Origin of the sequence: Chitinophaga sp. YR573 (assembly GCF_900110995.1) — a bacterium.
In the GTDB taxonomy this organism is placed as follows: Bacteria; Bacteroidota; Bacteroidia; order Chitinophagales; family Chitinophagaceae; genus Chitinophaga.
This window is the reverse complement of record NZ_FOJF01000001.1, coordinates 1,236,957-1,352,299: the sequence shown is the minus strand read 5'-3', so window position 1 is coordinate 1,352,299 and position 115,343 is coordinate 1,236,957. Positions and strand designations below refer to the sequence as shown.

Annotated in this window: 101 protein-coding genes (1 of these 101 only partly in view); 73 read left to right on the top strand and 28 right to left on the bottom strand. The window is 43.3% G+C overall.

Features of this window, described 5'->3' with window-relative positions; genetic code table 11:
- The 8 genes in view from nuoG to BMW86_RS05640 are tightly spaced (at most 19 nt apart) and all read left to right on the top strand, a layout consistent with a single transcriptional unit that may run on beyond the window.
- A protein-coding gene (gene nuoG, locus BMW86_RS05675) for an NADH-quinone oxidoreductase subunit NuoG (RefSeq protein WP_089779792.1) crosses the window boundary here: on the top strand, positions 1-1,606 show its 3' portion. The gene continues 1,088 nt to the left of window position 1, outside the view; 1,606 of the gene's 2,694 nt are visible here — the last part of the coding sequence; the start codon falls outside the window, past its left edge; it ends in the stop codon at positions 1,604-1,606.
- A 5-nt stretch (positions 1,607-1,611) separates the two neighbouring features.
- Positions 1,612-2,559: an NADH-quinone oxidoreductase subunit NuoH gene (gene nuoH, locus BMW86_RS05670; RefSeq protein ID WP_317042610.1), complete on the top strand. Its 948-nt coding sequence runs from the start codon at positions 1,612-1,614 to the stop codon at positions 2,557-2,559.
- A 19-nt stretch (positions 2,560-2,578) separates the two neighbouring features.
- Positions 2,579-3,094: an NADH-quinone oxidoreductase subunit NuoI gene (nuoI, locus tag BMW86_RS05665; RefSeq protein WP_089783573.1), complete on the top strand. Its 516-nt coding sequence runs from the start codon at positions 2,579-2,581 to the stop codon at positions 3,092-3,094.
- Positions 3,095-3,107: 13 nt separating this feature from the next.
- Positions 3,108-3,626, top strand: a complete 519-nt coding sequence (nuoJ, locus tag BMW86_RS05660; protein WP_089779788.1) for an NADH-quinone oxidoreductase subunit J — start codon at positions 3,108-3,110, stop codon at positions 3,624-3,626.
- Between the two features lie 4 nt (positions 3,627-3,630).
- A complete protein-coding gene (gene nuoK, locus BMW86_RS05655) occupies positions 3,631-3,939 on the top strand; it encodes an NADH-quinone oxidoreductase subunit NuoK (protein WP_089779786.1) in 309 nt (102 codons plus the stop codon).
- A 7-nt stretch (positions 3,940-3,946) separates the two neighbouring features.
- Positions 3,947-5,833, top strand: a complete 1,887-nt coding sequence (gene nuoL / locus BMW86_RS05650) for an NADH-quinone oxidoreductase subunit L (protein WP_089779785.1) — start codon at positions 3,947-3,949, stop codon at positions 5,831-5,833.
- The gene (locus BMW86_RS05645; RefSeq protein WP_089779783.1) at positions 5,830-7,299 is read left to right on the top strand and encodes a complex I subunit 4 family protein; all 1,470 of its coding nucleotides are present in this window, start codon (positions 5,830-5,832) and stop codon (positions 7,297-7,299) included. Before nuoL (BMW86_RS05650) ends, BMW86_RS05645 begins: the two co-directional genes overlap by 4 nt.
- The gene (locus BMW86_RS05640; RefSeq protein ID WP_089779781.1) at positions 7,292-8,731 is read left to right on the top strand and encodes an NADH-quinone oxidoreductase subunit N; all 1,440 of its coding nucleotides are present in this window, start codon (positions 7,292-7,294) and stop codon (positions 8,729-8,731) included. Before BMW86_RS05645 ends, BMW86_RS05640 begins: the two co-directional genes overlap by 8 nt.
- Here BMW86_RS05640 and BMW86_RS05635 read toward each other — a convergent pair.
- Positions 8,728-9,810: a DUF2652 domain-containing protein gene (locus BMW86_RS05635; RefSeq protein WP_089779779.1), complete on the bottom strand. Its 1,083-nt coding sequence runs from the start codon at positions 9,808-9,810 to the stop codon at positions 8,728-8,730. The genes BMW86_RS05640 and BMW86_RS05635 overlap by 4 nt on opposite strands.
- Positions 9,811-10,002: 192 nt before the next feature.
- Here BMW86_RS05635 and BMW86_RS05630 point away from each other — a divergent pair, with 192 nt between their 5' ends.
- Together BMW86_RS05630 and BMW86_RS05625 are read left to right on the top strand one after the other, a co-directional pair.
- Positions 10,003-10,866, top strand: coding sequence for a DMT family transporter (locus BMW86_RS05630; protein ID WP_089779777.1), 864 nt, complete (start codon positions 10,003-10,005; stop codon positions 10,864-10,866).
- A 31-nt stretch (positions 10,867-10,897) separates the two neighbouring features.
- Positions 10,898-11,593 carry a hypothetical protein gene (locus tag BMW86_RS05625; protein ID WP_089779775.1) on the top strand — a complete coding sequence of 232 codons (696 nt, stop codon included), beginning with the start codon at positions 10,898-10,900 and terminating at the stop codon, positions 11,591-11,593.
- 70 nt (positions 11,594-11,663) lie between these two features.
- Here the strand turns inward: BMW86_RS05625 and BMW86_RS05620 are convergent, their stop codons facing one another.
- The 6 genes from BMW86_RS05620 to ubiE all read right to left on the bottom strand — a co-directional run bounded on the left by BMW86_RS05620 (position 11,664) and on the right by ubiE (position 17,876).
- The gene (locus BMW86_RS05620) at positions 11,664-12,047 is read right to left on the bottom strand and encodes a hypothetical protein (RefSeq protein ID WP_177189163.1); all 384 of its coding nucleotides are present in this window, start codon (positions 12,045-12,047) and stop codon (positions 11,664-11,666) included.
- Positions 12,048-12,145: 98 nt separating this feature from the next.
- The gene (locus BMW86_RS05615) at positions 12,146-13,687 is read right to left on the bottom strand and encodes a YifB family Mg chelatase-like AAA ATPase (protein WP_089779772.1); all 1,542 of its coding nucleotides are present in this window, start codon (positions 13,685-13,687) and stop codon (positions 12,146-12,148) included.
- A 22-nt stretch (positions 13,688-13,709) separates the two neighbouring features.
- Positions 13,710-15,038: a MutS-related protein gene (locus BMW86_RS05610; RefSeq protein ID WP_089779770.1), complete on the bottom strand. Its 1,329-nt coding sequence runs from the start codon at positions 15,036-15,038 to the stop codon at positions 13,710-13,712.
- Between the two features lie 52 nt (positions 15,039-15,090).
- Entirely contained in the window at positions 15,091-16,437 is a 1,347-nt protein-coding gene (locus tag BMW86_RS05605) for a dihydroorotase (RefSeq protein ID WP_089779768.1), read from the bottom strand.
- Positions 16,438-16,467: 30 nt separating this feature from the next.
- The gene (locus BMW86_RS05600) at positions 16,468-17,157 is read right to left on the bottom strand and encodes a type IX secretion/gliding motility protein PorT/SprT (RefSeq protein WP_255372856.1); all 690 of its coding nucleotides are present in this window, start codon (positions 17,155-17,157) and stop codon (positions 16,468-16,470) included.
- Positions 17,142-17,876, bottom strand: a complete 735-nt coding sequence (gene ubiE / locus BMW86_RS05595) for a bifunctional demethylmenaquinone methyltransferase/2-methoxy-6-polyprenyl-1,4-benzoquinol methylase UbiE (protein WP_089779764.1) — start codon at positions 17,874-17,876, stop codon at positions 17,142-17,144. Before ubiE ends, BMW86_RS05600 begins: the two co-directional genes overlap by 16 nt.
- A 106-nt stretch (positions 17,877-17,982) precedes the next feature.
- Here ubiE and yihA point away from each other — a divergent pair, with 106 nt between their 5' ends.
- Positions 17,983-18,591, top strand: coding sequence for a ribosome biogenesis GTP-binding protein YihA/YsxC (gene yihA, locus BMW86_RS05590; protein ID WP_089779762.1), 609 nt, complete (start codon positions 17,983-17,985; stop codon positions 18,589-18,591).
- Here the strand turns inward: yihA and BMW86_RS05585 are convergent.
- The 8 genes from BMW86_RS05585 to BMW86_RS05550 all read right to left on the bottom strand — a co-directional run bounded on the left by BMW86_RS05585 (position 18,588) and on the right by BMW86_RS05550 (position 27,136).
- Positions 18,588-18,977, bottom strand: coding sequence for a hypothetical protein (locus BMW86_RS05585; protein WP_089779761.1), 390 nt, complete (start codon positions 18,975-18,977; stop codon positions 18,588-18,590). The genes yihA and BMW86_RS05585 overlap by 4 nt on opposite strands.
- Positions 18,978-19,117: 140 nt before the next feature.
- Positions 19,118-19,591, bottom strand: a complete 474-nt coding sequence (locus tag BMW86_RS05580) for a ribonuclease H-like YkuK family protein (protein WP_089783572.1) — start codon at positions 19,589-19,591, stop codon at positions 19,118-19,120.
- Between the two features lie 112 nt (positions 19,592-19,703).
- Entirely contained in the window at positions 19,704-20,072 is a 369-nt protein-coding gene (locus BMW86_RS05575) for a CoA-binding protein (RefSeq protein WP_089779759.1), read from the bottom strand.
- Positions 20,073-20,267: 195 nt separating this feature from the next.
- Positions 20,268-20,774, bottom strand: a complete 507-nt coding sequence (locus BMW86_RS05570; RefSeq protein WP_089779757.1) for a GbsR/MarR family transcriptional regulator — start codon at positions 20,772-20,774, stop codon at positions 20,268-20,270.
- Positions 20,775-20,826: 52 nt separating this feature from the next.
- Positions 20,827-21,216: a VOC family protein gene (locus BMW86_RS05565; RefSeq protein ID WP_089779755.1), complete on the bottom strand. Its 390-nt coding sequence runs from the start codon at positions 21,214-21,216 to the stop codon at positions 20,827-20,829.
- Between the two features lie 146 nt (positions 21,217-21,362).
- Positions 21,363-22,994 (bottom strand): pyruvate dehydrogenase complex dihydrolipoamide acetyltransferase, encoded by a 1,632-nt coding sequence (locus tag BMW86_RS05560; RefSeq protein ID WP_089779753.1) that lies wholly within the window; start codon positions 22,992-22,994, stop codon positions 21,363-21,365.
- Positions 22,995-23,081: 87 nt separating this feature from the next.
- Positions 23,082-24,971, bottom strand: coding sequence for a DNA polymerase III subunit gamma/tau (locus tag BMW86_RS05555; RefSeq protein ID WP_089779751.1), 1,890 nt, complete (start codon positions 24,969-24,971; stop codon positions 23,082-23,084).
- Positions 24,972-25,033: 62 nt separating this feature from the next.
- Complete coding sequence (locus BMW86_RS05550) at positions 25,034-27,136, bottom strand: M48 family metalloprotease (protein WP_089779749.1); 2,103 nt, start codon at positions 27,134-27,136, stop codon at positions 25,034-25,036.
- Positions 27,137-27,383: 247 nt separating this feature from the next.
- Between BMW86_RS05550 and BMW86_RS05545 the strand changes: the two genes are divergently transcribed.
- On the top strand, positions 27,384-28,718 hold the full coding sequence (locus BMW86_RS05545) for an ATP-binding response regulator (RefSeq protein WP_177189162.1): 1,335 nt from the start codon (positions 27,384-27,386) through the stop codon (positions 28,716-28,718).
- Between the two features lie 31 nt (positions 28,719-28,749).
- Here BMW86_RS05545 and BMW86_RS05540 read toward each other — a convergent pair whose 3' ends face one another.
- Positions 28,750-29,913 carry a hypothetical protein gene (locus tag BMW86_RS05540; RefSeq protein WP_089783571.1) on the bottom strand — a complete coding sequence of 388 codons (1,164 nt, stop codon included), beginning with the start codon at positions 29,911-29,913 and terminating at the stop codon, positions 28,750-28,752.
- Positions 29,914-30,036: 123 nt separating this feature from the next.
- Between BMW86_RS05540 and BMW86_RS05535 the strand changes: the two genes are divergently transcribed.
- The 5 genes from BMW86_RS05535 (at position 30,037) to BMW86_RS05515 (ending at position 35,318) form a co-directional block, all read left to right on the top strand.
- Positions 30,037-31,287 carry an efflux RND transporter periplasmic adaptor subunit gene (locus BMW86_RS05535; RefSeq protein ID WP_089779746.1) on the top strand — a complete coding sequence of 417 codons (1,251 nt, stop codon included), beginning with the start codon at positions 30,037-30,039 and terminating at the stop codon, positions 31,285-31,287.
- A 9-nt stretch (positions 31,288-31,296) separates the two neighbouring features.
- A complete protein-coding gene (locus tag BMW86_RS05530; RefSeq protein ID WP_089779744.1) occupies positions 31,297-32,631 on the top strand; it encodes an ABC transporter permease in 1,335 nt (444 codons plus the stop codon).
- Entirely contained in the window at positions 32,624-34,093 is a 1,470-nt protein-coding gene (locus tag BMW86_RS05525) for a TolC family protein (RefSeq protein ID WP_089779742.1), read from the top strand. Before BMW86_RS05530 ends, BMW86_RS05525 begins: the two co-directional genes overlap by 8 nt.
- Positions 34,094-34,124: 31 nt before the next feature.
- Entirely contained in the window at positions 34,125-34,739 is a 615-nt protein-coding gene (locus BMW86_RS05520; RefSeq protein WP_143056492.1) for a hypothetical protein, read from the top strand.
- A gap of 66 nt (positions 34,740-34,805) precedes the next feature.
- On the top strand, positions 34,806-35,318 hold the full coding sequence (locus tag BMW86_RS05515) for a GNAT family N-acetyltransferase (protein ID WP_089779738.1): 513 nt from the start codon (positions 34,806-34,808) through the stop codon (positions 35,316-35,318).
- Between the two features lie 302 nt (positions 35,319-35,620).
- Here the strand turns inward: BMW86_RS05515 and BMW86_RS05505 are convergent, their stop codons facing one another.
- Complete coding sequence (locus tag BMW86_RS05505) at positions 35,621-37,117, bottom strand: DUF6600 domain-containing protein (RefSeq protein ID WP_089779734.1); 1,497 nt, start codon at positions 37,115-37,117, stop codon at positions 35,621-35,623.
- A 495-nt stretch (positions 37,118-37,612) separates the two neighbouring features.
- Between BMW86_RS05505 and atpD the strand changes: the two genes are divergently transcribed.
- The gene (atpD, locus tag BMW86_RS05500; protein WP_089779732.1) at positions 37,613-39,115 is read left to right on the top strand and encodes a F0F1 ATP synthase subunit beta; all 1,503 of its coding nucleotides are present in this window, start codon (positions 37,613-37,615) and stop codon (positions 39,113-39,115) included.
- Between the two features lie 4 nt (positions 39,116-39,119).
- Entirely contained in the window at positions 39,120-39,371 is a 252-nt protein-coding gene (gene atpC / locus BMW86_RS05495; protein ID WP_089779730.1) for an ATP synthase F1 subunit epsilon, read from the top strand.
- A 609-nt stretch (positions 39,372-39,980) separates the two neighbouring features.
- On the opposite strand, the gene BMW86_RS05490 is transcribed toward atpC, so the two are convergent.
- A complete protein-coding gene (locus BMW86_RS05490; RefSeq protein WP_089779728.1) occupies positions 39,981-40,535 on the bottom strand; it encodes a YqgE/AlgH family protein in 555 nt (184 codons plus the stop codon).
- A 466-nt stretch (positions 40,536-41,001) separates the two neighbouring features.
- Here BMW86_RS05490 and BMW86_RS05485 point away from each other — a divergent pair, with 466 nt between their 5' ends.
- From BMW86_RS05485 to BMW86_RS05475, 3 genes are read left to right on the top strand one after another with little or no spacing between them, the layout of a single operon-like run.
- Entirely contained in the window at positions 41,002-42,363 is a 1,362-nt protein-coding gene (locus tag BMW86_RS05485) for a sensor histidine kinase (protein WP_255372855.1), read from the top strand.
- Positions 42,364-42,377: 14 nt separating this feature from the next.
- A complete protein-coding gene (locus BMW86_RS05480) occupies positions 42,378-43,190 on the top strand; it encodes a HesA/MoeB/ThiF family protein (protein WP_089779726.1) in 813 nt (270 codons plus the stop codon).
- Positions 43,191-43,205: 15 nt separating this feature from the next.
- Positions 43,206-44,006 carry an alpha/beta hydrolase gene (locus tag BMW86_RS05475; RefSeq protein WP_089779724.1) on the top strand — a complete coding sequence of 267 codons (801 nt, stop codon included), beginning with the start codon at positions 43,206-43,208 and terminating at the stop codon, positions 44,004-44,006.
- Here BMW86_RS05475 and BMW86_RS05470 read toward each other — a convergent pair.
- The gene (locus tag BMW86_RS05470; RefSeq protein WP_089779722.1) at positions 43,986-44,897 is read right to left on the bottom strand and encodes a S66 peptidase family protein; all 912 of its coding nucleotides are present in this window, start codon (positions 44,895-44,897) and stop codon (positions 43,986-43,988) included. The genes BMW86_RS05475 and BMW86_RS05470 overlap by 21 nt on opposite strands.
- Positions 44,898-45,019: 122 nt before the next feature.
- Between BMW86_RS05470 and metG the strand changes: the two genes are divergently transcribed.
- Positions 45,020-47,110 carry a methionine--tRNA ligase gene (metG, locus tag BMW86_RS05465; RefSeq protein WP_089779720.1) on the top strand — a complete coding sequence of 697 codons (2,091 nt, stop codon included), beginning with the start codon at positions 45,020-45,022 and terminating at the stop codon, positions 47,108-47,110.
- Between the two features lie 316 nt (positions 47,111-47,426).
- Here metG and BMW86_RS05460 read toward each other — a convergent pair whose 3' ends face one another.
- The 3 genes from BMW86_RS05460 to BMW86_RS05445 all read right to left on the bottom strand — a co-directional run bounded on the left by BMW86_RS05460 (position 47,427) and on the right by BMW86_RS05445 (position 49,894).
- Positions 47,427-47,942 carry a hypothetical protein gene (locus tag BMW86_RS05460; RefSeq protein WP_089779718.1) on the bottom strand — a complete coding sequence of 172 codons (516 nt, stop codon included), beginning with the start codon at positions 47,940-47,942 and terminating at the stop codon, positions 47,427-47,429.
- The gene (locus tag BMW86_RS05455; protein WP_143056491.1) at positions 47,929-48,462 is read right to left on the bottom strand and encodes a hypothetical protein; all 534 of its coding nucleotides are present in this window, start codon (positions 48,460-48,462) and stop codon (positions 47,929-47,931) included. Before BMW86_RS05455 ends, BMW86_RS05460 begins: the two co-directional genes overlap by 14 nt.
- Positions 48,463-48,697: 235 nt before the next feature.
- Complete coding sequence (locus tag BMW86_RS05445) at positions 48,698-49,894, bottom strand: Fic family protein (protein ID WP_255372854.1); 1,197 nt, start codon at positions 49,892-49,894, stop codon at positions 48,698-48,700.
- 23 nt (positions 49,895-49,917) lie between these two features.
- Here BMW86_RS05445 and BMW86_RS05440 point away from each other — a divergent pair, with 23 nt between their 5' ends.
- The 6 genes from BMW86_RS05440 (at position 49,918) to lpxB (ending at position 56,410) form a co-directional block, all read left to right on the top strand.
- On the top strand, positions 49,918-52,317 hold the full coding sequence (locus tag BMW86_RS05440; RefSeq protein ID WP_089779711.1) for a 3-hydroxyacyl-CoA dehydrogenase/enoyl-CoA hydratase family protein: 2,400 nt from the start codon (positions 49,918-49,920) through the stop codon (positions 52,315-52,317).
- A 125-nt stretch (positions 52,318-52,442) separates the two neighbouring features.
- Complete coding sequence (locus BMW86_RS05435) at positions 52,443-53,333, top strand: ABC transporter ATP-binding protein (RefSeq protein WP_089779709.1); 891 nt, start codon at positions 52,443-52,445, stop codon at positions 53,331-53,333.
- A gap of 8 nt (positions 53,334-53,341) precedes the next feature.
- On the top strand, positions 53,342-54,121 hold the full coding sequence (locus tag BMW86_RS05430) for an ABC transporter permease (protein WP_089779707.1): 780 nt from the start codon (positions 53,342-53,344) through the stop codon (positions 54,119-54,121).
- 67 nt (positions 54,122-54,188) lie between these two features.
- Positions 54,189-54,959, top strand: a complete 771-nt coding sequence (surE, locus tag BMW86_RS05425) for a 5'/3'-nucleotidase SurE (protein WP_177189161.1) — start codon at positions 54,189-54,191, stop codon at positions 54,957-54,959.
- Positions 54,960-54,976: 17 nt separating this feature from the next.
- On the top strand, positions 54,977-55,282 hold the full coding sequence (locus BMW86_RS05420) for a hypothetical protein (RefSeq protein WP_143056490.1): 306 nt from the start codon (positions 54,977-54,979) through the stop codon (positions 55,280-55,282).
- 30 nt (positions 55,283-55,312) lie between these two features.
- Positions 55,313-56,410, top strand: a complete 1,098-nt coding sequence (gene lpxB, locus BMW86_RS05415) for a lipid-A-disaccharide synthase (RefSeq protein ID WP_089779700.1) — start codon at positions 55,313-55,315, stop codon at positions 56,408-56,410.
- Here lpxB and BMW86_RS33280 read toward each other — a convergent pair.
- A complete protein-coding gene (locus BMW86_RS33280; RefSeq protein WP_317042615.1) occupies positions 56,394-56,558 on the bottom strand; it encodes a DUF6728 family protein in 165 nt (54 codons plus the stop codon). The genes lpxB and BMW86_RS33280 overlap by 17 nt on opposite strands.
- A gap of 150 nt (positions 56,559-56,708) precedes the next feature.
- On the opposite strand from BMW86_RS33280, the gene BMW86_RS05410 reads away from it, so the two are divergent.
- The 7 genes from BMW86_RS05410 (at position 56,709) to BMW86_RS05380 (ending at position 65,533) form a co-directional block, all read left to right on the top strand.
- Entirely contained in the window at positions 56,709-58,160 is a 1,452-nt protein-coding gene (locus BMW86_RS05410; RefSeq protein WP_089779698.1) for an alpha-L-fucosidase, read from the top strand.
- A gap of 291 nt (positions 58,161-58,451) precedes the next feature.
- Positions 58,452-59,186: a response regulator transcription factor gene (locus BMW86_RS05405; RefSeq protein ID WP_089779696.1), complete on the top strand. Its 735-nt coding sequence runs from the start codon at positions 58,452-58,454 to the stop codon at positions 59,184-59,186.
- Positions 59,187-59,250: 64 nt separating this feature from the next.
- Positions 59,251-59,910 carry a 2'-5' RNA ligase family protein gene (locus BMW86_RS05400; protein WP_089779694.1) on the top strand — a complete coding sequence of 220 codons (660 nt, stop codon included), beginning with the start codon at positions 59,251-59,253 and terminating at the stop codon, positions 59,908-59,910.
- A gap of 47 nt (positions 59,911-59,957) precedes the next feature.
- Entirely contained in the window at positions 59,958-62,210 is a 2,253-nt protein-coding gene (locus BMW86_RS05395) for a RelA/SpoT family protein (RefSeq protein WP_089779692.1), read from the top strand.
- Positions 62,211-62,366: 156 nt separating this feature from the next.
- Positions 62,367-63,656 (top strand): adenylosuccinate synthase, encoded by a 1,290-nt coding sequence (locus BMW86_RS05390; protein WP_089779690.1) that lies wholly within the window; start codon positions 62,367-62,369, stop codon positions 63,654-63,656.
- A 107-nt stretch (positions 63,657-63,763) separates the two neighbouring features.
- Positions 63,764-64,225 (top strand): hypothetical protein, encoded by a 462-nt coding sequence (locus BMW86_RS32735; protein ID WP_177189160.1) that lies wholly within the window; start codon positions 63,764-63,766, stop codon positions 64,223-64,225.
- Between the two features lie 111 nt (positions 64,226-64,336).
- Complete coding sequence (locus tag BMW86_RS05380) at positions 64,337-65,533, top strand: anthranilate synthase component I family protein (RefSeq protein ID WP_255372853.1); 1,197 nt, start codon at positions 64,337-64,339, stop codon at positions 65,531-65,533.
- Positions 65,534-65,535: 2 nt separating this feature from the next.
- Here the strand turns inward: BMW86_RS05380 and BMW86_RS05375 are convergent, their stop codons facing one another.
- Entirely contained in the window at positions 65,536-66,462 is a 927-nt protein-coding gene (locus BMW86_RS05375) for a TIGR01777 family oxidoreductase (RefSeq protein ID WP_089779686.1), read from the bottom strand.
- A gap of 254 nt (positions 66,463-66,716) precedes the next feature.
- On the opposite strand from BMW86_RS05375, the gene BMW86_RS05370 reads away from it, so the two are divergent.
- The 16 genes from BMW86_RS05370 (at position 66,717) to BMW86_RS05295 (ending at position 89,869) form a co-directional block, all read left to right on the top strand.
- Entirely contained in the window at positions 66,717-68,234 is a 1,518-nt protein-coding gene (locus tag BMW86_RS05370; RefSeq protein ID WP_089779684.1) for a hypothetical protein, read from the top strand.
- A gap of 177 nt (positions 68,235-68,411) precedes the next feature.
- Positions 68,412-68,975, top strand: coding sequence for an RNA polymerase sigma-70 factor (locus tag BMW86_RS05365; protein WP_089779683.1), 564 nt, complete (start codon positions 68,412-68,414; stop codon positions 68,973-68,975).
- A gap of 74 nt (positions 68,976-69,049) precedes the next feature.
- Positions 69,050-69,982: a FecR family protein gene (locus BMW86_RS05360; RefSeq protein ID WP_177189159.1), complete on the top strand. Its 933-nt coding sequence runs from the start codon at positions 69,050-69,052 to the stop codon at positions 69,980-69,982.
- Positions 69,983-70,144: 162 nt separating this feature from the next.
- Positions 70,145-73,705, top strand: coding sequence for a SusC/RagA family TonB-linked outer membrane protein (locus BMW86_RS05355; protein ID WP_089779679.1), 3,561 nt, complete (start codon positions 70,145-70,147; stop codon positions 73,703-73,705).
- 9 nt (positions 73,706-73,714) lie between these two features.
- Positions 73,715-75,301, top strand: coding sequence for a SusD/RagB family nutrient-binding outer membrane lipoprotein (locus BMW86_RS05350; protein WP_177189158.1), 1,587 nt, complete (start codon positions 73,715-73,717; stop codon positions 75,299-75,301).
- Positions 75,302-75,316: 15 nt separating this feature from the next.
- A complete protein-coding gene (locus tag BMW86_RS05345) occupies positions 75,317-75,925 on the top strand; it encodes a hypothetical protein (protein ID WP_089779675.1) in 609 nt (202 codons plus the stop codon).
- Between the two features lie 22 nt (positions 75,926-75,947).
- Positions 75,948-77,234: a M20/M25/M40 family metallo-hydrolase gene (locus tag BMW86_RS05340; protein ID WP_089779673.1), complete on the top strand. Its 1,287-nt coding sequence runs from the start codon at positions 75,948-75,950 to the stop codon at positions 77,232-77,234.
- Between the two features lie 12 nt (positions 77,235-77,246).
- A complete protein-coding gene (locus BMW86_RS05335; RefSeq protein WP_089779671.1) occupies positions 77,247-79,985 on the top strand; it encodes a M14 family metallopeptidase in 2,739 nt (912 codons plus the stop codon).
- Positions 79,982-81,424, top strand: a complete 1,443-nt coding sequence (locus BMW86_RS05330) for an amidohydrolase (RefSeq protein ID WP_089779669.1) — start codon at positions 79,982-79,984, stop codon at positions 81,422-81,424. Before BMW86_RS05335 ends, BMW86_RS05330 begins: the two co-directional genes overlap by 4 nt.
- Positions 81,425-81,432: 8 nt before the next feature.
- Complete coding sequence (locus BMW86_RS05325) at positions 81,433-84,171, top strand: M14 family metallopeptidase (protein ID WP_089779667.1); 2,739 nt, start codon at positions 81,433-81,435, stop codon at positions 84,169-84,171.
- Between the two features lie 115 nt (positions 84,172-84,286).
- The gene (locus tag BMW86_RS05320) at positions 84,287-84,751 is read left to right on the top strand and encodes a hypothetical protein (protein WP_089779665.1); all 465 of its coding nucleotides are present in this window, start codon (positions 84,287-84,289) and stop codon (positions 84,749-84,751) included.
- 1 nt (position 84,752) lies between these two features.
- Positions 84,753-85,343, top strand: coding sequence for a Crp/Fnr family transcriptional regulator (locus BMW86_RS05315; protein WP_089779663.1), 591 nt, complete (start codon positions 84,753-84,755; stop codon positions 85,341-85,343).
- A gap of 97 nt (positions 85,344-85,440) precedes the next feature.
- A complete protein-coding gene (locus tag BMW86_RS05310) occupies positions 85,441-86,421 on the top strand; it encodes a hypothetical protein (protein WP_089779661.1) in 981 nt (326 codons plus the stop codon).
- 165 nt (positions 86,422-86,586) lie between these two features.
- Positions 86,587-87,282: a phosphoribosylformylglycinamidine synthase subunit PurQ gene (gene purQ, locus BMW86_RS05305; protein WP_089779659.1), complete on the top strand. Its 696-nt coding sequence runs from the start codon at positions 86,587-86,589 to the stop codon at positions 87,280-87,282.
- 50 nt (positions 87,283-87,332) lie between these two features.
- Positions 87,333-87,788: a protein-disulfide reductase DsbD domain-containing protein gene (locus BMW86_RS05300; RefSeq protein WP_089779657.1), complete on the top strand. Its 456-nt coding sequence runs from the start codon at positions 87,333-87,335 to the stop codon at positions 87,786-87,788.
- 95 nt (positions 87,789-87,883) lie between these two features.
- Positions 87,884-89,869 (top strand): protein-disulfide reductase DsbD family protein, encoded by a 1,986-nt coding sequence (locus tag BMW86_RS05295; protein WP_089779655.1) that lies wholly within the window; start codon positions 87,884-87,886, stop codon positions 89,867-89,869.
- 613 nt (positions 89,870-90,482) lie between these two features.
- Here BMW86_RS05295 and hisS read toward each other — a convergent pair.
- Positions 90,483-91,832 carry a histidine--tRNA ligase gene (gene hisS, locus BMW86_RS05290; protein WP_177189157.1) on the bottom strand — a complete coding sequence of 450 codons (1,350 nt, stop codon included), beginning with the start codon at positions 91,830-91,832 and terminating at the stop codon, positions 90,483-90,485.
- Positions 91,832-92,260 carry a low molecular weight protein-tyrosine-phosphatase gene (locus tag BMW86_RS05285; RefSeq protein ID WP_089779651.1) on the bottom strand — a complete coding sequence of 143 codons (429 nt, stop codon included), beginning with the start codon at positions 92,258-92,260 and terminating at the stop codon, positions 91,832-91,834. Before BMW86_RS05285 ends, hisS begins: the two co-directional genes overlap by 1 nt.
- Before the next feature lie 345 nt (positions 92,261-92,605).
- Here BMW86_RS05285 and BMW86_RS05280 point away from each other — a divergent pair, with 345 nt between their 5' ends.
- From BMW86_RS05280 to BMW86_RS05200, 17 genes are all read left to right on the top strand, one after another.
- Positions 92,606-92,851: a hypothetical protein gene (locus BMW86_RS05280; protein WP_089779649.1), complete on the top strand. Its 246-nt coding sequence runs from the start codon at positions 92,606-92,608 to the stop codon at positions 92,849-92,851.
- A gap of 10 nt (positions 92,852-92,861) precedes the next feature.
- On the top strand, positions 92,862-93,782 hold the full coding sequence (locus BMW86_RS05275) for a substrate-binding domain-containing protein (protein ID WP_089779647.1): 921 nt from the start codon (positions 92,862-92,864) through the stop codon (positions 93,780-93,782).
- 46 nt (positions 93,783-93,828) lie between these two features.
- Positions 93,829-95,547 carry a tetratricopeptide repeat protein gene (locus tag BMW86_RS05270; RefSeq protein ID WP_143056488.1) on the top strand — a complete coding sequence of 573 codons (1,719 nt, stop codon included), beginning with the start codon at positions 93,829-93,831 and terminating at the stop codon, positions 95,545-95,547.
- A gap of 161 nt (positions 95,548-95,708) precedes the next feature.
- Complete coding sequence (locus BMW86_RS05265) at positions 95,709-96,101, top strand: NADH-quinone oxidoreductase subunit A (protein WP_089779643.1); 393 nt, start codon at positions 95,709-95,711, stop codon at positions 96,099-96,101.
- A gap of 53 nt (positions 96,102-96,154) precedes the next feature.
- Positions 96,155-96,718: an NADH-quinone oxidoreductase subunit B gene (locus tag BMW86_RS05260; RefSeq protein ID WP_089779642.1), complete on the top strand. Its 564-nt coding sequence runs from the start codon at positions 96,155-96,157 to the stop codon at positions 96,716-96,718.
- Positions 96,719-96,756: 38 nt separating this feature from the next.
- Positions 96,757-97,278, top strand: coding sequence for an NADH-quinone oxidoreductase subunit C (locus tag BMW86_RS05255; protein ID WP_089779640.1), 522 nt, complete (start codon positions 96,757-96,759; stop codon positions 97,276-97,278).
- 17 nt (positions 97,279-97,295) lie between these two features.
- Positions 97,296-98,513, top strand: a complete 1,218-nt coding sequence (locus BMW86_RS05250; protein ID WP_089779638.1) for an NADH-quinone oxidoreductase subunit D — start codon at positions 97,296-97,298, stop codon at positions 98,511-98,513.
- Between the two features lie 24 nt (positions 98,514-98,537).
- The gene (nuoE, locus tag BMW86_RS05245) at positions 98,538-99,023 is read left to right on the top strand and encodes an NADH-quinone oxidoreductase subunit NuoE (RefSeq protein ID WP_089779637.1); all 486 of its coding nucleotides are present in this window, start codon (positions 98,538-98,540) and stop codon (positions 99,021-99,023) included.
- A gap of 10 nt (positions 99,024-99,033) precedes the next feature.
- Positions 99,034-100,395 (top strand): NADH-quinone oxidoreductase subunit NuoF, encoded by a 1,362-nt coding sequence (nuoF, locus tag BMW86_RS05240; RefSeq protein WP_089779635.1) that lies wholly within the window; start codon positions 99,034-99,036, stop codon positions 100,393-100,395.
- Positions 100,396-100,426: 31 nt separating this feature from the next.
- Positions 100,427-101,509 (top strand): NADH-quinone oxidoreductase subunit G, encoded by a 1,083-nt coding sequence (locus BMW86_RS05235; protein ID WP_089779633.1) that lies wholly within the window; start codon positions 100,427-100,429, stop codon positions 101,507-101,509.
- A gap of 17 nt (positions 101,510-101,526) precedes the next feature.
- Positions 101,527-102,564: an NADH-quinone oxidoreductase subunit NuoH gene (gene nuoH / locus BMW86_RS05230; RefSeq protein ID WP_177189156.1), complete on the top strand. Its 1,038-nt coding sequence runs from the start codon at positions 101,527-101,529 to the stop codon at positions 102,562-102,564.
- Positions 102,565-102,591: 27 nt separating this feature from the next.
- Positions 102,592-103,101, top strand: coding sequence for an NADH-quinone oxidoreductase subunit NuoI (gene nuoI / locus BMW86_RS05225; protein ID WP_089779631.1), 510 nt, complete (start codon positions 102,592-102,594; stop codon positions 103,099-103,101).
- Positions 103,102-103,136: 35 nt separating this feature from the next.
- Positions 103,137-103,634 (top strand): NADH-quinone oxidoreductase subunit J family protein, encoded by a 498-nt coding sequence (locus BMW86_RS05220; RefSeq protein WP_089779629.1) that lies wholly within the window; start codon positions 103,137-103,139, stop codon positions 103,632-103,634.
- Between the two features lie 32 nt (positions 103,635-103,666).
- Positions 103,667-103,984 (top strand): NADH-quinone oxidoreductase subunit NuoK, encoded by a 318-nt coding sequence (gene nuoK / locus BMW86_RS05215; RefSeq protein WP_089779627.1) that lies wholly within the window; start codon positions 103,667-103,669, stop codon positions 103,982-103,984.
- A gap of 61 nt (positions 103,985-104,045) precedes the next feature.
- On the top strand, positions 104,046-105,947 hold the full coding sequence (gene nuoL, locus BMW86_RS05210; RefSeq protein WP_089779624.1) for an NADH-quinone oxidoreductase subunit L: 1,902 nt from the start codon (positions 104,046-104,048) through the stop codon (positions 105,945-105,947).
- A gap of 24 nt (positions 105,948-105,971) precedes the next feature.
- Positions 105,972-107,408 carry a complex I subunit 4 family protein gene (locus BMW86_RS05205; protein WP_089779622.1) on the top strand — a complete coding sequence of 479 codons (1,437 nt, stop codon included), beginning with the start codon at positions 105,972-105,974 and terminating at the stop codon, positions 107,406-107,408.
- Between the two features lie 25 nt (positions 107,409-107,433).
- Positions 107,434-108,807, top strand: coding sequence for an NADH-quinone oxidoreductase subunit N (locus tag BMW86_RS05200; RefSeq protein ID WP_089779620.1), 1,374 nt, complete (start codon positions 107,434-107,436; stop codon positions 108,805-108,807).
- A 101-nt stretch (positions 108,808-108,908) separates the two neighbouring features.
- Here BMW86_RS05200 and BMW86_RS05195 read toward each other — a convergent pair whose 3' ends face one another.
- Entirely contained in the window at positions 108,909-109,976 is a 1,068-nt protein-coding gene (locus BMW86_RS05195) for a phosphotransferase enzyme family protein (RefSeq protein WP_089779618.1), read from the bottom strand.
- Positions 109,977-110,057: 81 nt separating this feature from the next.
- On the bottom strand, positions 110,058-111,026 hold the full coding sequence (locus BMW86_RS05190; RefSeq protein WP_410492554.1) for a LacI family DNA-binding transcriptional regulator: 969 nt from the start codon (positions 111,024-111,026) through the stop codon (positions 110,058-110,060).
- 88 nt (positions 111,027-111,114) lie between these two features.
- On the opposite strand from BMW86_RS05190, the gene BMW86_RS05185 reads away from it, so the two are divergent.
- From BMW86_RS05185 to BMW86_RS05170, 4 genes are read left to right on the top strand one after another with little or no spacing between them, the layout of a single operon-like run.
- Positions 111,115-112,386, top strand: a complete 1,272-nt coding sequence (locus BMW86_RS05185) for an ABC transporter permease (RefSeq protein WP_089779614.1) — start codon at positions 111,115-111,117, stop codon at positions 112,384-112,386.
- Positions 112,387-112,417: 31 nt separating this feature from the next.
- Positions 112,418-113,731 carry a gluconate:H+ symporter gene (locus tag BMW86_RS05180; RefSeq protein WP_089779613.1) on the top strand — a complete coding sequence of 438 codons (1,314 nt, stop codon included), beginning with the start codon at positions 112,418-112,420 and terminating at the stop codon, positions 113,729-113,731.
- A gap of 32 nt (positions 113,732-113,763) precedes the next feature.
- A complete protein-coding gene (locus tag BMW86_RS05175) occupies positions 113,764-114,225 on the top strand; it encodes a RidA family protein (protein WP_089779611.1) in 462 nt (153 codons plus the stop codon).
- Positions 114,226-114,235: 10 nt separating this feature from the next.
- A complete protein-coding gene (locus BMW86_RS05170; protein WP_089779609.1) occupies positions 114,236-115,339 on the top strand; it encodes a D-TA family PLP-dependent enzyme in 1,104 nt (367 codons plus the stop codon).
- Positions 115,340-115,343: the final 4 nt, after the last annotated feature.

Genomic DNA, 115,343 nt, shown 5'->3' with positions numbered 1-115,343 from the left:
CCTGAAGGAAATAGAACAGGCGGATGCAGTACTGATATTGGGTGAAGACATCTGGAATACGGCATCTGTTATGGCGCTGGCAGTGCGTCAGTCAGTGATGAAGACCGCCGCAAATCATACAACAGAACAGATCCCGCTTCCTTCCTGGCATGATATGGCCATTAAAGAACTGGTGCAGGAGACCAAAGGATTTCTGGCAAATATGACGGTACTGCCTTCGCAACTTGATGAAATAGCAGCCACCTCCATGCGGGCAGCACCAGATGATCTGGCAAGGCTGGGCTTTGCGATAGCTCATATCCTCAACCCATCCCTGCCTGAAGTTCCTGATGCGGGGGAAATGATTAACACCCAGGCAACAATCATCAGTAAAGCTTTACAGCAAGCCAAACACCCTGTGATCATTACCGGTACTTCCTGCTGGAGCAATGCCCTGATCAGGGCCGCGTTTGACATTGCAGCGGCGTTGAATGGAGGACTGGCCTTCGTACTGCCGGAATGCAATAGTCTGGGACTGGCTATGATGCGTGCACCTTCTTTTGATAAAGCGGCTGCCCATGTACAGCAGACAACAAACACTACTGCTATTATCCTGGAAAATGATCTCTATCGCTGTATCCCTGCCATCGAAGCAGATGCTTTCTTTAGCAGGTGTAAAAATATCATCGTACTCGATACATTACATAACCGTACTACAGAAAGGGCGCATGTCCTGATTCCGGCGGCTACTTTCGCCGAAGCGGATGGTACTTTCGTGAATAACGAAGCCCGTGCACAGCGCAGCAGCCAGGTATTTATGCCGGCCAATAAGGTGATCAGGGAAAGCTTTAAATGGCTATCGGATATCAAGGCATTACAAACAACTGCCGGCAATGGGCATGAAAGACATCCAGACGACTTACTACTGGCATTGGAAAACAGGTTCCCGCAATTTGCCGGTATCAACAAGGTAGCACCACCTCACAACTTTCGCATTCACGGGGCCCGTATTCCCAGGGAATCACACCGGTATAGTGGTCGTACTGCTATTACGGCAAATATGGCCGTAAGCGAGCCCAAACCGCTGCAGGATGATGACTCCTCTCTGTCCTATACAATGGAAGGATACAGGGGATTACCTCCTGCTCCTTTGATCCCCTTCTTCTGGTCGCCGGGATGGAACTCTGGTCAGTCAGTAAACAAGTACCAGCAGGAAGTCGGCGGTATGTTAAAAGGTGGAGATCCGGGCATCCGTTTGTTTGAACAGACAACCACGCTCCCCACTTTCTACCGGGATGTACCGGAAGCATTTGTGCCCCGTCCGGATAGATGGATGCTGCTGCCGCAGTACCACCTCTTCGGATCAGGAGAACTGAGTGTATACACAGCGGGAATTGCATCGCTTTCTTCCGGACCTTATATATCGTTGTCAAAACAGGATGCGGAAAGGAGCCATGTAAAAGACGGGGATATGGTTTCCGTTAAAACGGATGGTAAAACATACACATTCCCACTTTCTATACAGGAATCATTACCGGATGGCATTGTACTGCTACCGGCCGGATTAAGAGGTATGGACGCGTTGAGCTGGGGATCATGGGTAAACATCTCAACAGAAATAGTATGACAGTCATGCAACACATATGGATCGTTTTAGGCGTACTCTTTGTATTCCTGAATATTGCTGCTGGTCTTATCTGGGTAGAACGCAGACTGCTGGCCCTTTGGCAGGACAGGCTGGGACCTAACCGTGCAGGTCCGCTCGGACTCTTTATTGTGCTGGCTGATACGCTCAAACTTTTCTTTAAAGAAGACTGGATCCCACCATTCGCAGACAAACAGGTATTTGTCCTGGCACCTGCCATAGTGGTAGCCAGTGTATTGATGGGCCTTGCAGTCATCCCTTTCGCACCTGGCATTGTAGTGGCAGATCTGAATGTCGGGCTGTTATTTTTTCTTGCCATGTCATCATTGGGTGCTTATAGCATTGTACTGGGAGGTTGGGCATCCAATAACAAATATTCCCTGCTTGGCGCCTTACGTGGTGCCTCACAGATGATAGCATACGAAGTGTTTATGGGACTTTCCGTGATGGGTGTGGTAATGTTGAGTAAGTCTTTTAATCTGACAGCTATTGTAGAAGCACAGCAACACGTTTGGTTTGTTGTTACGCAGCCTGTCGGCTTTATTATTTTCTTTATCGCAGGAGTTGCAGAAACCCATCGCCTCCCTTTTGATATACCGGAAGCCGAAAGTGAATTGATCGCAGGCTTCCATGCAGAATATTCCGGGATGAAATTCGGGATGTTCTTCATAGGGGAGTACCTCGGTATTTCACTGATATCAGCAATGACGGTTACCATGTTTTTCGGTGGCTGGCTGGGCCCCGGATTTCTGCCGCCGGTAGTATGGTTCTTCCTGAAGACATTTGCATTTATCGCACTTTTCATCCTGTTGAGGGCTTCACTGCCTCGTCCGCGGTATGATCAGTTGTTAGGATATGGATGGAAAATATTGTTGCCATTGGTATTGGTAAACCTGTTGGTAACCGGTGCCATTGCACTTTGGATCAGATCTTAAAAAAAATAAAAACATCATCATGATAAGTCACCTGCGTACAATGTGGTTGGTCTTCATCCACATCTTTCATAAAAAGGTCACTATCGAATATCCGGAAGAAAGAGCACCACTGGCAGCACGCTGGCGTGGGCGTATTGTGCTGACAAAAGATCCGGATGGAGGTGAGCGGTGTGTGGGCTGTTACCTGTGTGCTGCTGCATGTCCTGTGGATTGTATAGCATTGCAGGCTACAGAAGATGAAGATGGCCGCCGGTATCCGGCATTCTTCCGCATTAATTTTTCCCGTTGCATCTTTTGCGGATACTGTGAAGAAGCGTGTCCGACTTACGCCATCCAGCTTATTCCGGACTTTGAAATGGGAGAGTATAAACGCCAGGACCTCGTGTATGAAAAAGAAGACCTGCTCATTGACAGTCAGGGTAAATATCCTGGTTACAACTTTTACAATGTGGCCGGTATGGATGCAGGTGTGAAAGCAAAAGGAAAGGGAAGCAATGAAGAAGAACCGGTGGATATAAAAAGTTTATTACCCTGAAATAAATAAGAACATGCCCCTTCTTTTTTACATATCATCACTCATTGCGATTCTCGCCACTATTATGGTGATCACCCGGTATAGTCCGGTGCATGCATTATTATATCTCGTCGTTTCTTTTTTGGCCATTGCTGTTATATTTCTCTCGCTGGGAGCTCCTTTCGCAGCCGCACTGCAAGTGATCATTTATGCCGGTGCTATCATGGTGCTGTTCCTCTTTGTAACAATGATGATTAACCTCGGTAAGCAAACCGCATTGCAGGAGAAAGAATGGTTACAACTGAAGGTCTGGATTGGCCCGTCTTTACTGACACTGTTATTACTGGGAGAGATGATCATATTGTTGTTACAACCGCAATCAGCAAGTCTGTCATCCGCCGTAGTGACTCCACGGCAGGTGTCGATGTCGCTGTACGGAGAATATGTTATTGCTGTGGAATTGGTGGGATTTCTGATGATGACAGGCATTGTAGGGGCTGCACATATTGGTAAACATAAGAAAAAGAACCTGCACAGGTTCCTTCAATCATAAAACGATGTTACCTATTCACGCACATACGGTCTTAATAGTTGCTGCCATCCTGTTCGTACTGGGACTGGCGGGTGTATTGATCAGGAAGAATATCATCTTCATGCTGCTTTCCATTGAGATCATGCTCAATGCTGCGGGGCTTGCCTTTGTAGTTGCCGGAGCCAGATGGCAGCAACCGGACGGACAGATCATGTACCTGTTCATCCTTGCTATGGCAGCCGCAGAAGTCTCTGTAGCGCTGGCACTGGTACTACAGATTCATCATCAGCATAAGACATTGGATATTGAACAACTAAAGGAATTAAAAGATTAAGTTTTATATGCAACAATACCTGTATCTGATACCTGCACTGCCCCTCATCGGCTTCCTGGTGTTATCACTGGCAGGGAAATATTTGTCCCGTAATGTCATTGCGGGGATAGGAGCCGGCAGTGTTTGTGTGTCTGCACTTATCACTATCCTGTTAGGCGTCCGTTTCCTGCAATCACCTCCAGGTACAGTATATACCCAGTTGGTATGGCATTGGTTCCTTACAGGGCATTTGTCGGCAGATATAAGTCTGCGCATAGATGCACTATCACTTATTTTTATTTCCATCATTACTTTCATAGGAGCGCTGATCCATATTTATTCTATTGCGTTCATGCGTGATGACCGGGATTATGCACGATTTTTCGCCAGCATGAATCTCTTCGTTTGTGCCATGCTGTTATTGGTGATGGCGGATAACCTGGTATTGTTGTACCTGGGTTGGGAAGGAGTAGGATTATGCAGTTATCTCCTTATCGGGTTCTGGTATGAAACACCGGCCAATTACAGGGCCGCGAATAAAGCCTTTGTGATCACCCGTATTGGAGACACTGCTATGATCATTGGACTCTTTCTTATTTTTAAGGAACTGGGAACATTGTATATCCCGGATATACTCATACAGTCAACACAACATTTTAGCAGCGGTTCCGCTACCATTACGCTCATAGCATTATTGTTACTGTCGGGGGGTATTGGTAAATCGGCACAGCTTCCCCTCCAGACCTGGTTACCGGATGCGATGGCGGGTCCATCCCCGGTGAGTGCTTTGATCCATGCAGCAACGATGGTAACGGCGGGTGTTTATCTCATTTCAAGGATGCATACGATCTTTGAACTTTCCCCGCTGGCGATGCATGTCACGGCAGTAATCGGGGCGGTTACACTCTTCATGGCAGGTTGTAGTGCCATGGTGCAGACCGATATAAAAAGAGTACTGGCTTATTCTACTATCAGTCAGATCGGGTATATGTTCCTGGCCATGGGCGTAGGAGCCTGGAGTGCCGCTATCTTTCATTTTTTTACCCATGCATTCTTTAAAGCATTATTATTCCTTGCTGCCGGCGCTGTTATTGAAACACTACACCACGAACATAACATCTTTAAAATGGGCGGTCTGAGGAAGCAAATGCCGGTCATCTACTACACCTTTACAATTGGTGCGGCTGCATTGGCAGCATTGCCATTAGTCACCGCAGGGTTCTTTAGTAAAGATCAGATCCTCTGGTATGCATGGAGCGCTGCTGGCGGACATCCCGCACTTTGGGCATTAGCACTGATGGGTGCTTTTATCACGGCATTTTATTCCACAAGACTGATACTGGTTGTATTCTGGGGTGAGATGAAGACAACCCCCGGTCATCTTCCCTCAGGTCTAATGACCGTCCCGCTGGTTATCCTGGCCTTCTTTTCAATAGCAGGTGGCTGGATAGAATGGCCGCATAACCTTTTGCATATCTCTCTTTTTTCCGAACAGGTGCAACAGGTATTACCAGCCACTCAACTGAAAACCCATCTGCCGGAGGAAATAGTATTTCAGTTGATTGCAGTAATTGTGTCTCTATTCGGTATTTATACCGGCTATTCGTTATACTACAGGCAAAGTGAGCAGATGACATTGTGGAAGCAATCGGAAAACATACAGGCGCTACGAAATTTCCTGTTGAACGGATGGAAATTTGACCAGCTGTATGATACTTTACTGGTAAAACCTTTCCTGTTCATCACCCGTATTAATAAATCTGATGTAACAGACAAACTATATACAGGCATCGCTGATATTCACCTGCAGCTCAATAAAGGTTTCTCCTTCTTCCAGAATGGCTCTTTAAGGTGGTATGTTGCTGGTGTATTGATTGGTATCCTCTTTATCATCACCTTACAATTATTGCTATGATACTGATCTGGATGATATGCATATTACTTACTGGTGGCATATTATGCTGGCTGACAGCGCAAAGACTACCCTTACTGGCAAAATGGATAGCCTTGCTTACTGTTATCGCGGATATGTTAATTGCATGCTGGCTGTTCCGTGTCTACCAGGCATTTCCGGATAATACATCCTGGTTCATCAATTACCAGGTGAGCTGGATACCGGCAGTGGGCATCGGTTTCCATGTGGCCCTGGATGGATTCAGCCATTTATTATTGCTGCTGACTTTTTTCCTTGGCATCTTAGCCGTACTCTGTTCGTGGAACGAGATCCGCGAAAAAACAGGCTTCTATTTTTTCTGTCTGTTATGGTCACTGGCGGGTATCAGTGGAGTGTTTATAGCGATGGACCTCTTCCTGTTCTATTTCTGCTGGGAGATCATGCTTATCCCTATGTTTTTCCTGATCGTCATATGGGGGGATGCGCGTCGCCGTTATGCCGCATATAAATTTTTCATCTTTACACAGGTAGGCAGTCTGCTGATGTTATTAGCTATACTGGCCCTGTATTTCATTCACGGGCAGCAGACAGGCAACTATACCTTCGATTATTTCAGTCTGCTACATACAGTAACAGAGGGCGCTACAGCAAAATGGATCATGTTTGGATTCCTCTTTGCATTTGCCATTAAACTACCGGTAGTACCTTTTCATAACTGGTTGCCGGATGCGCATAGTGAAGCGCCTACTGCGGGTAGTCTTTTACTGGCGGGTTTATTATTGAAGACAGGGGCTTATGGGATAATCCGTTTCGTATTGCCTTTCTTTCCTGAAGCATCCGTTTCGATTGCCCCATGGATGATCTTCCTTGGTGTTACAGGCATTATCTATGGCGCTTTACTGGCTTTTTCACAAACGGACCTGAAACGTCTGATCGCATATACTTCCGTGAGTCATATGGGTTTCGTGCTGGTGGGTATTTTCTCTTTCAGTAATATAGCGATGCAGGGAGTAGTGATGCAGATCCTTACACATGGTATCAGTACCGGAGCATTGTTCGTGATGGCTGGTATGCTGAAAGAAAGACTGCATACGAGGGATATTACAAAGATGGGCGGCTTATGGACTTCCATGCCGGCACTGGGTGGAGTGGCTATTCTGTTTACAATGGCTTCCGCCGGACTTCCTGCATTGGGTAACTTCATTGCGGAATTCTTTATCCTGTTGGGGGCATTTGCGGCTAACCCTGTCTTCAGTGTGATTGCCACGCTTGGGCTAATTCTTTCTGCCTTGTATTCTTTGCGAATGCTGCAGAAAGTATTCATGGGGCAACGCACTGTTACAGAACCTGTAAAAGATATCAGTGCCAGAGAATTTATCATTATGGCCGCGCTAAGCATCAGTATTCTGGTACTTGGGTTATTTCCGCAGCCTGTAATAGATACGGTGCGTCATTTATCTACTATTCATCCTTCAATCCATGAGTGAACTGCAACTTTTAGCACTGCTTCCTTTTATTGTGTTAGCAATGGCATCTGTCATTGTGATACTACTGATTGCTTTCAGACTGAGTCATACTGTTATCCAGGTAGTTGGATTCCTGATGATGTGCATGGTGGTTTTCGCAACATGGTATGTAAAAGATACATTGCCGAAGGAGATAGCACCGCTTTTTATTGTGGATGGTCAGGCTGCTTTATTCACAGGTCTCATCATTTTCTGTGTATTGGTGATAGGCTTGTTTTCATACATCTATTTTGAAGAACGGGAAGAGAATCCCAAAGAATATTATATCCTTTTATTCCTGGCAACCCTGGGGGCAGCCATACTTACTATCAGTCAGCATTTCATCTCACTGTTCATTGGACTGGAATTATTAAGTGTAAGTTTATATGCCTTGATCGCTTACCTGCGAAACCGTAATAATGCGGTGGAAGCAGGAATGAAGTACCTTATACTGGCAGCCATTTCATCAGCCTTTCTCCTTTTTGGAATGGCACTTATCTATATGGAAACAGGCAGCATGAAATTTGCGGGCATTGCTGCTGCGTTAGGGCCGGCTGGCTCCTCTCCATTATTTCTTATGGGGCTAGGTATGATCATCGTAGCGATTGGTTTTAAACTGGCCCTTGTACCATTCCATCTCTGGGCAGCAGACGTTTATCAGGGTTCTCCTTCCCCTGTTACAGCCTTTATTGCCACCATTTCAAAGATCGGGACATTTGCAGTACTGCTCCGTTTTTCACAGATCATTCATCTGCAAAATTATCCACTGGCGATCACTATTTTTTCTGTCATTTCCATTGCTTCCATGATAGCAGGAAATATTCTGGCACTACAGCAGCAAAATCTTAAGCGTCTGCTGGCCTATTCTTCCATTGCACATTTCGGTTACTTACTGGTGGCATTTCTGCCTGGTAATGAAGCAGGAACAGAAGCCGCCATTTTTTACCTGGTCGCTTATGCTATTACATTATTAACAGCCTTTGGGGTGATCATACTGCTTTCTTCCAGGCAGCGGGAGGCGGAAAGTCTCGATATATATGAAGGACTGATCTGGAAACAACCCATTGTGGCCACTATACTGGCTATTGCATTGTTTTCACTGGCAGGCATCCCATTGACTGCCGGTTTTCTCGCGAAGTTCTTTATACTTTCTGCCGGTGTACAGCAATCTGTGTGGTTACCGCTGATCGTTCTTGTATTGACCAGCGTGATTGGTTTATATTATTATCTGCGTATCATTATTACCCTGTTTTCTTCAAAAGTGTCCACTGAGACTATGCCCAAAACAATACATCCATTTTTTCATATCTCCACTTATATCACATTAGTGATCATGGCAGGTTTGTTGTGTTGGTTAGGGGTGTTCCCGGGTATTATACTCAGTAGTATACGGGCCTTCCTGTTGTTGCATTAAAATTCCAGTGGTAATATCATCTGCATTACTACCGGTTCCAGGTTCTCCAATGACTGATGTAAATTCAATTCCATTTTCTTTTTCTCCCTTAGATTAAAGAGCATTTGCCTTACAAGGTTTTTATGCAGGTAAAAATCCATCCTTAGTCTGGACTTACGATCACCGGTTTTTTCAATCGTATAGTAAGTAGCTCTTTTGCGTTTCTCATCCGTTTCACTGAACAGGATCTTCTCTTCGGGATTATATGAAAAGCTACTGGTATACATCAGCACTTCCTCTCCATTTTCCAATACATGCCGGTGACGGCTGCCAACACCTGGGAGGAAATGTTCCACCTCATCTACAGCTTTCACACCCACCTGCCACTGATGACGGAATTCAAAATGCACCACGGTAAAACAGAGTGTTTTGATATCAACGTTGTATTCCTTTGACACGGAAATCACCTTTACTTTATCAGAAAGTTCTATTTGTGGATCCGGTTCTGGGGGAATCTGTTTTTTCAGCTCATTTAAATGAGTATAGTGAAACAGCACGTTACCATTTTCTGTTTGTTTGGCACTGGTATTCCACTTCATCCATTGTGTCAGGTCCACTGGTTGTGTATCATTAAAGAAATCATCTGTAACCAGCCAGTATTCATGTTGTTCTATATCATTTTTCAACAGTTGATGAGCCACGATGACGTCTTTGCCGATCAGTTTGCTGAAATTCTTTACCTGATAGGTAGTAAACTCACCGTAATGGGTAATCACTTTGAGGCTGAGGTTAATAGCCGCTACACAGGCTCTGCATTGACAGATCTTGCGCTGGTCATAGGCATTCAGATGACGGTGAAATTCACAAAACATTCTTTCCACCTGCCTGTACAATGTATCCAGCTCCAGCGGTGTTCCGAATTTATAAAAGAGGATAGCGTCCCCTTCTATTTCAGATACTTCGAGCCCTGTCTGATTGGCATTAATCAATACCTCCAGTAACTGCTGAATGATATGCTGGCTATGTTCAAGCTCAATTTCGTTAATGAAGCGTGTAAAGCCACTTATATCCGGGATAAAAAGCAGCCCTCTGTTTTCCATTTTTTTTCTTTAAAGGTAATGTTTTTACTATTTTGGTCTCAAATTACAGATATGAACAGAACGAGTTGTCTTCCCCCGCCCAGAGTTTAATAATTAGCACACCTTGTTTATCGTCATTTTGACTGTAGCAACAAGCCGGTTTATTTATTAATCTTTAATTTCTTGTTCTTAAGAACGGGCAGATAATTCTATATGAAAAAATCATATTTGGTCTTACACATTGCAGTAATTCTTGCTGGTTTTACCGGTGTATTTGGTAAGCTCATATCTCTCAACGAAGGGCTCTTAGTCTGGTACAGGGTATTTTTCTCCGCTGTTATCTTATTGATTATATTAAAACTATTCAGAGTAACGACAAATATCAAATTCAAAGAGAAATTTGATATTGCGAAAATTGGGATGTTCATTACTGTTCATTGGGTGTTTTTCTATGCCAGTATCAAGTATTCGAACATCTCGGTGGGAGTAGTCTGTTATTGTTTAACCAGTTTTTTCACTGCCATTTTTGGCCCCCTGATAAATCGGCGCAGGTTTAATTTAACCGAATTGTTGTTGAGTGTGATTACATTGCTGGGTATAGGTTTAATTTTCCATTTTGATTCGTCATATCAGTTAGGTATAGGTCTGGGCGTAATATCTTCAGCTTTTGCTGCGCTGTACACTATATATAATGAGAGACTGGTTAGAACATATGACAGTAGACTAATCAATTATTATCAAATGACGGGAGGGACAGTTGGTCTGGGCATTTTACTTCCTGTATATCTTCATTTCTTTCCTGTAACAAGCATAGTTCCAGGTCTGAAAGATACAGGATACCTGATTTTGTTAGCTTCTTTTTGTACTGTGGGTCTTTACATTTTGTTTGCCGAATCTTTAAAACGCATATCCGCTTTTACAGTGAATCTGAGTTTTAATCTTGAACCTGTATATGCAATTATATTGGCTTTTATATTCTTTAATGAGAGTAAGGAATTGAATCTATCGTTTTATGTTGGGTTACTTTTTGTAATGACTTCTGTCCTGTTACAAACGGTAATTTCAGTTAGGAAATAAGATTAAATCGATATACCTAAATTTAAATAATATGATTAAGTTGACTATTACTTTTATTTTATTAATTGTAAGCTTAAACTCTTTTGCTCAGGTTAATTACCCAACTCATGACAGTGCCTATATTTTTTGGCAGCCTGGTATCACATTGACTTATAATGATTTTAGAGGAGACACGGTTGGTGGAAAGTATACAGAATTGTACAAAAAAGTTGGGTTACAGTCGGAAGCTTACATTGGATTATGGTCAATTCTAGATGTCCCCAAAAAAAAGAAAGATCGGGGGCGGAAATTAGAAAAAGTATATGTCGCACCTGCTTTTGACAAAACAGCATCTTATGCTATTACAAATGATACAATGGAGATAGCGATACAGCAGGTTTATTTTGACATTGCTGAGACCTGGGCCAGGTGGGCGAGACAACAATTGTCCAGGTACCAGGATTCAATGAAAGGATATGGAGTTTCACTTCTTATGTATTCAACTGTTATAAAAGATGCCAAAGCAGGGCGGCAGCAAATGAATAGTGCTTACGCCGAAGACGTTATAATTAGCAAAAAGCAAGGAGCCTTTGAGAAGTGGCGAAAACTTATTGATAATCAATTAAATGAGACAGCCTTATGGGCCACAAAACCGGAAGATTGCTACCGTTTTATAGTAAGAAAGGCAATAGACAAAGAGTATGAGGAATCGCCAGTTGTTGTGGGGGTATTACCCTCCAATCGATAACATACATGGCTCATAAAGAGAAACCTACTATTTTATAGGATGCGGTTTTTAATACCTGCACAGGCAGGTATTAAAAACCGCTTGTATAATCATTAATCAACCATTTATTTCCAACCTTTTTCAGGTTAAACACTATGGCAACATTAAAAGCCCCCTGGTTGTTGGTTGCAATAATTTTGGCTGTTTCAGCTGAAACCTTTTCTTCTGTAAAATGATAAATCTTTTTGTTATTGACGTATTTAGCTCTTTCAGATGGTGTCATACTGTCCGAAGCTTTTTTAATATTTTGTAATGATTTAAGGTTGTTGTCATTCAGGATAAGCAATTTTTTTGCCTTAACATGATCAAAGTTGTCAATAGCAGAAAGGTATTCCTTTGCCACATTTACAGGACTTGTCTGTGCATCGCAATTTGTTATTAATAGTGTAAAACAAAATAGGATTAGATACTTCATGTTGCTATTATTAATCTGTGAATGACATGAAAATACTTAATTTTTTATCTGCTTTTTGTTGAATGTTTCTGATAGTTATTCAACTGCGTGGTAATCAACTATCCCCACCAATTCTCCCTGTCTAAACTCCTGTATTGTATAGCCTCCGCAATATGCATAGGCTGTATATTTTCTTCGGCAGCTAAATCCGCTATAGTACGGCTTACTTTTAATATCCTATCGTAAGCTCTGGCGGATAGTTTCAGCTTATTCATAGCGTTTCGTAATAAGGTCCCTGAGGGAGTATCCAGTTTGCAATATATATTCATCAATTTTGTACTCATCTGTGCATTGCAATGGATACCCGTATGCGCTACAAATCTTTGTATCTGTATTTCCCTTGCTTCAATTACCCTTTGGCGGATGACTTCACTGGATTCTCCTGTAGTGTGTTCTAAGAGGGAATTTACCGGTACCGGTGTTACTTCTATCTGCAAATCTATTCTATCCATTAAAGGTCCGGAGACTTTGTTTAGATAACGTTGTACCATGCCCGGTGGACAGGTACATTCCTTCTCAGGATGGTTAAAATAGCCACAAGGGCAGGGGTTCATAGAAGCTATAAGCATAAAGCCTGCGGGGAAGTCTACAGACATTTTAGCCCTGGAAATGGTGACTTTACGTTCTTCAATAGGTTGCCGCATTACTTCTAATGCTTTACGGCGGAACTCCGGGAGTTCGTCCAAGAATAATACACCATTGTGTGCGAGGGATATTTCTCCTGGCTGGGGAATCGTTCCACCACCTACCAATGCTGTATCACTGATAGTATGGTGTGGAGAACGGAAAGGCCGTTGTGTAATTAAAGAAGCATGCACAGGTAATTTACCCGCCACCGAATGGATCTTAGTCGTTTCCAGCGCTTCCTGTAAACTTAAGGGAGGTAATATAGTACAAAGTCTTTTGGCCAGCATCGTTTTACCTGCGCCGGGAGGGCCTATTAATAAAGCATTATGCCCACCTGCAGCAGATATTTCCATCGCACGTTTGATGGTATACTGCCCTTTTACATCGTTGAAGTCTATATCAAAATGATGCTGGGTTGAGAAGAATTCCTCGCGTGTATTCACTTGTATGGGTTGTAAAGTACCCGGTTCCTGGAAGAAGGTGATCACTTCGCGAAGATGTGTAACGCCATATACGTTCAGGTTATTCACCATAGCAGCTTCGCGGGCGTTCTGCGCTGGTAATATAAGTCCTTTAAAACCTTCCTGCCTGGCTTGTATGGCCATAGGCAAAGCACCACGTACGGGCAGGATAGTTCCATCAAGAGATAATTCACCCATGATAGTATAATGCTGTAACTGCTCGCCATTAATTTGCCCTGAAGCGGCAATTAAACAAAGGGCAATGGGAAGATCATAAGCAGAACCGGCTTTGCGGATATCTGCCGGAGCCATATTCACGACAGTTCTGAAGCGGGGGAAACGGTAACCTAAATTAGTAATAGCAGATTCTATACGCCGTTCACTTTCTTTAACAGCATTGTCAGGTAACCCGACGATATAGAACTTAGTGCCTTTAGGTGCTACATTTATTTCAATGACAATGGAAATGGCTTCTACGCCCTGAACGGCGCTGCCAAAGGTTTTAACAATCATGGATGAAAATTATCCTACTAAGTTATTTGATCTCTTTCAAAAGATCTAAAACTTTTTCTCTCTTCAATATCAAATAGCCAATCTTCTCTTTTGCAATACCATCTTTCAACTGGTAAGTAAAATAAAGATTATCATCTATCACTTCTGATTCAAAATATTTAAACCGGATATTAGGAGCTTTCTCTAATTCATCTGCAATTTCATACAAATGTGTGGATAAGATAAACAGGCAACTGGTACTCTGTAATAACCCGTTAATCACCGCCAGAGAACAGTTCCGGGCATCTTCCACATTAGTGCCTTTGAACATTTCATCTATCAGCACCAGCCATTTTCTGTTATCAGTTATCTTAACAATCGTATTCTTGATACGCTGTACTTCGTTATAAAAATAACTCTCTCCCTTAAAGATATTATCTGTAACAGAGATATTACTGAAGATACCGTTAAAAAAACTGAGACGCATACTTTGAGCCGGTACCCCCATGCCTATATGAGCAAGGAATACTGCCACACCAACCGCTTTAATAAAGGTCGTTTTACCCGCCATATTCGCGCCTGTCAAAAACAGAAAATGAGATTGTGGTTTTAACGCGATATCATAGGATACTGGTTTGGGTAAAATAATATGATACAGTCTTTCTAATTCAATAAAAGGTTTAGGCTGATCATCAAAAACAGGGAACTGTAAATTGAAGTGCCGCACAGCTTTCGCCATGGCATAAAAGGCATCCAGTTTACGATAGATATCCAGTAACTCGGAAATCGTTTTACGATGTTTTTTACGGATATAATGATCATAACGGAGGATCTGCACAAAGGAGATAGTACCCTGTTCATCAGCAGCAATGATGTCGTTGAATTCTTTCTGATATAACAGGTGATGTGCCCTGTCTAGCAAGTGCTTTAACACCTTCGGTGTCTGATCTGTATTAAATCCGCGAACCAGTCCGCGGAAACCTTTCAGGAGATGCAGTAACTGTGTAAAGGAAAACTGGATAAAGCCATAATCAGGCGCATACATTGTGCGGGTAAGTACAGCACTTACCATTAAAGAAATGCCTTCAGGATTACTGATAGGCGCAATCTGTGCTTCCAGGTAATTCTCCATCACCACGATAGTACCGTTGGTGATTTCCACCGGCCAGCTATCTTCCTGTTCGAGTATATATTGCAAAGCCTGCTGCCTGTTCTGAATAGATGGGATGTCGCGAAGAGGCGTACCATACAGTTGCCTCAAATAATCTCTCCCACCCGTGGTAGTGGTAAAGTCCAGCTTATGAAAAAGCGAGAACTCTTCTTCACGGTTAAAGATAGAGAGATCATAGTAGGTCGTTTTATCCAATTCCATGCACAGGTATATTTTATTTTGATATAGATGTAGAAAACCGCAGTTTCCATAATTAACGGTTGAACAGCAAACGCTGCCCTTTCACCGATTCATGGAAGGTACCGTTCTCATAGGCCAGATGGCCATTTACAAAAGTATGTGTAACAGCAGCAGGGAATGTATGTTCTTCAAAAGGCGACCATCCGCATTTGTAGTGCACATTGCTTTTATCTACCATAGTAGCCTGTTGGAGATCTACAATCACACAATCAGCAAAATAGCCTTCCCTGAGATATCCCCTGTCTTTGATCTGGAAGCAGATAGCAGGAGCATGGCTCATTTTCTCTACTGTTTTTTCTATAGAGATATTACCCAGTGCTACATGTTCCAGCATCATCAGCAGACTATGCTGCACCAAAGGAACACCAGACGGCGCCTGTAAATAAGGCTGCTGTTTTTCTTCCCAGGTATGCGGGGCATGGTCGGTAGCAATGATGTCCAGACGGTCATCCAGCAGTCCCTTCCAGAGGCCGTGTTTGTTATGTTCTGCTTTGATGGCAGGATTACATTTTATGAGGTTGCCATAACGGGCATAATCGTCTGCGGTGAAGTAAAGGTGATGTACACATACTTCTGCGGTAATACGTTTCTCTGCTAAGGGAAGCATATTGCTGAACAGTTGCAATTCCTTTTCTGTGGAGATATGCAGGATGTGCAGGCGCGAGTTATGTTTCTTGGCAAACTGGATAGCTACCAGGGATGATTCGAAACAGGCTTCTTCATTACGGATCAGCGGGTGATAGGCCACGGTAAGATTATCAGCCCCTACTTCCTGTTTGTATTTCTCCATATTGGCCTTGATAATCTTCTCTTCTTCACAGTGGGTAGCGATGAGCAGCTCACTGCCGGAGAAAATGCGTTCCAGTGTAATGAAATTGTCTACCAGCATATTACCGGTGGAAGATCCCATAAAGATCTTTACACCACAGATGCGGTCTTTCTTTTCATTTGTTCTCAGTACTTCTTCAGTATTATCATTGGCCACACCCATAAAGAAGGAGTAGTTGGCTAATGAATGCTGGGAAGCGATGACATATTTATCTTCCAGTAATTGCTGGGTGAGGGCAGCAGGGTTTGTATTAGGCATTTCCATAAAACTGGTAGTACCACCGGCTACGGCTGCACGGGCTTCCGTATAGATGTTGGCTTTATGGGTAAGACCCGGCTCGCGGAAATGTACCTGGTCGTCTATGACGCCCGGCAGCAGGTGTTTACCTTCCCCGTTAATTTCGGTGTATTGTTCTGTGACCTGTAGCTGAGGAGCTATCTTTTCAATGCGGTCGTTCCTGATGTATACGTCCTGTACCGTGGTTTGTCCTTCATTTACCACGGATATATTACGGATTAAGTAGTTCTGCATAGCCGCAAAGATAATAAACTGTCGTTTATACTATCCTTCCAGGTGTATAGAAAACACGAGCATGCGGGATTGCAGTTTATCGATGACATTAGAGTAGCGCAGGTTGGGGTCTTTCACATGTACATTACCCAAACCATTACTGATTTTGAATTCGGGAGAGAAGATAAAGCTGGGGAAATAGAACTCGAAGCCTGCTCCCAGTTCATAACCATAATCGCCTGCTCTGATCTTAACGAGTTCTTCCGCACGGCGGGCCCTGGCATTGGAAGCAAGGTCATAGTCGTACTTCAGACCGGCAATGGTGTATACACGCATGTTACCGATACGGTCCGACTTAAACTTTATCTGTATAGGAAAACTGATGAGGATGGACTCAATGTTTTTGGTTGTTTCCCGGTATGGATAGTTCTCTTTATAGAAGAGGTTTTTGGACGCAAATAACAGCTGAGGATTGAGACGAAGGTCAAAAAACTCACTCAGACGTACGTTGCCCAGCAGACCCAGGTTAAATCCAAAGGTTTTTAATGGTTCTGCCACTACGATAGAATCCTGTTTCAGGAAGATATCATCATGAAACAACTTAAAGTTGGAGTTATTCCCGGCGAGGGTAATACCAAAATAATAGGGTTTGGCATCGTGTTCTTCCATATTCATCTGGTATTGTGCTTTCGCACCACCTGAATTCCATAGGATGATGAATAGTACTAGCGGGATGCGCAATAAATAGAGCTGATGCCGAATGTAAGTTTTTTGCATGTTACTGCTTGGAAACCGGTATTAGTTAAAATATTACACATTTCTTTACCCTGTGGGAATGCTTTTACTGATGCCGGCAGATAACTATATGCTGCTTCGCTTCGTGCAATCCATTTCCCTATCAGAGGTGTAATATAGCGAAAATACAAATTATATAATTGTTTAATGGGAAAAACAGTGGGATTAGAAAATTCCAGTATCACTAATTTACCCCCCGGCTTCAGTACACGTAACATTTCTGACAGTCCTTTTTCCAGGTGTTCAAAGTTCCTCACGCCAAACGCCACCGTTATGGCATCAAACGTCTGGTCGGGAAAACTTATTGTTTCGCTGTCCCCCAATTCAAGGGTTATTTTATCGGAGAGGCCCAGCTTATTGATCTTTTCGCGGCCATGGGAGAGCATCCCTTCGGAGATGTCTATACCCGTAACACTATTGGGTTGCAGCATTTTATGAGCCATAATGGCAAAATCCCCGGTCCCGGTTGCCACATCCAGCATCTTTTTTGGCTGCAGATCTTTTAATTTCCTCAATGCTTTTTTACGCCACTGGATATCTATCCCCATGGACATAAAATGGTTCAAAAAGTCGTAGCGGTAAGCAATGTCATTGAACATTTCCGCTATTTGTTCCTTCTTGCTTAAATTTGACGTAGCAAATGGCACTATCTTCTTATCTGACATAGCCCGCAAAGTTAGGGTGTAAATATGATAATGTGAGGGGGATAAGAAGTACTTTTGTATTTTAAAACATTCGGCGGTCCCGGGACCGCGAACTATAAGCAAGAATATGATTATTAAATCAGCAGAATATCTTATCAGCAATGTGGAATATGACAAGTGCCCGCCGGCTACGCTGCCGGAATATGCCTTTATAGGCCGTTCCAATGTGGGAAAATCGTCTCTGATAAATATGCTGACCAACCACGAGAAGCTGGCCAAAACATCCGGTACTCCGGGTAAAACACAGTTAATCAATCACTTTGTGATCAATAAGGACTGGTATATCGTCGATTTACCTGGTTATGGCTTTGCCAAAGTAAGCCAGGCACAGCGTAAGAAATGGGAGAGGATGATAGAAGATTATCTGCGTAAACGTGAGAACCTCGTGAACGTATTTGTATTGATAGACAGCCGTCATACACCTCAGCAATTAGACCTGGACTTTGTTAACCAACTGGGTGAGTGGCGTGTTCCTTTCAGCCTGGTATTTACCAAAGCAGATAAGAGCACACAGCTGAATGTGAGCCGTAATGTAAAAGCCTTCCTCAATAAGTTAAAGGAAACCTGGGAGTTTTTGCCTGCCAACTACGTTACCAGTACTGAAAAGAAAATGGGAAGGGATAAGATCCTGACTTTTATTGATGAAATGAATATGCAGTTCAGGGCGATAGCCTAATAACGGGTATATACTTCTCCAAACATATCTGCACCATCCATCTGTTGCATGAAGAGTGTATCATGGCTGATAGCAACGGAATAATTGATGGTCTGCTGCTGATCTTTTATCCTGACACAGGGTTGGTTATTGTACATTACAACAGTGTATGGAAGTGATGAAACCATAGTATCATGCTCATATTTCCATTCTATAACTTTATCAAATTTTGTAATGGAGAGCCTTCCCGGAGCGAGTTTGGAGCCCCTTCCTGTAAATCCTCCTGTATAGTATTCCAGTTTCCAGCTACCCTTTAATTTATCGCGCAGCGTTTTTATATTTTCCTTTTTACATTGAGAAGCTGAGCAGAGCAGAAACAGTAATACGGTACAGATACGGATATACATGAAGTGGATTTGTCGTTAAAACGGGGATGGCCTTTTTAATGTTACAAATACTGCAAAAAGAGGAAAGTTAAGGGGGATAAATTCCTATGGATGTGCAAAGCACGTCCAAAAAGGGGGGTAATAGTAAGGTTAACAGCCTTTTAGTTCACCATCTTATCTGCACAGCAGCTGCTGGCAAATGCATCCGGTTTGGCTTTAAAGGCGAATCCCATTCCCAGTATATAACCCATTGCTTCGCGTAAAGCCAGGTTACTTTTAAACTGAGGATTGGTGTTAATGTCTGCATGTACTTCCATGTCTACATCGTAGTCGGTGAACATGTCACAGAGTTCGTAAGCGATCTCAATGCTTTTGGCCACTTCAATGAGCATACGCTCTTTAATGGAATAAACATCTTTGGTTTTTTCATTGTGAATGAACATGAAACCTCCATGTCCCTCGCGCAGAAAAACGATCACTGTAGCAAATTCCGTGTCAGCACCTTTTACCTGTGAGTCTGTGCCAATACATACTTTCAGGTGAAAACCCTTACCGGTTTCCCGGATAATGGCTTCACGCACTTCTTCCTTAATGGGCAAATGAATTGGTTCGCCGTTGAATCTTCTCCATTTCATCATTGTATATATGATTAGAGTGAATAGGCTCCGCAGTTACATTAATGCCTGTCTGATAGTAATGCCCGTCTTATGAATCTGGTATATCCGAATATACAAAATATTCAGATAACTAGTATTGTCCGGTGCTCAGCATCACCAGCGTACATGCTTCCACGGGCTCTATCCCTTTACTTTCTGCCTGTTCTGCCAGTTCATCATTCTCTGTACCGGGGTTGAAGATGATTCTTTTGGGATGCAGCCGGAAGATATAATCGTAGTATTCCTTCTGTAATCCGGGATTCATATACAACGTTACCGTATCTACATTTTCGGGAAGAGGATGATCTTTTGTGATGGGAGTATCGCCTATTTGTCCGTCTTTTTTACCGATAGCCAGTACGGGATGTCCTTTGGCTACCAACCGGTTTACTGCCAGGTAACTATACCTGTTCGGGTTAGGAGAGGCACCCAATACCACCGTTAGTTTCTTATCGCTCATAATCTTTGTTTTAAATTAAGCAGGGCCGACAAGTGCCGGCCCCGCATCCTTCAATCTTAAAACACAAACATTAAACCAGAAACGCTAAAGAAGCTGATACCGCCTCCTTGGCAGCTGGGCTATGATATTTTCGAGCGCCTGTTGTATATGATTCAGAACTTTCAATAAATACTGAAATATATAGGCAAAAAAAAGCTATTTGAATAGCTTCAGCAGGGTAGAGTAGAACCAGCTTTCTTCAGATTTAATGAAGGTGCTGATCGTTTTCTCTGTCTGATGAGCGAATTTGTTGATATTCTGGATAGAGTCTTTAAAGGCTTTGACATGTTTGTCTTTGGTATCGCCTTCTACTTCCTGTAACTGGTTGAGTGTTTTGATGATAGGGTCCAGTTCCCGACGTTTTCTTTCACGGGCGATGTCGGTGGCAACTTTCCAGATATCTTTCTCTGCGCTGAAGTATTCTTTCCGTTCACCGGGAATCAGCACTCTTTCTACCAGTCCCCAGTTGATCAGTTCCCGCACGTTCATATTGGTATTACCGCGGGAGATATTGAGTTCCGCCATAATATCCTCTGCACTTAAAGGATCGGGCATAATCATTAGCAACGCGTGGATCTGGGCCATTGTGCGGTTAATACCCCACTGAGCACCCAGGGAACCCCAGGTTTGAATAAATTGTGCCTTTGCCTCTGTTAACTTCATGACACAAAGATATACATAGTTACTGAACTTTCAAAAGTATTTGAAAGTATGCTTAATGCATAGAGTGGAGGGCGACCCTGTTGTTGTCTGTATCATAGATGATAGCGAAGTAGCCAAGTTCCTGTTCTTCGGATACGGGGCGCTTGCCGAGTTCTATTTTACCTCCTGCATCTTCTACACGGTTTAGTACAGTGATAAGGTCATTGCCGGCGTGCAGGTATATTAATGTGCCACGCTGGCTGGGGAGGTATTCTACTCCCTGTACGATAGCGCCGCCTGCGCCGCCGTTCTGATGATCATAAAGGAAGAAGCCCATTCGTTTGTAACCTGTGTTACTTTCAGGCATTTCATAATCAAAAATTTGGCTGTAGAATTTCCTTGCCCTGTCAAAATCATGTACAGGGATTTCGAACCAGTTTAATGCATTCTTAGGAATTTCCATATGTGGTATTATTATGGGGCTACCTAAATTTAAATAATTATATGGCAAATCCCAAATACTCAAGGTGCAATAACATCCTATAAACAAAACAGGCATTCCGTTTAAAACGAAATGCCTGTTATTATAATGATAAGATAGTTTAAAGACTATACCAGCATAGTTACCGGGTTCTCCAGGTAACCTTTCAGTGTAGCCAGGAAGCGTGCGCCTACTGCTCCGTCCACGCTACGGTGGTCACAGCTGAGGGTTAACTTCATGATGTTCACTGCTTTGAACTGACCCTTTTCAGAGATGACAGTTTCCTTGATATTACCTACCGCCAGGATTGCAGAATCCGGAGGATTGATGATAGCGGTGAATTCGTCGATACCTAACATACCCAGGTTGGAAACGGTAAAGGTATTACCGGAGAAATCCTGTGGTTGCAGTTTCTTGTTCTTCGCTTTATCATACAGGTCTTTTGCTTCACCAGCAATCTGGCTCAGGGTTTTCTGATCTGCAAAACGAACAACCGGAACGATCAGACCTTCTTCGATAGCTACAGCGGAACCGATATGAATATGATGGTTCTGACGGATGAAATCACCATACCAGCTGCTGTTAACAGCAGGATGCTGACGCAGTGCCAAAGCAGATGCTTTGATCACCATATCATTGAAGGAGATTTTAACCGGAGAGATTTCATTGATTGATTTACGGGCTTCCATGGCTTTCTCCATGTTCACATCTATTTTCAGGTAGAAGTGAGGTGCCGAGAATTTGCTTTCGCTGAGGCGTTTGGCAATTACCTTACGCATCTGTGTCAGCGGAATATCAGTAAAGCCTTCCTGTCCGGCTGGCACGAATGCTGCTGCTTTCGCTGCTGGCGCTCCGGCTGCCTTGGCAGGCTGCTGTGCAGGCGCTGCTGCTGGTACATAATTGTCAACGTCTTTCTTGATGATCCTGCCGCTGTCGCCGGAACCGGTTACCTGTTTGATATCGATACCCTTTTCTTCTGCCAGTTTCTTGGCAAGAGGAGAGGCTTTGATACGGCCGTTATCTGAAGAAGATGCTTCAGGAGTAGCAGTAGGGGCTGCAGATGCTACCGGAGTAGCCTGCTTTTCTTCTGCTTTCGCTGCCGGAGCTGCAGGTTTGCCTTCAGCAGCCAGTATAGCATCTATATTTGTTCCTTTTTTACCTACGATAGCGATGATACCATTTACTTTGGCTGCATCTCCTTCTTTCACACCTACATACAGCAATTCACCGTCTGCATAACCGATCACTTCCATAGTCGCCTTATCGGTTTCTACTTCTGCCAGCACATCATCACTCTTCACGGTATCACCCACTTTCTTGTTCCAGGCAATGATCTTACCTTCTGTCATCGTATCACTCAGCAATGGCATACGGATAACGGTAGCGTTTTTCAGCGCTTCCGCTGCTGCGCCATTATCTGCAACAGGTGCAGCTGCAGCAGGCTTAGCTTCTTCCTTTGCAGGAGCAGCAGCTGCCGGTGCATTATTATTACCGCCTTCCAGCAAAGACTTATAGTCCTCACCTGGCTTACCTACAATAGCTATTATTCCATTTACTTTAGCAGCCTTACCTTTCTCCACACCGATATATAAAAGTGTACCCTCAACATATCCCATTACTTCCATGGTGGCCTTATCAGTTTCCACCTCAGCAATTACATCGTCTGCTTTTACGGTATCTCCTACCTTTTTATGCCATTCCGCGATCACCCCTTCAGTCATTGTGTCACTCAAAAGGGGCATTCTGATAACTTCTGCCATAGTCTTTTTCCAAATTTTGCTCAAACCTACAAAAGAAATGCGAATTGTAAAAGTCGGATTGCGGAAGATGTCCTTCCGGTATCCTTATTAAAAATCAAGTTCAAGATTAAGTCTGTCCTTCAGCTCTTTTATCAGCGGGTAACTTTCCGTCATCTTTTGAAATTGTTCCCGGCTGGAAAGTGGGGCAGGGCCTATATCCACGGCTTGCTGAGTTTCATCCAGCAGCAGGGTCAGCACAATGCCCAGGTTATGGAATTTGTCTTTGAAAAAGGCTGAAATAGCCAGCTTTTCTTCTTCCATAAAACGGAACTGCACAATATTACGGCTGGTAATCGCTATTTCTTCAGGAGCAGGCAGTGTAATAGCTGCTAACTGAAGATTGCTCACAACTGTCATTTTGTTAGCCTGCCGGAAGCGATCGATGAATTCTTCCCAGTAAACGTGTAAAGCGCCTAATGTGATAGGGATTGCTTGTTTTACCGGGCCAGTCTGTTGTTTTGCTGCCAGTGCTTCCTTCATGGCGGCGAGGCCGGTCATTTTAGGTTGCGGGGTAGTGGGCTTGGTAGAAGTAGCCACAGGTATCGTGCCATTTGCTGCCAGCGCTTCCTTCATAGAAGTAAGTCCGCCTGTTTTAGGCTGAGGTACACCAGTATTAGTAGTATTAACTACTGGAGTAGTAGGCACCGTCTTCACCGGTTCCGGCGTCTCTATCGTCAGCCTCGCTTCATTAGCAGCAATAGACGCTGAAGTAGCTGGTTGTCCGGCAGTTGCCTTTGGCGCTAATGTCGCAAAAGGAGCTCTCAGGCGCTGGGGCACTGCCCCATCAGCTACTAATTTTTTTTTTACTACCTCACCGGTCTGCTCATCACTCACTAAAGTTACTGCCTGTTGCAGGTAACACAGTTTTATCAGCGCCATCTCCACATGCAGGCGTTTATTACGCGCCATGCGGTAGTTGATCTCCGTTTCGTTCAGCAGGTGCAGAGCTGTGATCAGGTAAGAAGGACTCACCTTGCCAGACATCTGCCGGTAGCGGTCTTTCAGATTACCTGATACTTCTACCAGGTGCATCACCTTTTCTTCCTTGCACATCAGCAGGTTACGCAGAAATTCTGCCCAGCCATTCAGGAAATTATCTCCTTCAAATCCTTTTTGCAGAATTTCGTCAAAGATCAGCAGGGCAGTAGCTACATCCTGTACCATCACAGCTTCCATTACTTTAAAGAAGTAATCATAGTCGAGGATGTTCAGGTGTTCCAGTGTATTGGAATAGGTAAGATGTCCGCCTGTAAAGCTGACGATCTTATCCAGTGTACTCAGGGAGTCACGCATACAGCCGTCTGTTTTCTGGGCTACCAGGTGCAGGGCGTCTGTTTCGGCTTCAATATTTTCTTTCTGACAGATCTCCAGCAGGTGATCTACCGTATCCTGAATAGTAATACGTTTAAAATCAAAGATCTGACAACGACTGAGGATAGTTGGCAGGATCTTATGCTTTTCTGTGGTCGCCAGGATAAAGATGGCGTAAGGAGGCGGTTCTTCCAGCGTTTTCAGGAACGCGTTAAAAGCGGAAGAACTGAGCATATGTACCTCATCTATAATATAGATTTTGTACTTGCCTGCCTGCGGAGCAAAACGTACCTGCTCCACCAGGGTACGGATATCATCTACAGAGTTGTTAGACGCCGCATCCAGCTCGTGAATATTAAAAGAACTGCCTTCATTGAATGATGTACAGGAATGACACTGATTACAGGCTTCCCCATCAGGCTGAAGGTTCTCACAATTAATGGTTTTGGCCAATATACGCGCACAGGTGGTTTTACCTACCCCTCTCGGACCGCAAAACAAAAAGGCATGTGCCAGCTGGTTATTGCGGATAGCATTCTTGAGGGTGGTGGTAATATGTGCTTGTCCTACTACGGTAGAAAAATTCTGTGGGCGGTATTTACGGGCAGAAACTATAAAATTCTCCATATGTCTTCTTCATTCGCAAGGCCGAAAGTACAGAAAATTGTCCATAGGCGATAGCCCAAAAACTATGGAGAGGTTGGCAGCATCATCTCCAGTAACTCCTTTTTCATCAGCAGAACACTGTTATTAAAATGTTCCAGTACCCCGGAAATGATGGCATGTACATGCTGTATTTCTATATTTACCGGTTCATTTTCCAGCAGATAAACATAATCGTAAGATAAAAAGTGACCGATCTGCTCATCTAACACAGGCTCCCAGTGGGCAGCAATAAGATTATCATTGGAATATTGACCCAGGAAACCCTGTAATTCCTTGCTGGCGGCTCTTAACTGGTCAAAATAGGGGAGCGACTTTTTAACACTGATACCACCGGAACCAAAAATATAAGTAATGCTTTCCATGATCTTCGCCGCAATATTACTTAGCCAGGTTGCCTGGTCTTCATAGAGATGTACTAAATTATACTGCTCCAGCAGCCGGGGAGCTTTATCATTGGCCCAGGTATAATGATAACAAAAGGCCAACTGATCGTTTTCCCTCAACCATTCACCATCCAGCTCAATTGCTTTCTGTAAACCAGGCAGTTGTGTCCGGACTTGTGACACAGGATATTGTATTCCCTGAAATTCAAAAAACTTCACTTTGATATCACCATCTGCTATCGCCTGCAGGGTTTCCGCATCCTGCCGGTTCATAAAGTAACGACGTATACGCTGACTGTTCTCAGGATTATACAATGCATAAAATGAGAGCTTGTCCATTACGTCATCCGGCAGTCTTACCGGATTGCTGATAGTTGGAAAGGGCCTGTTATCATAGTATTCATGAAAATTCCGGGGCAGTGCAAAGATCACCTGTTTTGTTTCCATGTCTGAAATGAACTCATCAACAGTATATAAATCGCATAACCCGGAATCCGGAACTTCCAGCTCATAAATAAGGGCAGACATAGCTTCCTGTAGTTGTTCCGCATTATTGAACAGCGACCAGGCGCTGCCATGAACAGTCTGGGAGGGGATGTCTGCTGCCAGGTACCTGCGTTCCCTCTCTTCCCGGGTAGGGTGAGTAGCCCACTGGTCACCTAACTTTATCTGGCTGGTTAAGATAGTCCTGAAGTAGTCGTCCGTAATCACCGGAAACTGGTCTTCATCCAATGGCACATTGTTCCGGATAGCATAATGGCGAATCATAGCCAGATGTGCTTCATAGATATTGAAGAACTTCAGCTGATCTTCTGCCAGTTCAGGCAGTTGCTGCAAACAGTTCGCAAAACAGAAAATGCTCATTTCCGTTCTGCGCATGGTGGATACAGCGGTTTGTGTACCGCATACAGACAATGCCACAGCATCTGCATGAAATTCCATTTCCCTGCGCAGCTTCATATACTGGCGGTTCAGCAACGTATACATTTTACGCAGCAGGTACTGGATCCCATTGGCTAAATACACCGTAACCCTGGAAAAGAAGATATTCAACAGCCCGAAGCCCGACCAGCGCGTGATGGCTGTATTCCAGTTGTCGTTTTCATATAATATATTATGGGCCACTTTGTTGAGAGAGTATACATAACTGCCTACGGCCATGCTACGCTGGGTAAAATGACCGAATTCGTGTGCCAGGGCCATCCTGAACTCGCTGATATTCAAACTGTTTACCAGTCCCATACCTATCTCCAGGTTTTTACCGGAAGGCCAGAACATGCTCAAAAAGCTGGAATTATAGAAAACACCTGCATTTACGTCCGGTACAAGGAATACCCGTTTAGGAAACCGGGTTTTTGTTTCAAGCGCCAGCTGGTGAATGAATGCAAATAATCCGGGATGCTCTTCTGCAAAAATTTCCATCCGGTAAGGGTTGGCAGGTTTTTGCCTGCTGAACAGGAACTTTACCAGGAATATCACCAGCATTATACCCAGGATCATCATGGCAATACCTACTGGTATTGCGATATGACGGGCATAATCAGGCATGCGGATAATCATTAATACGCCTCCTGCAATACAACCTGCAGCCAGTATAACCGCAAGCGATAGTAATACACAGTAAGCCATAAAAAACAGCAACACACCTATCACCATTTTAATCATCTGCTTTCTTAAAAAAGCAGTCGTTTGTATATAGGACTCCTCTGCTGGGTTGGCACCGGCAGGATACACGTTGGACATAGTTATTATCTGGTTTGCATCGAACAGAAACAAAAAGAGGTTAAATATAATTCTATTTTAGCAGGGATGTATCTGTAAATTGACTATAACAAAAGGGTAAAAAGTTTTCTATCTCATCAGTTTTGTATAATTTAGTTGTAGTTATCATTTTGATAATCAACAAACTTCATCAATCATCCACCAGCTTTAGTACGTTTGTTATGCTTGATAAGGAGCACTAATGTTTTTTTAACTTCAAATGCTTGTAATGTTTCAGTTGATTGTTATTAAAATAATCACATTAATGTTAGCCCAGGTGCAGGTGGCTTTAGGCATAGTAGTACTGTGTTTGTTCTCATTGCTGTTACTGGCATTGCTGCGTATCAGGAGGATGAAGAAAACATTGTTGCAGAAAGATGAAATAATCGCTCAGCAATTACAGTCACGCGTAGACATTCTTACCAATATTAACCAGGAAATACGTACCCCGTTGAATGCTATCGTTGGCTTCGCGGAACAACTGTCGCACAGCTCCCTGGAAAAAGATCAGCGGGAACTACTCAAAACCGTTGAGAATGCAGGGAATATGCTGATGAAGATGGTGAATAACGTGCAGGACCTCAGTAAGCTGGAGAAGAACGAACTACAACTGGAACAACAGCCTTTTTCCCTCTATCATACTTTTACCGTCGTTACTACTATACTGCGGATGCAGGCTTCCCGCAAACAACTGGAACTGAATGCCATTTATGAAGGTAACCGGCAGATACAGATAACAGGGGATGAAGCCCGGCTGAAACAGATCCTTACTAACCTGGGTGAGAATGCTATCCGTTATACAGACAGTGGCATTGTTAGCCTCAGAATGCAGGTAGATAAGACGCTGGATGAGAAAGCTGCTGTCAGCATCGTGGTGAATGATACCGGCAGAGGGATTCCTGCTACAACACTTCCTTTTATATTCGAACATTTTTCCCGGAGACGGGTGCCTTATGTTGCTGCTGTGAATGGGGCCGGACTGGGGCTGGCCATTACCAAAGGTCTGCTGGAGCTACATAACGGGAATATCCATATCAGCAGCATTGAAGGTGCCGGCAGTACGGTATCCTGTAACATTCATTACAGGGTGGTGCCTGCAAGGCAAACGATACTGATTACACAACGTGAGGTGGAAGAGATGACGGGCGACTTTATGGAGGGCCGGTATGTGCTGGTGGCAGACGATCAGGAAATGAACCTGGTACTGATAGAAAAGATACTCACCCGCTGGAAATGCCGGTTTGATAAGGCCGTTGACGGTAAAGCTGCTTATGACCTGTTTTGTGCAAACAATTACGACATGGTGCTGCTGGATTTGCAGATGCCCCGTATGAGTGGTATAGAAGTAGTGAAAAGAATCAGGACTGATAAAGATTCTCTGAAAGCAAATGTTCCAGTACTGGCTTTAACGGCAGATACTACCCTGCCGGATAATGATGCGTTCCTGGAAGTAGGCTTTGACGATTACCTGCTAAAACCTTTCAGAGAAAGAGATATTTATAATGTGATCATCCGGCATCTGCCCCGTAATAACGAACAGGTGATAGAATCTGTTAAAAAATAAAAGCCGGCTTCTACAGAAACCGGCTTTTATTTTAACCTAATATCGGATGTCTCTTAAACTCTTTCGTTCTGTCAAAAAGGAACCTGTAAGTAGTTAGTTTACGGCTGCGCTTTGTTCCCAGGTTTTCCGCAATATTCATCATCTTAGGATTAAAATCTCCTATCCACTGCATCTCATACTCTGTATAAGGCAGTTTATGCTGAATGATCTTTGCTCCTTCCACAATCATGAAAGTATCTGCTCCTTTCCCCTGAAACTCCGGTACCACACCAAATACAATCCCTACAAATTTCTTGGAAGCACCTATCTTCTTCAGCCAGAGGAACTGTAATTTCTGTAACAGCCCGAACTTCCCGTTCATATGTTTAAAGAACTGGTTGAGTTCAGGAAGATTCAGCCAGCAGCCTATCGGTTCATCATTATAATACAGGAACCACACGATCCTTTCATCCATTGCCGGAGCCATGGTCTTAAAGATCAGGTAAGCCTGCTGTTTGGTCATGTCTTTACCACCACCATGTTTAGACCAGGCTTTGTTATAAACGGTGCAGAAGTCTTCTGCATATTTTGCCAGGTGTTTCTTATCGATGTATTTAGCTACATAACCAGGGTCCTGGGCCAGCTTTGCATGCCGCTCGATAAATTTAGGCTGCAGGTTATGGTCTACCCGGGTAGCATAACAGATCTGGTGAAAGAATACCTGGAAACCATATGTTTCAAATAATTGCTGATAATAAGGAGGATTATAGTTCATGCAATAGAGCGGTTCGTAAAAACCTTCTACCAGTAATCCCCACCAGCGGTCACGCTCCCCGAAGTTAATAGGACCATCCATGGCGCCCATACCTCTTTCTTCCAGCCATGCTTTGGCCGCATCCAGCAGGAAGTTGGCAGCAGTCTGGTCATTGATACAATCAAAGAAGCCCACACCACCGGTTGGTTGCTCATCTCCTTTGGTTTTATATTTTTTATTCACAAAGGCGGCTATACGCCCTATCAGTTCTCCTTTTTCATTTTTCAGCAACCAGCGGATGACCTCTCCGTTACGGAATGCTTTATTTTTCTCAGGATCAAAAACCATTTTTATATCCCTATCCAGAGGACGTATCCATCCCGGAAACTGCTTGTTGATAGTAACATGCACTTCCAGAAACTGTTTTGCTGTCTGTTCATTATTAACGATTACCAGTTCCATAGGCTCATTTATAAATGTAAAAATAATGTTTGTCCAATGTTTTAACATTTATTTTTCAAATAGACGTATACTTTTATGTCGTTACTGTACTCAACCTGATATCCATAAATCCATTATACCGTTATGTTCAAAAACAGAAGGTGGCTCTGGTTAGCCCTTGTGATTCCTATTGCTATAATACTTTATTTTTTCCTGGTCAATAAAACGACAGATAGCAGTATCTCCGCCAAAGTGCGCAAAGGCAGTTTCCGTGACGTAGTGAATAACTCCGGGGAATTGCAGGCAGAAAATACCGTGTATATCTCCGCGCCTGCTGATCTGCAATCCAACCAGATTTATGAGGAGATTAAGATCCAGGACATGGCGGCGGAAGGTTCCCATGTAAAACAAGGGGAGTACATTGCTACCCTAGATCCTGCCATTGTGAATAAAAAGATAGGGGATATGCAGCTGGCATTGGAGAAAGGGAACTCCACTATCGTACAAACATCTTTGGATACCGCACTCACTCTCAGAGATGCACGTGATCAGATGGCCAACCTGCAATTTCAGATGGAACAGAAAAAGCTGGCGCTGGACCTGAGTAAATACGAACCACCGGCTACTATCCGCCAGGCAGAAATAGACCTGGAGAAATCACAGCGCGACCTGGTGCAGATGAAGGAGAACTACAAAATCAAGCAACAGCAGGCTGCCAGCAAAATATATGCGGCTAACCGGGATGTAGAAGTCCTGCATACGGCTATTGGTAAACTGGAAGACCTGAGAAACCGCTTTGTGATCAAAGCACCTACGAACGGACTACTGGTATATATTAATGACTGGGCCAGTGGTGGTAAGAAAAAATCCGGCTCTGTGGTCCGCTCCTGGGACCCCCGTGTAGCCATGTTACCAGACCTCTCCTCTATGTTATCAAAAGTATTTATCAACGAAGTTGATATCAGCAAAATACATAAAGACCAGAAAGTGACGATGGGACTGGATGCCTTTCCGGAAGTAAAGATGGAAGGGGTAGTGAAAACAGTGGCGAACATAGGTGAAACCCGTCCGGGTGCTACCGCTAAAGTATTTGAGGTGAATATCAAACTAAATAAAGTTGATTCTATCCTCAAACCGGGTATGACTACTTCCAATAACATCTTGATCAATGAAATACCCAATAAACTGATCATCCCGTTAGAAGCTGTTTTTGCTGAAGGCAAGACAAGTTTCGTGTACCTGAAAAAAGGGAACGGTATCGACAAACAGGAAGTGAAACTGGGTAAGTCAAATGATGAGGAAGTAATTGTTGAAAAAGGATTGGCAGAAGGAGATGTAGTGTATCTGTCTTTACCTGAAAAGGAGAAAGACAGGAAAATAACGATGTTAAAATAATCTCCGAACATGTTAGACCGTAATTTCAACAATCTGTACATCGCCCTGGATTCTCTTGGGGCCAACAGACTGCGTTCTTTTCTGACTGCCCTCGGGATTATTTTCGGTGTATCTGCTGTAATAGCCATGCTGGCTATTGGTAAAGGTGCAAAGGAAGAAATCATGAACCAGATGAAACTGGTGGGGGTAAATAATATTGTGATCAAACCTAAATCACAGGAGAAAAAAGATGAACCACAACAGCAGCAATCATCATCTGCCAAAAAAGAAGAAGGGAGTAAGAACCGTTTTTCCAAAGGACTAAGTCTGGCTGATGCAGAAAGCATTCGTAGAATGTTACCTACCGTATCTGCTATCAGTCCGGAGATGATCTCAGAACAAAACATTATTTACGGCAGTAAAAGCAGTAAGCTGAAAGTAGTCGGCATCCAACCTGCTTTCTTTGGTATCAACAATATCAAACTGGGTGCCGGTATTATATTTAATGAACGGGAGCAGCAATCCGGTGATGCAGTCTGTATCATTGGCAGTGATGTAAAACGTAAGTTTTTCATTTCCGAAGATCCTTTAGGTAAAACGATTAAGTGTGGTGATCAGTGGTTGAAAATTATAGGCGTTACTGAAGAGAAAATGATCAGTAATGCCACTAAAGAAAACCTCGGTATCCGTGATTATAATCTGGATATTTATATTCCTATACAAACCTCTCTTGTAAGGTTTAAAAACCCTTCTCTTTATCTGGGTACACCCGATGACGGTTTCCAGGAACAGGGGCCTTCTTCCAATATCATTTTTCATCAGCTGGACCAGCTAGTGATACAGGTAGCAGAAACAGATGCTTTGTCTGCATCTGCGGCTATCGTAAGTCGTATGCTGCGTCGAAGGCATAATGATGTACTGGATTTTGAGATCACTATTCCGGAACAACTGCTGAAACAACAACAGAAAACAAAAGATGTATTCAATATTGTGTTAAGTGCGATTGCCGGTATTTCATTGCTGGTAGGGGGTATTGGGATCATGAACATCATGCTGGCTTCTGTACTGGAGCGTACACGTGAAATAGGTATCCGTATGGCATTGGGCGCACAGAAAAGTGATATCGTGATGCAGTTCCTTTTTGAAGCGGTACTGATCAGTCTTTCGGGTGGTATCATCGGTGTATTGCTGGGAGTGTCCGGCGCTTACCTGGTAGATAAGCTGGCGGATATTCATACACTGATCTCCGGTATCTCTATCGTTTTATCTTTCCTGCTGGCATCAGCTGTAGGACTGATATTTGGTATTTCTCCCGCCCGCAAGGCGGCTCAAAAGAATCCTATTGAATGCTTACGCCATGACTAAAATATTATTGCCTCTTTTGCTTGTTTGCTCTACTACGTTTGCGCAACAGACATTATCATTAAATGATGTGGTGCAGCAGGCACAAAAGAATTCACCTTCTTATTACAAAGCACGCAGTAATGCGTTGAACAGTCTGTATGCTTATCGTTATTATGCAGCAGGCCGTCGTCCGCAGCTGAAGCTGACGGCCAATAACAGCAGCAGTTTCCTGGGTAGTACGCAAAGTATACAACAGCCGGATGGTACATATGCTTTTAGCCGTAGTTCTTATTCCTATAGTTTTGCAGGGTTATCAGCAGATCAGATCGTACCGTTTACCGGTGGTCAGTTATCGCTGGCTACTAACTTACAGCGGAATGATGTATATGATCCCAGCAGAGATATCAGTTATTTATCTGTCCCGTTTTCTGTGAATTATTCTCAGCCTATGATCCTGTATAATCCTTATCGCTGGGATAAGAAAATTCAACCGTTGTTGTTTGAAGGATCGAAGAAGCAATATATAGAAGATTTAGAGCGTGCAGCATTACAGGCGAATGGTTATTTCTTTGATGCATTAGCAGCCCAGCAACGGGAGAAAATCCTGTTGCAGAATGTGGCGAATACAGATACGTTGTATAAAATCTCTAAAGGGAGATATGAGCTGGGGAAGATAGCAGAAAATGAGTTATTACAGATAGAGTTGAACTTGTTGAATGCACGTAATAGTCTGGAGCAGGCTACGCTGAATAAAGAGATTGCCTATCGTGGTTTGACGCAGTTTCTGAATATGCCTAAGAACAGTGCGGTGGATGTTGCACCACCTTCGAACGTACCTACTTTACAGATTTCAGTTGATTCTGCGCAGCGGGAAGCCATGGATAATCGTCAGGCGGTATTATCTTTCCGTTTGCAGCGTTTACAGGCTGCACAACAGGTGGCGGAGGCAAAAGGAAATAACGGGTATGAGCTGAATCTGTCTGCGAATTTTGGTCAGGCCAGGCAGGGGAATACCTTTAAGCAGGCGTATAGTGGTAATACTTTGCAGCAGAACCAGTTATTATCTGTGGGGGTGGCTATTCCTATTGTAGACTGGGGCAAGGCGCGTAATAAGATCCGGCAGGCGAAAGCCAACCAGGAGTTGGTGGAGATAGATGTGCAGCAGCAGGAGCGTAGTTTTGAGCAGGAGATTTATTTACAGACACAGCAGTTCAATATCCAGCAGAAATTATTTGCCAGTGCTGCCAAGGCGGATACGATTGCGGCGCAGCGGTATGAGATTACCAAACAGCGGTATTTTATAGGGAAGATCTCTATTACAGATCTGAACCTTGCGCAGCAGGAAAAAGATCAGGCGAGTCAGAATTATATTGATGCCCTGCGTGCTTTCTGGAATGCTTATTATACGGTGCGTTTGCTCACTTTGTATGATTTTGAGAGAAAGGACAAAATTAAGTATGACTTTGTAGAGCGTACAAAGTAGCTTCTGGCATTATTTTTTCTATCTCGCTGATATGAAGCGACATATAGGGTATTCTATTGTGATCATTTTCCTTGTTATTTTCCTGGTGATGAGTTATTCCAGGGAGCAGAAACGCATTAAGCAGGTGCTGTCTCAGAATGAGCGTCTGTTGAATGAGAACCGTCAGCTACAGGAATCTCTGGATCTTAGCAGCAGGACTTCCCAGCAGATAGAAAGCCGCCATGAGGTACAGGAGCGTACCGAAGTAGCGCAGCAGGGGACCTTTGTGGAGAGGCGTACGTATTTCCGTAAGAACTGGAAACAGTTTATTACAGTGAGTACAAGTGATTATCATACCCGTTTGCTTGGGGGGATTAAGGATTTAAAGGTGATTGTAAGGAATCAGACAGAGTATCCGCTGGATAATGTGGTGGTTTCTGTGCAGTACCTGAGGGGGAATGGAGAAGTGTTTAAAACGGAGCAATATACGGTCAATAATGTACCGGCTAAAGGGATACAGTCAGTGAGTGCTGCGGATAGCAGGAAGGGGCAGAAAGTGGAGATTACGCTGGTAAGTATTACCAGTCAGCCAATGAACTTTTGCTGGGCGGTTAATAAGCCGGCTCCGGCAGGAAATGATGATCCTTATATGTGTGTACAGAATTAGGTGTTAGTCTTCTTAATAATTCTGATCATGTATACATCTTAATAGTTGTTTTACCTTTGAGCTTACATGATCACTATCAGTACTTTACAGGTTATTCCTTCCGAAATAGCATCACTCTATGAGTTATCTTTCCCTATAGAGGAAAGGCGTAATTTATCTGCCCAGCAGGAGCTGCTGGAAGCTGGTGCTTTACAGTTACAGATAGTAAAGAACGATGATATCTTTGCCGGCTTTGTCTTTTGCTGGGTCTTAACAGATTTTATCTTTATAGAACATTTTGCCATTGATACCAGCCAGCGGGGTGGCGGTATAGGCAGTAAGGTGATGACCTTATTGCAGGCCCAATACCCCAGGATAGTATTAGAAGTAGAGCCACCTCATTCTACAGATGCCGAAAGGCGTATCAGGTTTTACGAAAGCCTGGGCTTTCAATCTTACCCATATATCTACCGGCAACCTTCTTACCTCGCCGGAGGGGCTCCTTTAGAGATGTTATTAATGCAAACCGGTATGTCTGCCGAAGAAGATACTTTCTCAGGGATCAGCATTGAAATTTACAGAGAAGTCTATGGTATTTAAGGTGTTATAAGCCTTAAAACTGGATGAATGTGTTCTGAACAGGGAGCTGAAGGCTTTCTGATGGCTCATTCTATCATCATTCCTTCATCACACCTATATCACTCCTATATCATTCTACCGGCATTCCTATATCCAAACGATATAGGAATGATGAAAGAATGCCGAAGGAATGAGCTTTCTGTGATGAAGGGATATAGGATTTCAATGGAAATCAATACCAATATGGATCTTGTAAGCACAAAAAAGGCGCTCCCACGAGGGACGCGCCTTTTGAAATGTATATATGAGAGTCGATGGTAACCTTAGTTCCTGTCACGTCCCTCGCGGGGCTGTGTTGCGGCTGGCTGAGAACGTGCAGGTTGTTCCTGTACACGTTGTGGTTGCGGAGCCGGTTGAGTACGAGGCTGTGCCTGTTGAACAGGGCGGGGCTGCTCTTGCGGCTGTACACGCTGTGGCTGCATTTGCTGCGGCTGTTGTGCTGGCCTGCTCGGCTGTGAAGGCATTACCCTTGGCTGTGTAATAGGCTGTGGCCTGTTATTGTTATCGTTATTCGCCGGTTGTATACGTCCGGGATTGTTATTATTCGATGGCTGTGTACGGCCAGGGAAATTGTTGTTATTGTTATCTGGCGTAACAGTACGGCCAGGGTTGTTATTGTTGTTGTTATTCACCGGTTGATTACGACCGGGGAAATTGTTGTTATTGTTATCTGGCGTAACAATACGGCCAGGGTTGTTATTATTGTTCACCGGCTGTGTACGACCAGGGAAGTTGTTGTTATTATTGTTAGGCGCCGGGTTTGTAACAGGACGACTTGGATTATTCGGTACCGGGTTCGTAACTGGCTGATTATTACCAGGTGTATTTACTCTTCCGGGTAAATAATTATTAGGTTGTCCGTTATTATTCCCAGGTGTAGGCCTGTTCATACCAGGATTAGGATTATTATTAGGCTGACTCACCCTGCCAGGTGTATTAGGCCTGTCAGAACCATTATTAGGACGGTTATCCCCGTTGGTAAAGTTATTACCACGTGAAGGCTGGCGAAGGCCCGCTTCCTGAGGACGATAGAACCTTACCTGATTACTTCCCACACTGGATCTGCCCGGACGGCTGTCATTGGTAACACGTAAAGGACGTACAGGAGCATTGGTAAAACGTTCCACATCCCTGGTAGCAGGACCGCGATAGTAAGTGCGGTTATTGATGATAGTAGTGTTATTAATGATAGTTGTATTATGATAGATGTTCACACGGCTGCCACGGTCTACATAATAACGGTTCACGTATGGGTTGGTGATGTACCGGCAAGGTACAAATGACCAGTAGGTAACCGGTAAGTTATAGCTCATGCCGATGGTCATACCGGGGCCAAGAGGCGCCCATCCGTAATAATCATCATTATTTCTCCAGCTCACCCATGCAGGACCCCATTCGGAGCCTGGGATCCATAACCAGCCGTAGCTGTTATCAAATGTCCAGCGGCCGTAGTGGAACGGAGCCCATCCCCAGTCGTAGTCAGACACCCATGTCCAGCCATAGTCGGTATATACCCAGTGACCCGCAGTAGAATAGGGCTGAAAGTCCGGGCCTGCATTAGGTTGCCATACTTCGCCGTAGCTACCGTAATCTATCCAGTTACCGTAAGGACTCAGTGCGGAATAGAACCCGCCGTCGTCAGATACCTGCTGGTAACCCTGTTGCGGCGCCCTTGCGGTCACGCAGGAAGTGATTCCTGGCAATGCACTGAAGGATGCTGCTATGATGGTGAAAGTGATATAATTTCTTATGTTTTTCATTGTCGTTTGTTTTAAGGTAGTAGTTGCTATGTTGTTTAATTGTCCCGGAGTTTGTACAGTTGTACTAAGCTTGTTGAAGACTGTCAGTTTTAATTGTGAATACTATAGGCTTTAAGGCTGGCTTGGCGCATCTCTTTGTGATGGAACGGTGTCAGATGTTAGCTTGCACTAAATAAAACAATTATTGTGCCTGATCATTTAAAACAGCTACAGTGGCGGATTTAACCAAAAAGAGGGAGTGTATTTTAACAAAACCTTTTATTTTAAAGAAAGCTAATTTGAGAAGGGGGATAGGTATGGTATTATTTATTTTGTATATTTGAAATATCCTTTCAACCACCTTTGTGCGATACATCTCTCTGGTGGCGGTTCTTTGCAGAAGAGCAAATACCGCAGGCGATTCTTTGCGCTTATTTTGAATTTCCCCTATTAACAGTTACCTTTGCGCAAATTTAACAAATCGCTCATTTTAGCATTTATAAACCTCTTTAAAATATGCCTAACACAGGTAAGATCAAGCAAATTATCGGTGCAGTGGTGGACGTCCACTTCGATGGACAGTTGCCCGAAATCTACAACGCACTGGAAATTACCCGCGAAAATGGTCAGAAAGTAGTACTTGAAGTGCAACAGCACCTTGGAGAAGACAGTGTTCGTTGCGTAGCAATGGACTCTACAGACGGTTTCGTTAGGGGAATGGCTGTAACAGACAAGGGTACTCCAATTAAAATGCCGGTAGGCGATCATATTAAAGGACGTTTGTTCAACGTGGTAGGAGAGGCGATCGACGGTCTGGGTGATATCGATACCACCAATGGTTATTCTATCCACCGTAAACCGCCAAAATTCGAAGATCTGGCAACAGATACAGAAGTATTGTTTACAGGTATCAAGGTAATTGACCTGATCGAACCATACGCAAAAGGTGGTAAGATTGGTTTGTTTGGTGGTGCTGGTGTGGGTAAAACCGTACTGATCCAGGAGCTGATCAACAATATCGCAAAAGGATATGAAGGTTTATCTGTATTCGCAGGTGTTGGAGAGCGTACCCGTGAAGGGAACGATCTGATGCGTGAAATGATCGAAGCAGGTATCGTAAAATATGGTGAGAAATTCAACGAATCCATGGAACATGGTGGTTGGGACCTCAGCGCTGTAAATATGGAAGAACTGAAGAAATCTCAGGCAACTTTCGTATTCGGACAAATGAACGAGCCACCAGGTGCCCGTGCACGTGTGGCATTATCCGGTCTTACTATGGCGGAATATTTCCGTGATGGTGATGGTTCTGCAGGTAGTGGTCGTGATATCCTTTTCTTCGTAGATAACATCTTCCGTTTCACACAGGCAGGTTCTGAAGTATCCGCACTGTTAGGCCGTATGCCTTCAGCGGTGGGTTATCAGCCAACACTGGCTACAGAAATGGGTCTGATGCAGGAACGTATCACTTCAACTAAAAATGGTTCAATCACTTCCGTACAGGCGGTTTATGTACCTGCGGATGACTTGACTGACCCTGCTCCGGCTACAACATTTGCTCACCTGGATGCTACCACCGTACTGGATCGTAAGATCTCCGATCTTGGTATCTATCCTGCTGTGAGCCCGCTGGAATCTACTTCACGTATCCTTAGCCCTTCTATCGTGGGTGAAGCACATTACAACTGTGCACAGAGAGTGAAAATGATTTTACAACGTTACAAGGAGTTACAGGATATCATTGCAATTCTTGGTATGGATGAATTAAGTGATGAAGATAAGTTAACGGTATCGCGCGCACGTCGTGTACAACGTTTCTTATCACAGCCATTCCACGTAGCAGAACAGTTCACCGGTCTGAAAGGTGTACTGGTACCTATCGAAGAAACTATCAAAGGATTTAACATGATCATGGATGGTGAAGTAGATGAGTATCCTGAAGCTGCGTTTAACCTTGTAGGTAATATCGAAGCGGCAATAGAAAAAGGTAAGAAACTGCTTGAATCAGCTAAAAACTAATTGTATGTTATTAGAGGTATTAACACCTGAAAGAAAAATTTATTCCGGCGAAGTGTACGGCGTACAATTGCCTGGTATAGACGGTTCTTTCGAAGTGCTGGACAAGCATGCACCATTAATCGCTGCCCTGGGAAAAGGCAAGATGAAAGTGTTGAAAGATAAAACAAGCAACGAATTCTATACAATAGAAGGCGGGTTTGTTGAAGTGTTGAGGAATAAAGCTACAGTGCTTGTAGAAGGTGCCGTTGCGCAATAGTTTTCAGCTTACATTTTTAGCATAAAATAACAGGCCGGGTATGATTACCCGGCCTTCGTTTTGTCCTAACTATTCCAATCTAATTATTAATGGCCAAAGCGCAGTAGGATTACCGGCTAAGGCGTCTTACAAATCAGACCCACGCTGCACAGAATAATAAAATTCTGCAGCCGCAATTGGGCCCGTTCCTATGAAAATGAATGTCTTATGTACCTCAAAGCACAGCCATAACCCCCATAGAAAGGGCTGCAGCTATTTATATTTTAGTTGTTAAAAAGTCTTAGTCCAGGAAGGATTGCAAAATCTGAAATCAGATTTGCCCTTCATAGGTATATATATTCGGTTAAATAGTTTTCTCTCTAGATCCTCATATGTCTGATATACAGGGTTATAACAATGGATTGTGCGTATTCAGTGATTCTATTGCATAGGCAAGATATTCGATTTTTTTTAAATATCCTCTTGTGTCACGACTGTTTTGGACAAGAATGCGCAGGCGATGACGTTAGTCATTGGACCTCAAAGTGTAGGCTGTAAATTTTTTTTTTCTTTTTTTTCCACAGCCTGTTAGTAAGGCCATGTTTCAGGTACGGTGGAGTATATACGATACTAATTCAGGAGCGGGTCTATCGGGAAATTGGCCATGATGGCAAAGTTGCTCCCCAAATTCTTTAAAGCCTGTTTCCAGATGTTTTGTTCTTCTTCTTCAAATATGATAGAAATGTCGCTTGTAGAGGTGATCCAGGATTTATCATTCATCTCATTTTCAAGCTGTCCGCTACTCCATCCGCTATAACCGATGAAGAATTTGATCTTTGTAAGGTCCAGTTTTCCACTATTGATTAATGATACTACTGTATCAAATTCTCCTCCCCAGTAAACGCCTTTAATGATTTCAAAACCACCTTTGATCAATTCAGGTTGCTGGTGAATAAAATGAATGGTATCTATTTGTACGGGGCCGCCATAAAACACAGGGATAGTGTTTACCAGTATTTCTGGTACCAGGTCATTCAATTGCTGATCAAATAATTTATTGAGAACAAAGCCAAAGCTACCTTTTGTATCCTGATGTTCACAAAGCAATACAACTGTGCGTGCGAAATTCGGATCTTTCAGAAAGGGATCTGCTATCAGTAATGTACCAGGCGATAATGAAACCATACACAATCAATTTTATCACTAAATCAAATTTAACTAATTGAGCGCAAGTAGAATAGTATTTGTTGCTATAGAAACCTTAAAATTTGGTGGGGGGTATACCAAATAATAAAGGAGGCTAGAAAGCCTCCTTACCATTTTATCAACCAAAATCTAAATCGCTTATGGAGTCAAGTCCATTTCGATGTATGTAGAAATTTAAAAATTTGCTTGTTTGTTATCAACCTGTACATCAAATTTGATACCAGTTTGATAAGGCAAATGTACATAAAGAAGATCAATTACAAGTGTAATTACCCAGTTAAAATTACGTTAAAGTGATGCTTTATTGTTAAACTCAATACAGTAAAAGGTTCCAGCGTATTAATTTTGTATTAACGTTGCTATAGCAAATATTAATTTTTAACAATTTTTACGATGGCAGCCTCAATGATTGTAAGTATCTTGTGCGTTTTACATTTAATGTAGCATGGTACCACTGAAGAAAGTATTTCCCGTGATTGTGGTGTTAATTACACTATCCCTGCTTGGGGTCATTTATATCCAGGCAAACTGGCTATATAATGCCTCGCTGGTCCGCCGGGAGCAGATGGAGGAAAAGACCAACAACAGCTTTAATACCGTAAGGGAACAGCTGATAGCCCGCCAGGGACCTCCTATGCGGTTTAAAGTGAATGGCACTACTATCCGGCCTACGGAGAAAGGACTGGCTATTGATAAATATGAGCTGGCTAACGGGTTCTTTAATGTGAACATCAGTGACCGCTTTACTACAGATGAAGTACAGAAGCTGATATACAGCAGCTTACGTAAAGAACACCTGGATACAACCTTCGAATTTGCCATTATAGGCAAAGGAGATTTCGATAATAACGGGGTGAAAATGCAATCAGAAGGTCTTCGTAGAATGGTTACCAAAGCCAATTACGACAGCGCCGGTTATAATATCCATTATATCCCCCTGTTGTCTACTTTCGAAAACCTGACAGGGGAGACAGAAACCCTGTACATTATCCAGCCTAAAAATAATCTGTTGTTGTTGCTGTCACTGGGCAGAATGATGGGTATCGGGCTGTTGTTTACTGCGGTTATTATCACAGCGTTTATCCTTACCATCCGCACCATGTTAAATCAGAAGAAAATCTCCGAGATCAAATCTGACTTTATCAATAACATGACGCATGAACTGAAAACACCACTGGCTACTATTTCACTGGCTATTGATGCAATCGGTAATGAAAAGGTGATGAACAACAAAGAGAAAATCCAGTACTTCTCCGGTATCATCAAAGAAGAAAATAAACGTATGAACAAGCAGGTAGAAAGCATTCTGCAATCTGCACTGCTGGAGAAAAATGAGATCTCATTAAATCTGCAGGTAACAGATGCACATGAAGTGATTCAGCATACGATAGATAATATTCAGTTACAGTTAACAGCGAAGAATGGTCGTGCAGAAGTACGGTTAGATGCTATCAATCCTATCATACAGGCAGATGATGTGCATTTCTCCAACGTAATCTTTAACCTGCTGGATAATGCGATCAAATATTCAAAAGACAACCTTGAAGTAATGATCTCTACCTACAATACAAAAAAGAGTTTAGTCATTACGATTACAGATAACGGCATCGGGATGAGCCGCGATACGATTTCCCGTATCTTTGAAAAGTTTTACCGCGCACATACAGGTAATGTACATAACGTGAAAGGATTTGGTTTAGGATTGAGTTATGTAAAAGCAATTGTTGATGCACATAAGGGTAAGATAAAAGTAGAGAGTACACCGGGGAAGGGTAGTAAATTTACAATGGAGTTTCCACAGGAATAAAAACAGATCAACTTATGGCGTTAAGTGAAAAGGAACTACAGCATTTTAAACATGCGATAGCTGTTCCGGGTATGGGTGTTGCCATGCAGGAAAAGCTGAAGGATACAAGGATATTGGTAGTAGGTGCGGGCGGATTGGGATGCCCTGTCATTCAGTACCTGAGCAGTAGTGGTGTGGGGGTGATCGGCATTGCTGATTATGGTGTGATCAATGATGAGGATATGCATCGTCAGCCTATCTTCCAGGTACAGGACCTGCGTAAACATAAAGCTAAAATGGCGGCCAGCCGTTTATGGGCAAGTAATCCTTTTACAAAACATTATCCCCTGTTGTTACAGGTGAAACCGCAGAATATATTGCAGTTACTGGAAGGAATGGATTTTGTGATAGACTGTTCCCAGAATGTAGCTACACATCTGGTGATTAACGATGCCTGTATGGCTCAGGGCAAACCCTTTGTAATAGGGGAAGTGCATAACTGGGTATCCTGGTGGGCAGGGTATAATATCGCTCCAGCCAGTGGGGATGCGGCGGCTTCTTACCGTTGCTCTTTAGAGCTGACAGATGAGTACCGCAACTTTGATGCAGGTATCATTGGGGTTACGCATGGTGCTACGGGTATGATGATGGTGAATGAGATCCTGAAATATATTGCAGGTGTGCCGGATGGCCTTGCCAACAGGTTGTACAGCATGAATTATCTGCATAATGCCTATCAGTCGCATACCATTTATTCCAATGCCGCTGTGATTGCAGATACACTGGAAAGAGGATTGCTGACAGCAGAAGAATACGGGCTTGATATCGTTCCTGATATCGAAGACTAACTTAAAACAAACTGAATGTACCGTAAAAAAATACGCCCTGTACTTTTCTGGATACTGGTGATTTACCTGGTACCTGGTGCTGCTTTATACCTGCTGCAGAAGAAACTGATTTTTCATCCTGATGCATTGGCGGCAGACTACAAATTCCAGTTTGATGTTCCTTTTGAAGAAATAAAAATTCCGGTGAAAAAAGATGAGATCCTGAGTGCTGTATTATTCAAAGCAAAGGCCCCTAAAGGCATCGTCATTTACTTCCATGGTAATGCCAGGAATATCTCTAAATATGCCTCAAAAATGCCTGATTTCATCAATCATGGGTATGATGTGCTGATGATGGATTACCCTTCCTTCGGAAAGAGTACAGGTCCATTAGTGGAATCTGAGATTTATGCCAATGCATTGCATATGTATGAGATGGCGCGTCAGCGTTTTTCACCTGACAACATTATCATTTATGGCCGTTCTTTAGGGTCCGGTGTAGCCGCACAACTGGCCAGCATAAGGGACTGCAGGAGACTGGTTTTAGAAGCTCCTTATTACAGTATGACGGATATGGCTAACCGGTTTGCACCGATTTATCCTTACAGCCTGATGCTGCAATATAAATTCCCTACCAATGAATATCTGAAGAAAGTAACGGCCCCTGTAACGATTATTCATGGTACAGATGATCATACCGTGCCTATCTCTTCCGGTAAAAAACTGGAAGCGTTATTTAAGCCCGGAGATAAGTTCATTGCCATTGATGGCGCTGATCATAATGACCTGCATAAATATACCCGTTATCACCAGGCATTAGACAATGCGCTGCAATAACTTTGATTGTTTTTCGGTGACTGTCAGCTCATGTTCCATGCCTAACTTCAGTGTATAGTTTTCAGGCGTATGTCCGGAAGGGAAGCCAAAGCAGACGGGGTATTTATATTCTTTCACGATATCCCGGATAATCTCGTATTCTGTTTGCCCGAAAGGAGTGTTGGTTTCTTTACTGTCTGTAAAGGCACCTACGACTAATCCGGCCAGTTTATCCAGCCAGCCGGCCCTTTTCAGGTTATACATCATACGGTCTATGTTATACCGGTATTCCCCGATATCTTCCAGTAATAATATTTTACCCCTGGTGTTGGGCTGTGAACTGGTACCTGAGAGGTTGGCCAATAAGGATAAATTGCCACCCAGCAGTATGCCACTGGCTTTACCGGTACGGTTTAATTCGTGAGGGGCGCAGTTGTACTTTGCCGCTTTACCTTTCAGCGCCTGTTTCAGACTATCTACATATTCATTGCCAACAGTTTCCGGGGTAATCCCGCTGCACATCATGGAATGTATGGTAGGAATGCCGTATAATGACTGTATATGGGTGTGTAAGGTGGTCACATCACTGTATCCGCAGAGCCATTTGGGATGTTTCTTAAACCTGGTGAAATCAAGCTGATCAAGGATACAGACCATTCCATAACCTCCCCGTCCAAACACGATGGCTTTCATTTCGGTATCATCCAGCATATCCTGCAGTTCTTCCAGCCGCAGTTCATCCGGGGCGGAGAAATTATAGAAACTGGTACCTACCGTAATGCCCAGGTGTACACGGAATCCCCAGGAGTTGAATATGCCTGCGGCATATTCTGCCGCCTGCAGCTCCATTTTACTGCTGCTGCAGGTGATCCCTATCAGGTCTCCTTTTTTGAGATATGGTGGAATTTTCATTCTTCTATGCTTTAAGTTACCTTTGTCGATTAATACCCGACAGGGCTAAGTTGATAAATACTTTCGGCTCTTCCAAAAGCACAAAACAGAATTTCGATTATTTAAGTATTCTTTAAGCGAACATGGCAAAATTTAACAGATATCTAATAACGGCGGCACTGCCTTACGCCAATGGACCGGTTCACATCGGTCATCTGGCGGGTTGCTATTTACCTGCCGACATCTATGTACGCTACCTGCGTGCTAAAAAAGAGGATGTAAAGTTCATCGGCGGTACGGATGAACATGGGGTTCCTATCCTGATCAAGGCAATGAAGGAAAATGTGACGCCTCAGGATGTAGTAGATAAATATCATAAGATCATCTCCGATAGTTTTGCAGATATGGGTATCTCTTTTGATATCTTCTCCCGCACAACCAATCCCGTACATCATGAAACAGCAGCAGCCTTTTTTAAGAAGATGTATGATGATGGCCTGTTTGAGGAACATGAGTCAGAACAATATTACGATACGGTAAAGGATATGTTCCTGGCTGACCGTTATATCGTTGGTACCTGCCCTAATTGTGGCAATCCCAATGCATATGGAGACCAGTGTGAACGCTGTGGCTCTTCCCTGAGTCCGGAAGAACTGATCAACCCGCGTTCTACGCTCAGTGATGCTCCCCTGGTTAAAAAGCTGACCAAACACTGGTACATGCCTTTGCAGAACTATGAACCTTTCTTAAAAGAATGGTTACTGGATGGCCATAAGGAATGGAAAAACAACGTATATGGACAGTGTAAAAGCTGGTTGGATAGCGGTCTGCAAAGCAGGGCCATGACCCGCGACAGCAACTGGGGTATCAAAGTGCCTCTGCCTGATGCGGAAGGTAAAGTGTTGTATGTATGGTTTGATGCTCCTATCGGGTACATCTCAGCCACCAAAGAACTGACACCAGACTGGGCTGATTATTGGTGCAAGGACGATACCAAGCTGGTGCATTTTATCGGTAAGGATAATATCGTGTTCCATTGTATCATCTTCCCGGCTATGTTGAAGGCACACGGTAATTTCGTACTGCCCGAAAACGTTCCTGCCAACGAGTTCCTGAACCTGGAAGGAGAGAAGATCTCTACTTCCCGTAACTGGGCTGTATGGGTAGACGATTATGTAAAAGATTTCCCGGATCAGCAGGATGTATTGCGTTATGTATTATGCAGTACAGCTCCGGAAACAAAGGATAACGACTTTAGCTGGAAAGATTTCCAGACCCGTAATAACAGTGAATTAGCAGGTATCTTCGGCAACTTTGTGAATCGCGCTATGGTGATGATGCATAAGTTGTGTGGTGGTAAAGTACCTCCTTTTCATACGGAGCTGAAGAATGAAAGGGATGAAGCTTTAATCGCCACATTGCAGGAAAAGAAAGCTAAAATAGAGAACTCTATAGAAAACTATCGTTTCCGTGAAGCATTGGCAGAGATGATTGATGTGGCCCGTGCAGGGAATAAATACCTGCAGGAAAATGAACCATGGAACTTAGCTAAAACACCGGAATTGCAGGCTGTCAACCAGAAACAGATTGATAACTGTCTGCACCTTTCACTGCAGTTAACAGCTAATCTGGCCATTTTTGCGAATCCTTTCATGCCGTTCACGGCTAAAAAGATCTGCCACATGCTGAAAGTGGTAGATCGTATACTGGACTGGGAAAATGCAGGTAGTCTGAAACTGGTAAGTGTAGGGTATTCACTGCGTGCGCCTGAACTATTATTCAAAAAAGTAGAAGATGAGCAGGTAAACTCTCAGATAGAGCAGTTACATGCCAGACGTATTAAAGCTATGGAAGAACAAAAAGCTGCTGCTACACCCGTTGCAGAAAAGGTAGAAGCCGAACCGAAGGCAACAATTGAGTTTGATGATTTCGCAAAACTGGATCTGCGGGTAGGTACTATCCTTGAAGCAGAGAAAGTAGCTAAAGCGGATAAACTGCTGAAATTACTGGTAGATATAGGTACGGAAAAACGTACCGTAGTTTCCGGTATAGCACTGCATTTCACACCTGAAGAAGTAATAGGCAAACAGGTAACACTGGTAGCTAACCTGGCTCCCCGCAAAATGAGAGGTATTGAAAGCCAGGGAATGATCCTGATGGCGGAGAATGCAGCGGGTAAGCTGGTATTCGTGAACCCGGATGCGGCGGTGGATGCCGGTAGTGAGGTAAGGTAATAACGTATAATATTCTATTTTCATAACCCTTCTGAGGCGTACGCTTTGGAAGGGTTTTGTATTCTATAGAGTAGTTTTTTAAACGTATAAGTTTAAAAAATTGCACAAATTTAAACTTATACGTTTAAAATAAGATGAAAAAGGGGACTTGAAGATTCTGTCTGTTCTTAGCTAAGATAAAATCGCTATACGTTTTAAACATCGTATTGTATCAATTCAAATTCAGAACCAATTATCTACCAGCCTTAACTAAATCGGATAAAGGAGATTATGAAGAGCATTTGTAGTTAGCGAGAGCTTAAATTTTATTCAATGTCTAAATTACGACTTCTACTTTCGGGTGAACATTTGCTTCTTCTTGCTTTCGAAGTTTTCCATCATTCTTTAATTCTAAAGCTTTTTGTTTGGCTAATACTTGATACCAAAGAGGAGCAGGGAAATTATAATTAGAATGAATTTCTAATCGCATCATAATTTTTTCGTTCGGATCACGCCGATTATGGAGAATCTGACTAAGTTCAGATGGTTTAATGCTTATTTCTTCCGCAAAAGTTTTTCCACGTAATTCCAAACATTTCATATAAAAATCTAGAAAAAAGCTGAACTGATAATCTGAGTGCTTAGCAGTCAAAAATTTATTCATTTGAAATTTCAAACGTAAAAAGCGTAACCTCAATTTATCATCTTCTGATATTTTTTCCTTAGCTTTTTGGCGATAGTTACCGAATGCAGATAAATTCTCTATCTGCTGAGCAGGAGTCATGATTGGTGATTGAAAGGAAATATCTTCATCTATCCAAGACTTTCCCCCCTTTAATTTATCTGGTTTCATCTGAAATTGTTTTATCCATATATTCTTTAACTAATTCAATTGAATTGCGTGTATCAGACATCATTCTTTCGCCTAGCACGGCTATACTTCCAATATATTGAAAGCCATATTTTTTGTGAAAAAGGGAGGCTTTCTTATTCTTAGCAACTAAAGCTAAAAAACCTTCATGGCCATATTCATCTGATAATAATGCAGCAAAGCCAAGCAGACAGCCACCAATTCGTCCTAACCCCTTCTCTTTGCCCTGATTTTCTTTACTGATCTCAAGGACATCAATTTCCAAATAATCATGACCGGGCTCTGGACGATCAATTACTCGCATTAGCCCCAAAACTTCTTTAGCCCCATTAATATAAAGCTTATACACTTCTTCACCTTTGTATTTGCTCCAATCAAAATAAAATCTTTGACTTTTTTTTAAGCCAGCGAATTCTTTCAGTTCGACTCTCCCAATTTCCACATCAAACTTCTCACCAGTCTGTTTATCTTCAACATACATTTTTCTACTTTCTTTTATCAAAGATACAAAATAATTAACAGATTTTGTAAATATTTACATTATTTGTAAATAAAATAAAAACTCAAGAGATTGATTTTTATTGTTTTGTAAATAAAATAAAATAAAAATAAACTCTGTTGGTATTCGCGTTGGATAACGTACTCCCAGAAGGGCGCTTTACTATTAATTTGTGGGTCACCATTTTTACTTGTCTTGTATAGCTGTTTAAAACCTCTCCCCATTTGGCTATGTCGTTTCAGGTATTATCATTCACATCTTTTAATTTATAGGATGTATTTCTTCCTCCTCCATCAGCTTTTATCAAAATATTTTTATTGACTAAATCATTGATGTCTCTTAATGCTGTATCAGTAGAGCAATTGTTCATTTTAGCCCACTTAGATACATTGAGATTCCCGAAGAAATCATCCAGTAATACATTCACCATTTTTAGTTGTCTGACGTTAAATTGAGTTTCCTGATGTTTTTCCCAGAACTCAGTCCTTGTCATAATCTTCCCAAGAATCTGATCAGTGCTGTCCATGGACCTGTGAAGGCAATCCAGAAACCATTTTAACCAACCTGTTATATCAAGAGATCCTTTTTGTGTACTCTCCAATATGTTATAATACTCAGTTCGTTCTTTCTGTATCTGGGCAGACATACTGTAAAACCTTTGTGCAGTCTGATCTGCATGGGCTAACTGCATATCTGTAATGGCACGTGTGATCCTGCCATTTCCATCTTCAAAAGGATGGATGGTTACAAACCATAAATGGGCAATACCGGCTTTTATAACAGGATCTATTTCCTGTTTATCATTAAACCAGTTTAAAAAAGCAGACATTTTCTTAGGTATCTGATGTACATCAGGTGCTTCAAAATGTATCTTTTCGTTCCCTATCATTCCTGAAACAACCTGCATAGGACCATTTCTCCAGGCACCTGTTGTTATCTGATACCCAGCAGGGAACATGGAATGATGCCATCCATAAAGACGATCTTCTGTTAAAGCCGCATCATATTTTTGAGTAGCATCCAGCATCATTTCAACAACTCCCTCAACATGACGATCTGCTGGTATCAGGCCACCAATATCAATTCCAAGACGTTTGGCAATAGAAGAACGAACCTGTTCAGGATTCAATATATCACCCTCAATCTCACTTGATTTCAATACATCCAGCGTGAGCGTTTGCAGGATAGCTTCTTCCTTCAGATTAAACCCGACAGCATTCATCTGCCCAAGTATTTTACCCTGCCGGTATCTTACTTCAGCCAGTTTTGTTGCCAGTTTTTCGTAATCCCAGGTAAATTCAGGCCATCTGTTTAGCTCATAGATATACATATTCGCCGCATTTATGCGGTGAATATAGTCATTATTCGCCGCATATGGAACATTCCTACCATGTTCTAAAAACTCTATAAGTCCCGCAAAAAATGCTAAATTCATTTCTCGATTAATTAAGACTTTCTATGAAAAGACACATCAATAAGGTGGCCGTTTTAGGTTCAGGAGTAATGGGTTCCCGTATTGCAGCCCATTTTGCAGGGATAGGAGTACAGGTGTTGTTGCTGGATATAGCCCCTAAAGAATTAAATGAAGCGGAAACTAAAAAGGGCCTGTCGCTGGACAGCAAAGCCGTTAAGAACCGCATTGTAAATGATGCCTTACAGTCCACGCTGAAGGCTAACCCATCCCCGGTTTACACAAAAGATGTGATCAAATACATCCGCACAGGCAACTTTACGGATGATATGAAAGAAATAGGCGGATATGACTGGATCATAGAAGTTGTAGTAGAGAACCTGGCTGTAAAGAAAACAGTGTTCGATGAGGTAGAGAAATACCGCAAACCCGGTACACTCATCACTTCAAATACTTCCGGCATTCCTATTCATCTTATGACCGAAGGCCGGAGTGAAGATTTCCGGAAACATTTCTGCGGTACACACTTCTTCAACCCTCCACGTTACCTGCGTTTATTAGAAATTATTCCCACTCCGCATACAGATAAGGAAATTGTGGATTTCCTGATGCACTACGGTGATCTTTACCTCGGTAAAACAACTGTACTCTGCAAAGATACGCCTGCGTTCATCGCCAACAGGGTAGGGGTGTTCTCTATCATGGTTATCTTCCATATCATGCAGGAAATGGGCCTGAATATAGATGAAGTGGATGCACTCACCGGACCGGTAATAGGTCATCCTAAATCGGCTACTTTCCGTACTGCCGATGTAGTGGGTATTGATACGCTGGTGAAAGTAGCAAATGGAGTAGCAGAAAACTGCCCTGCCGATGAAGCAAAAGAGATCTTTGTCATCCCTCCTTTCCTGCAGAAAATAGTAGAGAACAAATGGCTGGGTGATAAAACAGGACAAGGGTTTTATAAAAAGACCAAAGGGGAAGGTGGTAAGGAAATCCTTACACTGAATTTGCAAACGATGGAATATGGCCCCCGTCAGAAATCCAAGTTTGCCAGTATAGAAGCTGCGAAGCCGGTAGAAGACCTGAAACAGCGTATGAAGATGCTGTCTGCAGCTACCGATAAAGCAGGATTATTCTATCAGCAATTCAACTCCTACCTGTTTTCATATATCTCTCACCGTATCCCTGAAATTGCAGATGATATCTACAAAGTAGATGATGCCATGAAAGCAGGTTTCGGATGGGAAATGGGTCCTTTCGAAATATGGGACCTTTTAGGAGTAGAAGCCAGCGTGAAACTGCTGGAAGAAAAAGGACGTACCGTAGCTACATGGGTGAAAGATATGCTGGCCAAGGGTATCAAAAGTTTCTACAAAATTGATAACGGTAAGAAGTTCTATTATGATATTGCCAGTCAGGCTTACAAACTGTTGCCTGGTGCTGATACATTTATCATACTGGAAAACCTTTCCGGAAATATAGTGTGGAAGAACAGTGCCTGTAACCTGTACGACTTAGGTGATGGCATCGTTTCCCTCGACTGGAAAACTAAAATGAATACGATTGGCGGTGAGGTACTGGAAGGTGTGAATAAAGCAATTGATCGTGCGGAAAAAGATTTCCGTGGATTGATATTAGCGAATGATGGCGCTAACTTCTCTGCCGGTGCCAATGTAGGTATGATCTTCATGCTGGCCGCAGAACAGGAATTCGACGAGCTGGATATGGCCGTACGTTTATTCCAGAAAACAACTATGCGTTTACGTTATTCTGCTATACCAACAATCGTAGCGCCTCATGCACTGACATTGGGTGGTGGTTGTGAAATGTGTTTACATGCAGATAAAGTACAGGCAGCAGCTGAATCTTATATAGGTTTAGTGGAGTTAGGAGTTGGATTGATTCCCGGTGGTGGTGGTACCAAAGAAATGGCAGTACGTGCCAGTGATGAATTCAAGGAAGGTCGTATAGAAGAAGAGCCGTTGAAAGATCGCTTTATGACAGTAGCGATGGCGAAAGTAAGTACTTCGGCACACGAAGCTTATGAACTGGGTATTCTGCGTAAAGGTCATGATGAAATTACCATGAACCTGAGCAGGCAGATCGCAGATGCCAAACGCAGTGTGTTGCAGATGGCCGATGAAGGGTATAGCCGTCCGGTAGAAAGAAAAGATATTAAAGTGCTGGGCCGTACCGGCCTGGGAATGCTGCTGACAGGCGTTCACAGTATGCGCTTTGCTAATTATATTTCAGATCATGATGCAAAGATTGCAGGTAAATTAGCCTATGTAATGTGTGGCGGGGATTTGTCAGAATCTACGATTGTAAGTGAGCAGTATCTGTTGGATCTTGAAAGAGAAGCTTTCCTTAGCCTGGCAGGAGAGCGTAAAACATTAGAGCGACTGCAAAGTGTATTGAAAACAGGGAAGCCAATAAGAAATTAATAATAGGGGGGACAAAATACAAATATCTGATAGCGTAATAGTGCTATCATATAATCTGACAGCAATAAAAGCTAATAAGGATCATTTTATTTCATATTTTGTCCCCCTGTATAAAACACCCAAATATGCCTATCCTTTCCCTGCAGAACATCTCCAAGAAGTATGGTCCTGTACAGGCGCTTTCACAGGTGTCTTTCGATGTTCCCCCCGGTAGCGTATTCGGTATACTTGGCCCCAATGGTAGCGGAAAAACTACCCTGCTGAGTATTGTCACCGACGTACTCAGTGCCGACGAGGGTTCTTTTACCTTATTCGACCAGCATCCTTCCGCAAAGCAGCGCCGCAACATCGGTACACTGCTGGAAACGCCTAACTTCTATCATTACCTCTCTGCCTACAGGAATTTGCAGGTAGTAGCAGGTATCAAACAAAAAAGCGAAAAAGATATTCCGAGAGTACTGGAACTGGCCGGGTTAACTGCCCGTCAGCATTCTGCTTTTAAGACCTATTCATTAGGGATGAAGCAAAGGCTGGCCATTGCATCTGCTTTATTGGGAGACCCTGATGTGCTGATTTTAGATGAACCTTCCAATGGACTGGATCCTGTAGGTATATCAGAAGTGAGAATCCTGGTGAAACAACTGGCACAAGCCGGTAAGACGATCATCATGGCCAGTCATCTGCTGGATGAAGTGGAAAAGGTATGTACGCATGTAGCTATCCTCAGAAAAGGGAAACTGCTGTTGTCCGGGCCTGTGAATGCAGTAATTACCAGGGATGATTTCCTGGAGGTAGGCAGTGCGGATAATAAAGCGCTGAAAGCGGTTATTGAAAAACATCCGGCTTTTGTACAATTATCTGCCACACCGGAAGGGCTGCTGCAGGTGATCTTTAAAGAAGCGGTAGATCCTGCGGGGCTGAACAACTGGTGTTCACAGCAGGGTATCTGGCTGAGTCATTTACAGGTGAGAAGAAAGAGTCTGGAAACAGCATTCCTGGAGTTAACCAATAACTAACAATCCCTATGTTACAAATCATTAAAATAGAATGGCTGAAAGTAAAGACCTATCGTACTTTCTGGATTTTACTGGGATTGGCGGTAGTCATTATCCCGGCCTCTAATCTTCTGGTACAGGATATTACCAGCCGTATCCCTAAACAGGTACAAACCCTGCTGGGTACTTCGGCCTACGATTTCCCGCTGGTATGGCAGTCTGTAGCCAATGTAAACTCATATACCTCTGCTATTTTTGCTTTATTGCTGCTTACACTGGTGACAAACGAATTCACCTTTAAAACCCATAGGCAGAACGTCATTGACGGCTGGGACAGAAAGGAATTCGTGTATTCCAAACTGTTCTGGGTACTGGCATTATCGGTGACTGCATTTGTAGTATCTGTATTAACCGCCCTGTTTTTCGGGTTCTTTTATGGTACATCTGCATTTAATATGGAAGGTTTTTATTACCTGGGATATTATTTTCTGCAGGTATTATTATCATTGTGCCTGGCTTTGCTGACAGGTATACTGGTAAAAAGGGCCGGGCTTGCCATCGTATTATATTTAGGTTATGTGATGATCTTTGAACAGTTGCTGGTGGTAACGCTTAAGCGCTTCTGGGGAAGTGTGGGAGGCCTGCTGCCCCTGCAAACCGCAGATGAACTGTTACCCTTTCCGCTAATAGGTAAGATGTTGCCGGGTGTACAACAATACGACAATATGGTGTACCTGATTGCGTTATTAGGATATATTGCAGTAGCATTGTGGCTGATATTCAGAAGATTACTGAAAGCCGATATTTAGGTCTATTAAATTAATTTAACATTCTTTATCAACGTAATATATTCAATACATATTAAATTTGTACAACGTGGCAGAGGAAAAGATCATACTGGTAACTAATGATGATGGTGTAACAGCTCCGGGTATCCGTGCGCTGATAGAAGCAGTGAGCCCCCTGGGCAGAGTGGTGGTAGTAGCACCGGATAGTCCACAGTCGGGGCAGGGGCATGCCATTACTATTGGAACACCATTAAGATTAGAGCCTGTAACTATTTTTGAAGGGATAGAAGCCTGGCAATGTTCCGGAACACCGGTAGATTGCGTAAAACTGGCCCGTGCCAGGATATTACACCGCCTGCCGGACATCTGTGTAAGCGGCATCAATCATGGCGCCAATCATTCTATCAATGTGATCTATTCCGGTACAATGTCTGCCGCGATGGAAGCAGCTATAGAAGGAGTACCTTCTGTAGGGTTTTCCAGTCTGGATTACAGCTATGAACAGGATTTTGTTTTATCAAAGAAAGTAGCGTTTACGATAGCGAAGAAGATGCTGGAAACTCCATTACCCGTAGGGACGTTATTTAATGTGAATATCCCGATGGCCGCAGAAGATGAGTTTAAAGGCATTAGGGTTTCCCGTCAGGCAGATGCCAAATGGGTAGAAGCCTTTGATGAACGCAGAGATCCACGTGGGAAGAAATATTACTGGCTCACAGGAGAGTTTGTAAACAGAGACAAAGGAGAAGATACGGATGTGTGGGCATTAGCCAACAACTATGCATCACTGGTACCTGTGCAGTTTGATCTTACAGATTATAAGCTGAAAAAACAATTAGAGGCCGAATGGACGTTCTGACGGCTCAAAACTACAATATGTTAAAGAAGGATCATCTAGGATTAGGTATCGTGTTAGGTTTGCTGACACCATTTGTTACGTTTTTTATTTACTACCTCCTGGCAGTATATATGCCCTATCACCGCGGACTGAGTGAATTTGTACAGATTCTGCTCAGCAACCGGCAAATGCTCCCCAAAATAATCAGTATCTGTTTGCTGTTCAATGGCGCTGTGTTTTATATCTATACCCGGCAAAGAAAAGATCTGACTGCTAAAGGGATCTTCCTTGTTACCATGTTATATGCGATCACTATCATATTACTTAAGCTATTACATGGTTAACTATATTTGCTGCGGGTTTAATGTGAAAAAATGAAGTATTACATCATAGCGGGGGAAGCTTCCGGCGACCTCCATGGCAGCAATCTTATCAAACAATTAAAACGACAGGACCCCTCCGCAGACATTCGTTGCTGGGGAGGAGATCTGATGCAACAGGCCGGTGGTACCCTGGCGAAACATTACAAAGATCTGGCCTTTATGGGCTTTATCGAGGTAGTGATGAACCTGCGCACCGTACTTCGTAACCTGGAATTCTGTAAGAAGGATATACAGGCATATCAACCCGATGTACTTGTACTGATAGATTATGCAGGCTTCAACCTGCGTATCGCCGAATGGGCAAAACCACTCGGTTATAAAATCATCTTCTATATCTCTCCGCAGGTATGGGCCTGGAAAGAAAACCGGGTAAAGAAGATTAAAAAGAGTGTGGATAAGATGTTGTGCATCCTGCCTTTTGAGCAGGACTTTTACAAAAAGTGGGATTATGAAGTAGAGTATGTAGGTCACCCGCTGATAGAAGTGATAAAAGAAGCAAAAGAAGAAAAGGTATTGCCTTTCTCTGACAAGCCGGTGATTGCTATATTGCCGGGTAGCCGTCGCCAGGAAGTAAGTGTGAAGCTGCCTATTATGCTCACGATGGCAAAACATTTCCCGGAATACCAGTTTGTAGTAGCACAGGCCCCCAGTCTGGATGATGATTTCATGCAGGGGCTCACAGGAGCACATACGAACGTTTGTACCGTTAAAGGAAAAACATACCCCTTATTGCGCCAGGCAAAAGCGGCGCTGGTCACCTCCGGTACAGCCACACTTGAAACCGCGTTATTTGGTGTGCCGGAAGTAGTGTGTTACAAAGGGAGTGCGATCTCCTACTTTTTAGCTAAACGACTGATCAAAGTAAAATATATCTCCCTGGTAAACCTGATCATGGATAAACTGGTGGTGCATGAACTGATCCAGGACGATCTGACCGAAGAAAATTTGCTGAAGGAACTCACATTATTGCTGAAGGATGAGGCTACGCGTGTGCGGTTACAGGCAGATTATACAGCCCTCTGGACAAAACTGGGCGAAAAGAATGCCAGCCGCCGTGCCGCAGAAGTGATTATCAGTGCCGCTTCGTAAATAAGCGTATACACATGATAATGATAGCAATCAGGAACACGATAATAGATATCCTGTTCATCCCATGCATCATGGATACGTACCGTGATTTTGGTGCATTTGGGTCCTTCTTCCCTATATACAGATAACGCAGAAATTGCTGCCACATACTTTTCATGGTACAAAGATAACTGCGGAAAGGTAATATTATACACGAAACAGGTAAAGGACAATAAGTTCCTGAGTGATAATGTGCATTACTTTGTAGACACCTCCATCAACTGAAACTAAACTATTAGATACATTTTAAAAATTAATCATGCGAAAACTACTAATGTTATTAAGTGGTGCGATAATGGCATTTTCCACGGCCAGCGCACAGGAGAAAATGCCTCCTTACATCCCTGAGACGGACAAGGCCGTATTGCAGAAACTGGATGAATGGAGCGACTGGAAATTCGGGATGCTGATCCACTGGGGTACTTACTCAGAACTGGGTATAGTGGAATCCTGGAGTATTTGCCCTGAAGATGAAGGGTGGACACAGCGCCAGCCTTATGGCATTCCTTACTTCGAGTATGTGAAAAAATATGAGGCATTAAAGTCTCAGTTCAATCCTACTAAATTCAATCCTGAGAAATGGGCGAAAGCTGCTAAGGGCGCAGGTATGCAGTACGTAGTATTCACTACGAAACACCATGACGGGTTTTGTATGTTTGATACTAAACAGACAGACTACCGCGTAACAGCACCGGATTGTCCTTTCAGTAAAGATCCCCGTTCCAATATCGCTAAAGAAGTATTTGAAGCATTCCGTAAGGAAGGCTTACATGCCGGCGCTTATTTCTCAAAACCAGACTGGCACTGCCAGAATTACTGGTGGGATTATTTCCCGCCTAAAGACAGGCATGTGAATTATGATATCACTAAATATCCTGATCGCTGGAAAAAGTATAAAGAATATACTTACAACCAGATAGAAGAACTGATGAGTGATTACGGTAAGATAGATATCCTGTGGCTGGATGGTGGATGGGTTCGCCCACGTAAGCAGTCTGAAAAGAAAGCAGCAGATATTACTGCCGCAGAAACAGATGGCAGACCACTCAAACAGGATGAAGATATTGACATGGCCGGCATTGCTGCTATGGCACGTAAACACCAGCCAGGACTGATCGTGGTAGACCGTGATGTACATGGTCCTTTCGAGAACTACCGTACACCGGAACAGCAGATCCCTGCCAAACCACTGGATTATCCATGGGAAACCTGTATGACAATGGCGAACTCGTGGTCATATGTACCGAACGATACTTATAAACCTGTAGAGAAGATCATTCACAACCTGATAGATATAGTAGCAAAAGGTGGTAACTACCTGTTGAATGTAGGTCCGGGACCAGATGGACAACTGCACGATGAAGCCTATACTACCATGACAGCCATCGGTGAATGGATGAATGTGAATGGAGATGCTATCTATGCAACAAAAGCTGTTGCTCCGTATAAAGATGGTAAAGTATGTTTTACCCGTAAAAAGAACGGAAATGTATATGCGATCTATTTGCTGGATAAGGGAGAAAAACTGCCTGCCACTATTTCTTTCAGTGGTCTGAAACCTGCAAAGGGAGCTAAGCTGAGTATGCTGGGCGCAAAAGATAAATTATCATGGAAAGTTATTGGGGATGGCACACAGATCAGTATTCCTGCGGCATTGCAGAAGAAAGACTGGAAATGTGCGGTAGCTATACAGATCCCCGCGGTAGAATAGCGTTTAACAGTGAATGACAGTGAACAATGAACCGACTGTCGAAAAAAAATGGGTTGCCTTTGAACAGGCAGCCTTTTTTTTTGTTGTATATAAAACCATAAACTGGGAACCTACGAATATGATAGATACTGTTACAATGTCATTCTGATCTTTAGCACCCTGTAAAGCGAAAATCTAAAATCAATAACTTCTTATTAACTAAAGTACATCGCTTTATTCGGCAATATTGCAATGCTATCATAGTGAGTGTCTGTTTTGTTAACTGAAATTGAACCGGATAAACTTTATTGCATGGAAAGTAATGTGCAAATTCTCCTGGCAGAAGATGACTACTATTATGGGAATATCATTAAAAAACAGCTGGAAACGGCGGGTTACACAGTAACGCACTGTATGGACGGCGAAATTGCGTGGAAGAAGTTTCAGCGGGATGATTTTGATTTGTGCATACTGGATATCATGATGCCCAAAAAAGATGGTTTCACACTGGCACAGGAGATACGTAAAAGGAATGGTATGGTACCTATCATCTTTGTTTCATCCAAAGGATTGGATGAAGACCGCCTGAACGGATTCAGGATCGGTGGGGATGATTACCTGGTTAAACCGTTCAGTATCAAGGAACTGGTGATGCGTGTAAAAGTATTCCTGAAAAGGACCTTGCCGAAAGACATACCCTGCGATGGCATTTATAAAATTGGTCATGTGAGATTCAATTATGAAGAAAAAGAACTGACGAGGGACGATAGTGAAGAAGTATTCGCATCACTGACCAAAAAAGAAGCGAAGGTGTTGAAATACCTGGTGGAGAACAGTAACAAGCTGGTGAAGCGGGATGAAATACTCCTGAAAGTATGGGGCAACAGCAGCTTCTTTTCCAGCAGAAGTATGGATGTATTTATCACCCGCCTGAGAAAACATTTTAAACTGGAGGCAGGCATCGAATTAGAAACATTACATAATATCGGAATAAGATTAAATATACCGGAAGAGACAACAACTCCAAGAGACGACAATCGGCAATAACTAACAACAGCAGTGCTTACTTTAATTACCCCCATATTTCATGTTCAACCCCTAATTGTTCAAAATGAACTTTTTTCGAAATAACCAGCCGGGAAAGCCACATTACCCAGCGCGTGATCCCCATCCTAAACAACGTTTCCGTCCCAGGGCCAGCCCAAAGGAAGAGGAGCAAAAGATCTACTTTATTGCCTTACTTCCCAATGCAGAAGTAGGCAAGGAGATCATACGCCTTAAACAGGAATTCGCAGACAACTACGATGCCCGCCAGGCCTTACGCGTATTACCGCATATCACCCTGCAGGCGCCTTTTACAGCTAATCCGGTGATGGAGAATGCATTATGCGCGGAACTGGCAGACTTTGCCGCTGCTCAATCCCCTTTTGATATTCACCTGGACGGATTTGGCGCTATTCACCTGAAAAACAGACGGGTGCTCTATATCCATGTGGAAAAAGACCCAGCCCTGCAAGGACTGCATACCAGACTGATAGCTTTTCTGAGAAAGGAATTTGGATTCAGCACTATGCTAGCACGTTATGGATACAATCCACATATCTCGGTGGCTTTAAATGATCTGAAGAACAGGGAACTGGAAGCCGCCTGGGAAGAATACCACAACAAACCTTTTGAAGCAACCTTTCGTGTGAATAACCTCTACATTTTCAGGCATTCGGGTACTTCCTGGGAAGTATTACAGAAGTGCCGGCTGGGTTCCCCTAAGTAAGGCTAACGCCCGTATTTCCTATGCAATAAAATCGTAACTTTAAGGCAATGGAAACAGTGGCCGTTCAAAAATATAGCCTGGACGAGGAACAGGAAAAGAAAGAGATAGTTCGACATTACCGTGCCTTATTACGCGCTCTTAAACCACGCTTAAAAAAAGGAGACCGCGAACTGGTGCGCACTGCCTTTGAAATGGCAGCCGATGCGCACAAGGAAATGCGGCGTAAATCAGGTGAACCTTACATCTTACATCCTCTTGCGGTAGCGCAGATCTGCGTAGATGAGATAGGTTTGGGTGTACGTTCCGCTATTTGTGCACTCCTGCACGATACAGTAGAAGATACCGAAGTAACCCTGGAAGATATAGAAAGGGCTTTAGGTGCTGAGATATCCCATATAGTGGATGGCCTCACCAAAATCTCTACCGTTATAGATTCCAGTACCAGTACTGCTCAGGCAGAGAATTTCAAGAAAATACTCCTTACGCTGGCAGATGACCCGCGTGTAATACTCATCAAGCTGGCCGACAGGTTGCATAACATGCGTACCCTGGACAGCATGAACCGGGAAAAACAGCTGAAAATAGCCTCTGAAACAGTATTTATCTATGCGCCACTGGCTCACCGCCTGGGCTTGTATAATATCAAGTCCGAGCTGGAAGATCTGGCCATGAAATATACCGAGCAGCAAACCTACCGGGATATTGCCAAACGCCTCAAAGAGACAAAACGTGAGCGTACCCGCTATATCAACGAATTTATCAAACCTATCAAAGAGGTTTTACAGGAAGAGGGCCTGACTTTCGAAATATTCGGCAGACCCAAATCCATACACTCTATCTGGAATAAAATAAAGAAGAAGGGCGTCACCTTTGAAGAGGTATACGATCTTTTTGCCATCCGTATAATTTTAGATACACCGGTAGATAAGGAAAAGTCGGATTGCTGGAAGGTATATTCCATCATCACAGACTTTTACCACCCCAGTCCGGAAAGGACCCGCGACTGGCTCAGTAATCCTAAATCCAATGGTTATGAGGCTTTGCACGTAACCGTGATGGGACCACAGGGTAAATGGGTGGAAGTGCAGATCCGTACCAAACGCATGAACGATTATGCGGAGAAAGGGCTGGCTGCTCACTGGCGCTATAAAGAAGGCAGTAATCAGAATACAAATACAGAATCCAAATTCGATCAGTGGTTTACTCAGATAAGGGAAATCCTGAATAACCCGGATTCCAATACACTGGACTTCCTGGCCGATTTCAAGAGTAATCTGTTTACGGAAGAGATTTATGTGTATACGCCTAAGGGAGACCTTAAGATACTGCCCGTAGGCTCTACAGCGCTGGACTTTGCCTATGCGATCCATAGTGCGGTAGGGAACAAGTGTATAGGCGCTAAGGTGAACTATAAGCTGGTACCACTGAGCCATAAGCTGCGCAGCGGAGATCAGGTGGAGATCATTACTTCCAATAAGCAGAAGCCTACAGAAGACTGGCTGAATTCAGTATTAACAGCCAAAGCCAAGTCCAAGATCAAAGATGCGCTGAAAGAAGAAAAGCGTACCATCGCCATGGACGGGAAGGATGTGCTGGAGCGTAAGCTGGATCATCTGAAGATTAATGCCAGTCAGTATAATATTAATGAGCTGGTACAGTTTTATAAACAACCGTCCCCGCTGGACCTCTACTACCAGATTGCCATCAAGAACATTGACCTGAAAGAATTAAAACAGTTCAATGTACTGGGAGATAAGCTGGAAGCGCCAAGACCGGTAGTCGTAAAACAACCGGAGCATATCTCTGAGGACCATATCAAACACCAGCTGCCATCCAAGAAAGATGCGGAGCTGATCATCTTTGGAGAAAGTTCAGACAAGATTGCCTATAAACTGGCTAATTGCTGCCGTCCGATTCCCGGAGATGATGTATTTGGGTTTATTACTGCCAGTGAAGGGTTGAAGATACATCGTACCAATTGTCCGAATGCAGCGCAATTACTGGCTAATTACGGGCATAGGGTAGTAAAGACCAAGTGGGTGAAGAACAGGGAGATATCATTCCTTACAGGGTTGCGGATTATAGGTATGGACGATGTGGGGGTTATTCATAAGATTACCAATGTTATTTCAGGAGAACTGAAGGTAAATATTGCCGGTTTAACGATCGAGTCCAAGGAAGGGCTGTTTGAAGGGCTTATCAAGGTGTTTGTGCACGACAAGGAGGAGCTGGATGAGTTGTTCGAGCGTTTGAAGAAACTGGATGGTATACAGTCTGTTAGCAGGCTGGAAGACGAGTAAAAAGCACCTTCACATATTTGTAAAAGGCTCCGTTAAGGGGCCTTTTATCATTATATATTCTTTCAATTGATTAGCCAATCTTTCAAACTCGCTTGCTTTCTTCCTTTTTACCCGTAATTTTGCCACTTCTTTTTAAAAATCAATAACAACACACCTATGGTAGATGTTTTGCTGGGCCTGCAGTGGGGCGACGAAGGCAAGGGAAAGATTGTGGATTACTTTGCAGGTAAATATGATGTCATTGCTCGTTTCCAGGGCGGACCTAATGCAGGGCACACTTTATACGTTGAGGGTGAAAAGGTAGTATTACATACCATTCCATCCGGTGTATTCCATAGTAACACTACCAACCTGATTGGGAATGGTGTGGTACTGGACCCTGTTACTTTCAAAAAGGAATGCGATAAGATCACTGCCCTGGGTGTGGATCTGAAAAAGAATCTCTACATTGCTGAAAGAACACATCTCATTGTACCAACGCACCGTGCGCTGGACAAGGCCTCCGAACTGTCTAAGGGCACCGAGAAGATCGGCTCTACCCTGAAAGGTATCGGTCCTGCCTATATGGATAAAACAGGTCGTAACGGACTGAGAGTAGGGGATTTGCTGCGTAAAGACTTTAAAGACCGTTACCAGAACCTAAAGCACAAACATGAGCACCTGCTGGCAGGATATGACTTCTCTGCTGAGGTAAGAAATGAAATAGCTAAAGATATTGCTGACTGGGAAGCTGAATTTTTCGATGGAGTTACGTATCTTAAAGAGATGAATATCGTGAACGGAGAATACTTCCTGAACGAGAAGCTGAAAGCCGGACAAAAAGTACTGGCAGAAGGCGCACAGGGAAGTATGCTGGATGTTGACTTTGGTACTTATCCGTTCGTAACATCCTCCAATACCATCTCTGCAGGTGTATGTACCGGTTTAGGTATTGCTCCGCAGTGGATCAAAGAGGTGATTGGCGTAACAAAAGCATATTGTACCCGTGTAGGTAGCGGACCATTCCCTACAGAACTGCATGATGCTACCGGTGAAAAGCTGCGTGCTGAAGGAAATGAATTTGGTGCTACTACAGGCCGTCCACGCCGTTGCGGATGGATTGACCTGGTTGCTTTGCAATATACGTGTATGCTGAGCGGTGTAACACAGCTGGTAATGACAAAAAGTGATGTACTGGATGCCTTTGATGAGGTATATGCATGTACAGCATATGAAATAAACGGAAAGCAAACGAAAGCGATGCCTTTCCAGTTGAATGATGCTGAGGTGAAACCCATCTGGGAGAAATACAAAGGCTGGAACGATGAAACAGCGGCTAAGAGCAAGCAGTTCAGTGAGTTACCGGCAGAGATGAAAGCTTTTGTGAAGGCTGTGGAAAACTATCTTGAAGTGCCTGTGAAATATGTATCCAATGGACCAGGGCGGGATCAGATACTGCACCAGTAAATTGCAAAAAAATACGACAAAAAATCGGCAAAAAAAATTTGGCTAATACAAAAAACTGTTAAAACTTTACGTCAAAGAAATACGCTAAAGACTTAAGTGAACCTATTATGAAATCAAAATCTGATAACGAAAAAGAGACAAAAAAGACGAGTTCTCCAAAGACTACTAAAGCCACGCCCAAAGCTGCAAGTAAGCCCAAGAAGGACGAGGATGAGGAGGACGATGATGAGCTGGATGAGGAGGAAACTCCCCGTAAGTCTGCTGCTTCAAAAAAATCAGATAAGCCGGCCTCTAAATCAAAACGGAAAGATGACGACGATCTGGATGAAGAAGATGGAGATGGAGTAGAGGACGAAGACGATGATAATTGGGAAAAGGGAGAAGACTCCGAGGACTATGATCCTGACTTTGAGGAGTTTGATATGCCTAAGCCTAAGAACAAACGCGGTCGCCCGGGTAAGAAGGGTGCGGATGATGATGACGATGACCTGAGCATTGATGATGAGTTCAAAGATATGGGCCTGTTCAATGACCGTGGCGGTTTTGACGATGACGACGATGATTTTTAAGCATTAAATGCACGCATTATCAGGATATTTCACGATTTTCCGGTTAATGATCCAACGCTATTTAAACAACAAATGTTGAACTTGGGTAACACGTTCAACATTTGTTGTTTTTTGGACAATAACAATTACGCTTCAATATACCACCAAAACGAAGCCATCCTTGCCGCTGACGCGCTGGATACACTGTCTTGCAATGCCGGCAATGCCTTCTCTGCATTGCAGCAGTACTATGATAAACAACCAGACTGGCTTTTCGGGCATCTGGGATATGACCTCAAAAACGAAACGTTTCACACTCTTCAGTCTTTACATCCTGATCATATCAATTTTCCTGACCTGTTCTTTTTCAGGCCACGCTTTATTATGCAGCTGGAACAGGGCTGTGTGAAGATTGGTGGCTGGGATTTAGACCATACAGGCGCTACATTGATTTATAATCAATGCTTAGCTATGCCGGTGCCTCAGATAACTCATCATTCTTCTCCTGATGCCTCTGCTTATCTGGATAAAGAAGCCTATCTGGAATCTGTAAAGGCCTTGCAAAGGCATATTCTCAGAGGAGATTGTTATGAAGTGAATTTCTGCCGGGAGAATTATATAACGGATGTAGTGGTGAATCCCTTAACATTGTTTCAACGACTGAATAAACTTTCTCCGGCCCCATTTGCGGCTTATTACCGCGTAAATGATAAATACCTGGTATGTAGCAGTCCAGAGCGTTTCATGCAGAAAAAAGGCCCTCTGGTGATTTCCCAGCCCATTAAAGGCACTATCAGACGGGAAGAAGATGAAGCAGCAGATGCATTTAACAAGCAGGCGTTGCTGCAAAACAGCAAGGAAAGAGCAGAAAATGTAATGGTGGTAGACCTTGTACGCAATGACCTGTCACATACAGCTTCTCCGGGAACAGTGAAAGTAACAGAGTTGTTCGGTATTTATTCTTTTGCGCACGTACATCATATGATTTCTACGGTAACGGCTATCCCTGAACCAGGGTTACCTTTTACGGAGATCATCCGGCAGGCGTTTCCGATGGGATCTATGACAGGGGCCCCTAAGCTCAGAGTATTACAACTAATAGAAGAGTATGAAAAAAGCCGCCGGGGATTGTTTTCCGGTGCATTAGGCTATATCACCCCGGAGGGGGATTTCGATTTTAATGTAGTAATCAGGAGTATCCTGTATAATGAGGGAAACAGGTATCTGTCCTTCCCAACCGGTTCCGCTATTACCTATTATGCAGATCCGGAAAAAGAATGGGAAGAGTGCCTGCTGAAAGCAGCCTCCATGAAAAAAATTCTTGAATAGCCTTAGTCTTGCTTTGGAGCAAAGATTTTCTCCATTGCTGCTTTGATAGTCGGATAGGAAAATACAAATCCTGTTTGCTGGATTTTAGCTGAGGAAACGTTACAGCTCTTCAACACTTCTATACTCATCTCTCCAAGCCCTATTTTTAAGGCAAAAGAAGGCACATGTAAGGAAATGAAGCTCTTACCCTTAGCCACTTGTGCCATGGTCATTACAAGCTCTTTATGCTGTACAGGATTAGGCGCTACCGCATTAAAAATACCTTCCAGTTCGTGGTTAACGATGCCACTTAAATAAAGTCTTACCAGGTCATGGATATGGATCCAGCTGATATATTGTTCACCGTTACCCAGAATAGTGGCAAAACCGAACTTCAGTGGTTTATAGAATTCTTTGAGGGCGCCACCTTCCTTACTGAGTGTAATGCCGGTACGCAGGATCACGATCTTCTTTCCCAGCTGTTTCATCTTCAGCACACTTTCTTCCCAGGCCACACAGGCAGTCCCCAGGAAATCGGTTGCAGGGGTATCTGTTTCCACAAAAGCCCGGCCCTGGTCTTCTCCGTAGTAACCGGTAGCAGAAGCGCTGATGACTTTTCTTACTTTATTGGGGTATCTCTCCAGGGTGTCGTATAATAAGGCGGAACTCTGCACGCGGCTGTTCACAATCTCTTTCTTACGGGAGGCAGTCCATCGCTTGTCAGCAACGTTGGCACCCGCCAGGTGTACAATATAATCAGCCTGTTGAAGGGCTTCCACATCTATCGTTTGCCGGGATACATCCCATTGCGCATAGCTGATAAGCGCATTGTCCGGAGCAATGCCTTTGTGGCGGCTCAGGATAATCACCCTGTAGCCAACTTCAGTAAGTAGTCGGGAAAGCGCCCGGCCTACCAATCCGGTACCGCCGGTTATTAATACCGTATCCATGGAGGTATGAAAAATGCGTTTTGTAAGAAATAAACTAAAAGTACACAATTAAATGATGAATGAAATACAGCCAAGATCGCACCAATCTTTTATTTACACTGGTTTTTGCAGTAAGCAAATTTTCGTGTAGGTTTGGTAACAAAATGGAGATAGAAAGACCCTCCACGTTAATTAACGGCTTTCACAATGAATAACAGCCGTTTACCGTTTATATCATAATATATCCTTAACTACATTTTTTAAAATATACAGCAATGCGTATTCTATATCTCTATGCTTTACTGGTTTTATGGAGCGGAGCTGCCATCGCACAGAAGGTAAGCTACACCGATCCTGAAAAAGATGACTATAAAAGCACAGAATTCGAAATTCTCGGTAAAGTATCCGGCAATATCCTTGTTTACAAAAGCGACAGGGGAGATTATGCAGTATCTGTGTACGATAATACCATGCAGCTGAAAGAACGCGTGAAGCTCGACTTCCTGCCCAGGAAGCTGATCAGCGTTGATTTCGTGTCTTATGCAGATAAGATATATATGTTATACCAGTTCCAGCGTAAGGATGCGGTATACAGCTTTTGTGCTACCATGAACGGAGAAGGTAAGTTCAACGACGCTCCTACCATGGTGGATTCTACCCGTATCGGCAATTACACAAAAGAAAATAAAGTATACTCTGTAGAATTCTCGGAAGACAAGAGTAAGATCCTGGTGTACAAGATCAACCAGGATAAAGAGAATGATAACGTGTTCTACACCTTCCTGTACGACAGTGCCTTCCATCTTATCAACAATAGCCGGGTATCATTGCCCATGGAAACAAAGAAGTCTTTCCTTAGCAATTTTAACCTCACTAACAACGGTGACCTGCTGTTTAATAAACTGGAACGTACCAGCAACAGGGATTATATCATCAGTGGAGCCCTGGTTATCAAACGCGCCGCGGTAGATTCTTTTGAACAGGTAGTACTGCAACTGAAAACACAACTGCTGGATGAAGTGAAGATGAAAGTGGACAACAGCAACCACAAGGTACTTGTCACTGCTTTTTATTATAAACAGAAGCGTGGTAACGTAGAAGGTTTATACGTTAGTAAATACGACTACGCACAAAATCAGCCGCTGTACGAAAAAGAAGTACCTTTTTCTCCGGAGCTGAAAGGCAATGCAAAAGGGGAATCCTCTACCAATGCTGCGTTTAATGATTATTTCATCAGACGTATCATCAATACCAAAAATGGTGGGTTCATCGTCACTGCGGAATCTTTTTATACAACTTCGCGTTACCAGCCCTGGAACCGTTGGAACTATATGTATGGAGCGCCTTATGGCATGTATACTCCCTACTATTATTCCCCGTATTCTCCCTGGTACTACAACCCCTGGTATAACAATAACAACAATAACCAGGCAAACCGTTATCATTACGACAACGTAGCCATCCTTTCCCTGGATGATGAAGGTAACCTGCTGTGGAGCAACTTTATACATAAAGATCAGTATGATGACGGGGAAGACCTGTACCTCTCTTATATGATGGTAAACATCGGCAGTGAGCTGCGTTTCCTGTATAATGAGCTGGACAGGCGTAATTACATCATGACAGACGTTGGAGTGGAACCAGACGGACAAAGTAACCGTAAACCTACTTTACGGAACCTGGATAAGGGTTTTGTCTGGATGCCAAGATATGGCAAACAAATAAGCGGGCGTTCCATATTGATACCATGCGTGTACAAGAATTACATCTGTTTTGCTAAAGTAGATTTCTAAAGAAGATAACTTTTGATATAAAAAGGCTCCCTTTGAGGAGCCTTTTTTATTAGGTGGTCTAGGAATTATCAAACTATTCTGGACTAATTCTCATTTTATCATAAATTAGCTATGATTTTTTGATTATTTTTTGTTTTTTTATATGATCAACCAACCCAAAAGACTAAAAAGGACTATATTATTAAAAAACTAAATACATATAGTGAAGCTGAACTTATTGCCTTATTAATAAAAGGTGACAGGGATGCTTACGAATGTATTTACAACGATTACTGGTCCAGATTATACGCTTTTGTATATAACCGTCTGAAAACGAAGGAAGCCGCCGAGGAAATCATCCAGGAAGTATTCTTTTCCCTATGGACAAGGCGTGCAGAACTCTCCCTCACTCATTCTCTCTCTGCTTATTTGTTTACCGCCGTAAAATACCAGGTATTCAATTATATCAAAGCCGATAAGGTAAGGAAAACCTATGCCAGCCAGATTTCCCTGTTTAAAATGACAGATAACTCTAACCAGGAGCATATTGAATTATCCGACCTGGCCAATGCAGTAGAAAAAGAAGTAGCCCGCTTACCCGAAAAATGCCAGCAGGTTTTCAGAATGAGCCGTAATGAGCACCGGTCTATCCATGATATAGCCGAAACCCTGAATATCTCCCATAAAACAGTAGAAAACCACCTGACGAAGGCACTGCGTCAGCTTAGGCTGGCTTTCAGTGAATATTTCTGGTTCTTTTAAAATATTTTTTAGGGTAGAGTAGGTGTATGCCCTTTATCAGTTTACTTATCTTATATAGCAAGTTTGAGAAGCTGATGAACAACCAAAATTTTGATTCTTTAATCGACAGATATTTAAAAGGACAGCTCAGCGAACAGGAAGTGGAGCAGGTAGAAGAATGGCTGGACACTCTGGAAGATAAAGATGCATTTAACAGACTGTCCTCACAGGAACTGACCGAAGCCAAAAAGGCAATGTACGGTCGTTTAACAGCGCGGATAAACCGTAGGAGTTTCAGCTACTTAAAGATTGCTGCATCTGTTTTAGTGATTTTCATAACCGGGTATTTATTCAGGGCAAGTCTGTTGAATACGATTGCTCCGCACAGAAATATAGCCATCGCAGGAACAACTGGTGGTATCAGAAAACAGATCTTATCAGATGGTTCTATAGTATGGCTGAAAGGTAACAGTAAACTCATCTTTCCCGTAACATTCGGAAATGGTAATCGTACCGTAACCCTGGAAGGAGAAGCTTTATTTGAAGTGACAAAAGATGCGGCACACCCTTTCATGATCTATTGCGGAACATTGACTACAAAAGTACTGGGCACCAGTTTTAATATTCGTAATAATGGCCGCGAAACAGCGGTATCTGTACTAACCGGGAAGATTTCCCTTACCACAGGACAATCAAAAGAGATCCTGCTTTCAGCTAATGAGAATGCCATTTATTCAGAGCCACAGGCTATCATAACAAAAGCAAAAGGTACAGCTACACATGAGCTGACAAAAGGAACAGAGTACGACATGGCATTTAACGACGCAGGCATGCGTGATGTAATTCACAGAATAGAACAAAAATTTGACGTAGACATTCAGCTAAAGGATTCCGCTATTGCCAACAATTTAATTACTGCGGACATGACCGACCAGTCTTTACAAAAAACAATGGAAATGATTAGCCAGGCGCTCAACCTGGAAGTACAAATTAAAGGACAGAATATTTTGCTTCAACCAAAAAACTAAAATAGAGTAAGCCTATGCGTAAACAGAAACTACATAACATTTAAAAGCAGGAGGTGACAGCCCCCTGCTAAGAATTATAGCCCATGTAATAACCACGTGACAGCGTGGTAATGGAATTCCTTTGTCTCATTCAACCAGAAATCTAACAAAGTAAATAGGTCTATGAACATAAATGTAAAGACAAATGCCTGTATCACCAAATTCATGAAGAGAGCAACAGGAAGTATGATAGTGTTGCTATTATCCGCTATTTCCTGCGTCAGTGGCGCTTATTCACAAGGTATCCTCAGCAAAAAAATCTCCCTGCAGGCGGATGATGTAAGCCTGAAACTGGTATTAAACCAGATCAAAGATAAAGCAGACGTAAAGTTTGTTTACAGTTCCAACCGTATTGCCATGGACAAAAAAGTATCTGCTAATGCAGATGGCGAAGAGCTTGGCAAAGTACTGGATAAGTTATTAGGAAAGTTAGATATCAATTTCGTAGTGAACGATGGTTTCATCATATTAAAAGATAAACCGGTTATGGCGGCTCCCGCTGCTGATACGATTGTCAGAGGAAAAATAGTGAGCGAAACCGGAGAACCTTTTCCCGGATGTACTATCGTGGAAAAGGGAACATCAAATGGTGTTACTTCCGCAGGAGACGGCTCTTTTGTACTAAAAGTAAAACAGGATGCCACACTGATGATTACCGCAGTGGGTTATCATGTTACAGAAATAAAAGCAGCGAATGCCGGTACTATTAAACTGGAAGCTGCGGTAAAACAATTGCATGATATCGTAGTTACTGCGGCAGGTATCGCGCGTCAGAAAAACAGTTTGGGCTATTCCGTTAGTACGGTTAATTCTGATAAACTGGCACAGAAATCAGAACCCGATCCGGTACGTGCATTAACGGGAAAAGTAGCTGGTGTGAATATACAATCTGCCGGTGGAGTAGCCGGTGGTGGCACCAATATCACTATCCGTGGTAACTCTTCTTTAAATGGAAATAACCAGCCCCTGTTTGTAGTAGATGGGGTGCCTTTCGATAACTCCAGCTTTGCAAATGTAGGCTCTGCTACAGTAGGTGGCGCCGGTGTAACCAACCGTGCATTTGACCTGGACCCTAACAATATCCAGAGTATGACAGTCCTCAAAGGAGCTGCTGCGGCTGCATTGTATGGTTCCAGAGCAGCAAACGGGGCTATCATTATTACTACCAAGGCAGGTAAGAAAAAAAGCAGGAAGGGTACAGAGATCACTTACAATACTTCGTATGCGATTGAAAATGTAGCAGGCTTGCCGGATTATCAGACTAAGTATGGTCAGGGTACAAATAATGATTATCGTCAGGGTGTATATGCTTCCTGGGGACAACCATTTGAAGGAGTACCGAGTATGTTACCTACAAGGTCTACTATACCCCATCAGTTAACAAGGCAATTCAGTTCTGCTGTATTCCCACAGTTTTATCAGGCAGATGGAGTGACACCGATACAGGTGCCTTACAGGTCTTATGCAAAAGAGAATGCGAAGAATTTTTTCAGAACAGGTAGTGTGTATGAAAATGCATTGTCTATTTCTTCCGGTAGTGAGAAAGGTAATTTCAATGCAGGATTTTCTAATACCGTGAATAAAGGTGTTGTACCTGAAAATGAAATCAAACGTACTTCAGTGAATATAGGCGGTAATATCCGTCTGGAGAATAAGTTTTATGCCAGCGGTTCCATCAACTATGTAACTACCCGGCAGAAAACCCCACCTGTAGGCGGGCTGACAGGTTCTATTATGTCTACACTGATGTATGTACCTACCAGTTATGACTTAACCAACTACCCTTACGAGAATCCAATTGATGGTAGTAACGTATATGATTACACCGGTGTAGATAATCCTTACTGGTCTGTTAAACATAGCCCGAACACCAGTGATGTGGACCGTTATTATGGTAACCTGATACTCGGGTTTGATCCTTTACCCTGGCTGAATATACAGAACACTATTGGGTTTAATGCGTATACTGACAGGCGTATGAGTGTTCGCGGAAAAGGTTCTGCTTCTTATTCCAATGGTAGTATTACTACAGATAATATTTACCGTCAGGAACTGGATAACACCTTGTTATTAACTGCCACACATGCTATACGTCCTGATTTATCTATCCGTGCTATCCTTGGTAACAACGTGAACCAACGCTTCACAGACCGCAAAGCATTTTACGGAGATAATATCATTGTAGCTGATCTGCATGATATGAATAATACCAGTTCTGTTACCGGTGTACAACTGACCAATAACAGGAATTTACTGAAGCAACGTTATTATGCTTTCTTTACAGATATCACCCTTGATTATAAAAACTTCGCCTCGTTGAACCTGGTAGGAAGGAATGATATTTCTTCTACCTTACCGGCCAACAACAGGAGTTATTTCTACGGTGGTGTGAATGGATCATTAGTATTTACAGAAGCTTTACATCTGCCTAAAAGTGTATTGAACTTTGGTAAGGTAAGAGCAGGTTATACAAAGGTAGGTAATGAAGCCTCTCCTTATCAGACAGCAGGCTTCTACCAGATCAATGCCATTCTTGGAGGCTCTACTACTCCTTCCAATGTGGGCTTACCTTTTACACCTGCAAATGGAAGTACCTACAACATCGTTACGCAGTCGAACTTACTAACTAATGCGAACTTAAAACCTGAGTTCATTACAGAGCTGGAACTGGGAACAGAATTGCAGTTCTTTAATAACCGCATCGGTATCGATTTCACTTATTACAGCAAACGTAGTACCTCACAGATCTTTGAAGTAACAGCAGCACCTTCTTCCGGTTATACCACACAGATCCTGAACCTGGGAGAAGCTACCAACAAAGGGATAGAGATAGGACTGAACCTTTCACCTATCCAGACCAACAACGGGTTTAACTGGGATATCAACACCAACTTCACCCGTAACAGGAATATGATCAAAAACCTGGGAGGCTATGAGAAATTCAGCTATGGTGGTACCAGTGGTACAAGTAGTGTACATATCGTAGGGCAGCCTTATGGATTGATTCAGGGAACTGCTTATGCCCGTGATGATGAAGGGAATGTACTGATAGACCCCAGCAGTGGTAAGCCACTTGTGTCCGGTGCTTTAAAAGCTATTGGTAATCCTAATCCGGATTTTATGGTAGGATTGACGAATACGTTCAAATTCAGAAGCTTGTCGCTGAACATACTGTTCGACTGGAAACAGGGTGGACAGATGTATTCTAATACAGTAGGGCAGATGTTATCCCGTGGTGTGACGAGAGATACAGAGAATCGTGAGTTCCAGACAGTTTCAGCAGGTGTACTGGGAGATGCGAAAACACTGACAGCATTACGTGGTGCTGATGGAAAGAAGATCAAAAATAATGTAGCAATGTCTTATGAGGATCTCTTCTTTAACTCAGGCATTGGCCCTGGTGGATTAAATGAAGGGTCTATATTTGATGCCACTGTTTTCAGACTGCGTGAGATTTCTCTGGCCTATGACTTACCTAAAAGCCTGTTAGGGAAAACACCGTTTGGTTCTGCTACTATTTCTCTTTCCGGACGTAACCTCTGGTATAATGCACCCAACTTTCCGAAGTATACCAATTTCGATCCTGAAGTTAGTTCACTGGGTGTTGGTAACTCACAGGGATATGATAACCTGGCAGTACCTACTACCAAAAGATTTGGTGTCAATTTAAGGTGTTCTTTCTAAATAATTATTATGAGATATACATACATAACGATATTAATTATTTCCTTAGTGGCCGGTGGGTGTAAGAAGTTTGTAGATATCAACACCGACCCTAATAATCCTACTACTGCACAGCGTTCTTTGCTGTTGCCTTCTACACAGGTATCCATGGCTGCGAATATGTACCTGATAAATAGTGGTACTTCCACTTTCATGCAACAGGCTGTTTTCTCTGCAGACCTTAGCCGGTATCAGCAACAGGGAACCAGCTTTGATGATTCCTGGAATGGGTTTTACAGTCAGACGTTAAATGACCTGGAATCTATTATCAATAGCGGTTCTGCACAGGGCGACTGGGGTTATGTAGCCGTCGCCAGACTGGAAAAGGCTTACCTGGTGAGCTTGATGGTAGATATGTGGGGAGATATTCCTTATTCTGAAGCAGAGAAGGGACAGGAATCGGTAAGTCCTGCATTTGACAAAGGCACACCTATCTATGAAAGTGTGCTGGTGCTGATAGACTCTGCGCTGGTGAATGCCAGTAAGGTGACTACTTCCACACTGGTACCTGCTACAGCGGATATGATTTATGGAGGTGCTAAAACATCGTGGATCAGTATGGGCAATTCGCTGAAACTGAAATTGTATAATCAAATCAGGCTGGTAGATCCTACCCGTTCTGCTACGGCTATTAAAGCATTGATCAGTGATCCCACTACTTTGATTAACAGTAATGCCACTGATTACACTTTTAAATTCGGTAGTGCGCAGAATCCTAATAACAGGCATCCATGGCATAGAATAGAGTATCAGTCGGCCAAGACTTTTTACATGTGTCAGGCATTCATCGATCTCTTATTCAATAATGATGATCCGCGCTTACGTTATTTCATCTATCGTCAGAATGCAACAGCAGGGTTAAATAATTCTACTAACAGCAATGGTTATTATGGACGTAATCCTGGTGATGGTACAGCCGCTCCTGCAGATTTAAACAGGCGTTCTACGTTTGGTGTGTATCCTGCAGGTGGATTGTATGACAATGCTCCTATCAATAACCTGCCTGTTACCAATGTATTCCTTACAAATACCGGCGCTACTTCTACCTTAAAGGTAGTCGCTACTACTGATGGAACCGGTGCGGGTATCATTCCTTTTATCACCAATGCAATGGTGAAGTTCATCCGGGCAGAAGCAGCACTTACGCTGGCTACCGGTGATGATGCCAGGCAGAATTTCAGTGATGGAGTGGTGGCTAATTTAAGCAGTGTGAGTGCATTTGGCGCTGCGAATGGTGGCGTAGCATTATCGGCGTCAACGATCACTGCGTTTAAGGATAAACTACTGGTATCATATGATGCAGCGGATGATGCCGGCAAACTGAATATGGTAATGACTCAGAAGTACATTGCCACTTATGGTAATGGAATGGAATCATATAATGATTATCGCAGAACAGCATTACCGGTATTACGTACGCCATTATCTCCGCTCACTACTTTCCCTTTACGCCTGTATTATTCTCAGACAGAATTATCTGCAAATACCAGTTTAGGAGACGATGTAAGTGCATTGCAGATTGCACAGCAGATCACACCTGTTTTTTGGGACAAATAAATTAAAATACTGATTATGAAATATCTGTTAGTTGTCATCATAGTATTATTTGGTTGTAAGAAGGCACATTATGAGTGGGAAGATTATCAGTATACGGCTGTTCCTGTAGTAACGGTAGATACTACCAAAACAGCGCTGCCTACAAGACAGGCCGGTAAAGTAGCATTCTTTAATCTGAAAGGACCGGATGTGGCCAGTCAGGAGTTTGCTTTTACACTCGATTGGGCAGGGTTTGATAAAGCAACGGTTACTTCTATAGAGGTATATACTACTTATAATAAAGCGGAATCAAGCGTACCTGCTTATCCGTTAGTTATTTCATCTCCGGGAAATCAATACCCCAATATTGCACAATTTCCTTTGCCAAGTATTGTGGGATCCGGTGAACTGTTGTATGAAACAGTAACTACTTTTCCCAAGACTTTTTCCTTTACTGCGGCACAGCTGGCTACTATCAATAATGTTGACCTTAGTACAGTAAAGGTGAATGATTATTTCCTCTTTAAATTTATTCTCAACTTAGGTGATGGCAGCAGGATTGTAAGTTTCTATAATAACATTTGTGATGAGGCACGTGGAGAGCCTGGTGATTGCAGGGTAGGTGTACGGTTTAAAAATCAATAGTTCCAGTTCGAAAACAAATATTATGAAAAAGGTTTCACTTTCATTCGCTCTGATAATGGCGGGCCTGGGCATTCGTGCCCAGGACAAGCCTGCCACAAAGTACACAGCCGAGATTAAAACTATTGCAGATAAGCCGGCAGTAAAAAAAGCACTGCAAACTATTATCGACTTTGAACCGCAAACATTGAGTAATCATATCTTGCTCACTGAAATTCCGGCACCTCCTTACAAAGAGTCCGTACGGGCAACACAGTTTGCGGCTATGCTGAAAGAAGCCGGTGTGGATTCTGTATGGATCGATAATGTGGGTAATGTGATCGGCCTGCGTAAAGGAAAAGGTGGGAAGAAAACAGTAATACTGGAAGGACATATGGATACTGTGTTCCCTGAAGGTACTGATACAAAGATCATACACAAAGGAGATACCCTGTATGCACCCGGTGTGCTGGATGATACAAGAGCATTGTCTGTTGTGCTTACTGTAGTTAAAACGTTGGAGAAAACGGGGATAGAAACGGATGCAGATGTATTGTTTATCGGCACCGTTGGTGAAGAAGGGCAGGGTGATCTGAGGGGTGTGAAGAATTTGTTCAGTGAAAAAGGACCAGGGAAAATAGATAGTTATATTGCTATTGACGGATGGGAGAGCCAGGGTATTACGCACAGAGCGTTAGGGTCTCACCGTTACCGGATTAGCTTCAATGGTACCGGTGGTCATTCTTCCTATAATTTTGGTTTTGCGAATCCTCATAATGCTTTAGGCCGTGCTATTCATTACTGGTCTACAGCAGCTGATTCATTGTCACTGGTACCGGGTGTACGTGTTACCTACAACGTAGGCGTAATAGGCGGTGGCACTTCTGTCAACTCTATTCCTTTCGAATCATGGATGGAAGTGGATATGCGTTCTGAAAGCCCTGAACGGGTAGCCGGTATGGATACTTTGTTACAGCGGGCGGTGAGAAGAGCGTTGACAGAAGAAAATAAAATGAAACATAGCGGATCAGATCTGACGGTGACAGTAAAACTGATAGGAGACCGTCCATCAGGAAGTCTTGATTCTACTTTGCCGATCATACAGCGTATGATGGCTGTTATACAGCTCAAAGGCGGAACGCCCAAACTGACAGCAGGTTCTACTAATTCGAATATTCCTATTTCCAAAGGTATTCCTGCCATGACTATTGGTTGTGGTGGTAGTGGTGGTAATCCTCATGCATTACAGGAATGGTGGGTAAATGATAATGGTGCTTTGGCAATACAGCAGGCATTACTTATCTTATTGGCTGAAGCAGGTATCGCAAAATAATATTTCTGTCTTATGAAAAAGAAAATCTATAGTATGTTAGCCCTGTTGCTTTCTATAGTGACAGCGCAGGCCCAGACAATTCCATCTCCTAAAGAACATTTTGGTTTTAATATCGGCGACGATTATCAGCTGGCTACCTATACGCAAACGGAAGCCTATTTTAAAAAGCTGGCAACATCAGACCGGGCAAAACTGGTAGATATTGGTATGACAGAAGAAGGGCGTCATCAGTATATGCTGATCGTATCTTCTCCGGAGAATATGAAGCAACTGGAAAAGTATAAAGCCATCTCTCAGCAACTGGCACATGCCACCGGGTTAACGGATGAACAGGCGAAGAGTCTGGCTGCTGAAGGCAAATCTGTTATATGGATAGATGGTGGTTTACATGCCACAGAGGTAGTGGGTACACATCAGCTGATAGAAACAATGTGGCAGCTGGTAAGCCGTACAGATCCTGAAACAATGGAGATCCTTAAAAATGATATCATTCTGTTTGCACATGCAAATCCTGATGGACAGGAGCTGGTGACTAACTGGTATATGCGGACAGCGGATCCAAAAAAACGTGCGATGAATATTCCGCGTTTGTATGAGAAGTATGTAGGGCATGATAATAACAGGGACTTCTATATGATGAATATGAAAGAGTCTCAGAATATCAGCCGGCAGTTATATGTTGAGTGGATTCCGCAGATCATGTATAACCATCATCAGCGGGGACCTAATGGTTCCGTATTAGCTGGCCCTCCATATCGCGATCCTTTTAATCATGTATTTGATCCATTGATTGTAACCAGTATTGATGCTGTGGGTGCAGCAATGAATAACCGCCTGAATGCAGAAGGTAAACCGGGATATACCCAGCGTGCAGGATCACAGTTTTCTACCTGGTGGAATGGTGGTTTGCGTACAGCGCCTTACTTCCATAATATGATAGGTTTGCTAACAGAGATCATTGGCGGACCTACTCCTGAGACGGTACCACTGGTGCCTGAAAGGCTGATCCCTAATGGTGCAACACCGAATCCCGTTGCACCGCAGGAATGGCATTTCCGTCAGTCGATAGATTATTCTGTATCGTTGAATTATGCGGTGCTGGATTATGCATCACGTTACCGTAGTGAATTGTTATATAACATTTACAGAATGGGCAAGAATGCAATTGCCCGTGGAGAGGCAGATCACTGGACTTTTTATCCGCGATATATAGATTCTATACAGACGGCTTATAAAAAAGATAAGAAGGATTCATTACTGGCATCTGGTAAGAAAGATACTGTTAAAGAATCTGCAGAGGAATATACTTTAGGTAAAGAAGATACAATTGCCGCAAAGTATTATACCGCTATTTTGAAGAACCCTGCATACAGAGATGCACGTGCATATATTATTCCTGCTGATCAGCAGGATTTTCCAACTGCTGTTAAATTCATCAATGCATTAAGTCGTGCCGGTATAACGATACAAAAAGCAACAGCAGCTTTCACCGTAGCAGGGAAGACTTATCCGGCCGGTTCTTATGTAGTTAAAACAGCACAGGCATTTCGTCCGCATGTAATAGATATGTTTGAACCGCAGGACCATCCGAATGATTTCCAGTATGTGGGCGGACCGCCAGTGCGGCCATACGATGCAGCAGGATGGACACTGGCGTTTCAGATGGGTGTGAAGTTTGACCGTGTGCTGGATAGTGTAGGCGGACCGTTTACACAGTTACCTTACGGGCAGATAGAATCTCCACCTGCGCATACTTTTGCTATTTCCAAAACAGGTTATTTATTAAGCCCTGCCGTGAATAATTCATTCATTGCAGTGAATGATCTGCTAAAAGCAGGTGCAAAAGTTTATCGTTTACCCAATGGAGATTTTTATATCCCAGCTTCTTCCAAAGCACAGGAATCATTGACAAAGTCTGTAGCGGAATTAGGTATCACAGTTAATACAGCTACTGGTAGTTCTAAAGAAATGAAAGCAGTATCTCCTATGAGAATTGCTATCTGGAATACTTATGGTGGTTCTATTCCTGCCGGATGGGTAAGCTGGTTAATGGAACAATATCACTATGATTATAAAACAATATATTCACAGGAGATTGATGCAGGTGCATTACGTAAGAAATATGATATGATCATCTTTGTAACGGGAGCTATTCCTGATACAGGGAAACCTAAGAAGTCTGATTACTGGTTTGGCAAACTGCCTAAGCCGGAAGAGCTGACAGCTGAATTTAAGCCATGGCTGGGAAGAATCAGTGCAGATACTTCTATCCCTCAGTTAAAAACTTTCCTGGAAGCAGGCGGGCAGATATTTACTATTGGCACCAGCACTAATCTTGCCTATCATCTGAAATTACCTGTTGAGAATGCTTTAGTGGAAAAGAACAGCAAAGGAGAACTGAAGCCATTAGCAGGTGCTAAGTATTACATTCCCGGTAGTCTGTTAACAGCAGATCTTGATACCACCGCCGCAGAGAACTGGGGTATGCATGCGAAGAATGATGTTTATTTCGAACGTAGCCCGGTATTCAAAATATTACCCGGCAGTAACATAAAACAACTGATGTGGTTTTCTACCGGCACACCACTGCATAGTGGCTGGGCATGGGGACAAAAATATCTGAAAGATGGTGTTGCCGCATTCTCTGTATCTGTAGGTGCCGGCAAGCTTTATGCCTTTGGTCCGGAGATCACTTTCAGAGGTCAGTCACACAGTACTTTTAAATTGTTATTTAATCAATTGTACAAATGAGACAGTTCATCCTTCCAATACTCTGCTGCCTTTCGTCAATGACTATGGCACAGAACAAAGATAAAGCAGCGCTGATATCTTATCTGGATCAGCATACATCCGAATACGATACTATCGCAAAAAAGATCTGGGGATTTGCGGAGGTAGGTTATCAGGAACAAAAAAGTTCTGCGCTGTTACAAGCCACTTTGCAACAGCAGGGCTTTACTGTAAAAGCAGGCATTGCCGGCATCCCTACCGCTTTCATGGCCAGCTATGGCAGCGGAGAACCAGTGATTGGTATTCTGGCTGAATATGATGCCTTACCAGGTTTATCACAGACAGAAGACCCGGAACAAAAAGCGATTATAGATGGAGGCGCAGGACATGGCTGTGGTCATAACCTGTTTGGTACCGCCTCTGTAGCAGCAGCTATCAGTGTAAAAGAATGGTTGAAGAAATCCGGTGCAAAAGGAACGATCCGTTTGTATGGTTGTCCTGCTGAAGAAGGTGGTTCCGGTAAAGTATACATGGTAAGATCGGGACTGTTTAATGATGTAAGCGCTGTGTTGCACTGGCATCCCGGCAATGACAACTCTGCCGCTATATATCCGTGGTTAGCTAACAAAAATGCAAAGTTCAGATTTTATGGGGTGGCTTCACATGCTGCAGGTGCACCGGAGAAAGGGCGCTCTGCACTCGATGCAGTAGAAGCGATGGACTATATGGTAAATATGATGCGCGAGCATGTACCTCAGGAAACCCGTATCCATTATGTGATCACTAAAGGTGGAGATGCACCGAATGTAGTACCTGCATTTGCAGAAGTGTATTATTATGTGCGTCATCCGGATATGCAGGTAGTGAAAGATATATGGGAGAGGATGGTGAAAGCCGCGGAAGGAGCTGCTATGGGAACTGGTACACGTATGGATTATGAAGTGATTGGAGGTGTATACAATATGCTGCCGAATGAAACTTTATCGAAGCTGATGGACCAAAATCTGCATACCGTTGGAGGGTTTACTTATACAGCCAGTGAAAGGGAGTTTGCGAAGAAAATCCAGTCTACATTCATAGACAAAACACATCTGCCTGATCTCGACAATGCTACTGCTACCGTACAACCATATAAGATGGTGAAAGAAGGTGGGATCGGCTCCTCAGATGTAGCAGATGTGAGCTGGGTTGCGCCTACCGCGGGTTTATCCACTGCCACCTTTGTGCCTGGTTCCGGAGGGCATAGCTGGCAAAATGTAGCCGCTGCGGGTAGCACTATTGGAGCAAAGGGGATGATGATCGCTGCAAAGACATTAGCGCTTACTGCCTATGATCTTTTTAACAGTCCTGCAAGTTTAACAGCAGCCAAACAGGAATTAAAACAAAGACAGGGGCCTGATTTCAAATATGAGGCTATGTTGGGCAACCGCGCACCAGCTTTAGATTACCGTAAAAAATAACCCATTGTATGAAAAATATTTTATGGATCGTTCTGCTATATACTTCTGTAGCTGTAGCGCAAACAGTGCCTTCTCCCAAAGAACATTTTGGTTTTAATATCGGAGATGATTATAAACTGGCGACTTACACTCAGACAGCCGCTTATTTTGAAAAACTGGCAGCAACCTCAGACAGGGTAAAACTGGTAGATATCGGCTTAACAGAAGAAGGCCGGCATCAATATATGTTAATCGTATCTTCTCCTGAAAACCTCAAACATTTAGATCAATATAAAAAAATCTCCCAGCAGTTAGCGAGAGCAGAAGGGCTTACAGATCAACAGGCACATGCCCTTGCTGCGCAAGGCAAAGCGATTGTGTGGATAGATGGGGGATTACATGCAACAGAGGTAGTAGGCATACATCAGCTGATAGAAACAGCCTGGCAGTTGGTGAGCCGCAAAGACCCTGAAACAATGCAGATCCTGGATAATGTAGTTATCCTGATGACGCATGCTAACCCGGATGGACAGGAGCTTACCACCAACTGGTATATGCGTAATGCAGATACGTTAAAAAGATCTACAGAGCAATTACCGGTATTGTATGAAAAGTATATCGGTCATGATAATAACCGCGACTTCTACATCATGAACATGAAGGAAAGCAGCAACATGGGAAAACAACTTTTCCTGGAGTGGATGCCACAGATCATGTATAATCATCACCAGCGTGGTCCGGAAGGTTCTGTATTGGCAGGACCTCCTTACCGCGATCCTTTTAATTATGTTTTTGATCCTTTAATGATTACCGGTATTGATGCATTGGGCGCAGCTATGTATAACCGTCTCAATGTAGAAGACAAGCCGGGTTATACCCGTTTGAACGGCTCCAGTTTTTCTACCTGGTATAATGGTGGTTTACGTACTACTACACAATATCACAATATGATAGGGTTACTCACAGAAATCATCGGTAATCCTACTCCTGAAAAAATTCCTGTTGTACCATCCCGACTGATCCCTAACGGAGCTACGCCTAACCCGGTAACACCGCAGGATGACTGGCATTTCAGAAGATCTATTGATTATTCTGTATCCCTGAATTATTCCGTACTGGATTATGCAGCGCGTCAGCGTGATGAAGTGTTGTATAACATTTATAAGATGGGAAAGAATGGGATAGATAAAGGCAATAAGGATTCCTGGACCCTTTCTCCCAAACGTGCAGATGCTATTACGGCTGCGTATAAAAAAGATAAAAACGATACGACTAAAGACGATGGCAGTGATCCTTATGGCTGGATGAAAAGAGGCAGCAACATCCCCATGTCTTATTATGATGCTGTATATAAAAATCCTGCTTTAAGAGACCCCCGTGGTTATATTATTTCTGCTGATCAGCCGGATTTTGCAACAGCGGTGAAGTTTATCAATGCACTGATCAAAGCAGGCATTGGTGTGTATAAGGCTACTGATTCATTTACTGTGGCAGGTAAACATTATCCTGCCGGTTCCTATATTGTTAAAACAGCGCAGGCTTTCCGTCCGCATGTACTGGACATGTTCGAACCACAGGACCATCCTAATGATTTTCAGTATCCTGGTGGTCCTCCTATTCGTCCTTATGATGCTGCAGGATGGACGCTGGCTTTCCAGATGGGTGTCCAGTATGACAGGTTGCTGGATGCCTTTGACGGCCCTTTTCAGCGCCTTCCTTATGGTGAATTACAGCAGACGTCTAAGACTACTATTACGGCGGCTAACGGTTACCTGTTAAGCGCGCATGCAAACAACTCATTCATTGCCGTGAATGATCTGCTGAAAGCAGGAGTAAAAGTATACAGACTGACAAATGGAACAGCAGATTATCCCGCAGGTACTTTTTATATTCCTGGTCAGGCAACAGCGCAATTACAGCAGGTAACAGCAACGTTGGGCGTAAAACCTGTTGGCGTTAGTAAAAAGCCCAAAGGGCTGGCGGTTATCTCTTCTATGCGCATTGCCCTCTGGGATAATTACGGCGGCTCTATTCCATCGGGATGGATTCGCTGGATAATGGAACAATATCATTTCCCAATAACTGTTATTTATCCACAGGATATAGATTCCGGTGATCTGAGAAAGAAATATGATGCCATCATTTTTGTAACCCGTGCTATTCCTCCTGTAAAAGGAGAGGAGCCTAACCGTTATGGCTTTTCCTTAAAACCACCTGCACCGGAAGAAATTCCTGAAGAATACCGGCATATGCTGGGCAAGATCTCAAAAGATACCTCTGTTCCCAAGCTGAAAGAATTCCTGGAAGCAGGAGGGACTATTATCACCATCGGTACCAGTACCAATCTTGCCTATCACCTGGGTTTACCGGTGCATAATGCCCTGGTAGAACCAGGAACAGAGAAGCCTCTGCCTGGTACAAAATATTTTGTTCCCGGCAGTATCCTGCAGGTAGCATTCGACAGCACGCAGACAGCTGCATGGGGAATGCCTGCTATCGGTGATATTAACTTCGACAACAGCCCGGTATTTAAACTGGATGCTACAGCGGCGGAAAAAGGCATAAAACCACTTGCCTGGTTTACTACCGATAAACCTTTACGCAGTGGCTGGGCCTGGGGACAGGCTTACCTGAAGGATGGGGTAGCTGCATTTGTGGCGCCGGTAGGAAAGGGCACATTGTATGCTTTTGGTCCTGAGATCACTTTCCGGGGACAATCTCATGGTACATTTAAACTACTGTTCAACGGATTATACACTGTTAAGTGACATGTGAATTTTTCCCTGTGCTTAAAAGCCGTCACCTGGTCGTGACGGCTTTTTTAATTTGCTCATTAAAAAGTCATATTTTCCCTTATAATTGAAAGCGGTTTTTATTGTAGATATGAAGCATAAAAAGGATATTATTCAACTGGGAGTGTTAGTGGTTTTGTTTATAGGAATCTGTTTTGGCAAGACAATGTGGTATACAATTTTCCCTACTGCTGATTCTTTTGGCGTAAAATTTAATAAAGAAAGAACACGCCTTGGTATTCTGCCATTACCTGATAACTGGACAACAGAGCAGGGAGAGAAGGAGACGAAGGTATGGCTTCCTCCAACTGCTGATAGCAGTGTTGTACATAGAGAAATGAAAGTAGTGGGTGTGGAAAATGACAGGATAAAATATGAAAATGACTTTATCCTGAAACCTGCGCCGGATAAAGAAGAACTGACAATCAGCTACCGTTTTACTGATACAACATGGAACTATTCGTTCAGTAGCCGGCTGACACATGAAAAGCCTTACCCGATTACCCGCGGGCAGGCAGATAGCATCCTGAATGCCTGGAATTTTAAACATCAATAGTATGAGTGAGATCAAGCTGGTGGAAAAGGCTTTACAGAAACTGACCGGGATGGATGAAAAGGAATTTGCTTTATCACTTCCATTCTGGCAGGTAAAGCAATATAAGAAGGGAGAATATTACAACGAGTATAAGAATGTCTGTAAGCATCTTGGGTTTGTGATCAATGGTATTTTCCGTACTTACTATATGAATGAAGCAACCGGAGAGGAGAAGAATATGTTGTTTTATACCGATCACCAGATTGTTTCTGCCTATAAGAGCTTTATCAATCAGACTCCCTGTAATTATTACACAGAGAGTATGGTTGATTCCACCATTTTATACATTCATATAAATCATTTACAGGAATTATATGAGCAGTCGCATCAGTGGGAAAGGTTTGGCCGATACGTAGCAGAGATCGCTTTCAACCTGGTAATGAGCCATACTGAGGATTTTTTATTTAAAACCCCGGAGCAGCGATATGTGGAGTTATTAGAGGTGCATCCAAACATCTTTAATACAATACCACTCTATCATATAGCCTCTTACCTGGGTATCCAGGGACCATCTTTAAGCAGGATCAGGAAAAGGATGCTTAACAAGGGATAATCATCAATTTATACATGATTATCATAATATTTTGATTTTCTCCTGCTTTAAAATACCTTTGGAACGCTTTCAAAAGTTGAAAAAGAGATAACAGATTGTGGTAAAATTTTTCCGCTCCGGCAACCCACTGACGGTTTTGCTGTTGTTAATATATACGTTACTGGTAAAGTTCTATTACCTGCTGCACCCGTCCACCTTTGTGGCAGACGGTTCTGAAGGGTTATTATATGACCTTTTGGTGAAATGGATACAGCGGGCGATAGGGAACAGCCCTTATCTGTTTACCAGTCTTGCCATACTGTTACTGCTGTTACAGGCATTACTCGTTACCAAGATCGTTAACCACCAGCGGCTTTTTGCCAAGGCTACCTATTTACCGGCTATGAGTTACATGCTCTTTACTTCCCTGCTGGAAGGATGGAATGTGTTTTCTCCTGCTTTGCTGGTAAACCTGGTGATGTTATGGGTATTTTCAAGTATTACATTGTTGTACACACGTACATCCGCCAGGGATGTGGTGTTTAATATAGGTTTTGCACTGGGGGTATGTGGACTGTTCTACTTCCCTTCTGTGGTTTTCTGCCTGCTGCTGTTATTGAGTCTGCTTATTATGCGGCCTTTCAGGCTGGCAGAGTGGATTATTGCTGTACTGGGGCTGATATGCCCGTTGTACCTGCTGGGTACTTACCTCTATCTCACTGATCAATGGAGCCTGTTTACAAGGATTCCCCGCATGGGTATCAATTTCCCGGTAATAGCCGATTATAAGGTTTGGGGAGCCCTGGTGGTGAGTATCTTCTTCTTTGTGCTGGGCTGGCTGTTATTGCAGACTAGCATCAAAAAGATGCTGATTCAGGGCAGGAAGATCTGGAGTGTGCTGATTGTATATGTGTTTGTAGCGATGGTAGTGCCTTTCTTCAATGTACATTTTTCTCCTTTATACTGGTTAATGGCAATATTGCCACTTTCTTTGTTCGTAGCCAATGTGTATTGGTCTATCAGGAACAACACTGTAGCCAACATTATCCACTTTATTACACTGGCATATGTAATCATAATGCAGTATTTCAGCCGGTAATCACTTGTAGCATTTGTTAAAACCGGATGAACGGCCATTGAAATGTGCGGACGGCGCAGTAATTTTGTAGCTTTTCCGGTAATTTCGTACAATGGTTTAAACCGTTATTTTACCGGATTGAAGCTGGAATTAATATTTTAGATCATAAAATTCAATTAATTAGGTATGAAATTTGGCGTTGTCACCTTCCCGGGCTCTAACTGTGACCATGATATGATAGATTCATTACGTAATGACCTTGGTCAGGAAGTAATAGAGTTATGGCATAAGGACAAAGACCTGAGTAAGTTCAGCAAAGAAGATTGCATTGTACTGCCGGGTGGGTTCTCTTATGGTGATTATCTGCGCTGTGGTGCGATTGCACGTTTCAGTCCGATGATGCAGAGTGTAATAGAGTTCGCCAATAAAGGTGGTCGTGTGATTGGTATCTGCAATGGTTTCCAGATCCTCTGCGAAGCTGGTTTACTGCCAGGAGCGCTGTTACAGAATGGCAACCAGCAGTTTGTATGCAAGAATATCTTCCTGAAGAGTGAAAATACCGTAGCTGCCATGACCAAAGATGTAACCGGTCGTCCGTTGATGATTCCGGTAGCACATGGTGAAGGCCGTTATTATGCTGACGAAGCCACACTGGAAGGGTTGTTTGCCAACAATCAGATCCTTTTCCGTTATTGCGATGAGTTCGGTAATGTAGTAGATGCTGCCAATCCAAATGGAGCTATGCGTAACATTGCAGGAATCTGTAACAGTACGCGTAATGTATTTGGTATGATGCCACATCCGGAAAGAGCTACCAGTTCTGTATTGGGAAATACAGATGGTCAGCTGATTTTCCAGAGCCTGATCAACAACAATAACTGATAAGATCATTACACCAATAATCAATCAACCAACCAGTTAAAAAAACCAGTATGAAAAAAGTATTGACAGCATTCTTATTGCTTGCTCTGCCAGTATTGGCGAGTGCGCAAATAGAGAACCCGGTGAAGTGGAGCTTTACTTCCAAGAAGATTAATGCCACTACGTATGAATTGCACATGACAGCCAATATTGATGGTGGCTGGCATCTTTATGCACAGGTAGCAGGTGAGGGGCCGGTACCAACTTCTTTCAAACTCAGTAAAAACCCTTTAGTTGTACCTACCGGTAAAATTGAAGAAGTGGGTAAACTGCACAAGGCATTTGACAAGAACTTTGATTCTGAACTGAAATATTATGAAGGCGAAGTAGACTTTATACAGAAAGTGACTGTAAAAGGTAAGGCAGCTACAAAGGTAAAAGGTACGGTAGAATTCATGACATGTGATGATCACCAGTGTCTGCCACCTAAAGAAGTTGATTTTGCTATCAGTGTCGGAGGAAAATAATCTATTATAACGTTCTTCTAAACAATAAACGAGTTCTCCAAGAGAACTCGTTTATTGTTTAGAAGAATACAAAGTCTCTAAAGCCTATTATATATATGAAGCAGTTGCTTACGTTTATTATACTTATCGCCGCAACCTTCGGGGCTAAAGCACAGGATACTGCTGCTCCGGTTGTCGCTAAATGGGAATATACCGCAGAGAAAAAAGGAACGAATGAATATCTGCTGCATCTGAACGGTACAGTGGAAAAGGGTTGGAAATTGTTTTCCACTACAATGAAGGACGATGATCCAAACACACGTGTAGTATTGGATAGCGCTGCTTCCATTACAGGTATTACAGAAGAGGGTAGTCTGAAAAAACAAAAAGAAGCTTTATTTGATAACCTGGAAATTAAATACTTCGAGGACAAAGTATCACTACTGGTAGCCGTTAAATTAAATGGTCCGGTAAAGAAACTGGAAGGTGCCGTGAATTATATGGCGTTGAAAGGAGAAGAAGTAGCAGGTCCGGAAGAAGTGAAGTTTAAATTCAATGTAGATGCTGCGGGTAACCTGGTGAATGTTGCTGCGGGTTTACAGGCAGCATCTGCTGATGCAGAGAAGTCGCTCAAACGTACTTCTATAGACCTGGAACATCCCATCAATGATTGTGGAGGCGTAGGACATGAAGGTGGTAAGAAAAGTTTGTGGGGACTGTTTGTTCTTGGTATGCTGGGTGGGTTCATTGCTTTACTTACGCCTTGTGTATTCCCGATGATTCCTTTGACGGTATCATTCTTCACCAAGAAATCCCAGGACAAGAAGAAAGGTATCATGCATGCTGTTACGTACGGCTTCTTCATTTTCCTTATCTACGTATTACTGAGTTTACCTTTCCATTTCCTGGATTCCCTGAATCCGGAAATCCTCAATAACATTTCTACCAACATCTGGCTGAACCTGGCATTCTTTGTTATTTTCATTGTATTTGCCATTTCCTTCTTTGGTTATTTTGAAATAACAATGCCTAGTAGTCTTGCCAGCAAAGTAGATGCTAAAACCAGCGTAGGCGGTACTATTGGTATCTTCTTCATGGCATTGACATTAGCGTTGGTATCTTTCTCCTGCACAGGACCTATTCTTGGTTCCCTGCTGGCAGGTTCACTTTCTACGGATGGTGGAGCTATTCAGCTGACAGTAGGTATGGCAGGTTTTGGATTTGCACTGGCATTACCGTTTGCATTGTTTGCGATGTTCCCGGGCTGGTTAAATTCATTGCCTAAATCCGGTAGCTGGCTGACCTCTGTAAAGGTTGTATTAGGTTTCCTGGAGATAGCTATGGCTATCAAGTTCCTGTCTAATGCAGACCTGGTGAAACATTGGGGCATCTTAAAAAGAGAAGTATTCTTTGGTATCTGGATCATAGTAGGTTTCCTGATTGTATTATACCTGTTAGGTAAGATCCGTTTCCCGCATGATGCTCCTTTGAAAAAGGTGAGTCGTCCCCGTTTGATCCTGGCGTTGATTTTCCTGGCATTTACTATTTACCTGATACCTGGAGTTACCAATACTAAATATGCTAACCGTGCCTTAATCAGTGGATTCCCTCCACCGCTTAGCTATAGCATTTATGGTGAGGCTGCGGCTAAAGGAAAAGGTGTGGAAGCGGATGTGGTTAATGATTATGATAAAGCGTTAAAACTGGCAAAAGAACTGAACAAACCTGTTCTGTTAGACTTCACTGGCTGGGCATGTGTAAACTGCCGTAAGATGGAAGAGAATGTATGGCCTAAGGATGAAGTGAAAGTGCTGATTCAGAAGGATTACATTCTGGTTTCATTGTATGTGGATGACCGCAAATTATTACCTGAGAGTGAGCAGTTCCTGTTCACCACTAATACAGGCCATAAGAAAGAGATTAAAACGATAGGGGATAAGTATGCAACTATGCAGACTGAGAACTTCGTGAATAACTCTCAACCATTTTATGTGCTGATAAGTCCTGATGAGAAATTGCTGACAAGACCTGTAGGTTATACTCCGGATGCGAAAGCATATGCTGCATGGCTTAAATGCGGATTGGATGCGTTTAAGAAATAAGACTTTTTAAATTTTAAATATTAGAGGGGGGCTTTTTTAGCCCCCCTTTTTATATTAATCATTACTATTCCCAGCTATAATAATTTCCCTTATATTTTAATGTATTGATAATCAGTATTAAAAAAGCATCGAGATATTAGTTACTACTGATAACCTACTGATACTCTGTGCGTTCAGGTATATAACCCCTATATAACAGGTATATAAGCCGTACCTATATAGATAGGGCTTATATACCTGTTATATAGTAGTTTACTCACTGTTATAAAGAGTTTACAAGAGAGTTTAGGCTCTTAGAAGTATGTTCCCATCTGCGGTAGTGCATCAGTTTGATTACATAATCTTCGCGCGAGATGTTGTTGATCGATAAATACACCTTATCTGACGTGAATATTAGGTGAAGTTAAATTGAAAAACAAATGCTGAGCCCATATTCCAAAGCTAAATCAGAGAACTAAACAGTCAGATGCAGTGTATTTATGATTAACAACATCTGCCAACTTACTAAAAAGGAAACTGAGGATTTGAAGGATATTTCTTTGGCAGTAGAAATGTTTGAAAAGAAGTATAAGTATAAATGAAAAAGCCGCAGTGATTAGCTGCGGCTTTTTTGTCAGAATGAATATGTTGTTAACTCCTCTTTTTTAATCTTTGTCTGTTCTCCTGTTATCATATTCTTTACACTCAGCATACCTTCCTGTATTTCACTTTCTCCCATGATGATCACGTATGGAATACCGCGTTTATTAGCGTATTTCATTTGTTTATCCATCTTGGCGGGTTCGTGGAATAATTCAGATGCAATGCCTCTTTCGCGCAGTTGCATCAGCATATTGAATGCAGTAGCAGATGTATTGGCGTCGAGGTTGAAGAATAATACCTGGGTACTTTGTTGTGCAGTAGCAGGGAATAATTGTAGTTCTTCCAGCACATCGTAGATTCTGTCTACACCGAAGGAAATACCTACGCCGGAAAGGCCTGGTAATCCGAATAAGCCGGTGAGATCATCGTAACGACCACCGCCGCCGATGCTGCCCATTTTAACGGTAGCAGGCGCTTTTACTTCCACGATCATACCTGTGTAGTAGTTCAGACCGCGGGCAAGTGTTACGTCCAGGATGGGTGTTGTTTTGAATGCAGCAGGTTGGGTATGCAGGACATAAGAAATTTCTTCAATGCCTTTAAGACCTGTGGCAGATTGCTGTAATAATACACCAAGCTGTTGTAATTTCTCCTCATTACTGCCGTCAATTTTCAGGAAGCTCTCAATGGTAATAATTTCGGTGTCGGAAAGACCACGTTCCTGTAATTCTACCTTTACTTTTTCGATACCTATTTTATCCAGTTTATCGATAGCAATGGTGATATCTGTTAATAAAGATGGCTGGCCGATTACTTCTGCTAATCCACTAAGGATCTTACGGTTATTGATACGTACTTCATAACCATTCATTCCCAGTTTAGTAAATACGCGGTCGTATATCAGTAGTAATTCTATTTCGTTTAAGAGGGAATTACTTCCTACCACATCTGCATCACACTGATAGAACTCGCGGTAACGGCCTTTCTGAGGCTTATCCGCACGCCATACTGGTTGCATCTGGTAACGTTTAAAAGGTAATGCCAGTTCATTCTGGTTCATTACCACATAACGTGCAAAAGGAATAGTGAGGTCGTAGCGTAATGCTTTCTCACATAATAAAATGCCCAGTTCACGGCTATCTTTAGCTTGTTGTGAGCGGCCGAATATATCTCCGTTATCCAGTATTTTGAAGATCAGTTTATCACCTTCCTCACCATATTTTCCTGTAAGCGTATCCAGGTTTTCCATGGAAGGAGTTTCCAGTGGCTGGAATCCAAACAGTTCGAACGTTTCACGGATCGTCTGGAAAATATATTGCCGTTTTCTTACCACAACAGGACTGAAATCGCGGGTACCTTTTGGTATACTGGGTTTTATCATTATCGTTCAGTATTATTAATTATTTTTTCGCAGGCTTTGTAGATCATATTATACACTGGTTCAAAGAGTGCATCATCGTACCAGGGGTCGGGTACAGATTGCTGGTTATCAAGCAGCAGCTGTACTTTGGCTTTATCTGCATCGGTACGTGCTTTACGTATTACATCGCGGTAGTTATCCACATCCATTACGTAAATGCGGTCAAACTCGTCATAATCAGAAGTCTGGAATTGTCTGCCTCTCAAATCAGAAATGTCAATACCATGGCGGCGTGCCACCGCAACAGACCGCCTGTCCGGAGGATCTCCCACATGCCAGCTGCCTGTACCGGCGGAATCTATTTCCCAGTCAGGGGCCAGGTGCCTTAAAATACCTTCTGCCAGCGGCGAGCGGCAAATATTGCCGAGGCATACCATTAAAACCTTCATAATTTGCGCAAACCTACAGGATTTTAGGGAGATTCGCCACCCCGGTACTTTATGGAAAATTTTACTTTTTGCATCTATATAGTGATACTATACCTTCACTTTATGCGTATATACCTGTAATGCGGAGGACGGAATTATAGTATTTAACATGCCTTTAACAAGTTAGTGGATAATAATCTGTAGATTGATTTGATTAATATGTGTGAGGGTGACGGTTATGAAATCTGCTGTAGTAGCGGATTTAGGGGATTATGTTTACATAAGTGCCCTGTTTTTTTTGATATTCTTCTAAAAGAACAGGTATTTGTTTAGAAATTTTTTTTTGTATACTTGTAATTCGCAACAATGCAGATGGAACACGAAAGAACGGAAAACAGGCGGAAAGGAATAGATTACCGGCCGCTGGGAGAATTATTAAGAGGTATATTTTTTATACTCTTTGGACTGTATGCATGCTTTGCTCAAAGGTTCAATATGGGACACTTTGAAGTATCGCAAACCATTTTAAATGTTTTGGGAGGGGTGCTGATTGCTTATGGCCTTTTCCGTGTATATAGAGGAGTAAAGAATACATTTTTTAACAAGGACTAACCGAAGAGCTATGTTTACCAGGTTAATTAAATGGAACAAGGCTTATATCGCACTGTTAGCAACCGCAACTATGCTGGCATCATGCGGAGAGTCGAAATCAGAAGCGGAAAGGGACACGCCAACGTCCGGAACTATCCGTATCAGTGTAGACGAAACCTATAAGCCACTTTTAACATCAGAGATAAAAGTATTTGAATCATTATATCCGAAGGCCCACATTATTGCGGAATACAAACCTGAAGCTGATTGCTTTAAGGACCTGCTGGCAGATAGTGCCCGCCTGGTAATTGTAACGCGGGACTTCAATGAGAAGGAGAAAGGGTTCTTTCAGGAACTGAAAATAACGCCGCAAAGTATGTTACTGGCATGGGACGGGGTAGCGCTGATTACTAATAAGAGTAATCCGGACTCTATCCTCACTATGGACCAGTTACGTAAAATTATGGACGGTAGCGAAACAGAAAAGAAATGGCAGATTGTTTTTGACAATCAGAATTCGAGTACTGTAAGATTTATCCGCGACTCAATCAATCAGGGAAAACCATTGCCGGCCAGTGTAATGGCTGCAAAAACTAATCCCGAAGTGGTTGATTATGTGGCTAAAATGCCAAATGCACTGGGAGTAATAGGGGTGAGCTGGATCTCTGATCCAAACGACTCTACCTCTATAGAATTTAACAGTAAGGTGAACGTAGTGAAGGTGCGTGCAGATTATGGTTCGGAATTTGTAAAACCATATCAGGCATATATCGCTCTGGGATCGTACCCACTGAAGAGAGGATTCTTCTTTTGTTTAAAAGAACCTTACTCCGGATTGGGATCAGGCTTTGCCACCTTCCTGGGAAGTTATGAAGGACAGACATTAATTGGGAAATTCAGATTGTTCCCTGCGAGGTTGAACATTGTTTTCAGGGAGGCTAATTTAAAGTAAGGATTGAAAAAACTAACACAACTAAAATTTTAAAACCGGAGTGCTCATGACCAGACGGAAAAGTTTAATCGTAGCCATGTTATGTGTCGCCTCAAACGGCGCAATGGCCCAATCCGTAGATGATGGATTGAAAGACCTGTATTATGGTAAGTATGAAACAGCCAAACAAGATTTTGACAAGGTAATTACTGCTAAACCTACTGAAGATAAAGCATATTACTACCAGGGGATTGCTCTTCTGGGAATGAATGATCAGGCTGGTGCTGCTGCTGTTTTCCAGAAAGGATTACAGGCAGTTCCTACTTCTTCTTTGTTACAGGTAGGTTTAGGCCGCCTGGACCTGCTGAAAGGGGATGCTGCTGCTGCCAAACAAAAATTTGAAGCTGCCAGCGCTGCTACACAAGGCCGTGATGGAGATGTTGCCCGTGCAATTGCTGATGCAAGTGCGGATATTAAAGGTGGTGACCGCGGTTACGCACTCAGCGTAATGGAGAAATTGCTGAATAACGAAGGCCGTAAAAAGAAAGAAGTATACACGCCTAAGGCTGTTGACTATATCGAACTGGGTGACGCTTACCGTCAGCTGGGTGGTGAAAATGGTGGTAAAGCCATTACAACCTATGATAAGGCACTGGAACTGGAACCAAACAGGGCAGAAGCAGTAATGAAAGAAGGTCTGGTAAACTATAATGCCAAATTGTTGCAGGATGCGGTGAACGATTTCACCAAAGCTACCAACATGGACCCTCAGTATGCACCTGCTTTCTACGAACTGTACCAGTTTTACATTACTAAAACCAAAGCACAGTTTTCCCTGGAAAATGCATCTAAATATCTCGAAAGCTATATGGCTATCGTAGGTGAAGGCGCAGGTAAACTGGAAAATGAATATAACCTGGCTGCTATCTCTTTCTACAAGAAAGACTATGATGCAGCTATCGCTAAGGCTAAGGCTGTATTGCCAACTGCTACAGAAGGTTATAAAGATAAATTCACCCTGTTGCTGACAGATGCTTATCTGCAGAAAGGTGATACCGCTACCGGTAAACAAATCATTGAAAGTTATGTAAAAAGCGTAGGGGAAAGCAAACTGCAGCCTAACGATTACAAATTGTTAAGCGCTATCTACCAGGCTAAAACCAAAGATTCTGCCCAGGCTGTTATCAATGACTCTCTGGCATCTTTATACCTGGAAAAATATGCTTTATCTGATACCGCCAAGGATGTTGAAAAATACAGAAGTGTAGCTGAATCATTCAAAGGTATCCGCGATTTCAAACGTGCTGCTGAATGGTATGGCAGACTGGTAACAGACTTTTCCGACGAACAGAACACTGGTAAAATCCAGGATCAGTTCTTCAAGGGTACCTGGGAAATATATGCCCGTGAGTACGATATGGCGGATTCTACCTTTGGTGCTTTCGTAGCTAAATATCCTACTCAGGAAGCATTAGGTACTTACTGGAGAGGCCGTGCAAACATGGCTAAGGATGCGGACGCTAAGTTAGGTCTGGCTTTACCTCACTTCCAGCATTTCTTTGAAATCAAGGGTGAAGAGAAAGTAAACAAGCCAGCTTTGCTGATGTTTGCTTATCAGTACCTGATGATTTACTACTATAACAAAGATGATGTTAACAATATGAAGACCTGGATGGACAAGGTGGTAAGTCTTGATCCTAACAATGCTACTGTTAAGGCGATACAGGAAAACCTGGCAAACAGGTCCAAATCCGCTAAGCCAGCAGCTTCAGGCAATAAAAAATAAAATAAAGTGTTCTTTATATGGAAACCCCGGCAACTGTCGGGGTTTTTTTATTTCCGGTTGGCAAAAAAAGATAATATTTTAATCACTCATAGATTTGATATTTGGTATAGTTAGCCTATTTTTGCGCATTCGGAGAAATGTTCATCTTATCAGGGAAGCTTATGTTTACAGACACAATATTATTGTCGGCGACTACTCCTATTAGCTATTTTCCTATAGTATTACAGCTAATTGCAGCCCTCGGCTTTGTGGGCATTACTATGTTCGCAACACACTTTTTAGGCCCAAAACGTAAAACGAGCGACAAACTTGTTACCTTTGAAAGCGGTATCGAGCAGAAAGGGAACGCACGCCAGCCTGTAGCCATTAAGTATTTCCTTACCGCCATTTTGTTCGTTCTGTTCGATGTGGAAGTGATCTTTTTCTATCCTTATGCCGTCAATTTCAGAGAGCTTGGCTGGGATGGCTTTATGGCCATGTTGCTCTTTGTTGCATTCTTCCTGGGTGGTTTTGTCTACATCCTGAAGAAAGGTGCGTTAAAATGGGAAGACTAATACAACAATTTGTAAGTCAAATCTGATTCTGAAATCTTTAAATCTGAAATGGTATGTCTCGTCCGGTTCAGTATAACGAAAAAGTGAAGTCTGTGGAAATACCTGAGGGGTATTCCGGAGAAGGTTTTTTTGCTACCTCTTTCGATAAAGTGATAGGTCTTGCCCGTAAAAACTCTATATGGCCGTTGCCTTTTGCAACTTCCTGCTGTGGGATTGAATTTATGGCAACAATGGCTTCTACTTATGATCTGGCGCGTTTTGGTGCGGAAAGAATGGCTTTTACGCCAAGGCAGTGTGATCTGTTGATGGTGATGGGTACCATTTCCAAGAAAATGGGGCCTGTATTACGCCAGGTATACCTGCAAATGGCAGAGCCCCGTTGGGTAATTGCTGTAGGCGCCTGTGCCAGCAGTGGTGGTATCTTCGATACTTACTCTGTATTGCAGGGGATAGACCAGGTGATTCCGGTAGATGTATATGTACCAGGATGTCCTCCGCGCCCGGAAGCTATCATTGATGGCTTTATGCGTATCCAGGACCTGATAGGCCAGGAAAGTATGCGCCGCCGCAATTCTGAAAAGTATAAGGACCTGCTGAACTCTTACGGAATCCAGTAACCTAAGTATCCCTTAAAAATCGAAAATCTGAAATCGTAATGTCTTTGACAAGCGACTATATAAAGCAAAGATTGGCAGAAAAGTTTGGGGAGTCCATCTCCCAGGTAGAAGAATCCTTTGGGACGCTATCATTTGCAGCACCTAAAGACCTGAACCTGAAAGTAATGCAGTTCCTGTACGATGATGAGGAACTGCAATTTCGTTTTTTAACGGACCTGACTGCTGTACACTATCCGGAAAGGAAAGGAGAGGAACTCGCTGTAGTTTATCACCTTTATAATTTCAGGGAAAGGGTAAGACTTCGTCTGAAGGTTTACACCAGCGTGGAAGATCCGAAGGTGTTTACGGCTACCAAACTCTATGAATCTGCCAACTGGATGGAAAGAGAAACATATGATTTCTTTGGGGTAGAGTTTGTAGGACATCCTAACCTGAAAAGAATCCTGAACGTGGACGAAATGACTTATTTCCCTATGCGTAAGGAATTCCCACTGGAAGATCAATCCCGTGTAGATAAAGACGATGAAATGTTCGGCCGCGGCGGGCATATTGGCATTTAATAAATTATTCGTTGAACATGTCAGAGCAGCAACATATAACACTGCCGGAAGGCTCAATAGAAAGGCAAACGCAAACCCTTAACCTGGGTCCTACTCACCCTGCTACGCATGGTGTATTCCAGAATATCCTGGAAATAGATGGAGAACGTATTGTGAGTTCAGAATCTACAGTAGGATACATTCACAGGGCATTTGAGAAAATAGCGGAACGCCGTCCCTACTACCAGATTACTCCTTTAACAGACCGTCTGAACTACTGTTCGTCCCCTATCAATAATATGGGATGGCACCTGACCGTAGAAAAGCTGCTGGGCGTGAAAACACCTAAGCGGGTAGACTACATGCGTGTGGTGATCATGGAACTGGCACGTATTACGGACCACCTGATCTGTAATGGTGTGGTAGGTGTAGACACCGGCGCCTTTACCGGCTTCCTCTACCTGATGAAGCACCGTGAAGTGGCCTATGAGGTGTATGAGGAAATATGCGGATCACGTCTGACTACTAATATTGGTCGTGTAGGTGGTTTTGAAAGAAACTTCACACCGGCTGTATTTGAGAAATTAGAAAAGTTCCTGAAAGAATTCCCGGTTGCATTGAAAGAGTTCGAATCACTCATGACCCGCAACCGCATCTTCATGGAAAGAACACAGGGTGTAGGTGCTATCAGCGCCGAAAGAGCGTTGAACTACGGCTTTACGGGTCCTAACCTGCGTGCTGCAGGTGTGGATTACGATGTGCGCGTAGCGCAGCCGTACAGCTCTTACGAGGATTTTGAATTCACCATTCCTGTAGGTACCACCGGCGACTGCTACGACCGTTTCCTGGTGCGTAACGCCGAAATGTGGGAGAGCCTCAGCATTATCCGCCAGGCACTGGATAAGATGAAAACACTGCCGTCTGATGTATGGCATGCAGATGTACCTGCTTACTACCTGCCGGAAAAAAGCGATGTATATACAAAAATGGAAGCGCTCATTTATCACTTTAAGATAATCATGGGTGAATCTGATATACTGCCTGGTGAATTATACAACCCGGTAGAAGGTGCTAATGGAGAACTTGGCTATTATTTAATCAGTGATGGTGGCCGTAGCCCTTACAGGCTGCACTTCCGCCGTCCCTGCTTTATATATTACCAGGCGTATGCCGAACTGGTAAAAGGGGCCATGTTGAGTGATGCAATAATCTGTATGAGTAGCCTGAACCTGATTGCAGGTGAACTGGATGCTTAATTTTTAATTTTTTCTCTCATAGTTATGTTTTCTGAAGCGAAACTGAATAAAGTAAAAGAGATCATTGCCCGCTACCCGCAAGGGAAGCAGAAGAGCGCTTTGCTGCCGGTATTACACCTGGCACAGGAAGAGTTTGGCGGATGGCTGAGTGCAGAAACCATGGATTACGTGGCATCCCTGTTACAGATAACGCCAATCGAAGTGTATGAGGTGGCAACCTTTTACTCCATGTTTAACATGAAGCCTGTAGGCAAATATGTATTTGAAGTATGTCATACAGGTCCCTGCATGCTGCGTGGCTCAGATAATATCGTAGACTATATCAAAAAGAAGCTGGACATCGGCGTGGGTGAAACCACCAAAGACGGACTCTTCACCCTTAAAACAGTGGAATGCCTGGGCGCCTGCGGTTACGCACCAATGATGCAGCTGGGTAAACACTTCCGTGAACACCTCACTCCTGAGAGAGTAGATGAGATCATTAACGAATGCAGGGTAAACGCTAATTAATAAAAGTAAGATGGGACGCAAACTACTTTTGGACAAGGCTCATATAGAAAATATCCGGTACTACGATGTGTACCGGGCCAACGGAGGATATGAATCTGCTGAAAAGGCATTGAAAATGACTCCTGAACTGGTGCTGGATGAAGTGAAGAAGAGCGGCCTGAGAGGTCGTGGTGGTGCTGGTTTCCCTACCGGTATGAAATGGAGCTTTATTGCAAAACCGGAAGGCGTGCCCCGCTACCTGGTGTGCAATGCGGATGAATCTGAACCAGGTACGTTCAAAGACCGTTACCTGATGGAGTTCCTCCCGCATCTCCTGATAGAAGGTTTACTGATCTCCAGTTATACACTGGGCGCTAATAGCTGTTATATCTATATCCGTGGTGAATATGCCTGGATCCCTGATATCCTGGAAGAAGCCATTGCTGATGCAAAGAAGAATGGCTGGCTGGGTAAGAATATCAAGGGAACCGGTTTTGATCTTGAAATATATGTACAGCGTGGTGCCGGTGCTTATATCTGTGGTGAAGAAACTGCCCTGATAGAATCACTGGAAGGTAAACGCGGTAATCCACGTATCAAACCACCATTCCCGGCTATCAAAGGTCTGTGGGATTGCCCTACCGTGGTGAACAATGTGGAAACACTGGCTGCCATTGTGCCTATCATGCGCATTGGTGGTGAAGAATACGCTAAATACGGTACAGGTAAATCTACCGGTACCAAACTGATCTCTGCCTGTGGTAATATTAACAAACCAGGGGTTTATGAGATTGAAATGAACATTTCAGTAGAAGAGTTTATTTATTCTGAAGAATATTGTGGCGGTATAGCTAATGGCAAACGCCTGAAGGCATGTATCCCGGGTGGATCTTCCGTACCTATCGTACCGGCTAACCTGCTGCTGAAAACAGCAAAAGGAGAAACCCGTATGATGACTTACGAAAGCCTGTCCGACGGGGGTTTTGCTACCGGTACCATGATGGGTTCCGGTGGATTCATTGTACTGGACGAAGACCAGTGCATTGTAAAGAACACCCTTACTTTCGCCCGCTTCTATCATCACGAAAGCTGCGGACAATGTAGTCCCTGCCGTGAAGGTACCGGCTGGATGGAAAGAGTGCTGAAGAACATTGAGAAGGGTAAGGGTAAAATGAGTGATATAGACCTGCTGTGGGATATTCAACGCAAAATAGAAGGTAACACCATCTGCCCGCTGGGAGATGCTGCTGCCTGGCCGGTAGCTGCTGCTATCCGTCATTTCCGCGATGAATTTGAATGGCATGTGCTGAATCCGGAGGAGAGCCAGGTGCGCAACTTCGGATTGGCTCATTATGCAGATCCGCTGGAAATTGCAGCTCCTGCTACAGTATAAGAATCGATAATAAAAGTTTAAGCGAAGCAAAATGGCTGAAGAAAAGAAACTTTTTAAGGTTAAGATTGATGGTATCCCTGTGGAAGTGGAGCCGGGCACTACTATTTTGAATGCCGCCCGCAAGATAGGAGGAGATATCGTGCCACCTGCAATGTGTTACTATTCCAAGCTGCAGGGAAGTGGTGGTAAATGCCGTACCTGCCTGGTAAAAGTAAGCAAGGGGTCTGAAGCAGATCCCCGCCCTATGCCTAAACTGGTGGCCAGCTGCCGTACTACTGTAATGGATGGTATGGAAGTAGCCAACATCACCTCTCCGGAAGTGCTGGATGCACGTAAAGGCGTAGTGGAATTCCTGTTGCTGAACCATCCGCTGGATTGCCCTGTGTGCGATCAGGCAGGAGAGTGCAGCCTTCAGGACTTAGGTTACGAACATGGCGCTGACGGTACCCGCTACGAATTTAAACGCCGTACGTTTGAAAAGATAGATATCGGCGATAAGATACAACTGCACATGACACGCTGCATCCTCTGCTACCGTTGTGTGTATACAGCAGATCAGCTGACAGAAAAACGCGAACACGGTATTCTTGGTCGTGGTGAAGTGTCTGAAATCAGTACTTATATCCATAAATCACTGGATAACGAGTTCATTGGTAATGTGATAGATGTTTGCCCTGTAGGCGCACTCACTGATAAAACCTTCCGTTTCAAAAACCGCGTATGGTTCCTGAAACCGGTAGATGCTCACCGCGATTGCGACAAATGCTGTGGTAAAACAGTACTGTGGCTGCGTGGTGATGAAGTGTTCCGTGTAACTGCCCGTAAGGACAAATACGGTGAAGTGGAAGAGTTCATTTGCGATACCTGCCGTTTTGATAAGAAAGAGACGAAAGACTGGATCGTGGAAGGCCCGCGTAATATCGATCGTCACAGTGTTATTTCTCAGGGTCAGTATGTAGGTGTGGTGAAACCACATGATGCATTACCTGATGTACTGGACGGACGTCAGCCTAAACTGCTGATGGACATTCACAGTATAAGCCAGGTGAACCGCCCGGAAATAGACCTTTCTAAAATAGAGGGCCCTGCGCACTCTGATGATTTTAAAAATTAACGAGCAATATTTAAACGATGACAATAGACTGGGTGCTTATTCTTGAAAAGATCCTCCTGATATCAGGAGTGCTGGTAATCTCACTGGTAGTAGCCATGTATTCTACCTGGGGTGAAAGAAAGGTAGCTGCTATTATGCAGGACCGTCTGGGTCCCAACAGGGCCGGATGGATAGGTTTATTACAACCACTGGCAGATGGTGGTAAACTGTTCTTTAAAGAAGAGATTATTCCCGGAACCTCTAACCGCTTCCTGTTTATATTAGGGCCTTCCCTTGCTATGATGGTGGCGTGTATGACCAGCGCTGTGATTCCATGGGGTGATACCCTTATCATTGCAGGGCATACTGTTTCATTGCAGATAGCAGACATCAACATTGGTATGTTATACATTTTTGGCGTAGTGAGCCTTGGTGTATATGGTATCATGCTGGGTGGATGGGCTTCCAATAATAAATATTCCCTGCTGGCATCAGTACGTGCTGCTTCCCAGATCATTTCCTATGAACTGGCAATGGGGCTGTCGTTGATTGCCCTGGTAATGCTGACTGGTACCCTGAGTGTGAAAGAGATTGTAGAACAGCAACGCCATGGTTTCTGGAACGTTGTTTATCAGCCACTTGGCTTTATCTTATTCCTGATATGTTCTTTTGCAGAATGTAACCGTTCACCGTTTGACTTACCAGAGGCAGAGAATGAATTGAATGGTGGTTATCACCTGGAATATTCTTCCATGAAGCTGGGCTTCTACCTGTTTGCTGAATACATCAACATGTTCATCAGTTCTGCAGTAATGGCCAGTTTATACTTCGGTGGTTATTCCTTCCCGTATATGGATAGCCTTGGACTGGATCACAACCTGCTCACAATACTCGGTACCGTAGTATTATTCGGTAAAACCATTTGTTTCATTTTCTTCTTCATGTGGGTACGCTGGACCATTCCAAGGTTCCGTTATGATCAGCTGATGCGTTTGGGATGGAACATGATGATTCCCCTGGCACTGGCAAATATGCTGCTCACAGGAGCTGCTATTTTATGGAAACAGGGACATTGATTAAAGACTTTTAAATAACCGCATTATATGCAAGCATTAACTAACAGGGCAAAACCAGTAGACCGCAGGCCGATGACTTTCGTGGAGAGAATGTATCTGCCGGCTATTGCTAAAGGGATGGCCATCACTTTCAAACATATCTTCCAGAAGAAAGAAGTAGTGAGCTACCCGGAACAAAAACGTGAATTCAGCCCGGTATTCCGTGGTCTGCACGTATTAAACCGGGATGAGGAAGGACGTGAAAATTGTACTGCCTGCGGTTTGTGTGCCGTATCCTGCCCTGCAGAGGCTATTACAATGGAAGGTGCTGAAAGGAAACCAGGAGAAGAACACCTGTATCGTGAAGAGAAATATGCAGCCCGTTATGAAATCAATATGCTGCGTTGCATTTTCTGTGGCTTTTGTGAAGAGGCTTGTCCTAAAGACGCTATTTATCTTACAGAAACATTTGCACCTTCTAACTACAAGCGTGAGAGCTTTATCTATGGTAAAGAGGATCTGCTGATCCCTATGCCTGGTGAAAAGAAGAAAGCATAAAAAGTAAAACTTACTAGTCAATTATAGCAATGGGAATGAGTTTACAACAAATAATTTTCGGGGTCCTTTCAGTTATCTCGCTTGTATCTGCCCTGGGGGTAGTACTTAGCAAGAATCCCGTAACCAGCGTTCTTTGTCTTATAGTAACCTTCTTTACCATCGCCGGGCATTACATCATGCTGAATGCACAGTTCCTGGCAGTGGTGCATATTATTGTATACGCAGGAGCTATCATGGTATTGTTCCTCTTTGTGATCATGCTGATGAACCTGAATGCTGAGATAGAACCTCAGAAACGTAACTGGCTGAAGTATGCCGGCGCTATCAGCGGTGGTGCTTTTCTGGTAGTGTTACTGGCTGCTCTTCGTGAGGCAAGTATGCCTGCTTTGTTACCAGGTTCCAATGATATAGGACTGATATCCAATCTTGGTAAAACATTATTCAATCAGTATGTTGTTCCTTTTGAAGTGAGTAGCATCCTGTTCCTGAGTGCCATGGTAGGTGCAGTCGTAATCGGAAAGAAAGAGAACTAATTCTATCATCAGAAATTTACAATCAAAATAAGATGCCTGTTCAATATTACATTTTCTTAAGCATTGCACTGTTCTGTATAGGTGTTATGGGTGTGTTGATGCGCAGGAATGCCATCATTATATTCATGTGTGTGGAGCTGATGCTGAATGCCGTGAACCTGCTGATGGTTGCCTTCTCTAAAATGTGGGCAGATGCCGGTCGTGTGGATGCTGGTTCCGCGCAGATCTTTGTATTCTTTATCATGGTGGTAGCTGCTGCGGAAGTGGCGGTAGGACTGGCCATCATTGTGATGGTGTACAGGAATTCCCATTCAGTGGATATTAATATAATGAACAGACTGAAGAATTAGCAGCATTGTGCATCGCTAATTGTAACTGTAACTTGTAATCGTCGTAAATCAGATTGTATAAATGATTAATCTCGTTTGGCTGGTACCATTTTTACCATTATTAGGTTTCCTGGTGAATGGATTGGGAAGAAGATACCTCTCCAAATCTCTGTCGGGTATTGTAGGAAGCGGGGCTGTACTGGCGGCCTTTGTTATAAGTCTGCTTATCTTCCTTGAAGTAAAGCAGCCGGGATTCCAGGCCCAGGTGGTGAATCTGTTCGATTTTATTTCAGCAGGCAGTCTGCATATACCTTTTGCATTCCAGGTAGACCAGCTGAGCGCTTTGTTCCTCCTGATTATTACCGGCGTTGGTACGCTGATCCATATTTACTCTACTTCATACATGCATGATGAAACCAGCGAAGGGTTTGCACGTTACTTTGCATATCTCAACCTGTTCATCTTCTCCATGCTTATATTAGTACTCGGTGCTAACTATGTAATGATGTTCATTGGCTGGGAAGGCGTAGGACTTTGTTCTTACCTGCTGATCGGCTTCTGGTATAAAAACACTAATTATAACAATGCTGCCAAGAAAGCATTCATCATGAACCGTATCGGTGACCTCGGTTTCCTGCTGGGTATTTTTATGATGATCGTAAACTTTGGTAGTGTTACTTTCCCTGAAGTATTTGAAAAGGCAGCAGCCCTGGGTGCACATAGCGCTGTGATTCCTGTTATCGCTATCCTGCTCTTTGTAGGTGCGATGGGTAAATCTGCACAGCTGCCTTTATATACCTGGTTGCCGGATGCGATGGCGGGTCCAACACCTGTATCTGCGCTGATTCATGCTGCTACGATGGTAACAGCCGGTATCTATATGATTGCCCGTAGTAACATCCTTTATACACTGGCTCCATGCATACAAACTGTTGTTGCAGTGATTGGTCTGGTTACAGCAGTACTTGCCGCTTCTATTGCCTTAAAACAGGATGATATCAAGAAAGTACTGGCTTATTCTACAGTAAGTCAGCTGGGATATATGTTCCTGGCGCTGGGTGTAGGGGCTTACACTACCGCTGTGTTTCACGTAATGACGCATGCATTCTTCAAAGCATTATTGTTCCTGGGTTCCGGTTCTGTGATCCATGCAATGGGTGGAGAACAGGATATCCGCAAGATGGGTGGTCTGAAAAAATACATGCCTGTCACTAACATTACTTTCCTGATCGGTTGCTTAGCGATTGCTGGTGTACCGGGTTTATCAGGATTCTTCTCCAAAGATGAAATTTTGTCCAGCACTTTTGAAGTAAATAAGATCATGTATGTGGTTGGTTTACTCACCGCGCTGATGACTGCTTTTTATATGTTCCGTTTATACTACATGACCTTCCAGGGTAAATTCCGTGGAACGCATGAACAGGAACATCACCTGCATGAAAGTCCGGGTGCAATAACTTTCCCGCTGATCGTACTGGCTATTCTGGCCGTATTCGCCGGATATGTTGGATTACCGGAAGTATTTGGTGCAAAGAATTTACTGGCAGAATACTTAGCTCCTGTATTTGCACCTTCTGCACCATTTGCAGAAGTGCATCATCTGGAACATAATACTGAATGGTTACTGATGGGATTAAGTTCCGTACTGGTAATCATTACCATCTTCCTCGCCCGTAGCTGGTTCCGTAACTATGAAGATACCGGAGTACAACGTACCGGTTTTGCCAAAGTGCTGGAAAACAAATGGTATGTGGATGAGATATACGATGCTATCATTGTAAAACCCCTGATGGGACTGAGCCGTTTCTTTGAAGAGGCGATTGAAAAATCAGGAATAGACCGGTTGATAAATGGCGTAGGCCGCAGTGTATATTGGGGCAGCCAGCAGGTACGTTTATTACAGAGCGGACAGGTTGGTTTCTACATCTTTGCCATGGTGATAGGGATGGTTGTATTATTTGTGATCGGGTTTTTATTGAAATAAAAGGATCTAAGCGTAAGATAAATTATGTTGACAGTATTACTCATATTAATTCCTCTGGTTGCGGGCCTGGTCACGTTTGGTCTGAAGGGGTCGGGGCCTAAAACGCTGGCGCTGATAGCATCTGTGGCTTCGCTGGCAGTAACAGTTGGCGCCTTATTCCAGTATCGGACAGCTCCGGAAAGCGTACAGTTTTCTGCCAGCTGGATACCTCAGCTGGGAGCCCGGTTTAGTGTAGGTCTGGATGGGATGGGCATGATGCTTTGTTTACTCACAGCCATCTCTTTCCTGTTGATTTTTGTTGTTATTTATGGCCGGAATTACGAGCGTTCCAATAGCTTTTATGGCCTGATGCTGCTTTCGCAGGCGGGTCTTACAGGTGTATTTACCGCTTATGATGCTATGCTGTTCTACGTTTTCTGGGAACTGGCACTGATCCCGGTATATTTCCTCTGCTCTCTCTGGGGCGGCGAAAAACGTATTCCTGTTACATTCAAGTTCTTTGTATATACCTTTACAGGTTCCCTGCTGATGCTGGTAGGTATTATTTACATCTACCTGCAATCACCGGATAAATCTTTCAGTTACGCCAGCTTCACAGCCGGTAATATTGATGCACATACACAGTCGTGGTTATTCTGGTTATTCTTTGCCGCTTTTGCGATCAAGATGCCGATATTCCCATTCCATACCTGGCAGCCGGATACATACGAACAATCACCCACTCCTGTTACAATGGTACTTTCCGGTATCATGGTGAAGATGGGATTGTTTGGTGTGATGCGCTGGCTGTTGCCGGTATTGCCGAAAGGCGCTGATATGTGGTCAGATGCTGCGATCGTACTGTCTATCATCGGTATTGTGTATGCATCCTGTATTGCTATCGTTCAATCTGATTTCAAACGCCTGATCGCTTATTCTTCTATTGCGCATATCGGTTTAATGAGTGCGGCTATTTTTGCCAATAACGAACAGAGTTTACAGGGTGTGCTGATCCAGTTATTCAATCACGGTATCAACATTATCGGGTTGTGGATCATTGTTGAAATCATCCAGGACCGTCTGAAGGTAAAGAACCTGAACGATCTGGGTGGTATTGCACAATATGCTCCCCGTATGGCTATCTTCTTAGTAATCATCAGTCTTGCAAATATCGGTTTACCACTTACCAATGGTTTTATTGGGGAGTTCCTGATGTTCAGTGGCTTATTCCAGTTTAATCCCTGGTTTATGGCTGTAGCCGGACTCGGTATTATCCTGGCAGCAGTATATACGCTCAACATGGTGCAGAAAGTAATTTTCGGGCAGAGCAATCAGCTTACAGAAACTACTACAGATCTGAAGGGAAATGAAGTACTGGTATTAAGTGTAATAGTAGTACTCATCATTGCATTGGGAGTGTATCCCAAACCTATGCTGGATCTGGTAAGCAGCACTACGGAATTGGTTAATAAGGTTTATTAAAAAGTTGTTTTCGTAACACAGGAATATGAATGCATTAATATTTACTGCTTTATCGGGTGTTGTAATGATGTTTGCGGGTTTATTTGTTCGCAATAAGCAGCACATTAAGTTTATTGCCATAGCCGCGTTGCTCATTACGTTCGGCGCTAACCTGGCAGAATTATCTACCATTGCAGCAGGCAGCCGCACCGTATATGGTATGATCACTATCAGTAACTTCAGCATATTGTTTAACGCTGTAGCATTTGGTGCTACTTTGTTGTACTTCATGTTATCTGGTAGCGCGTTTGAAAAAGTGGGAGAACATGTTTCCGACTATTTTGCGCTGATCTTTTTTATCCTTTCCGGTATTACACTGGCGGCTTCTTTCAGCAGTTTATTAATGCTTTTCCTGGCAATAGAGATCATGTCTATTCCGCAGTATATACTGGCGGGCAGCAATAAGAAGAATCCGAAAAGTAATGAGGCTTCCCTGAAGTACTTCCTGATGGGTTCTTTCTCTACCGGTATCCTGCTGATGGGTATTACACTCATCTATGGTGCTACAGGTACATTTAATATCAGCGAACTTGGATTGGGAGAAGGAGAAGTAAGCCCACTGGCACTTTGTGGTATCATTCTGCTGGCTTTTGCATTATCCTTCAAAGTATCGGCTGCTCCATTCCATTTCTGGACACCGGATGTATATGATGGTTCTCCTTCCGTATTCACATCCTTTATGGCAACTGTAGTAAAAGCAGGTGGTTTCATCGCTTTTATCCGCATCTTCCATATCGCATTTGCAGGCGGGGCCCTCAGCGCACACTGGCAGTTACTGTTGTCTATTATCACAGCTGTAACACTGATCATTGGTAACTTCACCGCTGTGTTCCAGCAGAGTGTAAAACGTATGCTGGCTTATTCCAGTATCGCACAGGCAGGTTTTATGCTGCTGTCTGTTATTGCACTGAATGACATGGCTACAAAAGGTATCATTCTGTATGCTGCTGCTTACAGCGTAGCTACGATTGGTGTGTTTGCAGTACTGATCAAATTAAAAGATTACACTTTTGATGGTTTCAATGGCCTGGCGCGTACACAACCGCTGCTGGCTGTTACCACTACTATATTCCTGTTTTCACTGGCAGGTATCCCGCTTACTGCAGGGTTCTTTGCCAAATACTTTGTACTGACAGCAGCCGTACAACAGGGTAACCTGCTTTGGCTGGTGATTGTTGCGGTGCTTTGTGCTGCTATCAGTGTATACTATTATTTCAGGGTGATCATTGCTATGTTCTTTAAACAGGGTGAACCGCAGACATCAGAGATTACCGGTGGATTTAAATTCATGCTGGTGCTGACTGCTGCCATCGTGATTATCCTGGGTGTATTCCCTGGATTATTATTACAGTTTATCTGATTATAATCTGATTGTTATAAAACGACAAAACCGGCCACATGGCCGGTTTTGTTCTTTGGTGGTGCTGCTGCTTTTCAAACGACACGGTCGCTGTAAGATTATCATGCAACAGAGCTGCCGTGCATGGCGACCGCTTGAAAAAATTCTGCTTCTTTTTCTGTGATTCTATCCAATAACGTGAGCTGATTTCCTGCTCTTACCAGGTTATGTTTTTCGTATTTTGCGCCGTAATAGGCATCATTATTCAGGTAATCTGTTAAGAAGCGGATACACTGCATGTATACCATGAACTGGCCTGCATAAATCATATGTCTGATCTCTTCATGACTTAACTCTTCTTTCAGCTCTCCCAGGTATCCGTCTACTATTGCTTTGAAATATGTTTCTCTTGCTTCTATCTTACTGAAATCTGCTTCTTCTTCATTAGCCGGCGACAGATACGTACGCATCATATCTCCAAAATCACTGATGAAATAACCGGGCATCACAGTGTCCAGATCAATCACGCAAAGACCATTACTACCTTTATCAAACAGTACGTTATTTATCTTGGTATCATGATGCATTACCCGTGTTTTAAAACCGGGATGCTGCTTGAGCGTTTCAAAAGTAGCCGTGATGAACTGATACCGGCGTATGGCCTGGATCAGAGCTGTGGATTCTTTTATCCTCTCAGGATTACCATTTTTTACGGCCTGTTCAAACTGTTCATACCGCAGGGTAAGGTTATGGAAATCCGGTAAAGTCACCTGTATCGTATTAATATCTATTTCTGATAACAGGCGGGTGAATTTCCCAAACTGCCGGGCAGCTTCAAAAGCCAGATCCTCACTCATCACCACATCATAACTCACAGAGTCTGAAACAAAGGGCTGTAAGCGGAAATACTCGCCATTTTCCGTAATTACCAACCCTTTGTTGTCCAGCGTTTGTACTGGCTCTACAAAGAAATAGTCAGGATGATGAAGACTAAAGTGTCTTCCTATATTTTGAATATTCTGTGCTATGAGTGCAGGTTTTTTAAATACCTGATGATTGATACGTTGTAAGATATAAGAGCGGTCTTCGCACGTTACTTTCCACGTGGTATTGATAAGGCCACTTCCGAAAGGCTGAATATCACATTCATCTTCCACTAATCCGTAAGCTGCTAGTATCGTAGCCTGCATGTTTTTGGTTGAAATGATTACTGATATCTCAAACTTATGAAGAAGATTGATAGAAAGTAAACACAAACGGTTGCGTAAATTTTATCTGCCTGGTGCGAGGACTAGGCGGGAGTCGAGGGTAATCTTGTGGAAAGTATCTGTTTTGTCTGGTGCTGCCAGTAATTCCAGTAATATTTCTGTGGCTTTCTGCCCCTGCTGATAGGGATATTGTTCCACAGAGGCGATGGGAGGGTAAGCCATGTAACTACTGAGGGGAAGGTTGGCGTAGCTGACAAAGGTGATATCTTTGTTGATCTCCAGGTGTTGTTCCAGTGCATATTGCACGGCATCCTGGGATACATAGTCATTGAAGGCAACAACGGCTGTAACCTTTCTTTTATGCGCCAGCAATTGCTGCATGGCAACACGGGTACCTTCTTTGGTGAGATCTGAGGATACGACCAGGCTGGCGTCGAATTTTAACCGGCGTTTTTGCAGGGCCTGTTGGTAACCACTGGTGCGCTGCTGACTGGCAATCAGCTTTTCCGGACCGTTGATCATTCCTATTACCCGGTGTCCCTGTTCAAGTAATAAAGAGACCGCCTGTAGTGTGCCTGACTGCATATTACAGGCAACGTAATGGATATCAGTAAGATTGGGGATACGGTCGAAGAATACTACCGGGATATCATAATGCTTCAACATCTCAAAGTGGGAATAATCCGCCGTATTCTTGGTGATCGATACCAGGAGCCCGTCTACCCGGTGATTTTTCATGATTTCCACTATCTTCTTTTCCCGGGATTCATCATCATGGGATTGCCCCAGGAGGACCATGTAATTGTGTTTGTTTGCTGTATCCTCTATGCCGCTGATGGCAGCAGAAAAGAATGCTTCTGACAGCTCTGGCAATACAATACCAATGGTGAAGGTCTTTTTCTGCTGGAAGAAGATAGCGGTCTGGTTAGGCTCGTAATGCAGTTCTTTGGCCAGCGCCTGTACCTGCATGCGGGTTCTCAGCCCAATGCTTGGGTGGTCGTGCAGCGCTCTTGAGACTGTAGATTTAGCCAGATTGAGCCTTTTTGCAATCTCCTTTATGGTTGTTGGGCCTTTTATGTAATAAAAGTAGCGGAAAAAAACTTTTTATTAACTTTAAATCATGCAATCCCGAGACATCTTTTCCCTCGCATACCGCTCTGTTAGTGCAAACCGTTTGCGCGCAGGGCTTACCATTGCTATTATAGCTTTTGGTATTATGGCCCTGGTGGGCATATTAACTGCTATTGACAGTATGAAAGGCAGTATTTACAGCAGCTTTGCCAATATGGGAGCTAACAGCTTTTCCATACAAAGCAGGGCTTTAAGGATCCGTATGGGTGGAGATGAGGGGGCCACCAAAGGGAATAAGAAAGTAAAAGTGAAGACCTCCAACAGTAATATTCCTATTACCTATGTAGAAGCCAGGGACTTTAAAGAGCGGTATACTTTCCCGGCAGCGGTAAGCCTTTCCACAGTGGCTACCACTTCGGCTACCGTATACAGGGGAGAGAAAAAGACGAATCCCAATGTACGTATGATAGGAGGGGATGAGAATTACCTGGAATTGTCCAGTTACGGACTGAAGGAAGGACGTAATCTGAATGATCTGGATGTACAGTCGGGACGTAATGTGGTCATCATAGGGGATGATGTGGCTAAAAAGCTGTTTGGCAATAACCGGAAAAATATTATCAACAGTAGTATACGGGTAGGGAATGTGCGTTATCGTGTAGTAGGCTTGCTGGCAGTTAAGGGAAGCGGTGGATTTATGAGTGCAGATAATGTGGTGATTACTACGGTGAATAATACACGCAGGATCTTTAACAGGCCGAATATGTCTTACAACATAGGTGTTTCTGTGAAAGATGTTACCAGGATGGATGCTGCTGTGGGCGAGGCGACTGGTCTGCTGAGGATCGTCCGTCACCTGCATCTGAATGAAGCCGATAATTTCTATATCAGTAAAAGTGACAGTATTGCAGAAATGCTGTTCAGTAGCTTGAGCAAAGTGACATTTGCGGCCGGTGCGATTGGGGTTATTACCCTGTTGGGTTCAGCTATCGGATTGATGAATATCATGTTGGTTTCTGTAGCCGAACGTACACGTGAAATTGGAGTTAATAAAGCGCTGGGAGCTACCCGCTTTACTATTCGCCGGCAGTTTGTATATGAGGCTATTATTATCAGTACGTTAGGAGGAACGCTGGGTGTATTCCTGGGAATGCTGGTAGGAAATCTTGTGTCTGTATTATTAAATACCAGTTTTATAGTGCCCTGGTTGTGGATATTCCTTGGCATCATTACCTGTGCTGCGGTGGGGTTAGTTTCAGGTATTTATCCTGCCATTAAAGCCTCCCGTCTTGATCCTATTGTTGCATTACGTTATGAATAAAAAAACAGTTGCCAACACTTAATACTTATACATGGCTATATTAGTTGTTCTGCTTTCAATTTTGTTGTTGGTATTCCTCGTTGCTTATCTCCGGCTAAATACGTTTATCGCCTTCCTGGTTGTGTGCCTGTTCATGGGCCTGGCGCTGGGAATGAAGATTACAGATATTACGCAGTCTGTACAGACTGGTATTGGTAAAACACTGGGATCACTGGTGATCATTATTGTGTTTGGTAGCATGCTTGGTAAGCTGGTTGCGGAGAGCGGAGCTGCACAACGCATTGCCAATGGACTGATGCATGTGTTTGGCCGTAAATATGTGCAGTGGTCACTGATGCTGACGGGATTTATCGTAGGCATTCCTTTGTTCTATAATATTGGTTTTGTGTTGATGGTGCCGCTTATTTTTACGGTGGCTGCCCGTACAAAACTACCTGCTGTATATCTTGGTATTCCCATGCTGGCATCTTTGTCCGTTACGCATGGTTATCTGCCACCGCATCCTTCTCCCACTGCATTGGTTGGTACCTTTGGTGCAAATATGGGTACCACATTATTACTGGGTATGGTGGTGGCCATCCCTTCCATTGTACTTGCAGGGCCGGTATTCAGTCGCTTTCTAAAGAAATATACGCAGGAACCTGCACCGCTTTTTAACATAGCAGCATTACCGGAAGAGCAATTGCCTTCCATGTTGAATAGTATCCTGGCAGCCTTACTGCCGGTGATTTTGCTGGCAGGTACTGCTTTACTGAAACTGGTGGTAGCACCTGATAGTATCTGCTTCAAAATCGCCACCTGGCTGGGGGATCCTGTAATCGTGATGTTGCTGGCTGTATTTAATGGTATCTACATATTGGGATTACGCAGAGGTACGCCTGTAAAAAAAGTAATGGGTTTACTGGATGAAGCTATCAGGGATGTATCTGTGATCATCCTGATCATCGGTGGTTCCGGCGCACTGACGCAGATGCTGCTGGACAGTAAAGTGAGTGATGTAATAGCATCCAGCTTGCGGGATATGCATATGAATCCGTTGTTACTGGCGTGGAGTATTGCTGCGCTGATTCGTGTAAGTGTAGGTTCTGCTACGGTAGCAGGGTTAACAACTGCCGGTATTATAGCGCCTATTGTAGCAGGTTCCTCTATCAATCCTTCCCTGATGGTATTGGCAACTGGCGCAGGAAGTTTGATGTTCTCCCACGTGAATGACGGAGGTTTCTGGATGTTCAAGGAGTATTTCAATTTATCAGTAAAGGATACATTTAAAACCTGGACAGTGATGGAAACAATTGTATCTGTGGTTGGGCTGGGTGGTTGTCTGCTACTTAGTTTATTTGTATAATTATATCTTTAGTCTATAAAACAGGGAATTATATGTCAGCTACAGAAAATTTTAAAGCATTAGGATTGTCATTACCACCTGCACCAACTCCACTGGGTGTATATAAACCATGTCTGGTAGACGGTAAATATCTTTATTTATCAGGCCATGGTCCGGTACAGGATGATAAGAGCCTGATTATTGGTCGTATCGGTAGCGAGATGGATATTGAGCAGGGTAAACTGGCTGCGCGTCAGGTAGGATTGACGATGTTGTCTACGATTGTTGCCAACATTGGCAGTCTTGATAAGATCAAAAGAGTGATCAAAGTATTGGGTATGGTAAATTGTACGCCTGACTTTGGCCGCCATCCTTATGTAATAAATGGTTGCAGTGAACTGTTTGCTAAAATATGGGGAGAAGAGAATGGTATCGGTGTGCGTAGCGCAGTAGGTATGGGTTCATTGCCTGATAATATACCGGTTGAAGTAGAAGCGTTGTTCGAGTTATATTAATCTGACAATTATGCATTGGTACGAAGTTCATAACATCAATACCGTAGACTCTCCGGCGTTACTGGTTTACACAGAACGTATGCGCGACAATATCCTGGCGCTGAAAGCGACAGTAAATGATGTAAAGCGATTACGTCCTCATGTAAAGACCAGTAAAATGACAGAGGCTGCACAGCTGTTGATGGAAGAGGGAATTCATAAGTTCAAATGTGCCACTATTGCCGAAGCAGAAATGCTGGGTATTGCGGGTGCAACTGATGTATTACTGGCTTACCAGCCGGTAGGGCCTAAAGTAAGCAGGCTCCTGGATATTGTACAACAATATCCGGATACTAAATTCTCCTGTTTAACAGATAACAGTACCGCTGCTATTGCTATTGCAGCCTGTTTTGCAACAGCAGAACTGGTGATGCCGGTGTACCTGGACCTGAATGTAGGTATGAACCGTACAGGCATTGTTCCCGGAGAAGCAGCCCTGGCATTATACCAGGAATTGGAGCATCTACCCGGTATCCATCCCCTGGGATTGCATGCATATGATGGCCACCTGCATGATGAAGATGCTGTTGTGCGCAAGGAAAAATCTGATGCCGCATTTGCTCCTGTGCAGGTATTAGCCCAGGCTATTACTGACAGCGGCTCACCTGCCCCTTTAATCATAGCAGGAGGAACGCCTACCTATCTTTTTCATGCGGCACGTTCCGGTGTGGAATGTAGTCCCGGTACGTTTATCTTCTGGGACTGGGGATATCGTCAGCATATACCTGAGCAGGGTTTTGAATATGCAGCATTGATAATAACAAGAGTGATCTCTGTCATAGATCAGGAACGTTTGTGCCTGGATCTGGGACATAAATCTATAGCGGCTGAAAATCCGCAGCCACGTGTACATTTTCTGAATATACCGGGTGTGGAAATTGTATCGCAAAGTGAAGAACATCTGGTAGTGAAAGTGGCTGATACATCGTTATACCAGGTAGGTACCGTTTTCTATGGGGTACCTTATCATATCTGCCCTACTGTTGCTTTATACGAACGGGCAAATGTAATAGAAAACAATACCTGCATTGCACAATGGAAAGTTGTGGCAAGAGACAGGAAGATCATGATCTAAAAAT

Excerpts from the sequence above, each read along its gene's own strand:
- nuoH (WP_317042610.1), top strand. The coding sequence starts at position 1,612 with ATGCAACACATATGGATCGTTTTAGGCGTACTCTTTGTATTCCTGAAT.
- nuoI (WP_089783573.1), top strand. The coding sequence starts at position 2,579 with ATGATAAGTCACCTGCGTACAATGTGGTTGGTCTTCATCCACATCTTT.
- nuoJ (WP_089779788.1), top strand. The coding sequence starts at position 3,108 with ATGCCCCTTCTTTTTTACATATCATCACTCATTGCGATTCTCGCCACT.
- nuoK (WP_089779786.1), top strand. The coding sequence starts at position 3,631 with ATGTTACCTATTCACGCACATACGGTCTTAATAGTTGCTGCCATCCTG.
- nuoL (WP_089779785.1), top strand. The coding sequence starts at position 3,947 with ATGCAACAATACCTGTATCTGATACCTGCACTGCCCCTCATCGGCTTC.
- BMW86_RS05645 (WP_089779783.1), top strand. The coding sequence starts at position 5,830 with ATGATACTGATCTGGATGATATGCATATTACTTACTGGTGGCATATTA.
- BMW86_RS05640 (WP_089779781.1), top strand. The coding sequence starts at position 7,292 with ATGAGTGAACTGCAACTTTTAGCACTGCTTCCTTTTATTGTGTTAGCA.
- BMW86_RS05635 (WP_089779779.1), bottom strand. The coding sequence starts at position 9,810 with ATGGAAAACAGAGGGCTGCTTTTTATCCCGGATATAAGTGGCTTTACA.
- BMW86_RS05630 (WP_089779777.1), top strand. The coding sequence starts at position 10,003 with ATGAAAAAATCATATTTGGTCTTACACATTGCAGTAATTCTTGCTGGT.
- BMW86_RS05625 (WP_089779775.1), top strand. The coding sequence starts at position 10,898 with ATGATTAAGTTGACTATTACTTTTATTTTATTAATTGTAAGCTTAAAC.
- BMW86_RS05620 (WP_177189163.1), bottom strand. The coding sequence starts at position 12,047 with ATGAAGTATCTAATCCTATTTTGTTTTACACTATTAATAACAAATTGC.
- BMW86_RS05615 (WP_089779772.1), bottom strand. The coding sequence starts at position 13,687 with ATGATTGTTAAAACCTTTGGCAGCGCCGTTCAGGGCGTAGAAGCCATT.
- BMW86_RS05610 (WP_089779770.1), bottom strand. The coding sequence starts at position 15,038 with ATGGAATTGGATAAAACGACCTACTATGATCTCTCTATCTTTAACCGT.
- BMW86_RS05605 (WP_089779768.1), bottom strand. The coding sequence starts at position 16,437 with ATGCAGAACTACTTAATCCGTAATATATCCGTGGTAAATGAAGGACAA.
- ubiE (WP_089779764.1), bottom strand. The coding sequence starts at position 17,876 with ATGTCAGATAAGAAGATAGTGCCATTTGCTACGTCAAATTTAAGCAAG.
- yihA (WP_089779762.1), top strand. The coding sequence starts at position 17,983 with ATGATTATTAAATCAGCAGAATATCTTATCAGCAATGTGGAATATGAC.
- BMW86_RS05585 (WP_089779761.1), bottom strand. The coding sequence starts at position 18,977 with ATGTATATCCGTATCTGTACCGTATTACTGTTTCTGCTCTGCTCAGCT.
- BMW86_RS05580 (WP_089783572.1), bottom strand. The coding sequence starts at position 19,591 with ATGAAATGGAGAAGATTCAACGGCGAACCAATTCATTTGCCCATTAAG.
- BMW86_RS05575 (WP_089779759.1), bottom strand. The coding sequence starts at position 20,072 with ATGAGCGATAAGAAACTAACGGTGGTATTGGGTGCCTCTCCTAACCCG.
- BMW86_RS05570 (WP_089779757.1), bottom strand. The coding sequence starts at position 20,774 with ATGAAGTTAACAGAGGCAAAGGCACAATTTATTCAAACCTGGGGTTCC.
- BMW86_RS05565 (WP_089779755.1), bottom strand. The coding sequence starts at position 21,216 with ATGGAAATTCCTAAGAATGCATTAAACTGGTTCGAAATCCCTGTACAT.
- BMW86_RS05560 (WP_089779753.1), bottom strand. The coding sequence starts at position 22,994 with ATGGCAGAAGTTATCAGAATGCCCCTTTTGAGTGACACAATGACTGAA.
- BMW86_RS05555 (WP_089779751.1), bottom strand. The coding sequence starts at position 24,971 with ATGGAGAATTTTATAGTTTCTGCCCGTAAATACCGCCCACAGAATTTT.
- BMW86_RS05550 (WP_089779749.1), bottom strand. The coding sequence starts at position 27,136 with ATGTCCAACGTGTATCCTGCCGGTGCCAACCCAGCAGAGGAGTCCTAT.
- BMW86_RS05545 (WP_177189162.1), top strand. The coding sequence starts at position 27,384 with ATGTTTCAGTTGATTGTTATTAAAATAATCACATTAATGTTAGCCCAG.
- BMW86_RS05540 (WP_089783571.1), bottom strand. The coding sequence starts at position 29,913 with ATGGAACTGGTAATCGTTAATAATGAACAGACAGCAAAACAGTTTCTG.
- BMW86_RS05535 (WP_089779746.1), top strand. The coding sequence starts at position 30,037 with ATGTTCAAAAACAGAAGGTGGCTCTGGTTAGCCCTTGTGATTCCTATT.
- BMW86_RS05530 (WP_089779744.1), top strand. The coding sequence starts at position 31,297 with ATGTTAGACCGTAATTTCAACAATCTGTACATCGCCCTGGATTCTCTT.
- BMW86_RS05525 (WP_089779742.1), top strand. The coding sequence starts at position 32,624 with ATGACTAAAATATTATTGCCTCTTTTGCTTGTTTGCTCTACTACGTTT.
- BMW86_RS05520 (WP_143056492.1), top strand. The coding sequence starts at position 34,125 with ATGAAGCGACATATAGGGTATTCTATTGTGATCATTTTCCTTGTTATT.
- BMW86_RS05515 (WP_089779738.1), top strand. The coding sequence starts at position 34,806 with ATGATCACTATCAGTACTTTACAGGTTATTCCTTCCGAAATAGCATCA.
- BMW86_RS05505 (WP_089779734.1), bottom strand. The coding sequence starts at position 37,117 with ATGAAAAACATAAGAAATTATATCACTTTCACCATCATAGCAGCATCC.
- atpD (WP_089779732.1), top strand. The coding sequence starts at position 37,613 with ATGCCTAACACAGGTAAGATCAAGCAAATTATCGGTGCAGTGGTGGAC.
- atpC (WP_089779730.1), top strand. The coding sequence starts at position 39,120 with ATGTTATTAGAGGTATTAACACCTGAAAGAAAAATTTATTCCGGCGAA.
- BMW86_RS05490 (WP_089779728.1), bottom strand. The coding sequence starts at position 40,535 with ATGGTTTCATTATCGCCTGGTACATTACTGATAGCAGATCCCTTTCTG.
- BMW86_RS05485 (WP_255372855.1), top strand. The coding sequence starts at position 41,002 with ATGGTACCACTGAAGAAAGTATTTCCCGTGATTGTGGTGTTAATTACA.
- BMW86_RS05480 (WP_089779726.1), top strand. The coding sequence starts at position 42,378 with ATGGCGTTAAGTGAAAAGGAACTACAGCATTTTAAACATGCGATAGCT.
- BMW86_RS05475 (WP_089779724.1), top strand. The coding sequence starts at position 43,206 with ATGTACCGTAAAAAAATACGCCCTGTACTTTTCTGGATACTGGTGATT.
- BMW86_RS05470 (WP_089779722.1), bottom strand. The coding sequence starts at position 44,897 with ATGAAAATTCCACCATATCTCAAAAAAGGAGACCTGATAGGGATCACC.
- metG (WP_089779720.1), top strand. The coding sequence starts at position 45,020 with ATGGCAAAATTTAACAGATATCTAATAACGGCGGCACTGCCTTACGCC.
- BMW86_RS05460 (WP_089779718.1), bottom strand. The coding sequence starts at position 47,942 with ATGAAACCAGATAAATTAAAGGGGGGAAAGTCTTGGATAGATGAAGAT.
- BMW86_RS05445 (WP_255372854.1), bottom strand. The coding sequence starts at position 49,894 with ATGAATTTAGCATTTTTTGCGGGACTTATAGAGTTTTTAGAACATGGT.
- BMW86_RS05440 (WP_089779711.1), top strand. The coding sequence starts at position 49,918 with ATGAAAAGACACATCAATAAGGTGGCCGTTTTAGGTTCAGGAGTAATG.
- BMW86_RS05435 (WP_089779709.1), top strand. The coding sequence starts at position 52,443 with ATGCCTATCCTTTCCCTGCAGAACATCTCCAAGAAGTATGGTCCTGTA.
- BMW86_RS05430 (WP_089779707.1), top strand. The coding sequence starts at position 53,342 with ATGTTACAAATCATTAAAATAGAATGGCTGAAAGTAAAGACCTATCGT.
- BMW86_RS05420 (WP_143056490.1), top strand. The coding sequence starts at position 54,977 with ATGTTAAAGAAGGATCATCTAGGATTAGGTATCGTGTTAGGTTTGCTG.
- lpxB (WP_089779700.1), top strand. The coding sequence starts at position 55,313 with ATGAAGTATTACATCATAGCGGGGGAAGCTTCCGGCGACCTCCATGGC.
- BMW86_RS33280 (WP_317042615.1), bottom strand. The coding sequence starts at position 56,558 with ATGTGGCAGCAATTTCTGCGTTATCTGTATATAGGGAAGAAGGACCCA.
- BMW86_RS05410 (WP_089779698.1), top strand. The coding sequence starts at position 56,709 with ATGCGAAAACTACTAATGTTATTAAGTGGTGCGATAATGGCATTTTCC.
- BMW86_RS05405 (WP_089779696.1), top strand. The coding sequence starts at position 58,452 with ATGGAAAGTAATGTGCAAATTCTCCTGGCAGAAGATGACTACTATTAT.
- BMW86_RS05400 (WP_089779694.1), top strand. The coding sequence starts at position 59,251 with ATGAACTTTTTTCGAAATAACCAGCCGGGAAAGCCACATTACCCAGCG.
- BMW86_RS05395 (WP_089779692.1), top strand. The coding sequence starts at position 59,958 with ATGGAAACAGTGGCCGTTCAAAAATATAGCCTGGACGAGGAACAGGAA.
- BMW86_RS05390 (WP_089779690.1), top strand. The coding sequence starts at position 62,367 with ATGGTAGATGTTTTGCTGGGCCTGCAGTGGGGCGACGAAGGCAAGGGA.
- BMW86_RS32735 (WP_177189160.1), top strand. The coding sequence starts at position 63,764 with ATGAAATCAAAATCTGATAACGAAAAAGAGACAAAAAAGACGAGTTCT.
- BMW86_RS05375 (WP_089779686.1), bottom strand. The coding sequence starts at position 66,462 with ATGGATACGGTATTAATAACCGGCGGTACCGGATTGGTAGGCCGGGCG.
- BMW86_RS05370 (WP_089779684.1), top strand. The coding sequence starts at position 66,717 with ATGCGTATTCTATATCTCTATGCTTTACTGGTTTTATGGAGCGGAGCT.
- BMW86_RS05360 (WP_177189159.1), top strand. The coding sequence starts at position 69,050 with ATGAACAACCAAAATTTTGATTCTTTAATCGACAGATATTTAAAAGGA.
- BMW86_RS05355 (WP_089779679.1), top strand. The coding sequence starts at position 70,145 with ATGAACATAAATGTAAAGACAAATGCCTGTATCACCAAATTCATGAAG.
- BMW86_RS05350 (WP_177189158.1), top strand. The coding sequence starts at position 73,715 with ATGAGATATACATACATAACGATATTAATTATTTCCTTAGTGGCCGGT.
- BMW86_RS05345 (WP_089779675.1), top strand. The coding sequence starts at position 75,317 with ATGAAATATCTGTTAGTTGTCATCATAGTATTATTTGGTTGTAAGAAG.
- BMW86_RS05340 (WP_089779673.1), top strand. The coding sequence starts at position 75,948 with ATGAAAAAGGTTTCACTTTCATTCGCTCTGATAATGGCGGGCCTGGGC.
- BMW86_RS05335 (WP_089779671.1), top strand. The coding sequence starts at position 77,247 with ATGAAAAAGAAAATCTATAGTATGTTAGCCCTGTTGCTTTCTATAGTG.
- BMW86_RS05330 (WP_089779669.1), top strand. The coding sequence starts at position 79,982 with ATGAGACAGTTCATCCTTCCAATACTCTGCTGCCTTTCGTCAATGACT.
- BMW86_RS05325 (WP_089779667.1), top strand. The coding sequence starts at position 81,433 with ATGAAAAATATTTTATGGATCGTTCTGCTATATACTTCTGTAGCTGTA.
- BMW86_RS05320 (WP_089779665.1), top strand. The coding sequence starts at position 84,287 with ATGAAGCATAAAAAGGATATTATTCAACTGGGAGTGTTAGTGGTTTTG.
- BMW86_RS05315 (WP_089779663.1), top strand. The coding sequence starts at position 84,753 with ATGAGTGAGATCAAGCTGGTGGAAAAGGCTTTACAGAAACTGACCGGG.
- purQ (WP_089779659.1), top strand. The coding sequence starts at position 86,587 with ATGAAATTTGGCGTTGTCACCTTCCCGGGCTCTAACTGTGACCATGAT.
- BMW86_RS05300 (WP_089779657.1), top strand. The coding sequence starts at position 87,333 with ATGAAAAAAGTATTGACAGCATTCTTATTGCTTGCTCTGCCAGTATTG.
- BMW86_RS05295 (WP_089779655.1), top strand. The coding sequence starts at position 87,884 with ATGAAGCAGTTGCTTACGTTTATTATACTTATCGCCGCAACCTTCGGG.
- hisS (WP_177189157.1), bottom strand. The coding sequence starts at position 91,832 with ATGATAAAACCCAGTATACCAAAAGGTACCCGCGATTTCAGTCCTGTT.
- BMW86_RS05285 (WP_089779651.1), bottom strand. The coding sequence starts at position 92,260 with ATGAAGGTTTTAATGGTATGCCTCGGCAATATTTGCCGCTCGCCGCTG.
- BMW86_RS05280 (WP_089779649.1), top strand. The coding sequence starts at position 92,606 with ATGCAGATGGAACACGAAAGAACGGAAAACAGGCGGAAAGGAATAGAT.
- BMW86_RS05275 (WP_089779647.1), top strand. The coding sequence starts at position 92,862 with ATGTTTACCAGGTTAATTAAATGGAACAAGGCTTATATCGCACTGTTA.
- BMW86_RS05270 (WP_143056488.1), top strand. The coding sequence starts at position 93,829 with ATGACCAGACGGAAAAGTTTAATCGTAGCCATGTTATGTGTCGCCTCA.
- BMW86_RS05265 (WP_089779643.1), top strand. The coding sequence starts at position 95,709 with ATGTTTACAGACACAATATTATTGTCGGCGACTACTCCTATTAGCTAT.
- BMW86_RS05260 (WP_089779642.1), top strand. The coding sequence starts at position 96,155 with ATGTCTCGTCCGGTTCAGTATAACGAAAAAGTGAAGTCTGTGGAAATA.
- BMW86_RS05255 (WP_089779640.1), top strand. The coding sequence starts at position 96,757 with ATGTCTTTGACAAGCGACTATATAAAGCAAAGATTGGCAGAAAAGTTT.
- BMW86_RS05250 (WP_089779638.1), top strand. The coding sequence starts at position 97,296 with ATGTCAGAGCAGCAACATATAACACTGCCGGAAGGCTCAATAGAAAGG.
- nuoE (WP_089779637.1), top strand. The coding sequence starts at position 98,538 with ATGTTTTCTGAAGCGAAACTGAATAAAGTAAAAGAGATCATTGCCCGC.
- nuoF (WP_089779635.1), top strand. The coding sequence starts at position 99,034 with ATGGGACGCAAACTACTTTTGGACAAGGCTCATATAGAAAATATCCGG.
- BMW86_RS05235 (WP_089779633.1), top strand. The coding sequence starts at position 100,427 with ATGGCTGAAGAAAAGAAACTTTTTAAGGTTAAGATTGATGGTATCCCT.
- nuoH (WP_177189156.1), top strand. The coding sequence starts at position 101,527 with ATGACAATAGACTGGGTGCTTATTCTTGAAAAGATCCTCCTGATATCA.
- nuoI (WP_089779631.1), top strand. The coding sequence starts at position 102,592 with ATGCAAGCATTAACTAACAGGGCAAAACCAGTAGACCGCAGGCCGATG.
- BMW86_RS05220 (WP_089779629.1), top strand. The coding sequence starts at position 103,137 with ATGAGTTTACAACAAATAATTTTCGGGGTCCTTTCAGTTATCTCGCTT.
- nuoK (WP_089779627.1), top strand. The coding sequence starts at position 103,667 with ATGCCTGTTCAATATTACATTTTCTTAAGCATTGCACTGTTCTGTATA.
- nuoL (WP_089779624.1), top strand. The coding sequence starts at position 104,046 with ATGATTAATCTCGTTTGGCTGGTACCATTTTTACCATTATTAGGTTTC.
- BMW86_RS05205 (WP_089779622.1), top strand. The coding sequence starts at position 105,972 with ATGTTGACAGTATTACTCATATTAATTCCTCTGGTTGCGGGCCTGGTC.
- BMW86_RS05200 (WP_089779620.1), top strand. The coding sequence starts at position 107,434 with ATGAATGCATTAATATTTACTGCTTTATCGGGTGTTGTAATGATGTTT.
- BMW86_RS05195 (WP_089779618.1), bottom strand. The coding sequence starts at position 109,976 with ATGCAGGCTACGATACTAGCAGCTTACGGATTAGTGGAAGATGAATGT.
- BMW86_RS05185 (WP_089779614.1), top strand. The coding sequence starts at position 111,115 with ATGCAATCCCGAGACATCTTTTCCCTCGCATACCGCTCTGTTAGTGCA.
- BMW86_RS05180 (WP_089779613.1), top strand. The coding sequence starts at position 112,418 with ATGGCTATATTAGTTGTTCTGCTTTCAATTTTGTTGTTGGTATTCCTC.
- BMW86_RS05175 (WP_089779611.1), top strand. The coding sequence starts at position 113,764 with ATGTCAGCTACAGAAAATTTTAAAGCATTAGGATTGTCATTACCACCT.
- BMW86_RS05170 (WP_089779609.1), top strand. The coding sequence starts at position 114,236 with ATGCATTGGTACGAAGTTCATAACATCAATACCGTAGACTCTCCGGCG.